The organism is Thioalkalivibrio sp. XN279, from assembly GCF_011089885.1.
Lineage (GTDB): Bacteria > Pseudomonadota > Gammaproteobacteria > Steroidobacterales > XN24 > XN24.
The window spans coordinates 114,098-226,041 of the sequence record NZ_JAANBD010000029.1; the positions used below are offsets into that span (position 1 = coordinate 114,098).

Annotated in this window: 111 protein-coding genes, 2 tRNA genes and 1 riboswitch (2 of these 114 running past the window's edge); of the genes, 40 read left to right on the forward strand and 73 right to left on the reverse strand. The window is 66.7% G+C overall.

The window, feature by feature from the left end; translation table 11 throughout:
• A protein-coding gene (locus G8346_RS13350; protein ID WP_206202770.1) for a helix-turn-helix transcriptional regulator crosses the window boundary here: on the forward strand, window positions 1-267 show its 3' portion. The gene continues 681 nt to the left of window position 1, outside the view; the window shows 267 of its 948 coding nt (coding positions 682-948); the start codon falls outside the window, past its left edge; it ends in the stop codon at window positions 265-267.
• A gap of 42 nt (window positions 268-309) precedes the next feature.
• Here G8346_RS13350 and G8346_RS13355 read toward each other — a convergent pair whose 3' ends face one another.
• Window positions 310-531, reverse strand: a complete 222-nt coding sequence (locus G8346_RS13355; protein ID WP_206202771.1) for a DUF6494 family protein — start codon at window positions 529-531, stop codon at window positions 310-312.
• A gap of 59 nt (window positions 532-590) precedes the next feature.
• A complete protein-coding gene (locus G8346_RS13360) occupies window positions 591-1,979 on the reverse strand; it encodes a sigma-54 dependent transcriptional regulator (protein WP_166052144.1) in 1,389 nt (462 codons plus the stop codon).
• A gap of 267 nt (window positions 1,980-2,246) precedes the next feature.
• Between G8346_RS13360 and G8346_RS13365 the strand changes: the two genes are divergently transcribed.
• From G8346_RS13365 to glp, 4 genes are all read left to right on the forward strand, one after another.
• On the forward strand, window positions 2,247-2,951 hold the full coding sequence (locus tag G8346_RS13365; RefSeq protein WP_166052146.1) for an ABC transporter permease: 705 nt from the start codon (window positions 2,247-2,249) through the stop codon (window positions 2,949-2,951).
• On the forward strand, window positions 2,944-3,720 hold the full coding sequence (locus tag G8346_RS13370) for an ATP-binding cassette domain-containing protein (RefSeq protein WP_166052149.1): 777 nt from the start codon (window positions 2,944-2,946) through the stop codon (window positions 3,718-3,720). Before G8346_RS13365 ends, G8346_RS13370 begins: the two co-directional genes overlap by 8 nt.
• A 65-nt stretch (window positions 3,721-3,785) precedes the next feature.
• Window positions 3,786-4,406 (forward strand): molybdenum cofactor guanylyltransferase MobA, encoded by a 621-nt coding sequence (mobA, locus tag G8346_RS13375; RefSeq protein WP_166052151.1) that lies wholly within the window; start codon window positions 3,786-3,788, stop codon window positions 4,404-4,406.
• Window positions 4,403-5,662 carry a gephyrin-like molybdotransferase Glp gene (gene glp / locus G8346_RS13380; protein ID WP_166052154.1) on the forward strand — a complete coding sequence of 420 codons (1,260 nt, stop codon included), beginning with the start codon at window positions 4,403-4,405 and terminating at the stop codon, window positions 5,660-5,662. The genes mobA and glp overlap by 4 nt, the downstream gene beginning before the upstream one ends.
• 50 nt (window positions 5,663-5,712) lie before the next feature.
• On the opposite strand, the gene G8346_RS13385 is transcribed toward glp, so the two are convergent.
• Entirely contained in the window at window positions 5,713-6,849 is a 1,137-nt protein-coding gene (locus G8346_RS13385) for an OprO/OprP family phosphate-selective porin (RefSeq protein WP_240901512.1), read from the reverse strand.
• Between the two features lie 57 nt (window positions 6,850-6,906).
• Complete coding sequence (locus G8346_RS13390) at window positions 6,907-7,665, reverse strand: substrate-binding domain-containing protein (RefSeq protein ID WP_370520655.1); 759 nt, start codon at window positions 7,663-7,665, stop codon at window positions 6,907-6,909.
• 134 nt (window positions 7,666-7,799) lie between these two features.
• Here G8346_RS13390 and moaB point away from each other — a divergent pair, with 134 nt between their 5' ends.
• Genes moaB through G8346_RS13410 form a run of 4 tightly spaced genes read left to right on the forward strand, consistent with a single transcriptional unit; the run spans window position 7,800 to window position 10,434 of the window.
• On the forward strand, window positions 7,800-8,318 hold the full coding sequence (moaB, locus tag G8346_RS13395) for a molybdenum cofactor biosynthesis protein B (RefSeq protein WP_206202772.1): 519 nt from the start codon (window positions 7,800-7,802) through the stop codon (window positions 8,316-8,318).
• The gene (locus tag G8346_RS13400; protein ID WP_166052157.1) at window positions 8,315-9,403 is read left to right on the forward strand and encodes a hypothetical protein; all 1,089 of its coding nucleotides are present in this window, start codon (window positions 8,315-8,317) and stop codon (window positions 9,401-9,403) included. The genes moaB and G8346_RS13400 overlap by 4 nt, the downstream gene beginning before the upstream one ends.
• The gene (yqeC, locus tag G8346_RS13405) at window positions 9,400-10,155 is read left to right on the forward strand and encodes a selenium cofactor biosynthesis protein YqeC (protein ID WP_166052159.1); all 756 of its coding nucleotides are present in this window, start codon (window positions 9,400-9,402) and stop codon (window positions 10,153-10,155) included. Before G8346_RS13400 ends, yqeC begins: the two co-directional genes overlap by 4 nt.
• Window positions 10,156-10,434 (forward strand): ubiquitin-like small modifier protein 1, encoded by a 279-nt coding sequence (locus G8346_RS13410; protein WP_166052161.1) that lies wholly within the window; start codon window positions 10,156-10,158, stop codon window positions 10,432-10,434.
• 34 nt (window positions 10,435-10,468) lie between these two features.
• Here G8346_RS13410 and G8346_RS13415 read toward each other — a convergent pair whose 3' ends face one another.
• The 9 genes from G8346_RS13415 to G8346_RS13455 are packed head-to-tail and all read right to left on the reverse strand — an operon-like array spanning window position 10,469 to window position 17,440.
• Window positions 10,469-10,924, reverse strand: coding sequence for a hypothetical protein (locus G8346_RS13415; RefSeq protein ID WP_166052163.1), 456 nt, complete (start codon window positions 10,922-10,924; stop codon window positions 10,469-10,471).
• Between the two features lie 15 nt (window positions 10,925-10,939).
• The gene (locus tag G8346_RS13420; protein ID WP_240901533.1) at window positions 10,940-11,350 is read right to left on the reverse strand and encodes a CBS domain-containing protein; all 411 of its coding nucleotides are present in this window, start codon (window positions 11,348-11,350) and stop codon (window positions 10,940-10,942) included.
• 10 nt (window positions 11,351-11,360) lie between these two features.
• Window positions 11,361-11,552, reverse strand: a complete 192-nt coding sequence (gene nqrM / locus G8346_RS13425) for a (Na+)-NQR maturation NqrM (protein WP_165348411.1) — start codon at window positions 11,550-11,552, stop codon at window positions 11,361-11,363.
• A 4-nt stretch (window positions 11,553-11,556) separates the two neighbouring features.
• On the reverse strand, window positions 11,557-12,777 hold the full coding sequence (nqrF, locus tag G8346_RS13430; protein ID WP_166052167.1) for an NADH:ubiquinone reductase (Na(+)-transporting) subunit F: 1,221 nt from the start codon (window positions 12,775-12,777) through the stop codon (window positions 11,557-11,559).
• Between the two features lie 9 nt (window positions 12,778-12,786).
• Window positions 12,787-13,395, reverse strand: coding sequence for an NADH:ubiquinone reductase (Na(+)-transporting) subunit E (gene nqrE / locus G8346_RS13435; protein WP_166052169.1), 609 nt, complete (start codon window positions 13,393-13,395; stop codon window positions 12,787-12,789).
• On the reverse strand, window positions 13,395-14,054 hold the full coding sequence (locus tag G8346_RS13440) for an NADH:ubiquinone reductase (Na(+)-transporting) subunit D (protein ID WP_166052171.1): 660 nt from the start codon (window positions 14,052-14,054) through the stop codon (window positions 13,395-13,397). Before G8346_RS13440 ends, nqrE begins: the two co-directional genes overlap by 1 nt.
• Entirely contained in the window at window positions 14,051-14,878 is an 828-nt protein-coding gene (locus tag G8346_RS13445) for a Na(+)-translocating NADH-quinone reductase subunit C (protein ID WP_166052173.1), read from the reverse strand. Before G8346_RS13445 ends, G8346_RS13440 begins: the two co-directional genes overlap by 4 nt.
• Window positions 14,871-16,085: an NADH:ubiquinone reductase (Na(+)-transporting) subunit B gene (locus tag G8346_RS13450; RefSeq protein ID WP_166052175.1), complete on the reverse strand. Its 1,215-nt coding sequence runs from the start codon at window positions 16,083-16,085 to the stop codon at window positions 14,871-14,873. Before G8346_RS13450 ends, G8346_RS13445 begins: the two co-directional genes overlap by 8 nt.
• A complete protein-coding gene (locus G8346_RS13455) occupies window positions 16,085-17,440 on the reverse strand; it encodes a Na(+)-translocating NADH-quinone reductase subunit A (RefSeq protein ID WP_166052177.1) in 1,356 nt (451 codons plus the stop codon). Before G8346_RS13455 ends, G8346_RS13450 begins: the two co-directional genes overlap by 1 nt.
• A 184-nt stretch (window positions 17,441-17,624) precedes the next feature.
• Here G8346_RS13455 and G8346_RS13460 point away from each other — a divergent pair, with 184 nt between their 5' ends.
• The 3 genes from G8346_RS13460 (at window position 17,625) to G8346_RS13470 (ending at window position 23,405) form a co-directional block, all read left to right on the forward strand.
• Window positions 17,625-19,019: a DUF4397 domain-containing protein gene (locus tag G8346_RS13460; RefSeq protein ID WP_166052180.1), complete on the forward strand. Its 1,395-nt coding sequence runs from the start codon at window positions 17,625-17,627 to the stop codon at window positions 19,017-19,019.
• Window positions 19,020-19,045: 26 nt separating this feature from the next.
• A complete protein-coding gene (locus tag G8346_RS13465; RefSeq protein ID WP_166052182.1) occupies window positions 19,046-21,094 on the forward strand; it encodes a S9 family peptidase in 2,049 nt (682 codons plus the stop codon).
• Window positions 21,095-21,182: 88 nt separating this feature from the next.
• Entirely contained in the window at window positions 21,183-23,405 is a 2,223-nt protein-coding gene (locus G8346_RS13470) for a patatin-like phospholipase family protein (RefSeq protein WP_166052184.1), read from the forward strand.
• A 24-nt stretch (window positions 23,406-23,429) separates the two neighbouring features.
• Here the strand turns inward: G8346_RS13470 and G8346_RS13475 are convergent, their stop codons facing one another.
• Window positions 23,430-25,415: a TRAFs-binding domain-containing protein gene (locus G8346_RS13475; protein ID WP_166052186.1), complete on the reverse strand. Its 1,986-nt coding sequence runs from the start codon at window positions 25,413-25,415 to the stop codon at window positions 23,430-23,432.
• A 205-nt stretch (window positions 25,416-25,620) separates the two neighbouring features.
• Here G8346_RS13475 and G8346_RS13480 point away from each other — a divergent pair, with 205 nt between their 5' ends.
• Both G8346_RS13480 and G8346_RS13485 read left to right on the forward strand, forming a co-directional pair.
• Window positions 25,621-26,007: a DUF3307 domain-containing protein gene (locus G8346_RS13480; protein WP_166052188.1), complete on the forward strand. Its 387-nt coding sequence runs from the start codon at window positions 25,621-25,623 to the stop codon at window positions 26,005-26,007.
• Between the two features lie 61 nt (window positions 26,008-26,068).
• On the forward strand, window positions 26,069-26,476 hold the full coding sequence (locus G8346_RS13485) for a ZapG family protein (protein ID WP_166052190.1): 408 nt from the start codon (window positions 26,069-26,071) through the stop codon (window positions 26,474-26,476).
• On the opposite strand, the gene G8346_RS13490 is transcribed toward G8346_RS13485, so the two are convergent.
• Window positions 26,453-27,562, reverse strand: a complete 1,110-nt coding sequence (locus G8346_RS13490; RefSeq protein WP_166052192.1) for a PQQ-dependent sugar dehydrogenase — start codon at window positions 27,560-27,562, stop codon at window positions 26,453-26,455. The two genes, G8346_RS13485 and G8346_RS13490, sit on opposite strands and share 24 nt — an antisense overlap.
• A gap of 83 nt (window positions 27,563-27,645) precedes the next feature.
• Here G8346_RS13490 and G8346_RS13495 point away from each other — a divergent pair, with 83 nt between their 5' ends.
• On the forward strand, window positions 27,646-28,101 hold the full coding sequence (locus G8346_RS13495) for a hypothetical protein (protein ID WP_166052194.1): 456 nt from the start codon (window positions 27,646-27,648) through the stop codon (window positions 28,099-28,101).
• Window positions 28,102-28,190: 89 nt separating this feature from the next.
• Window positions 28,191-28,685, forward strand: coding sequence for a DUF4920 domain-containing protein (locus G8346_RS13500; RefSeq protein ID WP_166052196.1), 495 nt, complete (start codon window positions 28,191-28,193; stop codon window positions 28,683-28,685).
• Window positions 28,686-29,023: 338 nt separating this feature from the next.
• Here G8346_RS13500 and fetB read toward each other — a convergent pair whose 3' ends face one another.
• From fetB to G8346_RS13515, 3 genes are read right to left on the reverse strand one after another with little or no spacing between them, the layout of a single operon-like run.
• On the reverse strand, window positions 29,024-29,836 hold the full coding sequence (gene fetB, locus G8346_RS13505) for an iron export ABC transporter permease subunit FetB (RefSeq protein ID WP_166052199.1): 813 nt from the start codon (window positions 29,834-29,836) through the stop codon (window positions 29,024-29,026).
• Entirely contained in the window at window positions 29,821-30,471 is a 651-nt protein-coding gene (locus G8346_RS13510) for an ATP-binding cassette domain-containing protein (protein ID WP_370520656.1), read from the reverse strand. Before G8346_RS13510 ends, fetB begins: the two co-directional genes overlap by 16 nt.
• A gap of 42 nt (window positions 30,472-30,513) precedes the next feature.
• The gene (locus G8346_RS13515) at window positions 30,514-31,869 is read right to left on the reverse strand and encodes a response regulator (protein ID WP_166052201.1); all 1,356 of its coding nucleotides are present in this window, start codon (window positions 31,867-31,869) and stop codon (window positions 30,514-30,516) included.
• 63 nt (window positions 31,870-31,932) lie between these two features.
• Between G8346_RS13515 and G8346_RS13520 the strand changes: the two genes are divergently transcribed.
• On the forward strand, window positions 31,933-32,286 hold the full coding sequence (locus G8346_RS13520) for a metallopeptidase family protein (protein WP_166052203.1): 354 nt from the start codon (window positions 31,933-31,935) through the stop codon (window positions 32,284-32,286).
• On the opposite strand, the gene G8346_RS13525 is transcribed toward G8346_RS13520, so the two are convergent.
• From G8346_RS13525 to G8346_RS13545, 5 genes are read right to left on the reverse strand one after another with little or no spacing between them, the layout of a single operon-like run.
• Window positions 32,287-33,975, reverse strand: coding sequence for a DUF2207 domain-containing protein (locus G8346_RS13525; protein ID WP_166052205.1), 1,689 nt, complete (start codon window positions 33,973-33,975; stop codon window positions 32,287-32,289).
• Window position 33,976: 1 nt separating this feature from the next.
• A complete protein-coding gene (locus G8346_RS13530) occupies window positions 33,977-34,528 on the reverse strand; it encodes a LemA family protein (RefSeq protein WP_166052207.1) in 552 nt (183 codons plus the stop codon).
• Between the two features lie 6 nt (window positions 34,529-34,534).
• Window positions 34,535-35,707, reverse strand: a complete 1,173-nt coding sequence (locus G8346_RS13535) for an ABC transporter permease (RefSeq protein ID WP_166052209.1) — start codon at window positions 35,705-35,707, stop codon at window positions 34,535-34,537.
• Window positions 35,704-36,450 (reverse strand): ATP-binding cassette domain-containing protein, encoded by a 747-nt coding sequence (locus G8346_RS13540; protein WP_166052211.1) that lies wholly within the window; start codon window positions 36,448-36,450, stop codon window positions 35,704-35,706. The genes G8346_RS13535 and G8346_RS13540 overlap by 4 nt, the downstream gene beginning before the upstream one ends.
• A gap of 15 nt (window positions 36,451-36,465) precedes the next feature.
• Complete coding sequence (locus tag G8346_RS13545; protein WP_166052213.1) at window positions 36,466-37,965, reverse strand: alpha/beta hydrolase; 1,500 nt, start codon at window positions 37,963-37,965, stop codon at window positions 36,466-36,468.
• 175 nt (window positions 37,966-38,140) lie between these two features.
• Between G8346_RS13545 and G8346_RS13550 the strand changes: the two genes are divergently transcribed.
• The gene (locus G8346_RS13550; protein ID WP_166052216.1) at window positions 38,141-39,316 is read left to right on the forward strand and encodes a cation diffusion facilitator family transporter; all 1,176 of its coding nucleotides are present in this window, start codon (window positions 38,141-38,143) and stop codon (window positions 39,314-39,316) included.
• Here the strand turns inward: G8346_RS13550 and G8346_RS13555 are convergent.
• From G8346_RS13555 to G8346_RS13605, 11 genes are all read right to left on the reverse strand, one after another.
• Entirely contained in the window at window positions 39,254-39,646 is a 393-nt protein-coding gene (locus G8346_RS13555) for a hypothetical protein (RefSeq protein ID WP_166052218.1), read from the reverse strand. The two genes, G8346_RS13550 and G8346_RS13555, sit on opposite strands and share 63 nt — an antisense overlap.
• 106 nt (window positions 39,647-39,752) lie before the next feature.
• On the reverse strand, window positions 39,753-40,328 hold the full coding sequence (locus G8346_RS13560) for a hypothetical protein (RefSeq protein ID WP_166052220.1): 576 nt from the start codon (window positions 40,326-40,328) through the stop codon (window positions 39,753-39,755).
• Between the two features lie 304 nt (window positions 40,329-40,632).
• Window positions 40,633-41,052, reverse strand: a complete 420-nt coding sequence (locus G8346_RS13565) for a hypothetical protein (protein WP_166052222.1) — start codon at window positions 41,050-41,052, stop codon at window positions 40,633-40,635.
• A 138-nt stretch (window positions 41,053-41,190) separates the two neighbouring features.
• On the reverse strand, window positions 41,191-42,090 hold the full coding sequence (locus tag G8346_RS13570) for a winged helix-turn-helix domain-containing protein (RefSeq protein ID WP_166052224.1): 900 nt from the start codon (window positions 42,088-42,090) through the stop codon (window positions 41,191-41,193).
• The gene (locus tag G8346_RS13575; protein WP_206202774.1) at window positions 42,087-43,460 is read right to left on the reverse strand and encodes an ATP-binding protein; all 1,374 of its coding nucleotides are present in this window, start codon (window positions 43,458-43,460) and stop codon (window positions 42,087-42,089) included. The genes G8346_RS13570 and G8346_RS13575 overlap by 4 nt, the downstream gene beginning before the upstream one ends.
• Window positions 43,457-44,122, reverse strand: a complete 666-nt coding sequence (locus tag G8346_RS13580; protein WP_166052226.1) for a response regulator transcription factor — start codon at window positions 44,120-44,122, stop codon at window positions 43,457-43,459. Before G8346_RS13580 ends, G8346_RS13575 begins: the two co-directional genes overlap by 4 nt.
• Entirely contained in the window at window positions 44,123-44,767 is a 645-nt protein-coding gene (locus G8346_RS13585) for a TRAP transporter TatT component family protein (protein ID WP_166052229.1), read from the reverse strand.
• A gap of 11 nt (window positions 44,768-44,778) precedes the next feature.
• On the reverse strand, window positions 44,779-45,582 hold the full coding sequence (locus G8346_RS13590) for an SDR family oxidoreductase (RefSeq protein WP_166052231.1): 804 nt from the start codon (window positions 45,580-45,582) through the stop codon (window positions 44,779-44,781).
• The gene (locus tag G8346_RS13595) at window positions 45,573-46,235 is read right to left on the reverse strand and encodes a TenA family transcriptional regulator (protein ID WP_166052233.1); all 663 of its coding nucleotides are present in this window, start codon (window positions 46,233-46,235) and stop codon (window positions 45,573-45,575) included. The genes G8346_RS13590 and G8346_RS13595 overlap by 10 nt, the downstream gene beginning before the upstream one ends.
• Window positions 46,222-47,712: an AMP-binding protein gene (locus tag G8346_RS13600; protein WP_206202775.1), complete on the reverse strand. Its 1,491-nt coding sequence runs from the start codon at window positions 47,710-47,712 to the stop codon at window positions 46,222-46,224. Before G8346_RS13600 ends, G8346_RS13595 begins: the two co-directional genes overlap by 14 nt.
• The gene (locus G8346_RS13605) at window positions 47,705-48,307 is read right to left on the reverse strand and encodes a thermostable hemolysin (RefSeq protein WP_166052237.1); all 603 of its coding nucleotides are present in this window, start codon (window positions 48,305-48,307) and stop codon (window positions 47,705-47,707) included. Before G8346_RS13605 ends, G8346_RS13600 begins: the two co-directional genes overlap by 8 nt.
• A 121-nt stretch (window positions 48,308-48,428) precedes the next feature.
• Here G8346_RS13605 and G8346_RS13610 point away from each other — a divergent pair, with 121 nt between their 5' ends.
• From G8346_RS13610 to G8346_RS13625, 4 genes are all read left to right on the forward strand, one after another.
• Window positions 48,429-48,797: a DUF423 domain-containing protein gene (locus G8346_RS13610; RefSeq protein ID WP_166052239.1), complete on the forward strand. Its 369-nt coding sequence runs from the start codon at window positions 48,429-48,431 to the stop codon at window positions 48,795-48,797.
• A gap of 142 nt (window positions 48,798-48,939) precedes the next feature.
• A complete protein-coding gene (locus tag G8346_RS13615; protein WP_166052241.1) occupies window positions 48,940-50,238 on the forward strand; it encodes a hypothetical protein in 1,299 nt (432 codons plus the stop codon).
• A 30-nt stretch (window positions 50,239-50,268) separates the two neighbouring features.
• Window positions 50,269-50,790, forward strand: coding sequence for a CIA30 family protein (locus G8346_RS13620; protein ID WP_166052243.1), 522 nt, complete (start codon window positions 50,269-50,271; stop codon window positions 50,788-50,790).
• A gap of 74 nt (window positions 50,791-50,864) precedes the next feature.
• A complete protein-coding gene (locus G8346_RS13625) occupies window positions 50,865-51,578 on the forward strand; it encodes a DUF1499 domain-containing protein (protein WP_166052245.1) in 714 nt (237 codons plus the stop codon).
• 8 nt (window positions 51,579-51,586) lie between these two features.
• Here the strand turns inward: G8346_RS13625 and arsB are convergent, their stop codons facing one another.
• Genes arsB through G8346_RS13640 form a run of 3 tightly spaced genes read right to left on the reverse strand, consistent with a single transcriptional unit; the run spans window position 51,587 to window position 53,520 of the window.
• The gene (gene arsB / locus G8346_RS13630; RefSeq protein ID WP_166052246.1) at window positions 51,587-52,711 is read right to left on the reverse strand and encodes an ACR3 family arsenite efflux transporter; all 1,125 of its coding nucleotides are present in this window, start codon (window positions 52,709-52,711) and stop codon (window positions 51,587-51,589) included.
• 27 nt (window positions 52,712-52,738) lie between these two features.
• Window positions 52,739-53,173: an arsenate reductase ArsC gene (locus G8346_RS13635; protein WP_166052248.1), complete on the reverse strand. Its 435-nt coding sequence runs from the start codon at window positions 53,171-53,173 to the stop codon at window positions 52,739-52,741.
• The gene (locus G8346_RS13640; RefSeq protein ID WP_166052251.1) at window positions 53,155-53,520 is read right to left on the reverse strand and encodes a helix-turn-helix transcriptional regulator; all 366 of its coding nucleotides are present in this window, start codon (window positions 53,518-53,520) and stop codon (window positions 53,155-53,157) included. The genes G8346_RS13635 and G8346_RS13640 overlap by 19 nt, the downstream gene beginning before the upstream one ends.
• 100 nt (window positions 53,521-53,620) lie before the next feature.
• Here G8346_RS13640 and arfB point away from each other — a divergent pair, with 100 nt between their 5' ends.
• Window positions 53,621-54,142: an alternative ribosome rescue aminoacyl-tRNA hydrolase ArfB gene (gene arfB / locus G8346_RS13645; RefSeq protein WP_370520658.1), complete on the forward strand. Its 522-nt coding sequence runs from the start codon at window positions 53,621-53,623 to the stop codon at window positions 54,140-54,142.
• Between the two features lie 25 nt (window positions 54,143-54,167).
• Here the strand turns inward: arfB and G8346_RS13650 are convergent, their stop codons facing one another.
• Both G8346_RS13650 and G8346_RS13655 read right to left on the reverse strand, forming a co-directional pair.
• Complete coding sequence (locus G8346_RS13650; protein WP_166052253.1) at window positions 54,168-54,686, reverse strand: type 1 glutamine amidotransferase domain-containing protein; 519 nt, start codon at window positions 54,684-54,686, stop codon at window positions 54,168-54,170.
• A 116-nt stretch (window positions 54,687-54,802) separates the two neighbouring features.
• On the reverse strand, window positions 54,803-55,408 hold the full coding sequence (locus G8346_RS13655) for a hemolysin III family protein (protein WP_240901514.1): 606 nt from the start codon (window positions 55,406-55,408) through the stop codon (window positions 54,803-54,805).
• A 368-nt stretch (window positions 55,409-55,776) separates the two neighbouring features.
• On the opposite strand from G8346_RS13655, the gene G8346_RS13660 reads away from it, so the two are divergent.
• Both G8346_RS13660 and G8346_RS13665 read left to right on the forward strand, forming a co-directional pair.
• Window positions 55,777-55,974: a CsbD family protein gene (locus G8346_RS13660; protein WP_166052257.1), complete on the forward strand. Its 198-nt coding sequence runs from the start codon at window positions 55,777-55,779 to the stop codon at window positions 55,972-55,974.
• A gap of 12 nt (window positions 55,975-55,986) precedes the next feature.
• Window positions 55,987-56,160 carry a YqaE/Pmp3 family membrane protein gene (locus tag G8346_RS13665; RefSeq protein ID WP_166052259.1) on the forward strand — a complete coding sequence of 58 codons (174 nt, stop codon included), beginning with the start codon at window positions 55,987-55,989 and terminating at the stop codon, window positions 56,158-56,160.
• 165 nt (window positions 56,161-56,325) lie between these two features.
• Here G8346_RS13665 and G8346_RS13670 read toward each other — a convergent pair.
• The 9 genes from G8346_RS13670 to G8346_RS13710 form a co-directional block, all read right to left on the reverse strand.
• Window positions 56,326-56,402: transfer RNA gene (locus tag G8346_RS13670), tRNA-Arg, on the reverse strand.
• 20 nt (window positions 56,403-56,422) lie between these two features.
• A tRNA-Ser gene (locus G8346_RS13675) sits at window positions 56,423-56,515 on the reverse strand.
• Between the two features lie 85 nt (window positions 56,516-56,600).
• Window positions 56,601-56,819 (reverse strand): carbon storage regulator CsrA, encoded by a 219-nt coding sequence (csrA, locus tag G8346_RS13680; RefSeq protein WP_166052261.1) that lies wholly within the window; start codon window positions 56,817-56,819, stop codon window positions 56,601-56,603.
• A 143-nt stretch (window positions 56,820-56,962) separates the two neighbouring features.
• Window positions 56,963-58,204 (reverse strand): aspartate kinase, encoded by a 1,242-nt coding sequence (locus G8346_RS13685; RefSeq protein WP_166052263.1) that lies wholly within the window; start codon window positions 58,202-58,204, stop codon window positions 56,963-56,965.
• A 32-nt stretch (window positions 58,205-58,236) separates the two neighbouring features.
• A complete protein-coding gene (alaS, locus tag G8346_RS13690; RefSeq protein WP_166052265.1) occupies window positions 58,237-60,840 on the reverse strand; it encodes an alanine--tRNA ligase in 2,604 nt (867 codons plus the stop codon).
• A 104-nt stretch (window positions 60,841-60,944) separates the two neighbouring features.
• A complete protein-coding gene (locus tag G8346_RS13695) occupies window positions 60,945-61,487 on the reverse strand; it encodes a regulatory protein RecX (protein ID WP_166052267.1) in 543 nt (180 codons plus the stop codon).
• Window positions 61,465-62,502 (reverse strand): recombinase RecA, encoded by a 1,038-nt coding sequence (gene recA, locus G8346_RS13700; protein WP_166052269.1) that lies wholly within the window; start codon window positions 62,500-62,502, stop codon window positions 61,465-61,467. The genes G8346_RS13695 and recA overlap by 23 nt, the downstream gene beginning before the upstream one ends.
• A gap of 529 nt (window positions 62,503-63,031) precedes the next feature.
• Window positions 63,032-63,544 carry an RNA 2',3'-cyclic phosphodiesterase gene (gene thpR / locus G8346_RS13705; RefSeq protein WP_166052271.1) on the reverse strand — a complete coding sequence of 171 codons (513 nt, stop codon included), beginning with the start codon at window positions 63,542-63,544 and terminating at the stop codon, window positions 63,032-63,034.
• Window positions 63,545-63,578: 34 nt separating this feature from the next.
• A complete protein-coding gene (locus tag G8346_RS13710; protein WP_166052273.1) occupies window positions 63,579-64,076 on the reverse strand; it encodes a CinA family protein in 498 nt (165 codons plus the stop codon).
• Window positions 64,077-64,182: 106 nt separating this feature from the next.
• Between G8346_RS13710 and mutS the strand changes: the two genes are divergently transcribed.
• Together mutS and G8346_RS13720 are read left to right on the forward strand one after the other, a co-directional pair.
• A complete protein-coding gene (gene mutS / locus G8346_RS13715; protein ID WP_166052275.1) occupies window positions 64,183-66,786 on the forward strand; it encodes a DNA mismatch repair protein MutS in 2,604 nt (867 codons plus the stop codon).
• A complete protein-coding gene (locus G8346_RS13720) occupies window positions 66,783-67,865 on the forward strand; it encodes a hemolysin family protein (protein WP_166052277.1) in 1,083 nt (360 codons plus the stop codon). The genes mutS and G8346_RS13720 overlap by 4 nt, the downstream gene beginning before the upstream one ends.
• On the opposite strand, the gene nudB is transcribed toward G8346_RS13720, so the two are convergent.
• The 7 genes from nudB to rluD form a co-directional block, all read right to left on the reverse strand.
• Window positions 67,862-68,308 (reverse strand): dihydroneopterin triphosphate diphosphatase, encoded by a 447-nt coding sequence (gene nudB / locus G8346_RS13725; RefSeq protein WP_166052279.1) that lies wholly within the window; start codon window positions 68,306-68,308, stop codon window positions 67,862-67,864. The genes G8346_RS13720 and nudB overlap by 4 nt on opposite strands.
• Window positions 68,309-68,342: 34 nt before the next feature.
• A complete protein-coding gene (aspS, locus tag G8346_RS13730; protein WP_166052281.1) occupies window positions 68,343-70,115 on the reverse strand; it encodes an aspartate--tRNA ligase in 1,773 nt (590 codons plus the stop codon).
• 66 nt (window positions 70,116-70,181) lie between these two features.
• Window positions 70,182-70,835: a DUF502 domain-containing protein gene (locus tag G8346_RS13735; protein WP_166052282.1), complete on the reverse strand. Its 654-nt coding sequence runs from the start codon at window positions 70,833-70,835 to the stop codon at window positions 70,182-70,184.
• Window positions 70,828-71,202 carry an FmdB family zinc ribbon protein gene (locus tag G8346_RS13740; RefSeq protein ID WP_166052284.1) on the reverse strand — a complete coding sequence of 125 codons (375 nt, stop codon included), beginning with the start codon at window positions 71,200-71,202 and terminating at the stop codon, window positions 70,828-70,830. The genes G8346_RS13735 and G8346_RS13740 overlap by 8 nt, the downstream gene beginning before the upstream one ends.
• Window positions 71,203-71,300: 98 nt before the next feature.
• On the reverse strand, window positions 71,301-73,865 hold the full coding sequence (clpB, locus tag G8346_RS13745) for an ATP-dependent chaperone ClpB (RefSeq protein WP_206202797.1): 2,565 nt from the start codon (window positions 73,863-73,865) through the stop codon (window positions 71,301-71,303).
• A 147-nt stretch (window positions 73,866-74,012) separates the two neighbouring features.
• Complete coding sequence (pgeF, locus tag G8346_RS13750) at window positions 74,013-74,771, reverse strand: peptidoglycan editing factor PgeF (RefSeq protein ID WP_166052286.1); 759 nt, start codon at window positions 74,769-74,771, stop codon at window positions 74,013-74,015.
• The gene (gene rluD, locus G8346_RS13755; protein ID WP_166052288.1) at window positions 74,768-75,718 is read right to left on the reverse strand and encodes a 23S rRNA pseudouridine(1911/1915/1917) synthase RluD; all 951 of its coding nucleotides are present in this window, start codon (window positions 75,716-75,718) and stop codon (window positions 74,768-74,770) included. Before rluD ends, pgeF begins: the two co-directional genes overlap by 4 nt.
• 103 nt (window positions 75,719-75,821) lie before the next feature.
• Between rluD and G8346_RS13760 the strand changes: the two genes are divergently transcribed.
• The gene (locus G8346_RS13760; protein ID WP_166052290.1) at window positions 75,822-76,568 is read left to right on the forward strand and encodes an outer membrane protein assembly factor BamD; all 747 of its coding nucleotides are present in this window, start codon (window positions 75,822-75,824) and stop codon (window positions 76,566-76,568) included.
• A gap of 3 nt (window positions 76,569-76,571) precedes the next feature.
• Here the strand turns inward: G8346_RS13760 and G8346_RS13765 are convergent, their stop codons facing one another.
• Genes G8346_RS13765 through sucC form a run of 3 tightly spaced genes read right to left on the reverse strand, consistent with a single transcriptional unit; the run spans window position 76,572 to window position 80,231 of the window.
• On the reverse strand, window positions 76,572-78,179 hold the full coding sequence (locus tag G8346_RS13765; RefSeq protein ID WP_166052292.1) for an NAD+ synthase: 1,608 nt from the start codon (window positions 78,177-78,179) through the stop codon (window positions 76,572-76,574).
• Between the two features lie 7 nt (window positions 78,180-78,186).
• Window positions 78,187-79,056: a succinate--CoA ligase subunit alpha gene (sucD, locus tag G8346_RS13770; protein ID WP_166052294.1), complete on the reverse strand. Its 870-nt coding sequence runs from the start codon at window positions 79,054-79,056 to the stop codon at window positions 78,187-78,189.
• A gap of 11 nt (window positions 79,057-79,067) precedes the next feature.
• Window positions 79,068-80,231: an ADP-forming succinate--CoA ligase subunit beta gene (gene sucC, locus G8346_RS13775; RefSeq protein ID WP_166052296.1), complete on the reverse strand. Its 1,164-nt coding sequence runs from the start codon at window positions 80,229-80,231 to the stop codon at window positions 79,068-79,070.
• Between the two features lie 106 nt (window positions 80,232-80,337).
• On the opposite strand from sucC, the gene G8346_RS13780 reads away from it, so the two are divergent.
• The 9 genes from G8346_RS13780 to yacG all read left to right on the forward strand — a co-directional run bounded on the left by G8346_RS13780 (window position 80,338) and on the right by yacG (window position 89,844).
• A complete protein-coding gene (locus G8346_RS13780; protein ID WP_166052298.1) occupies window positions 80,338-81,963 on the forward strand; it encodes a PAS domain-containing sensor histidine kinase in 1,626 nt (541 codons plus the stop codon).
• The gene (locus tag G8346_RS13785; protein WP_166052300.1) at window positions 81,964-83,355 is read left to right on the forward strand and encodes a sigma-54 dependent transcriptional regulator; all 1,392 of its coding nucleotides are present in this window, start codon (window positions 81,964-81,966) and stop codon (window positions 83,353-83,355) included.
• 269 nt (window positions 83,356-83,624) lie between these two features.
• A complete protein-coding gene (locus tag G8346_RS13790) occupies window positions 83,625-84,059 on the forward strand; it encodes a pilin (RefSeq protein WP_166052302.1) in 435 nt (144 codons plus the stop codon).
• A gap of 180 nt (window positions 84,060-84,239) precedes the next feature.
• Window positions 84,240-85,961, forward strand: a complete 1,722-nt coding sequence (gene pilB, locus G8346_RS13795; RefSeq protein ID WP_166052304.1) for a type IV-A pilus assembly ATPase PilB — start codon at window positions 84,240-84,242, stop codon at window positions 85,959-85,961.
• A gap of 47 nt (window positions 85,962-86,008) precedes the next feature.
• A complete protein-coding gene (locus G8346_RS13800) occupies window positions 86,009-87,220 on the forward strand; it encodes a type II secretion system F family protein (protein WP_166052307.1) in 1,212 nt (403 codons plus the stop codon).
• 28 nt (window positions 87,221-87,248) lie between these two features.
• Window positions 87,249-88,127 carry an A24 family peptidase gene (locus G8346_RS13805; protein ID WP_370520659.1) on the forward strand — a complete coding sequence of 293 codons (879 nt, stop codon included), beginning with the start codon at window positions 87,249-87,251 and terminating at the stop codon, window positions 88,125-88,127.
• Between the two features lies 1 nt (window position 88,128).
• The gene (gene coaE, locus G8346_RS13810) at window positions 88,129-88,788 is read left to right on the forward strand and encodes a dephospho-CoA kinase (RefSeq protein ID WP_370520660.1); all 660 of its coding nucleotides are present in this window, start codon (window positions 88,129-88,131) and stop codon (window positions 88,786-88,788) included.
• Between the two features lie 49 nt (window positions 88,789-88,837).
• Complete coding sequence (gene zapD / locus G8346_RS13815; RefSeq protein ID WP_166052309.1) at window positions 88,838-89,641, forward strand: cell division protein ZapD; 804 nt, start codon at window positions 88,838-88,840, stop codon at window positions 89,639-89,641.
• An 8-nt stretch (window positions 89,642-89,649) separates the two neighbouring features.
• Window positions 89,650-89,844 (forward strand): DNA gyrase inhibitor YacG, encoded by a 195-nt coding sequence (yacG, locus tag G8346_RS13820; protein WP_166052311.1) that lies wholly within the window; start codon window positions 89,650-89,652, stop codon window positions 89,842-89,844.
• Between the two features lie 6 nt (window positions 89,845-89,850).
• Here the strand turns inward: yacG and G8346_RS13825 are convergent, their stop codons facing one another.
• Window positions 89,851-90,912, reverse strand: a complete 1,062-nt coding sequence (locus G8346_RS13825; RefSeq protein ID WP_255454028.1) for a Nudix family hydrolase — start codon at window positions 90,910-90,912, stop codon at window positions 89,851-89,853.
• Here G8346_RS13825 and G8346_RS13830 point away from each other — a divergent pair.
• A complete protein-coding gene (locus tag G8346_RS13830; protein ID WP_166052315.1) occupies window positions 90,911-92,881 on the forward strand; it encodes a hypothetical protein in 1,971 nt (656 codons plus the stop codon). The genes G8346_RS13825 and G8346_RS13830 overlap by 2 nt on opposite strands.
• A complete protein-coding gene (locus tag G8346_RS13835; protein WP_166052317.1) occupies window positions 92,878-93,759 on the forward strand; it encodes a glycosyltransferase family 2 protein in 882 nt (293 codons plus the stop codon). The genes G8346_RS13830 and G8346_RS13835 overlap by 4 nt, the downstream gene beginning before the upstream one ends.
• A gap of 113 nt (window positions 93,760-93,872) precedes the next feature.
• Here the strand turns inward: G8346_RS13835 and G8346_RS13840 are convergent, their stop codons facing one another.
• The 14 genes from G8346_RS13840 to G8346_RS15185 form a co-directional block, all read right to left on the reverse strand.
• Window positions 93,873-94,742 (reverse strand): glycosyltransferase, encoded by an 870-nt coding sequence (locus tag G8346_RS13840; protein ID WP_166052319.1) that lies wholly within the window; start codon window positions 94,740-94,742, stop codon window positions 93,873-93,875.
• A 221-nt stretch (window positions 94,743-94,963) separates the two neighbouring features.
• Window positions 94,964-96,466 (reverse strand): lipopolysaccharide biosynthesis protein, encoded by a 1,503-nt coding sequence (locus G8346_RS13845; RefSeq protein WP_166052321.1) that lies wholly within the window; start codon window positions 96,464-96,466, stop codon window positions 94,964-94,966.
• A 36-nt stretch (window positions 96,467-96,502) separates the two neighbouring features.
• A complete protein-coding gene (locus G8346_RS13850; protein WP_166052323.1) occupies window positions 96,503-97,273 on the reverse strand; it encodes a cephalosporin hydroxylase family protein in 771 nt (256 codons plus the stop codon).
• Window positions 97,274-97,443: 170 nt separating this feature from the next.
• Window positions 97,444-98,265: an NAD(P)-dependent oxidoreductase gene (locus G8346_RS13855; RefSeq protein WP_166052325.1), complete on the reverse strand. Its 822-nt coding sequence runs from the start codon at window positions 98,263-98,265 to the stop codon at window positions 97,444-97,446.
• A gap of 16 nt (window positions 98,266-98,281) precedes the next feature.
• Complete coding sequence (locus tag G8346_RS13860; protein ID WP_166052327.1) at window positions 98,282-99,505, reverse strand: class I SAM-dependent methyltransferase; 1,224 nt, start codon at window positions 99,503-99,505, stop codon at window positions 98,282-98,284.
• Window positions 99,502-100,065, reverse strand: a complete 564-nt coding sequence (locus G8346_RS13865; RefSeq protein ID WP_166052329.1) for a dTDP-4-dehydrorhamnose 3,5-epimerase family protein — start codon at window positions 100,063-100,065, stop codon at window positions 99,502-99,504. Before G8346_RS13865 ends, G8346_RS13860 begins: the two co-directional genes overlap by 4 nt.
• Window positions 100,062-101,129 (reverse strand): CDP-glucose 4,6-dehydratase, encoded by a 1,068-nt coding sequence (gene rfbG / locus G8346_RS13870; protein WP_166052331.1) that lies wholly within the window; start codon window positions 101,127-101,129, stop codon window positions 100,062-100,064. The genes G8346_RS13865 and rfbG overlap by 4 nt, the downstream gene beginning before the upstream one ends.
• The gene (rfbF, locus tag G8346_RS13875) at window positions 101,126-101,899 is read right to left on the reverse strand and encodes a glucose-1-phosphate cytidylyltransferase (protein WP_166052332.1); all 774 of its coding nucleotides are present in this window, start codon (window positions 101,897-101,899) and stop codon (window positions 101,126-101,128) included. The genes rfbG and rfbF overlap by 4 nt, the downstream gene beginning before the upstream one ends.
• Before the next feature lie 477 nt (window positions 101,900-102,376).
• Window positions 102,377-103,441 (reverse strand): glycosyltransferase family 4 protein, encoded by a 1,065-nt coding sequence (locus tag G8346_RS13880; RefSeq protein ID WP_166052334.1) that lies wholly within the window; start codon window positions 103,439-103,441, stop codon window positions 102,377-102,379.
• Window positions 103,438-104,217: a class I SAM-dependent methyltransferase gene (locus G8346_RS15180; protein WP_166052336.1), complete on the reverse strand. Its 780-nt coding sequence runs from the start codon at window positions 104,215-104,217 to the stop codon at window positions 103,438-103,440. The genes G8346_RS13880 and G8346_RS15180 overlap by 4 nt, the downstream gene beginning before the upstream one ends.
• A 60-nt stretch (window positions 104,218-104,277) precedes the next feature.
• Entirely contained in the window at window positions 104,278-105,534 is a 1,257-nt protein-coding gene (locus tag G8346_RS13890) for a glycosyltransferase (RefSeq protein ID WP_370520661.1), read from the reverse strand.
• A gap of 195 nt (window positions 105,535-105,729) precedes the next feature.
• Window positions 105,730-107,736 (reverse strand): acyltransferase family protein, encoded by a 2,007-nt coding sequence (locus G8346_RS13895; protein WP_166052338.1) that lies wholly within the window; start codon window positions 107,734-107,736, stop codon window positions 105,730-105,732.
• 34 nt (window positions 107,737-107,770) lie between these two features.
• Window positions 107,771-110,521, reverse strand: coding sequence for a preprotein translocase subunit SecA (gene secA, locus G8346_RS13900; RefSeq protein WP_370520662.1), 2,751 nt, complete (start codon window positions 110,519-110,521; stop codon window positions 107,771-107,773).
• A 169-nt stretch (window positions 110,522-110,690) separates the two neighbouring features.
• The gene (locus G8346_RS15185) at window positions 110,691-111,596 is read right to left on the reverse strand and encodes a M23 family metallopeptidase (protein WP_166052342.1); all 906 of its coding nucleotides are present in this window, start codon (window positions 111,594-111,596) and stop codon (window positions 110,691-110,693) included.
• An 84-nt stretch (window positions 111,597-111,680) separates the two neighbouring features.
• Window positions 111,681-111,782: riboswitch (cyclic di-GMP riboswitch) on the reverse strand.
• An 83-nt stretch (window positions 111,783-111,865) separates the two neighbouring features.
• Between G8346_RS15185 and G8346_RS13910 the strand changes: the two genes are divergently transcribed.
• Window positions 111,866-111,944: the 5' end (the start) of a DciA family protein gene (locus tag G8346_RS13910; RefSeq protein WP_166052344.1), read on the forward strand. The gene runs 194 nt beyond the window's last position; 79 of the gene's 273 nt are visible here — the first part of the coding sequence; it begins with the start codon at window positions 111,866-111,868; its stop codon lies off the right edge, out of view.

Here is a 111,944-nt window from a genome sequence, read left to right on the forward strand (position 1 = left end):
TACTCCGAGCGCGACGCGGCCTCGGCCATCGCCATGGGCTATGCCGACGTCGGCATCGGCATCCGCGCCGCGGCGACGGAGTTCGGCCTGGATTTCATGCCCATCGGCTGGGAGGCGTTCGACTTCGCCATGCCCAGGCGCATGTTCTTCCGCACCCTGTTCCAGAAGATGCTCGACTACCTGCGCAGCAGCGAGTGCCACCGGCTGGCACAGAAGTTCGGCGGCTACGACTTCAGCGAGACCGGCAACCTGGTCTGGCCAGTCTAGCGTTCACGCGGGGCGCCCGTTGCGAGCGCCCCGCGCCCGGACTCAGGCGAGATCCAGCTGCTCGCTGATGACGTGCTCGACGCCCAGGCCAGGCAGCTCCAGGGTCACCTTCGCCGCCACCGAGTCGCCCGGCTTGAGCGTGCCCGCCTCGAGCGCCGCGCGCACCGCCTGCTCGATCTCGCGCTGCGAGGTGATGCCGACGACCTTGAGGAACTTGCGAATCTCGAGGTTGAACTTGTCTTCGTCCAGGGAGGCGTTGCTCATGGGGATTCTCCGCGATGTGAGTGAAGTGAAAGAGAAAGGGCCGTGCAGCGGGCTGCGCTTCAGGAGCGTTCGCCTTCCAGGCCGTCGAACTGCATGCGGCGCTCCAGCGTCTTGCGCGACACGCCGAGGCGCCGCGCCGCGGCGGACTTGTTGCCGCCCATGGCGCGCAGCACCCGCGCCATGTGGTGCTGCTTGACCTCCTCGAGCGTCCAGTCGAGCGGATACTCGGCCACCTCGGCCGGCCCCGCCTCAGCCTCCGCCTCCGCCGCCGCGGCGAGCTGGTCCAGGACCAGCCCGCCCAGCATCAGGCTGCGCTCGATGAAGTTCTTCAGCTCGCGCACGTTGCCGGGCCAGCGGTATTCGCGCAGGCGCGCCATGCCGGGCCCGTCCAGTGGCAGCGCGGCCACCCCCAGGCTGCCCGACAGGGTGTCCATGAAATGTCGCGCCAGCGACTCGATGTCATCGGGGCGGTCGCGCAGCGGCGGCAGGTTGACCTGCGCCACGTTGAGGCGGAAATAAAGGTCTTCGCGGAAGCGGCGCTCCTTCACCAGGAGCGGCAGCTCGTGCTGGGTCGAGGCCACCACGCGCACTTCGACCGGCACCTCCTGGTCCGCGCCCACCGGCCGCAGCGTGCCTTCTTCAAGCACGCGCAACAGCTTGACCTGCAGGCTGAACGGCATCTCGCTCACCTCGTCCAGGTACAGCGTGCCGCCCCGTGCCGCGACGAAGAGGCCCTCGCGCCCCTGGTGCGCGCTGGTGAAGGCGCCCTTGGTGTGACCGAACAGCTCGCTCTCCAGCAGTTCCGGCGCGATGGCGCCGCAGTTCACCGCCACGAACTGGCCGCGGCGCATGCTGAGCGCGTGCAGCCAGCGCGCCACCAGTTCCTTGCCGGTGCCCGTCTCGCCCTCGATCAGCACCGTGCCCGGCAGCGGCGCGATACGCTCGATCAGGGCGCGCACTTCACGCATCTGGGGGCTGTCGCCAATCAGGTCGCGGCCGCGGGCCACGCCGTTCCTGGCGCGCAGCCGCGGCGCGGCGGACTGCTCACGCTCCCCTGCAGCAAGATCGCGCAGCGTCGCCAGCAGGGCATCCGTCTGCAGCGGACGGCTCAGCACCGCCGCGTTGCGCCCGGCCAGCGCCGTCTCCAGGGCCTCGGCCTGGCCGGGCTCGGCAAGCAGCACGATGCGGACGGGGACTTCTTCGCGTTCCAGCTCACCGAGCCAGTCGAGCGCGGCCGCATCGGGCAGCTCGGAGTTGACGACGAGAAATCCGAAGTGACAGCGGGCCATGAGCTGGCTGGCTTTCAGGGCGCCTTCCGCCGAGTCCACCAGCGCGACGTGGCGGCGCAGGGACTGGCGCAGCTGGCTGCGGAAATCAGGTCCGCCGCCGACCACGAGCACGGAGGCGCCCCTGAGGTCCACGTTCCCGTTGTTCGTCGCGAGTTTCAAGGCGTGTTGTCCTGTCTCTTTCGGCTCAAGGGTGGAGCGCGAGCGTACCGCCTGCGCCATAAAGACTCAACAATGGGATAAAACCTGGACAAATTGTCGCGCTGCGCCAAATTTTCCAGGCTCGGCCAGCACCAGGCTCGGTAATCATAACGCATCGGGAGCGCCGCGGTGGCGCTGGCATTGGCCTTGCATGACAACAGACCCGGGCGCGCCCGGGAAGTTCGGCGGCGCTCATGCCAAGGCTCGGCAAGGATACCCCAGGACGCAATGAACGACTTCTCCGCCGCTTTCGCCATGGCGGCGCAGCTGGTGTTGAGTTTCGACCCCGAGCTGGTCGAGATCGTGCTGCTGTCGCTCTACGTCAGCCTGTCCTCGGTGGCGCTGGCGGCGCTGTTCGGGCTGCCGCTGGGCGCCACCATCGGCATGCTGCGCTTTCCCGGCCGCCGCGCCGTCATCGTCATGATGAACGCGCTGATGGGCCTGCCGCCGGTGGTGGTGGGGCTGGTGGTGTACATGCTGCTGTCGCGCGCGGGACCGCTGGGCGAGTTCGGGCTGCTGTTCACGCCCACGGCCATGATCATCGCGCAGTTTATCCTGGTGGCGCCGATCGTCAGCGCCCTGTCCCGCCAGGTGGTCGAGGACCTGCACGAGGAATACGGCGAGCACCTGCGCTCGCTCGACGCGGGGCCGCTCGACAGCGCCGCCACCCTGCTATGGGACGGCCGGTTCCGCCTGCTCACGGCGGTCCTGGCCGGCTTCGGCCGCGCCATCGCCGAGGTCGGCGCCGTGCTCATCGTCGGCGGCAACATCCTGCATCACACGCGCGTGATGACCACCACCATCGCGCTGGAGACCAGCAAGGGCAACCTGGCCCTGGCCCTGGCGCTCGGCATGATCCTCATCGTGCTCGCAGCCGCGGTGAATGCCGCAGCCAGCATCCTGGCCGGCGTGGCGGAGCGGCAGCATGGCTGAGGTCCGGACAACCCACGACCGGCGCGCGGCCAGCACGGACCAGGCGCCAGCCGCACATCCCCTCATGCCGCTGGAGGTGCACGAGGTGAGCTTTGCCGCCGGCGGCAAGCAGATCATCGACAACGTCAGTTTCACCATTCGCGGCGGGGCGCGCACCGTCATCCTCGGCCCCAACGGCTCGGGCAAGAGTGTGCTGCTGCGGTTGCTGCACGGGCTGCTGGCCCCGGCGTCGGGGCGCATCAGCTGGGGCGGGTTGAGCCCCGCGCGGGCACGGCGGCGGCAGGGCATGGTCTTCCAGCGACCGGTGATGCTGCGACGCTCGACCCTGGCCAACCTGACGCATGCCCTGGCAGTGCATGGCATGCCGCGCGCCCAGCGCAGGGAGCAGGCCCGCCGCGCGCTTGCCGTGGCCGGCCTGGAAGACCGGGCGCGGCAGCCCGCCCGGACCCTGTCTGGCGGCGAGCAACAGCGTCTTGCGATCGCGCGGGCCTGGGCGCTCGAGCCCGAGGTGCTGTTGCTGGACGAACCCACTGCGAATCTCGACCCGGAAGCGACTGCGGCGATCGAGGCGCTGGTGCGCGCCGTCGAGGCGCGCGGGACACGGATCATCATGACCACGCATGACATCGGCCAGGCGCGGCGACTTGCCACCGAGGTCATGTTCCTGCATCGCGGCCGCCTGCTGGAGCACGATGCGGCCCATGCCTTCTTCGCCGGCCCCGCCACGCCGGCCGCCGCCAGCTTCATCGGCGGCGGCCTGCCGCTCTGATACGGCACGCAGCCGGCAGCGAAAATCCTTATCATTGCGGGCCGGCCCGCTATCATGCAGACCCCATGGACGCGCAAGACAAACGACTGCCCATCACCGCGGTAATCCTCGCCGGCGGCCGCGCCACGCGCATGGGCGGCCAGGACAAGGGCCTGGTCCAGCTCGCCGGGCGGCCCATGATCGCCCACGTGCTGGCGGCGCTCGCCCCGCAAGTGGAATGGCTGGTGATCAACGCCAACCGCAATCTCGATCGCTACGCCGGCTTCGGCTGGCCCGTGGTGCGCGACGACGACACCGGCTTTCTCGGGCCGCTGGCGGGGCTGGCGGCGGGGATGCGCTCGGCCTCCACCACGCTGGTCATGACCGCCCCCTGCGACTGCCCGTTGCTGCCGCCCGACCTGGCGCTGCGCCTGCACGACGCCCTCGAGCGGGAGGACGCGGAAATCGCCGTGCCGCACGACGGCGAGCGCCTGCAGCCGGTGTTCATGCTGGTGCGGCGTACGCTCAGGGACAGCCTCGAGACTTACCTGGCCAGCGGCGGCCGCAAGATCGACCGCTGGTTCGAACACCATCGCCTCGCGGAAGTCGACTTCTCGGACCGGCCGGACACCTTCGTCAACGTCAACGACCCGGAGGAGCGGCGCGCCGTCGAGGCACGGCTGGCGCCCGCAGGAACCACACGATGAAACACCACAATCCCGGCTGCGGCGGCGGCCACGACGATCCCGCCCAGACGCTGCAACAGGCGCTGGCCAACATCAGCGCAGAGATCCACCCGGTCGAGGGCTTCGAGTGCGTCGCCACGCGCGACGCCCTGGACCGGGTGCTGTATGCGCCCGTGCACTCCCGTGTCGACGTGCCCGCGCACAGCAACTCGGCCATGGACGGTTACGCCCTCGCCGGCGCCGGACTGCCTGCCGAGGGCGAACGCGCCTTTCGCGTCATCGGCACCGCGTTCGCCGGGCATCCCTTCGCCGGCACGGTCGGCGACGGAGAGTGCGTGCGCATCATGACCGGTGCGCCCGTGCCCGACGGCACCGACACGGTGGTGATGCAGGAACGCGTGCGCCGCGAAGACGACCACGCGCACATCGGCGCCGGCCACCGGCCCGGGGACAACGTGCGCATGGCGGGCGAGGACCTCAAGGCCGGCGCCGTGGCGCTGGAGCCGGGCGTGCTGCTGCGCCCGGCCCACCTCGGCCTGGTCGCCTCGCTGGGCATCGGTGAAGTGAAAGTGCGCCGACGCCCGCGGGTCGCATTCTTTTCCACCGGGGACGAGCTCGCCTCCATCGGCGAGCCGCTCGGGCCGGGCCAGATCTACGACAGCAACCGCTACACCCTGTTCGGCATGTTGACGCGGCTCGGGGTCGAGGTCATCGACCTCGGCGTGGTGCGCGACACGCGCGAGGACCTGGAGCAGGCCTTTCACCTGGCGGCGGCGCAGGCCGACGCCATCATCACCTCCGGGGGCGTCTCCGTGGGCGAGGCGGATTTCGTCACCGAGACACTTGACAGGATCGGCGACGTCGGTTTCTGGACCGTGGCCATCAAGCCGGGCCGACCGGTGGCGTTCGGCCGCGTCGGGGGCGCGCTGTTCTTCGGCCTGCCCGGCAACCCGGTGTCGGTGATGGTGACCTTCTACCAGCTCGTGCAGCCGGCGCTGCGCATCCTTGCCGGCATCGCCACGCCCGAGGCCCCGGCGCTGGTCACCGCGGTGCTCGAGTCGAGGCTGAAGAAAAAGCCCGGCCGGCGCGAGTTCCAGCGCGGGGTGCTGCGGATGGCCGCGGACGGCAGCTATCGCGTCGAGACGGCCGGCAGGCAGGGGTCGGGCATCCTGCGCTCCATGGCGCACGCCAACTGCTTCATCGTGCTGCCGGAGGATTGCGGCGACCTGGACGCCGGCGCGCAAGTGACGGTGCAACCCTTCGCCGGCTTGTGCTGAGCCGCGCCCCGAAGGAGCGCGGCCCAGCCGGATTGCGCGCCTTTGACAAGTCAGAAGTGAAACGCGGCCCGCGCGATGAGGATGTTGGGCGACTCGTCGCCCACGACCTGCCCATCCACTGCGGCAGCGCTGTCCTGCACGTCCACCATGATGTAGTTCAGCATGAAGCGCACGTTGGGGTTGGCGTAGTAATTCACGCCGACTGAAACGTTGTCCTGCTCGCCGCCCTGGAAACCGGAGTCGTTCAGGTCGACGCTGCTGTAGCGCAGCGCCAGTTCCCAGGCGCCCCGTTCCGGGTCGCCCGGCGTGATGCCGCGGAAGCGGCCGCCACGATACCCGCGCGTCTCGCCCGTGAGCATCCACGAGCCGTGCACGTACCAGCCTGAGAAATCGGGTTCAGCGCCCGCGCTGCGGCCCACGCCGACGCCGAGGTACTCTCCCTGGACCATCACCGGGCCGGACTGGAATGCCGCCTCGAAGCCATACTTGGTGGTGCTCTCGACGTCGCTGATGCTGCCGGTGTCGATCAGCCGGTTGCCGTCGGCGCGGGCCTCGGGCCGATCGGAGAAACGCGCGCTGGCGTAGTCGCGCACGTCCTCGTAAGCCACGGACAAGCCGAGGTGTAACAGGCCCGCGTCGAGTTGCGGCGCGTACATGAAGCGGGCGCCGATGCCGATGGGATCGTCGCCCGGCTCGTTGTCGCCGATGGCGCGGCCGTAGACCATGCCCTGGAAGCCCAGGGCACCGCTGAAATAGTCGTAGCCGAGGCCCAGCCGATAACCGTCCACCAGCGCATTGGAGGGCGACGGCCGCTCGATGAAGGGCATGGTATTGGTGCTGGACAGCTCCTCCATGCCCTGGGGCACTTTGAAGTGGCCGATGTTCAGCGTGCCGCCACGCCAATTCCGCCGCAGGACCACGTCCTGCGCGCTGGTCTCGTTCTCGGCGAAGTCGTATTCGATGACCGCCGACCAGTCGTCCGTAAGCACGCCCTGCATCCCGATGCGGGTGCGGCGCACGTTGAACCCGTCATCCAGGTCGAGTTCGTCGTTGTCGTGGATGCCGTAATCCAGGTGCAGGCGGCCGCGGAGCTCGAACTCGGGCGCCGCAGCAGCGGCGGCCGGGTAATAAGCCAGCGCGGCGCCGAGCATCGTGCACAGCGCAACGCGCAAGGTTGTTTGTTTCATCTTGGGAATTCCTCTTGTCCGTCTATGGGCCGAGCGCGCAGGACAGAGCGCGCCGCGTCAGTCGGAGTGAGCGCTCGGAAAAAATAGTTGCTCACCGCGCACTTTGAAATCCGCAATTGCCGACTGGCCCGCCGCGGACACCAGCCACTCGTGCCAGGCCTGCGCCAGGTCGTGCTTCAGGTGGGGCAGCCGCTCGGGGCTGAGCAGCAGGCTGCCGTACTGGTTGAACAGCACCGGGTCGCCCGCGAACACGATCTCGAGGTCCTGGCGGTTGGCAAAGGCGATCCAGCTGCCGCGATCGGCCAGCACGTAGGCGTCCATTGCCGCGGCGGAGTTCAGGGTCGCGCCCATGCCGCTGCCGAGCTCGCGATACCAGCTGGCTTTCGGCAAGCCGCCGGCCGACTCCCAAATGCGCTGTTCTGCGCGGTGGGTACCGCTGTCGTCGCCGCGGGAGGCAAAGATCGCTTCCTTCTCGCGGATCATCCGGAAGGCCTCCGCCGCCGTCCTGGCGGCCTTGACGCCGGCCGGGTCTTTAGCCGGACCGATGACCACGAAGTCGTTGTACATCACGTCGCGGCGCTCGGTGGCGAAGCCTTCCGCCACCATCTGCTCCTCGCCAGCCGTGTCGTGGACCAGCAGGCAATCGGCGTCGCCGTTGCGGGCGATGGCAAATGCCTGGCCGGTGCCCACCGCCACCACGCGGACGTCGATGCCGGTAGCGCTGCGGAATAGCGGGACGAGATGAGAAAACAGGCCGGTGTTTTGCGTCGACGTCGTGGAGGCCAGCACGATGAAGCGGCCGTCTTGCGCGGACACGACACCACTTGCGCCAGGCAAAAGGCAGGCAAGCACGAGCAACCAGTGGCGTAGGCGAAAGCGGTCCAAGCGGCCCTCCCCGAGTTCGCGTCGATTACAATGGCCCGTCCCGCCAGGCCAACCGGAACGCAATTATGACCGATCGCAGCTTCGTCGCGCTCAACATCGCCGTCCTTACCGTTTCCGACAGCCGCGGCGAAGCGGAGGACAAATCCGGCAAGCTGCTGGTCGAGCGGCTGACCAGGGCCGGCCACCGCTGCCACGAGAAGCGCATCGTGCGCGACGACACCTACCAGATCCGCGCCGTGGTCTCGGGCTGGATCGCGGACCCGGAGGTCCACGCCGTCATCACCACCGGCGGCACCGGGGTGACCGGGCGTGACGGCACGCCGGAAGCCGTGCAGCCGCTGCTGGACAAGACCCTGGACGGCTTCGGCGAGATCTTCCGCATGATCTCCTGGCAGCAGATCAAGACCTCGACCATCCAGTCGCGCGCCGTCGCCGGCGTGGCCAACGGCACCTACGTGTTCTGCGTGCCGGGCTCCTCGGGCGCCTGCGCCACCGCCTGGGACGAGCTCATCGAAGCGCAGCTGGACAAGCGCACGCGGCCCTGCAACCTCGTGGACCTGATGCCGCGGCTGCTGGAGACATGAGCGGAACCCGGCGCATGTTGCTGGTCGGCACCCAGAAAGGCCTGTTCATCGCCCGGCCCGATGGGGACGGTGATGGCGACGGATGGACCCTGGACGGGCCCCATGTCGCGGGCTACGAGATCATCCACTGCTGCGCCCCGCCGGCCGAACCCGGCGTGATCTACGCCGCCGCCAGCCACAAGATCTGGGGCGCGCACATCTACCGCAGCGAGGACGGCGGGCGCAGCTGGGCGTCGCTCCCGGCGGCCCCGCAGCATCCCGCCGGACTGCACCAGACCGCGCTGAAGTCGATCTGGTACCTGGCCGCGGCGCCGGGCGGCCGACTGTACGCAGGCATCGATCCGGCCGGCCTGTTCTACAGCGACGACCGCGCCGCCAGCTGGCACCCCGTCGCGGCGCTCAACGAGCACCCGACCCGGGACACCTGGGAGCCCGCGCGCGGCGGCTTCTCGCTGCACTCCATTCGCATCGACCCGGCGAACGCCGACCGCCTCTACGTCGCCATATCGGCCGGCGGCGTATATCGCACTGAGGACGGCGGCACCAGCTGGGCGCCGGCCAACGCCGGCGTGCGCGCCGAGAACCTGCCGACGCCCTTCCCCGCCAGCGGCCACAACGTGCACCGCCTGGTCATGCACCCGCTGCGCCCCGAGCGGCTGTACCGGCAGTGCTACCACGGCACCTGGCGCAGCGACGACGCCGGCCGCAGCTGGACCGAGATCACCGCGGGGCTGCCGGGCAATTTCGGCTACGCCATCGCGGTCGATCCGCGCGACCCCGACACGCTCTACCAGGTGCCGGAGTCCGACTCGCACATGCGCACCGTGGTCGACGGCCGGCTGCGCGTGTACTGCAGCCGCGACGCCGGCGCGAGCTGGGCGTCCATGAGTGACGGCCTGCCGCAAAGCCATGCGTGGGTGACGGTGCTGCGCGAGGCCATGGATGCCGACGCCGACGGCGGCGTGTATCTCGGCACCTCTGGCGGGCACCTGTTCGCCAGCCGCGACGGCGCGCGCAGCTGGCAGCTGGTGGCCGGCTTCCTGCCGCGCATTCTCTCGGTGCAGGCGGTGGACGGCACGGCATGAGCGGCGACCTGCTGGAGCTTCTCGGCGCCCGCGAGGGCATCGTCTGCGCCACCGGCGCCGGCGGCAAGAAAAGCGTGCTGTTCGCCATCGCGGCACGGCACCCCGGGCGCGTCGCCTTCACCACCACGGTGCGCACCCTGCCGCCGCCCGAGGCCCTGGGGGGGCAGGTCATCCTGGCGGGTGAGGAGCAGCTGGAAGAGCAGCTGCGCGGGCTCGGGCCGCAACCCTTCCTCGCCTACGCCTGCCCCGGGGACAAGCCTGGCCGCCTTGCCGGCGTCCCGGGCGCCCGCATCACCGCGCTGCACCATGCGCTCGGCTTCGATCTCACCCTGGTGAAGGCGGACGGCGCGCGCATGCGCTGGGTCAAGGCCCCGGCGGCGGATGAGCCCGTGCTGCCGCCCGGCACGACCACGCTGCTGCCGGTGATGTCGGCGCGGGCGCTCGGCGAACCGCTCGGGGAGCGCATCGCGCACCGCGTCGAACGGCTCGCGGAACTCGTCGGCATCGCGCCCGGCGAACCTTTCACCCCGGCCTGCGCCGGCCGCCTGCTTGCGAGCGCGGACGGCCTGCTGCGGGGCGCGGGAAATGCACGGGTGGTGCCGGTGATCAACATGGTGGACGACGCCGAGAAGCTGGCGCTCGCGACTGCGGCGGCCGAGACGGCGCTGGAGTTGACTGGCCGCTTCGACCGGGTAGTGTTGATGAGACTGAACCGGCCCGATCCCGTGGTCGCCGTCATCGGAGCCCGCTGAGTGAGCACCGTCACCGTACAGATTCCGCCGCCGCTGCGGCCCTTCGCCGACCAGGTCGCCGCGCTCGAGGTCGAGGCGGCGACCGTGGGCGAGGCGCTGGCACGCATCGGCGCCGGGCGCGAGGCATTGCTGTCGCGGGTACTGACGCCGGAAGGGGAACTCCGGCCCTACGTGAACGTGTTCGTCGGCGCGCGCAATGCCCGCCACCTGGACGGGCTCAGCACGGCGCTCCAAGAGGGCGACGTGGTCGCCATCATTCCGGCCGTCGCCGGGGGCTGAAACTCGTCGGCAGCGTGCGCGGCTGGGGCGGCCGCTAGAAATCCATCAGCATGTTCGCGTTGCGCGCCAGCTTGTGCTTCTCGCGCTCGGCGCGCGCCCGCAGGCTGGCGAACAACTCTTTCTGCTCCGGCGTGCCGCTCTTGGCCTCCAGCCGCAGGTACAAGCCCTCGAGCCAGGCCAGCACTTCCAGCCCGAGGCCGAGCAGCTCGTCGGGATCCGCTTTCTCGTGCAGCGCTTCCTTGATGCGCGCATGGATCCCGCTGTCGTTGATGGTGAAGGGATCCCACTCCTTCAGCGCCGGGTCTTCCGCGCGGTGGCTGAAGCTGCGCACGCTTTCGGCCAGCTCTTTTTCCCGCTCGCTCATGTACTCCAGCATCATGCGCGAGCGGCCCTTGGCGGTGCGCCCGGCCAGCTCCGCGTAGGAATCGGCCAGCCCCTCGTGGAACTCTTCGATATAGGACATGACTTCGCCGGTCTGGTTGAATCTCATGCGGGTGCTCCCGGCTCAGGGCCGTTCCTGTTCCATTTCCTGCAGCGCCTGCAGGACGTCGCGCAGGCTGATGTTGCCGACCACGCGGCTGTTCTTCAGCACCGGCAGGCCGCGGTGGTAGAACTGGCCGCCGCGGTGCAAGAGCTTGGCGATATCCATGATGCTGTCATCGATGTCCACGGTCTCGAACTCGGTGCACATGAAGTCGCGCACGCGCCCGCCGCGGGAGCCGTGGTAGCCGGCCTGCATCTCCGCCGCGAGGCAGTCGGTCTCGGACAGCACGCCGACGAGGTTGCCGAGCCGGTCGATCACCGGCCCGCCGGAGATCCCTTTCTCGACCATGATGCCGGCAGCCTCCAGCACCTCCATCTCGGGGGAGAACTGGATCAGGTTGCGGGACATGTAATCGCGTGCCGTGAAGCCCATCGCCCTCACCTCATTGTCCTTGTGCCGCGCGCCGGCGCGCGCAGGGACGACGGCAGGCGCCGCCGCAGTCGGAGTCCACGCCGGGCACCCGGTTCAGGCCGCCGCAGCTGCCCTCGATGCGCCCGCGCCCGGCCATCACGCCGATGGCCATGCCGGCGATGGCAGTGAGAAACAGCAGGAAAGCGATCACGAATACGGCCATGCGCTCAGCCTCCGAAGTCGTCGAGGAGGATATTCTCTTTCTCGACCCCGAGATCCGCCAGCATCTTCAGCACTGCCTGGGTCATCATCGGCGGGCCGCAGATGTAGTACTCGATATCCTCCGGGGCCGGGTGGTCCTTGAGGTAGTTGTCGTACAGCACCTCGTGGATGAAGCCGGTATGCCCCTGCCACTCGTCTTCCGGCAGCGGGTCGGACAGCGCAATATGCCAGGTGAAGTTTTCGTGCTTGCGCTCGAGCTCCTCGAACTCCTCGTGGTAGAACATCTCGCGCTTGCTGCGCGCGCCGTACCAGAACGTCATCTTGCGGCTGCTGTCGAGGCGCTTGAGCTGGTCGAAGATGTGCGCCCGCATGGGCGCCATGCCGGCGCCGCCGCCGATGAAGCACATCTCGGCGTTGGTCTTCTTGGCGAAGAACTCGCCGTAGGGCCCGGAGATCGTGACCACGTCGCCCGGCTTGAGGCCGAAAATGTACGACGACATGATGCCCGGCGGCACGTCGGGCATGCGCGGCGGCGGCGTCGCGACCCGGACGTTGAGCATCACCATGCCCTTCTCTTCCGGGTAGTTGGCCATGGAATAGGCGCGCATCACCGGCTCCTCGACCACGGAGCGCAGCTTGAACAGGTCGAAGCGATCCCAGTCTTCGCGGAACTTGTCCGGGATCTCGAAATCCGCGTAGGACAGCTCGTGCGGCGGCGCCTCGATCTGGATGTAGCCGCCGGCGCGGAAATTGAGCTCCTCGCCCTCCGGCAGCTCCAGCACCAGTTCCTTGATGAAGGTGGCCACGCTGCGGTTGGAGCGCACGCGACACTGCCAGCGCTTGATGCCGAAGACCTCGCGCGGCACCTCGATGCGCATGTCCTGTTTCACCATCACCTGGCAGGAGAGGCGCTCGCCCGCGGCGGCCTCGCGCTTGTTGATGTGCGAGGTCTCGGTCGGCAGGATCACGCCGCCACCCTCCTGCACCTTGACCTTGCACTGGCCGCAGGTGCCGCCCCCGCCGCAGGCCGAGGCCACGAACAGCTTCGCGTCCGCCAGCGCGCCCAGCAGCTTGGTGCCGACCGGCGCGTGGATGGTCTTCTCGTCGTTGATGACGATGTTCACCTGGCCGGTGGCCACGAGGCGCGAGCGCGCCGCCAGGATGATGAACACCAGCGACATCACGATGAAAGTGAACAGGACCACGCCGAGACCGATGACCAGCATGGCGTCCTCCTACAGCTGGATCCCGGAGAAGGCCATGAACGCCATGGCCATCAGCCCGGTGGTGATGAAAGTGATGCCGAGGCCCTGCAGGCCTGCGGGCACGTCGCTGTACTTGAGCTTCTCGCGGATGCCCGCCAGGGCGATGATGGCGAGTGCCCAGCCCACGCCGCTGCCGAGGCCGTAGGTCACGCTCTGGGCGAGGTTGTAGTTGCGCTCCACCATGAACAGGCTGCCGCCGAGAATGGCGCAGTTCACGGTGATCAGCGGCAGGAAAATCCCCAGCGCCGAATACAGGGCCGGGAAGAAACGGTCCAGCGTCATCTCGAGGATCTGCACCATGGCAGCGATGACGCCGATGTAGGTGATCAGGCCGAGGAAGGACAGGTCCACGTCCGGCAGGCCGGCCCAGTCCAGCGCGCCGGGACGCAACATGAACTGGTAGATGACGGCGTTCGCCGGCACCGTGATCGCCTGCACCACCACCACGGCAAGGCCGAGGCCGATGGCGGTCTCCACCTTCTTCGACACCGCGAGGAAGGTGCACATGCCGAGGAAGAAGGCGAGCGCGAGGTTCTCGATGAAGACCGCGCGCAGGAACAGGCCGAGCAAGCCTTCCATCACACGACCTCCGTCCGGTGCACGACGTGGATCTGGTACTCGGGCTTCTCGACCTGCGCCGGCTTCCAGGCGCGGATGGCCCAGATCATCAGGCCGATGATGAAGAAGGCCGAGGGCGCCAGCAGCATCAGGCCGTTGGGCACGTACCAGCCGCCCTCGCTGACCAGCGGCAGGATCTCGATGCCGAACAGCTTGCCGGAGCCGAACAGCTCGCGCATGAAGGCCACCACCAGCAGCACCAGCGCATAGCCCACGCCGTGGCCGATGCCGTCGAGCACGCTCGGCATCACCGGGTTACTGGAGGCGTAGGCCTCGGCGCGGCCGAGCACGATGCAGTTGGTGATGATCAGGCCGACGAACACCGACAGCTGGCGGCTGATGTCGTAGGCGAAGGCCTTGAGGAACTGGTCCACCAGGATCACCAGCGAGGCGATGATGGTCATCTGGATGATGATGCGGATGTTGCCGGGCATGTGATTGCGGATGGAACTGATCGCCGCGCTGGACGCCGCGAGCACGAAAGTCAGCGCCAGGCCCATGATCAGCGCCGGGATCATCTGCGTCGTCACCGCCAGCGCCGAGCAGACCCCCAGCACCTGCAGGGTGATCGGGTTCCGGTCGATGACCGGTTCGATGAGGATTTTGCCGGTGCCGCTCATATGCCCTCCTCCCGCAGCCGCGTGAGGAAGGGCCCGAAGCCCTGCTCACCCAGCCAGTACTGCACCATGTTGCTGACGCCGTCAGCCGTCAGCGTCGCGCCCGAAAGCCCGTCCACGGACCACTCCGCCCACTCGGAACCCGGATCGACGGTGCCGTGCACCACCTGCAGGCGCACCTCGCCCTCCGGGCCGAACACCCTGCGGCCCTCCCACCGGGCGAGCCAGCGGGGATTCTCGATCTCGCCGCCGAGTCCGGGCGTCTCGGCGTGCTGGTAAAACGTCAGGCCGCGCACCGTCCGGCCGTCGCCCGACAGCGCGAGGAAGCCGTACATGGTCGACCACAGTCCGTAGCCGTGGACCGGCAGGATCACCATGTCGAGCGCGCCGGCATCGTCCCGTACCAGGTACACGGGAGCGTAACGCGCACGACGCGAGATGCCGGCGATGTCCTCCCACGGCGGGATTGCCACGCCCAGCTCCGGGTCACGGGCCGCCACCTGCTGGTCGAAGGCCTGCGGGTCCAGCGCATCGCTGAACTCACCCGTCTCCAGCTCCACCAGCCGCGTCTCGACGCCCTCGAACAGCGCCTCCACCGAGCGGCCCGGCTCCATCAGGCCTGCCACCTCGAGGATGCGTGCCTTGCGCGCCAGCTCCACGTTGCGCTCCTGCATCGGCTTGAGCAGCACCGCCGCCGACGACACCAGCACCGAGCACACCAGCGACAGCACGATGGTGACCAGCAGCATCTTGGCGACGCTGTCGTTCGGCAGCGCCAGCAAGCGGCCGAACAGGCCGGTGGGCGCCTTTGCGTTCGACTCAGACATACTTGCGCATCCTCCGTCGCACGTTGGCCTGCACCACGAAGTAGTCGATCAGCGGCGCGAACACGTTGGCCAGCAGGATGGCCAGCATGATGCCCTCGGGGAACGCCGGGTTGATGACCCGGATCAGCGCCGTCAGGACCCCGATCAGCGCGCCGTAGACCAGCTTGCCGGTGGCGGTCATCGAGGCGCTCACGGGATCCGTGGCCATGAACACCAGGCCGAAGGCGAAACCGCCGGCGACCAGGTGCCAGGTGACCGGCAGGTGCATGTAGGGGTTGCTGTCCGGCCCGGCCAGGCCGTTGAACAGCCACACGGTGCCGAGCAGGCCGAGCAGCACGCCCAGCATGATGCGCCACGACGCCACCCGCGTATAAAGCAGGAACGCCGCGCCGATCAGGCAGGCGAAGGTCGACTCGGCGCCGATGGTGCCGGGCAGGAAGCCCATGAACACGTCGTGCAGGGTGTAGCCGGCAGCCTCGATCGCCTCCACGCCCCCCTGCGGCGCCAGGGCCAGCGGCGTCGCGCCGCTGAAGCCGTCCACCGCCACCCAGACGTCGTTGCCGGAGTTCTGCGCTGGGTAGGCGAAATAGAGGAAGGCCCGGCCCGTCAGGGCGGGGTTGAGGAAGTTCTTGCCGGTGCCGCCGAACACTTCCTTGCCGATGACCACGGCGAAGCTGATCCCGAGCGCCACCTGCCACAGCGGGATGGTCGGCGGCAGGATCAGGGTGTAGAGCATCGAGGTGACGAGGAAGCCCTCGTTGACCTCGTGGTTGCGCGCGATGGCGAACACCACCTCCCAGAAACCGCCGGCGGCGAGGGTGACGATGTAGACCGGCAGGAAATACAGGAAGCCGTGCCAGAAGCACGCGAGGACGCTGGTCGGGTCGTAGCCGATGCCCAGCGCCGCCAGCACGCTGCCGCGCCAGCCTTCGGCCGCGGTCACGCCCATCTCGGCCATGGCGAGGTTGGCCTGCAGGCCGATGTTGTACATGCCGAACAGGGCGCAGGGCAGCACGGCGATGACCACGTAGGTCATGACACGCTTCAGGTCGATGGCGTCGCGCACGTGCGGTGCGCTGCGCGTCACGTCTTTCGGCGTGTACATGAAGGTGTCGATCATCTCGTACAGCGCGCCGAGCTTGGCGAAGCGCCCGCCGGGACTGAACATGGGCTCGATGCGGTCGAGGAACTTGCGCAACCCGGCCATCAGCCTTCCCTCTCGATCTGTTCCAGGCGCTCGCGCAGCACCGGGCCGTAGTCGTACTTGCCCGGGCACACGAAGGTGCACAGGGCCAGGTCCTCCTCGTCCAGCTCCAGCGCGCCGAGGCGCTGCGCCTCGTCGGTGTCGCCGACCACCAGCGCCCGCAGCAACTGCGTCGGCAGGATGTCCAGCGGCATCACGCGCTCATAGGAACCGATCGGCACCATGGCGCGCGGGCTGCCGTTCTGCGAGGTGGTCAGCGAGAAGCGCCGGCTGGCGGGGCTGAGCGCCGAAAAGAAGGCCCGTGTCACGGAGAACTTCTCGCCGCCCGGGCGCAGCCAGCCGATGAACTCGCGCTGGCGCCCTTCGGCCAGCACCGTCACCTGCTGGTGGTATCGACCGAGGAACGCGCCCCAGCCGGCGGCGCGATAACCCGACCAGACCGGGCCGGAGAGCACCCGGCACTCGATCGTGTCCTCCAGCTCCCCGGTGATCAGCGGCTCGATATGGGCGCCGAGGCGGGTGCGCAACAGGCGGGGCTGCTTCACCGGCGGCCCGCCCAGCGCCACCACGCGCGTCGGGTCGAGGCGCCCGGTGGTGAAGAGCCGCCCGATGGCGATGACGTCCTGGTAGCCCAGGTGCCAGACCACGCGCTCGGCGTTGACGGGGTAGAGGAAATGAATGTGGGTGCCGACCAGGCCGGCGGGGTGCGGCCCGGAGAACTCGGCCACCTCGAGATTGGCGAGGTCCTGCGGGGCCGGGACTGCGGCGCCCGCCGCCTTGCACAGGAACAGCTTGCCCGTGGTCAGGCGCGACAACACCGCGAGGCCGTTGGCGAAATCCTGCGGTGCGTCGGCGATCACCACCGCCGGGTCCGCGGCGAGGGGATTCGTGTCCATGGCGTTCACGAACACCGCGTGCGGCGTGGTCTCGGGGTCGGGAATCTTGCTCCACGGACGGGTGCGCAGCGCGCACCAGAGGCCGGAGCGCGTGAGGTTGTGGACCACCTGCTCCCGCTCGAGCCCCGGCAGGGCATTCGCGGACCAGGAGTCGAACACCTCCTCCTCGGTGCCCTCGAGGCGAATCACGACCGCCTGCAGCACGCGCCGGGCGCCCCGGCGTACCGTGGTGACGACCCCGGCCCCCGGCGCCGTGATGTTCACGGCCGGGTGGCGCTTGTCCGTGAACAGCGGCTGGCCGAGCTTTACGCGGTCGCCTTCCTGCACCTGCATGGTCGGCTTGAGGTCGATGTAGTCGCGTCCGAGCACCGCCACCGAGCCCGTCGGCCGGGCCGGCTCTATGCGCTGCTGCGGCTCGCCTTTGAGGGGGAGATCAACGCCGCGGCGAATCCTTATATGCATTCCCTGGTCTGCCTGGAGTGCGCGCGGAGCCGCAGTCAGCGGGGCATCCGCCGTGAGGAGTTATTGTCCGCCGCCAAGTATACGCGAAGGCGGCCGTCGCGGACCGACGTGCGGGCCGCAGCGGTTACAATACCGGCCTGGCGCACCCCCGGGGCTGCGCGACCAACGGATTGCCGGAGTAAGTATGCGCAAAATCCTCGCCGGGCTCGTCGCCGCCACACTGCTCGCCACCCTGCCCGCCTGCGGCGGGGGGGACGGGCCGGACTACACCTGGCTGCGGGCCTTCCACGCCGTGCCGGACGCGCCCAACATGCGCGTCACCTTCGACGACTTCGTCTTTCGCGAAAACATTTCCTTCGGCACCACGACGTTGGAGCGCATCCAGTCGCTGCTCAAGGAGAACGGCGATTCGGCGCGCTTCACGGCGGAGTTTTTCGCCGCCAACGGCGCCGTAGGCGGTGAGCTGGCCTCGCTCGACGTGCCGATTGCCCAGGACTCGACCTCGACCGTCGTCCTCGGCGGACGTTTTGACGACGTGCAGCCGGTGGTCGTGGTGACCCCGCGCCGCCCGCGGCCCCTCAGCAGCCTGTATTTCCAGTTCGTGCATGCGTCGACCGCGGTCGACGCAGTCGATGTCTACGTGACCCGGCCGGAGGTCGAACTGAGCGCGACCGCGCCGCTGGCTTCGGTAGACCCGCTGGGCTACTCGCCCTCCATCGAGGTGCCGTTCGGCGCCACCCGGATCCGGCTCACCGTCGCCGGCACGCTGGACGTGATCTACGATTCGGGCGAGCGCCAGTTCGACCAGAGCACGCTGGACAGCGGGCCGGGTGTCGAGTGGCTGTTCGCGGTGACCGAAAGCGTAGTCGCCGGACCCTCCCCGGTATTCCTGCTCGGGGATTCCGGGCGCGGCTCGGTGTCGCTGCTGGATGTCGGCACGCCGGCCACGGCGCGGGCGATCCATGCCATCCCCGCACTCGGCGCGGTCGACCTGGAAGCACTGACGGAGCCGCCCGAGACGCTGCTGCAGGGGCTGGAGTTCGCGCAGCGCTCGGCACAGCTCGCGGTGCCGGCCGGCCAGTACACCCTGGCCTTCCGCGCGCCGGAGGCACCGGAAGAGCCGCTGGCCTCGCTCGAGGTAGCGACGGCCCGCGGACAGGAGTTTCTCGCCGTCCTGATCGCCGGGCAAACGGCAGAGACGATCCTGTTTACGTCGACGCTCGCCCGCAGCGTCGCCTCCGAGGCCCGGGTCCGTTTCGTGCACCTGGCGCCGGAGGGCGACCTGGTCTCCGTTTACCTCGCCAGCAGCGCGGACGAGGCCCTGTCTTCGGCAAACCGGTTCCTGTTCAACCGGCCGCCGGGCTCGTTCATCGGCCACCTGGCGATCAACCCCGGGACCTATTTCCTGAGCATGACCACGCGTCCCGTTTCCGACCCGACCGATGCCACCGACCCGGTCCTGCTCGGCCCGGTGGAACTCGAACTGGTCGGCGGCGACGTCCTCACGCTGGCGCTGTTCGCACCGGAGGTCGAAGGCGAGCCGGAAACGCTGCAGGTCCTCGACGACACACTTCCCTAGGACGAAGACTCAGGGTGCTGACACCGATGTTTCCCGCCAAGACGCGCCTTCTCCTGCTGGCGAGCCTGTGCGCCGGCTTCCTGCTGCAGCCCGCCCCGGCAGCCGCCGCCGGCCTCGAGCTGCGCCAGCTGCACGAACTGCGCCAGGTGGGCGAAGTGGCTATGAGCCCTGATGGCGCCCTGACGGCCTACACGGTCGGCGTGCCGCGCCAGCTCTTCGTCGAGGAAGACGGTCCCGCCTGGAGCGAGCTGCACATCATCGACGCGCGGGGACCGGGCCGCGGTTACGTGGTCGGCCAGGTGAACGTGTCCGCGCTGGCCTGGACCCCGGACGGCGCCACCGTCACCTTCCTGGCCAAGCGCGGCGAAGACGAGACGCGCCGCCTGTACGGCATCGACACCGCCGGCGGCGAAGCGCGGCAGCTGCTGGCGCATGCCACGGACATCAAGGGTTACAGCCTCTCCCCGGACGGCACGCGGGTCGCTTTCATCGCCCGCGCAGAGGAGACCGAAGCGCTCGAGGAGGCGCGCAAGCACGGCTTCAGCCAGCGCGTGTACGAGGAGGACGTGCGGCCTTACCTGCTCTACATCGCGCCACTGGACGGCGCCGGCGAGACCCGCGTGCTCGAACTCGAGGGCTCGGCGCAGGAAGTGCGCTGGAGCCCCGCGGGGGACCGCCTGGCCGTGAAGCTGAGCCCGCGTGAGCTGATCGACGATGTGCTGATGCGCACGCGGGTGTTCTTCGTCGCCGCGGACACCGGTGCAGTACTCGGCGCGGTCGATACGCCCGGCAAGGTGGGGCGCATGGCCTGGGCGCCGGACGGCCGCCATCTCGGCCTGGTCATGGCGGCCGATCTCAACGATCCGCGCGAGGGACGGCTGGCCGTGGTCGGCCGCGACGGCGGGACGCCGCGCGACCTCCTGCCCGGGCTCGAGGGACACGTCTGGCATCTCGGCTGGCGTGGCGCGGACCGGCTGCTCTACATCAGCTATGAAGGCGTCGAGGCGCGCCTGGGCGAAATCGGCATCGACGGCCGCGGCGACCGCACCCTGGCCGCAGACGGCCCGATCTGGGACGCCCTGAGCGTCTCGGCCGACGGCAGGACCGTGGCCCTCGGCGCACATGCCCCGGCGCACCCCCGCGAGGTCTTCCACATGGCCGGACGCCGTGCGCCGCAGCGCCTCACGGTGTCCAATCCCTGGCTGGAAGACGTGCCGCTGGCGCGCCAGGAAGTGGTGCGCTACCGGGCCCGTGACGGGCTCGAGCTGGAAGGCCTGCTCATTCACCCGCTGGAGCGCGCGGAAGGCGCGCGCGTGCCCCTCATCCTGGCGGTGCACGGCGGGCCGGAAGCGCATTACAGCAACGGCTGGCTGAGCTCTTATGCCCAGCCCGGACAGGCGGCCGCCGCCCGCGGCTATGCCGTGTTCTATCCCAACTACCGCGCCAGCACCGGCCGCGGCGTGGCCTTCTCCAAGCTCAACCACGGCCGCCCGGCCGCGGCGGAGTTCGACGACCTGGTCGACGGCGTGGACCACCTGGTCGCCATCGGCCTGGTCGACGCCGACCGTGTCGGCATCACGGGCGGCTCCTACGGCGGCTATGCCTCGGCCTGGGGTGCCACGCGCTACAGCGAGCGCTTTGCCGCTGCGGTGATGTTCGTCGGCATCAGCGACAAGATCAGCATGCTCGGCACCAGCGACATCCCCACCGAGCTTTACCACGTGCACTACCAGACCTGGCCGTGGGAAAACTGGGCGCTGTACCGGGAAGCGAGCCCGATTTTCCATGCCGCCAACAGCCGCACGCCGACGCTGATCCTGCACGGCGAGGCGGACCCGCGCGTGGACCGCAGCCAGAGCATGATCCTGTATCGCTACCTCAAGCTGCTGGGCCAGGCGCCGGTGCGCCTGGTGCTGTATCCCGGCGAGGGGCACGGAAACCAGCGCGCGGCCAGCCGCTGGGATTACACGCTGCGCCTGGTGCGCTGGATGGACCACTACCTCCAGGGCGACGGCGGCGCGCCGCCGGCCTACCCGGTCGATGCACGCGCAGCCTGGGAAGCCGGGGGAGACTGAACTCCTGGACGCACGACGCCCTCGCAAGCATCATCCGGGACCGACCCGGGGTGCCCCTGCACCGCCGCTGGTCCTGGTTGGCGCGCTGTTGCTGCTGGCTGCTCCCCTGCATGCTGCGGAGCCGGGCCAGGCTGCCGCACCAGGCCAGGCCGCTGAGCGCCCGCGCATCGGGCTCGTGCTCGGCGGCGGTGGCGCGCGCGGCGGCGCACACGTCGGCATCTTGAAGGTGCTGGACGAGCTGCGGGTCCCGGTGGACTGTGTTGCCGGCACCAGCATGGGCGCACTGGTCGGTGCCACGTTCGCCAGCGGCATGCCGGCGGACGAGCTGGAGCGACGGCTGGGCGCGATCGACTGGGCGGCCACCATCGGGACCTCTGTCTGGCGCAACCTGGAGCCGATGCAGCGCAAGCTTTCCGGCGTCACTTACAGCAACAGCATCGAGTTCAGCGCCTGGGGCGGCGAGCTGCACGGCGACGCCGGCTTCATCCCGGCCCAACAAGTCGAGGCGGAGCTGCGGCTGCTCATCAGTGGGGCCCGCAATATCACCGACTTTGACCACCTGCCGCTGCCGTTCCGTGCCGTGGCAACGGACCTGAGGTCGAGCAGCATGGTCGTGCTCGGGGCGGGCGACCTCGGCGAGGCCATGCGCGCCAGCATGGCGGTCCCCGGCCTGTTCTCACCCGTGGTGCGGGGAGACCAGGTGCTCACCGACGGCGGCATGGTGCGCAACCTGCCGGTGGACGTGGCGCGCGAGCTGTGCGCGGACGTGGTCATCGCCGTGGCTCTGGCCATCCCGCCACCCGGCGCGGACGAACTCAGCTCGTTGTTCACCGCCGCCGGGCGCTCCATCGACGTCGTGATCGAAGCCAACGAAAAAGCCCAGCTGGCCACGCTGGAAAGCGACGACATCGCCATCGTCGTCCCGGTGGGCGACATTCGCGCCGGAGATTTCGCCCGGGTGATGGAAACCATCCCGCTGGGAGAAGCCGCGGCGCGCGCGGTCGCCGCGGACCTGCAGCGTTACGCAGTCCCCGAAGACGATTACCAGCGCTGGCGCGCAGCGGTGACGCGCCGCGCGAGCCCGCCAGTACACATTGCGACCATCGAGTTCCGCCCCTTGCGCCATGCCTCCGCGGAGTACCTGGCCACCCGCCTGGAAACCCGGATCGGGGACGAGGTGACGCGGGCCGAGCTCGAAGCCGACATGAGCCGCGTGTTCGCCAGCGGTGATTTCGAGCGCGTGGACTATCGCCTCGTGCCGTATCACGACGATGGATACCGCCTGGTGATCGATGCCCAGGAGAAGCGCGGCGAGACAGACTTTATCCGCTTCGACCTCGGGCTCGCCGGCTCAGCGGGCGGAGACGTCCTGTTTGCATTGCGCGCGGATCATCGTCGCGAGTGGGTCAATGCGCGCGGCGGCCAGTGGAGCAATGCGCTGCAACTCGGCCAGATCTCTGCCCTGGGCACCGCCTTTTACCAGCCGCTGGACGTGGCGCAGAAGTACTACGTGGAACCGTCGCTCGGCGTGCGCCGCTCCCTGGAGGATTTTTTTCTCGACGGCGACCGCATCGCCAGCTACCGGCTGCTGGAAACAGGTGCAGGCGTGGACGTCGGCGTCAATGTCGGCAACCATTTACGCCTGTTCTCGGGCGTGCGCATGGGCATCGCCGACTTCAATCTCGACACGGGCGCCGTGTCACTGCTGGATGAAGAGCGCTCACGTGACAACAGCCTGGTTGTCGGCGGCCTGTACGACACGCGCGACTCCGCTTACCTGCCGACCCGCGGCAGCTACGGCCAGTTCGAGTACCGCAACTCCAACCGCTGGCTGGGCGGCGAGGAGTCATACACCCAGCTCGAGGCCGTTGTCGGCCGTGCCCTGCCATGGCGCAAGCAGGTACTGCTGCTCGTGGCCGGGGCCGGCCACACGCTGAGCGGAGACCTGCCACGCTATCGCGACTTCCGCATCGGCGGCGCCCGCAGCTTCCCCGCCGTGCAGCGTGGCGAACTGCGCAGCGAGGGTTACTGGTCCGGCTCGGCCACCTGGATGCTGCGCCTGGCCGACATCCAGGCGCTGTTCGGCCAGGTCTTTTACGGCGGATTCGGCCTGCAAGCCCTGCGCCTCCTCGATCCCACCGACGGTGGCCCGGACGAGACGATCCTGGGCGCGTCCTTCACGCTCGGTGCGCGCACGCCGGTGGGCCCGTTGATGCTCACGCTCGGCGTGGCGGACAACGACAGTGTCGAGCTGCACCTGGCGCTGGGGCGGCCCATCGCCGAAGGCTCGCTGCTGGACCGGCTGCAGTAGGCCGCGGGCCCTGCCCGCCGCAGTTCAGCCGCCGCCGCGGGCGGCGTCCCGGCGCAGCACGTAAGCGGGGAAGGTGCCGTAGCGCTTCGCCCACTCCAGCTGCTTGACGTATTCGCAACGAAAACCTTCGGCGCCCTCGACCGCCGCCAGCGCGGCGAACGCCTCGCTGGCATAGACCTGGCCGGGCGGCGTCTTCGGCTCCAGCCGCGCCGCACGGCTGACGTGCGTGCCGCAGCATTTCGGCAGGCCCGTGATCGGGTCGGTGGTCAGGTGCACCGGCCCGGCGTGCAACGCCAGGCGCATCGCCAGCGGGCGGGAGAAGCCGAGGGCCTGCCAGTAGGTTTCCTGCACGGCGTCGAGCAGTCGCAATGCAAACAGGCCCGCCACCTGCACGCTGTCGAAGGCGAGGAACAGGCCGTCGCCCCAGGTCTCGCGCACGGGGATCGAGCCGGCATCCGCGGCGACGAGCCTGGCGACCATACCGAGACACGACTCGACGAACAGCGGCACCTCGGCGTCGTCGAGCCGGCTGAACCCCACTGCATCCGCAAACAGCAGCGACATCACCCGGTCGGTCTTCGGCCGGTCCGGCGCCTCGGCCGGGGGTGCCGCCAGCGCCGGGATGCGACGCGCCTCCAGCACGCCTTGCACGCCCGTGCCGGCAGCATCAAGCTGCACACAGTCCACCGCCAGCCCATGGCGCTGCCACTGGCGCACCGCGCCGGCCGTGCCACCCGGGCCGTCGCCGCCGCGCCCGTCCCAGGCGACCAGCGCCATCACCTCCGTCTCCAGCTCGCGCGCGCGCAACAGGCCCAGGCCGTGCACCAGCTGGTTGGCGTAATCGTAGGCGACGCCACCGTGCAGCGGGCGGCTGCTGGAAGCGTAGACCACCCGCGCGTGGCCCAGCTGTCGCTCGAAGCGCGGGCGCCAGCCTTCGACGCCGGGCAGATCGAGGCTGTCCTCGACGAAGCGCTCGGCATGGTACGGCAGCACGACGTGGGCCTCCCCGCCGAGCGACTCCAGCGCCTCGAGAAACAGCAGGTCTGTGCCGCACGCCGCCGACGACACCCCGACCAGGCCGTTGTGGGCTTCAAGCCAGCCGCGGATCGCGGCATACACTGCGCGCTCCAGCCGCGGCGGGAAATGCCGCTCCGGCCGGTCGGGCCGGTCGGGCCGATCGAGCATGTGACCGGAGAACAGGACCACTCGCGGCAAGGGCAGCCACTGCTCTACCAGCTGCGGGTCGCCCCCCAGGTGTGCGAGCAGCAGGCGCGCATGGCGGCGCGTCGAGCTCAGGTCACCGAATCGGTGCCGGCCGCAAGTCGCCGCCTCCCGGTACCAGCGCTCGGCCGCCACCAGGTCGTGGCGGGCCAGGGCGGCTTCCCCCAGGGTAGCCAGCACCCAGTAGCGCTCCGGGTGCGCGTCCTCCAGTCGCTCCAGTGCGTCCAGGCACTCGCGCGTGACCTCCAGCGCCACCGCCGCGGCACGCGCTGCATCCCCCTGCACTGTCGCGAGCGTCGCCACGTTGATGCCGGCCCAGTGGCCGTGGCCGTGCTCATAGGCCTGGCCGTACAGGCGCAGCGCGGCCTCGAGGTGCTTGCGGCGCGGTCCGCCGTGCGCCGCAAGGCCGAGGTCCTTGTGGGTGCGCGCGAGGATGCCGAGCGTCTCGTCCTCGAGGTGGCCCTGCTCTCGCAGCCCTTCCAGCACGCGGTTGGCCGCCTCCGTGCTGCCGCTGCGCGCCAGGGCCAGGCCCTGCACCTGGCGCAGGACGACATCCGCCGGCGCCGCCTCGAGTCCTTCTGCGGCGACCTCGAGGGCGAGAAGCGGGGCGCCCAAGTCGACGAAGGCCCGCGCGAGCAGGGCGTAAGCGTCCCACATGCCGGTCCAGCCCAGCGCCGGGTCCGCGCGCTCCCGCCACAACACCAGCAGGCCTGCAAGGTCATGCTGCAGCGCCTGGATCCTGTTGCGTAGGGCTTTTTGCGCTTCGATGATCGTTTCCTCTCGCAGCATTTCGCGCGGCGCCGCGGGTGCCGTCCTCGTGCCCGAGCCATGCTGCACCACGTTGGCCCGGCCATTCTAGCCCGATGACCACGACGCGACGTCGCGGCGATAAGCGCCTGCGACGCGCGCTCCGGTGCTGCAGTATCATCGCCCGCATGAGGCGGCCTCTCGAGCGCAGGCGCCTGGCTTGACAGGAAACTGGAGCACGACTGACATGATCACCGCCGACCAGCTTGTCGCCCATGCCGTCGGCGACTACGTTCTCCAGAGCGAGTGGATGGTGCGCGAGAAGGGGCGCAGCCACTTCGCCGCCCTGGTCCATGTCGTGGTCTACACGCTGCCCTTTCTGTTCCTGACCCAGAACCCGCTCACGCTGGCGGTCATCGCCGGCTCGCACTACGTGCTCGATCGCTGGCGGCTGGCGCGCTACGTGGTCTGGCTGAAGAACCGGCCCTGGCCCGGCAGCCGACCCTGGGCGGAGTGTCGCGAAACCGGATATCCGCCCGATACCCCGAAATGGATGGCGACCTGGCTGATGATCATCGTGGACAACACGCTGCACGTGCTGATCAACGGCGCCGCGATCACTTACATCGGCTGAGGGCCGGACTGGGCTCGCGTTATACTTGCGCTTGCAACTGGTCGAACCTGGAGGGAATCAAGTGGGCACCATCGGATGGCTCGCACTGGTCGCCGTCGGCATCGCCCTCGGCGTAGGCATCGGGCGCGCATGGCCCGTCCGCACGGCAAAGATGGCGGAGCTGGAGCGGGAAAAGGACCAGGCGCGCAACGAGCTGGGCCAGTACCGCGAGGAAGTCAGCGCGCACTTCGAGCGCACCGCCGAGCTGTTCGACAAGGTCACCGCGGATTACCGCAGCCTCTACGAGCACCTGGCATTGAGCGCGCGCCAGCTCGGTGCCATCGGGGGCGAGTCCACGCCGCGGCCTCTAGAACAGCCGGAGCAGCGCCGGCTGCGCGCCTCGGCGACGCCGGAGACGGCCGAGACCTCCGAAACGCCGGACGCGACGGCAGAGGCGTCGGCGCCGTCAGCGGAGCGCAGAGACTCTTAGCACCTGCCCGCGCGGGGAATCGGTCAAGAGGAACAGCGCGCCGTCAGGCGCCACCTTGACGTCGCGCAACCGCGCGCCGACCTCGCCGAACAGCGCTTCCTGCGACACGACGCGATCGCCCTCCAGCACCAGGCGACGGACTTCTTGCGCGACCAGCGCCGAGACGAACAGGCTGCCGTCCCATTGCGGAAACTGCGCGCCCCGATACAGCGTCATGCCCGCCGGCGCGATCGACGGCGTCCAGTGCAGCACCGGGTCCTCCATGCCTGGGCGCGTGGTCCAGGGCGAAATGCGCGCCCCCGAGTAATCCACGCCGAAGGTCGCCACCGGCCAGCCGTAGTTGCGGCCCGCCTGCACCAGGTTGAGCTCGTCGCCGCCACGCGGGCCGTGCTCATGCGCCCACAGCCGGCCGGTCGCGGCGTCGAACACCAGCCCCTGCACGTTGCGATGTCCGAAGCTGTAGATCTCGGGCCGGGCCCCTTCCTGGCCGACGAAGGGGTTGTCCTCGGGCACGCTGCCGTCGGGACGGATGCGCACGATCGTGCCGGTGTGACTGTCGAGGCGCTGCGCCTCTTCGCGATAATCGAAAGCGTCGCCGAGACCGATCGCCAGCGTGCCGTCGCCGAGGAAGGCCATGCGCGCGCCGTAGTGCACCGGCCGGTCGCGGGGCGGCTGGATGTCGAAGATCACCTCGACATCGATGAGTTCCCGCCCCTGCAGGCGGCCGCGCACCACCCGCGTGCCGCTGGCGCGCGCGTCGCCATGCGCCAGGGACAGGTAGATCCAGCCGTTCTCCTCGTAGCGCGGATCGAGCAGCACCTCGAACAGGCCGGCCTGGCTGCGCACGAAAGCCGCGGGCACGCCCCCCACCGGGTCCTCCAGCAGGCGGCCGTCCTCGATGAGGCGCAGGCGGCCGGCGCGCTCGGTCACCAGCATGCGGCCGTCGGGCAGGAAGGCGATCGACCAGGGGTGCTCCAGGCCCTCCGCGACCGTCTCGATGCGGTACTCGACGGCCGCGGCGGGCAGGCCGCAAGCGGCCAGCAGCAGGCAGAGCGCGAGGCAGCGAAGTGAGCGTGATGCAATCATTTGGGTGATTTCCGCCTTGGGGACTGCAACAATACCAGAGCCGTCCGGCCTCCCCGGCCATCCGCATGGAGTCGCGATCCCCGATGAAGTTCCTGCGCCTGCTGCTGGCATGGCTGGTCGCCGCGGTCGTCACGGCGGCGCTCGGCAGCATCATCCAGACCCAGTTCAACCTCGCCGCCATCGCCGCGCTCGGCGCCTCCGTCCCGTTGGGTGCGCGCCTGCAAACGACCCTGCACGACCTGGCGGGTTTCGCGCCCATGTTCGGACTGGTGGGCGCCGCCGGCTTCGTACCGGGGTTCGTGGTGGCCGCGCTGTTGTCCTGGCGCCGCCCGGAGTGGCGCGCGTTGCTGTATCCGCTGGCCGGCGCCGCCGCGCTGGTGGCGGCCGTGCTGCTGATGAACGGCCTGCTGCCGGTTACGCCCATCGGCGCCACGCGTTCAGCCTGGGGCATCGCCGCGCTGGGCCTGGCGGGGCTGGCCGGGGGCGCGGCCTTCGCCGCCCTGGCGCCGCGCAGCACGCGCGCGAGGACCATGGCTTGAGGCCGCCCGGCCTTGATATGCTGCGGAACCAAACGCCAGCCCGCGGGTCCGAAAATGCTTCGGACCGCAACATGCCAAGAGGTATCGTCATGAAGTTTTCCGCCGCCGCCCTGCTCGCTGTTCTCGCCCTGTCCGCGGCCGCGCCCGCGACGGCCGAGAATGTCATCCGCCTGTCCGAACCCGTCGAGGTCGGTGCGGGCTACGAGGTGTTTGGCGCCCCGGTAGGTGAAGCCGGCGAACCGGTCCGCCTGGGCGAGATCATTGCCGCCAGCGACCAGTACGCGGGCCAGGAAGTGCATGCCACCGCCAAGGTCGCCAAGGTCTGCCAGAAGAAAGGTTGTTTCTTCGTCGCCCACGACGGCGAAGCCACCGCCCGGATCACCTTCGTCGACTACAGCTTTTTCGTCCCCACCGACTCCGGCGGCAAGGACGTGACCATCGTCGGCACCTTCAACCGCAAGACGCTCTCCGAAGCCCAGGCGCAGCATTTCGCCCAGGATGCCGGCGAGGACCCGAGCAAGGTGCAGGGGCCGCGCGAGGAGTACTCCATCGTCGCGACCTCGGTCGTCATCCCGACGTCCTGACGACGGCTTGGGTGGCCGCGCGGCCGGGCGGCCGGGCCAGGGCATGGCCCGTCTCGCTTGGAATTCTTATGCCGCTCGACGGGCCATGCCCTGCCCCGACCACCCTGCTTCGGCCTCGACCGTCTTGCGCGCTCAAACGCCCGGTTGCCGGGCTGGCCGATCGGTTCGCGACGGTGTCGGCTCACAGCGGTGTCGGCTGGCGCGGGACCGGTCGGTCCGCGACGGGATGAGCAGGCCCGGAACTCGAGGCAAGGTCCGTTACGGGTCCCTCGAGCGGCATAAAGATTTCCAAGCGAGGGGGACCCGTAACGGGCCTTGCCGAAGCCCCGCGGGCAGGATCAGCCGCCCGGCGATGCGCCGATGCGGTCCAGCCGCAGGCGCTGGCGCTCGTCGAACAGCCGGCGGCTCGCCGCCATCACCGCGGCCACGGTGCCGAAGCCGGTGCCGACCGCGATCATGAAGAACACCAGCACCTGGTACTTCACGGCCAGCGCCGGGGGGCTGCCGGCGAGGATCTGGCCGGTCATCATGCCCGGCAGGCTCACCACGCCGGCCGCGGCCATGCCGTTGATGATGGGGATCATGCCGCTGCGCATGGCGTCGCGCCGCAGGTCGGCGATGGCTTCGCTCCAGTTCATGCCGAGCATCAGCCGCCCCTCGATCACCTGGCGCTGGCGCCAGGCGCTGTCGGTGAGGCGGTCCATGCCGAGCGCCACGCCGGTCATGGTGTTGCCCAGCAGCATGCCGAGCAGCGGGATGGCGTACTGCGGCGCGTACCAGGGCTGGGGCCCGATGATGGCGAGCAGGGCGAAGACGGTCACGGCGAAGGCCGAGATGAACATCGAGACCGTGCCGATGGCGAAGGCCCAGCCGCCGGTCATGCGCCGCTTCTGGCGCGACATGACTTCGCGCCCGGCCAGCAGCAGCATCACCACCGCCATCAGCGCCACCCAGTGAAATGCCGCCACGGAGAACAGGGCCTCGAGCACCAGCCCGATGAGCGCGAGCTGGATGACCATGCGTGTCGCCGCGACCAGCAGTTCGCGGCTGAGACCGAGGCGCCCGTACCAGGTGACGGCCGCCAGGGCGAGGACCAGTGCCGCGCCGATGGCCAGCTGCCACCAGGCGAGGTCGATCAGCTCCTGTTGCATGGTTGCTCCACGAGGTGTTCGCCACGGATCGCGAAGTGGCGATCGGCGACGCCGGCGATCTGCTCCCGGTCGTGCGCGACCCAGATCACCGGGACGGCTTCGCGCCTGCAGTAGTCCCGCAGCCATGCCTCGACCCGGCGCGTCAGGTCCGGATCCAGGTTCGCGGTAGGCTCGTCCAGCAACAGCGCACGCGGCTCGTGCGACAGCGCGCGCAACACCGCCAGGCGCTGCTTCTCGCCCGAGGACAGCCGGCTCACCTGCCAGCCGAGCACAGCCGCGTCGAAGCCGAAAGCCTCGAGGCTGCCGGGCACCGCATCCAGGAAATGCGCGGCGACGGTATCGCCCCACCAGCTGCTCTCGGCCGGCACCAGCATCACCCACCTGCGCCAGCAGTGCGCCGCCATCGACTCGCGCCGCTCACCGCCCAGCGACACTTCGCCCTGGTGCGGCTCGAGGTCCGCGATGGCGCGCAGCAGTCGCGTCTTGCCCGACCCCGACTCCCCGGAAATGCACACCACTTCGCCCGGCGCCACGCGCAGGGACACGTTGCGCAACGGACCGGCGCACACGTCGTGCAACACCAGCGCGGCGTCGCCGCCATGCGCAGTCTCCGCCATGCCTGCCTGTGCGTTCACGCCACTTTGTCGCCCCAGCGCCGGCGAGGATGCCGCCGTCGCTCAGCGCCGCGGCAGCAGGCTGAGCTCGACGCGGTTGTTGAGCGCGGCGATCCGGTTCCACTCCCCCGCCGTGCTCACGTCCGGCGGGAAGGTATAGCGGCGCTCGGAGTCCCGGCTGCCGTGTATGAGCACGGTGAGGTCGATGCCGGTGCGACTCAGCATGGGCGCGTTGGCGAGGAACTGCGTGAAGGCCTCGGACTGGCCGTTGCCCTGTCCCGAGTTCTCGGCCAGCGGGTTGCCGATCAGGTCGCATTCACCTACCGGGATCGCCGGGTCGGCGAGGCGATAACCGCCGGCCTCGTCCACGGTCATGCAGAACTCGCCCAGGTGGGCCTCGAGCCGGACCGCGCCGTCGAAGCCGACGCCGGCGAGCCGCGCCAGCAACTCCGCGAGCTGTTCCACGCGGGCGTCGTCGAAAGGTAACTCGGCGAAGCCGAAGCGGTTGTCCTCGTTGGCCGCCCACTCCATCCCGGCGATGAGGGCCTGGTAACGGCCCTCCAGCTCGCCCTGGCCGGGACCCACGCCGCGTTCCTGCTCGAACTGCAGCGTGTCCAGCGTCTCGGCCTGCTGCGCGACAGTCGAGCGCAGCTGCGCATTGTCCGCCAGCGCCGCGTCGCGCTGTTCGGCCGCCGCGCTGAACAACAGGAACAACAGCGCCATCGGCACTACGGCGAGGACCAGCAGCGTGGCCACCACGCCCCAGCCCGTCTGCCGCTCCGGCGGCGTCGCCTGGCGCGCGAGCTCGGCCTCGGCCTTCTGGCGGCCCCAGATCTCCTCGGCGACACGGCGCGCGAAGTCGCGGTTGCTGGCCAGGATGTCGGTGCGTAACTCGAGATGCTGGTCCTGCAGCGTGCGGCTGATGAGCGCCTGGATGGAGGCGCCCATGGCCTGGCGTTCCAGCGCGCGCTCGGTTTCTTCCTCGCGCTCGGCCGCGGCCTTTTCTTCCGTCTCGGCGCTACGCCGGCGCAGCGCGGCGCGGCGATCCTTGACCAGTCCCAGCTTGAGCAGCATCTCGAACAGGAGGCCCGGCTGGACGTCCTTGGGCAGCACGCCTACGGCGCCGAGCGCCCGGGCCTGGCCGACATACACCTCCCCTTCCTTGGCGGTGTACATCATCACCGGGATCAGGGCGGTACGCGGGTCCGCCTTGATCGCCGAGACCGCCTCGAAGCCGTCCATGCCCGGCATGCTGTGATCCATGAAGATCACGTCGACCACCTGGCTGCGCAGGAAGTCGATGGCCTGCTCGCCGGACTCGGCGAATTCCACTTCCAGGTCGTAACGCTCGAGCATGCGCTTGAGCGCTACCCGTGCAGCCTTGGAGTCGTCGACGACGAGTGCTCGCTTCTGCGCCATGCCGAGACTTTCCTTCAACTTGCCCCGTTAGTCCAGTCCCTCGGCTGCTGGTACGCTTGCCGCATGCGGCGTGACGAGTTCGAGCGCGTGGTGGACGAGGTGCTGGAGAGCCTGCCGGAGTGGGCGCTCGAGCGCATCCACAACCTGCGCGTGGTGGTCGAGGAGTGGCCCACGGCCGAGCAGGACCCGGAGGACGAGGGGCTGCTGGGGCTGTACGACGGCATCGCGTTGCCCGAGCGCGACCTGGACTACGTCGACGTGATGCCGGACACGGTGTGGATCTTCCGCCAGCCGCACCTGGCCCTGGCGCTGGAAGGCGAGGCGCTGCGCGAGGAGATCCGGCGCACGGTGCTGCACGAACTGGCGCACTATTTCGGGCTCGACGACGACTACCTGGACGAGATCGGCTGGGGCTGACTACCAGCCGCCGCCGCCGCCCCCGCCGCCACCGCCGCCTGAGAACCCGCCGCCACCGCCGCCGGAAGACGAGCCCGGCGGCGTGGAGGCGGAAGAGATGGCCGAGGTGAGCGAGGCGCCCACGCCCGAGGTGAAGCTGCCGATGGCATGCGGGTTGAAGTGCCCGTGGTACCAGGCGGGGCGATAGCTTGTGCTGCCCGATGCTTCCAGGCGCGCGAATACACCGGCGAACTTCTCCGCCCAGGCCTGTTCCACCCCCAGCGCCAGCGCGAACGGCAGGTAGCGCTCGAACAGCTCAGGCGTTTTCTCGGGCGGATTGCGCAGGTTGAGCTCGTCCTTTTCCGCCACCTCGAGATAGCTCTTGAAACCCTCCAGCTTGTCCATCAAGCGGCGTCCGCGCTCGGTGGGTGCGCGCAGCAGCCAGTAGAACAGGATGTGGGCCGCCGCCATGAGGCCGAACAGCACCACCACCAGGGGCCGCCAGGCGTCGAGCAGGCTGACGGCGAGCGCCAGCGCCAGAGTCGCCACGATGGAGGGCAGCAGGAAAATCCCGTTGGTGAGGAAATAGATTTTCTCGTAGTCCCGTTGCAGCGCCTTCTGGTGCGCATGCTTGGCCCGTGCAAGGACCTTGTGGTTCTCGTTCTCCAGCACGACCGCAGACTCCCTGGCGAACAGGGCCGCGAGCAACGCCTTCTCGCCCGCCGCGAGCGGCTGCGCAGAGCCGGTACGGCGCAGGGTGTAAGCGCCGTCGTCTTCCTCGATCTCCAGCTGGCCCTTCACGGCAAGGTTGACGACCGCGGCGACGAACGCCCGGTTGTCGTAGCCCATGCGCATGATGAACCGCGCCGAAGCAGGCGAGTAGCTGCCCGGCGGCTCGTAGTGCGGGAAGATCACGCCGCGCGGCGGATCGACGCCGAAACGCCGCCAGGCCCATGCCATGTACCCCAGCACGAACAACAGCCCCAGCCCCGCCACCAGCAGCCCCCGGTTGTCGGCCAGGGTGTGCTCGAGCCGCTCCAGCCGGCCGGGCTCGTGCACGTGGCCCTTGGGCCAGGCGACCACGACGGTCAGGCCCTCGCGCGGCCCCAGCGGGCGGGTGGCGGCGAACTGTGCCGTGTTGCCGTCGACGTCCGCGGCATAAGCCTGCTCCGTGCTGCCCTGCCGCCCGGTGTAGGCGTCCAGGGTGATGCCGCCTGGCGGCACCGACGCCGGCAGGCGCACCACGGCCACGGCCGAGTCGATGGGCAGGTCCCAGCCGTTGCCCGTCACGTTCCAGTACAGCTCGTCATGCTCCGCGAAGTAACCGAGCTGGCGGTCGGTGCGATAACGCAGCAGGTACTCGTGCCGGCCGGGCTCGAGCATGCGGTCGGCGCTGCCGGCGTAGACCCGCACGCCGTTGCTGCGTCGCTCGGTATGCCAGGGTTCCGGGTTGCCGTTGCGACGCACCTCGAGCACCTCGAAACCGACGCGGTAGCGGTTGCCGTAGCGGTCGCGGTAATCGGTCGGGAAGTCGCGGAAAATGCCGCGCCGGATCATGTTGCCCGCGGCCTGCACCACGATGGTCTCGCTCACCGTCATGCCGGCGTCGGCGTGCACCTCGATCTCGCTGCGGTACTCGAGGATGCGTTCCTCCGCCTGCGCCGCGACGGCGGCAAGCAGCATGGCGGCGCAGAGCAGGCGCCGCATCATCTCAGCCGAGCTCCACGCGCGGGGCAGCGCGCACTTCCGCCTCGTCCACGGCGAAGAACTCCGCCGGCCGGAATGCGAACATGCGCGCGGGCACCATGTCGGGGAAGGACTCGATGCGGGTGTTGTAGATGCGCACGGCGCCGTTGTAATAGCGCCGCGCGTACTGCAGGTGATCCTCGGTCTCCACCAGGTCGCGCTGCAGCTGCAGGAAATTGCCGTCTGCCTTGAGCGTCGGGTAGGCCTCGGCCAGGGCGATGAGCCGGTGCAGGCCGGCCTCCATCTCGTCCTCCAGCCGCGCCTTGTCGCGCAGGCTGCCGGCCGCCTCGGCGCGCGCGCGCAGCTCGGTGACCGCGCTCAGCGTGGCACGCTCGTACTCCGCATAGGCCTTCACCGCCTCGACCAGGCGCGGCACGAGGTCGTGGCGTCGCGTCAGCTGCACGTCGATGTCGCTCCAGGCCGAGCGCACGCGGTTGCGATCGCGCACCAGCCGGTTGTAGATCAGCACGCCCCAGAGCAGGAGCGCCGCGATCACTATGAGGATGAAGGTCAACATCCGTGCTCAGGCGCTGATGGCCAGTTTCTCGCGATGGTACAGCCGCGCCGCGATGATCCAGAGCAGCAAGCCCAGCCCCAGGCCCGCGCCGGCGTACACCAGCCATTCCAGCGCCGACAGCGCCTCGGCGCGCAGCACCATCAGGATCGCCTGGTTCTGCGCCAGGAAGGGCACGGCGAACATCCACAGCTGGTTCTTCACCGGGCTGATGAGCAGCACCACCGTGGGAATGATGGGCAGCAGCATGAGCACGCTCATGTAGCTCTGCGCCTCCTTCACCGACTTCACGCTGGCGGCGATCAGGGTCAGCAGCGTGGTGCCGATCAGCACCATCGGCGCCAGGATGGCCAGCAGCTTGGCCATGGCGAGAAACGACACGTCCACGCCCTTGAACGGCCCGGAGCCGGCGAACTGGAAACTCAGCTTGAAGCTCAACAGGATCAGCAGCAGGCTGAGCATGCCGAAAGCGCAGGCGGCGGCGATCTTGCCGCTCATGATGGCCTCGCGGCTCGCGGGCGTGGCGAGCAGCGGTTCCAGCGACTGGCGCTCGCGCTCGCCGGCGGTGACGTCGATGACCAGGTACGCGCCGCCGAGGAAGGCGCTCAGGATCAGCAGGTACGGCAGGAAGGCCAGCGCCATGCCGCGGCGCGCCTCGGGCGTGGACAGGTCGCGCCGCCCCGAGACCACCGCTTCGCCCAACGCCGGGTCGACGCCGCGCACCATCAGGCGCATGGTCGCGACCTGGCGGCTGTAGCCGCGCAGCGTGGACTCCACGCGCCCGACCGGGATGCGCGAGTCCTGGCGCGAGCTGTCGTACATGATCTCCACCAGCGCCGGCCGGCTCTCGCGCCACTGCTCCGGGAACGCGGCGGGAATACTCAGGATCACCTCGTACTCCTGCGCCCGGATTGCCGCTTCCGGGTCCTGCGGCGGCTCGATCACCTCGATGTTGCGCGTCTCCAGGTGGGCGATGAGGTTCGGCGCGTGCTCGGCGCCGATCACCGGCAGCTCCAGCGTGCTCTCCAGCTGGGTGCGGGCGCGTTGCTCCGCCAGCGTGCCGATGCCGAGGATCATGGCCGGGAACAGCAGCGGGGCCATGAACAGGCCCAGCATCACGGTGCGCCGGTCGCGGAACAGGTCCAGCAGTTCCTTGCGCATCACCGCCCACACGGTGCTCATGCCGCCAGCCCCTCTTCCGTGCCGATGAGCTTGACGAAGGCGTCCTCGAGGTTCTCCTCGCCGCTGATGCGCCGCAGTTCCTCGGCGCTGCCCTGTGCCGTGACCTTGCCCTTGGCGATGATCACGATGTGGTCACACAACAGGCCGACCTCCTGCATGATGTGGCTGGAGAGGATCACGCAGCGGCCCTGCGCCTTCAGCGTCTTGAGGAACTCGCGCAGGCTGCGGGTGGTCATCACGTCCAGGCCGTTGGTCGGCTCATCGAGGATGACGTTCTTCGGGTCGTGCACCAGGGCGCGTGCGATAGCGGTCTTGGTGCGCTGGCCCTGCGAGAAGCCCTCGGCCTGGCGGTCGATGAAGTCTTCCATGCCCAGGGCCTGCACCAGCCGCTCGGTGCGCTGCGAAATCACGCCCGCCTCCAGTCCGTGCAGGCGCCCGAAGTAGGCGATGTTCTCGCGCGCGGTGAGGCGCTTGTAGACGCCGCGCGCGTCCGGCAGCACACCGAGCGCGCGCCGCACCCGCGCCGCGTCCTTGAGCACGTCGAAGCCGTCCACCATGACCCGGCCGCGCTCCGGGCGCATGAGCGTGTAGAGCATGCGCAGGGTGGTGGTCTTGCCGGCGCCGTTGGGGCCCAGCAAGCCCGTGATCTGGCCGTCGCGCGCCTCGAAGCTGACGCCGTCCACGGCGCGCACCGGCCCGGTCTTGGCTTTGAAGGTCTTGTGCAGGTTTTCAACCTTGATCATGTCGCCACGCCTCGCTCATGGTTCCCAGCCGTGCATGCCCGAAAACGGCGGCGGCGCCGCGAGGCGCTCGAGACACGTTGCGTCCAGCCCGGCCGGATCGCCCGACTCGAGGAACTGCGCCGCCAGCTTGGGCATGCAGCCGGTGGTCATGAGGCTGTGGCCCTGGCCCGGCAGCACCAGGTGGCGCGCATTGCCGAGCGCCGCCGCCACCTCGTCGCCGTAGCGCGGCGGCGTCACCGGGTCGTACTCGCCGGACACCAGCAGGACCGGGATGTCCCCGGCCAGGGGATCACGGAAGTCCTCCGGCCGCTCGCCGCGCGGCCACAGCTCGCACTGCGCCACCATGAACTCGATGATCTGGGTCCCCAGCACCGAGCCCTCGTCCTCCGGCCGGACCTCGAGATCGTCCGCGTCCTCGGGACACACCACCGAGTTGTGCATGCCCATGGCGAGCTGGCCGCCGAGGTTACGGAACATCATCCGTGCCATGGCCAGCATGCCCGCGTAATCGCCCTCGTCCGCACGCTGGACCACCAGGGGCAGGACGGAAGCGGTCAGCGGGGAATAGGCGTACATGCGCAGGATGGCCGCAAGATGGCCGAAGCTGGGGACTTCCTCGCGCCACTCGCCGCTGGTCGGGTCGCGGTACCGCACCGGCTCCAGCCCGCCGGCGCGCAAGCGCGCGGCGAGTTCATCAAGCCGCGCGCCAGGATCGCCCAGCGCCTCCACGCAGGCAGGTGTCTCGCGACAGCGCTGGAAGTGCACCGCCAGCGCGTCTTCGAGGTTGCGCGCATGTTCCGAGCCCAGCGGCAGCCCGGGCGGCACCACGCTGTCCAGGATGATGCTGCGCACCCGGTCGGGATGATCCTTGGCATATTGCTGCGCCACGCGCGTGCCGTAGGAGACGCCGACGAGGTTGACCTGCGCGGCGCCGATGGCCCGGCGCACGAACTCCAGGTCGAACACCGCCTCGCGGGTGCCGTAGAAACGCAGGTCCGCCTTCTCCTGCAGCGTGTCGATGCAGCCCTGGGTGAATTCGCGCAGCTGCTCCAGCTCGAATCCCTCCAGCTCCAGCACCATCTCCTCTTCGTCCAGCGGGCAGGCAAGCAGGTTCGAGCCGCCCGTGCCGCGCTGGTCCAGCAGCATGATGTGCCGGCTGCGGTTGATGTCGCCGAAGGCGGACGCCACGGCGGGGAAAGCCTCACGCGCCGACTGCCCCGGGCCGCCGGCGATCATGAACACGGGGTCTGGCTCGGCTTCGCCCTCCACCGGGATCCAGGCCAGCGCCAGGTCGATCTTGCGGCCGCCCGGGTCAGCGGGGTTCTCGGGCACGGTCACGCTAGCGCACTGCGCCTCGGTGGGACGCGGCAGGCCCGCGCTGGTCAGCACGCAGGGCTCGAACTCCACCTCCCCCAGCGTGCGCGCCTGCGCCGGTGCCGCCGCCAGCAGAACACCCGCCGCGACTAACGCGCCGGACGACCACCGCCGCCTGCGGAACTGCCTGTGCGTTGTCACCCCAACACCTCTCGACTTGCCGTGGCCCTGGCCAGCGCCCGATTCTACACAAAGGATGCCGCTTCCCTGTTACACAGCCGGGAGTGAGACGTCGCGCCGCCGCTCGAAATCACGGCGCCCAGCGCCTAGACTTCCGTCACTACCTCACCGGCTGCAGCCCGGAGATTCACATCCCATGCCGGCAGGCCGCCCGAGCGAACAGCGTTACTTCGTCATGCGCCGCGTGACGCTGGTCGGCGCCGTAACGAACCTGTTGCTGGCGCTGACGCAGCTGGTCGGTGGCGTGATCACGCACTCGCAGGGGCTCGTTGCCGACGGCGCGCATACCCTGTCCGACCTGTCCAGCGACATCCTGGTGCTGTTCGCCGCGCGCAAGGCGAACGCTGCAGCCGACGCCCTGCACCCCTACGGCCACGGGCGTATCGAGACGCTGGCCACGGTGGGCGTCGGGCTGATCCTGGCAGCGGTCGCGCTCGGGATCGTGCTGGACGCGGTGCGCCGCATGATGTCGCCCGACGCCTTGCTCAGTCCCACGCCGCTGGCGCTGGCCCTCGCCGCCGCGGCCATCGTCTCCAAGGAGCTGCTCTACCACTACACCATGCGCGCCGCGCGCCGCATCCGTTCCACCCTGCTGGAGGCCAACGCCTGGCATCACCGTTCCGACGTGGTGTCGTCCATCGTGGTGATCATCGGCGTCGGCGCCACCCTCGCCGGCCTGCGTTTCATGGACGCCGTGGCCGCAGTGCTGGTGGCGCTGCTCATCGGCCGCATGGGCCTGAAGATGATCTGGGACAGCGCCTTCGAACTCATCGACACCGGCGTCGGCCCGGAAGAACAGCGGGTCATGCTCGAGGCGGCGCGCAACACCGAAGGCGTGCGTGATGCGCATGACCTGCGCACGCGCCGCATGGGCGGCATGCTGCTGGCGGACATCCACGTCCTGGTGCCTCCGCGCATCAGCGTGTCGGAGGGACACCGCATCAGCGAGGCGGTGTGCCGCGCCCTGCGCGCAGTGCAGGACGACCTCGGCGACATCCTGGTGCACATCGATCCCGAGGACGACCAGGAGCGCGCGCCGAGCAGCCACCTGCCGGGGCGCGCAGAAGTGATCGAGTGCTTGCGGCCCTGCTGGGAAGGTGCAGGCCTGGAAAATGCGCCGGAGGTCGTGCTGCACTACCTCGCCGGGCGCATCGAGGTAGAACTCACCCTGCCCGAGGCCGTCGCCCGGGACCCTGAACGGGCGCGCGTGGTGGCCGAGCGGCTCACCGCATGCTGCAGGGGGATCGACTCAGTCGGCCGTGTCAACGTCCTGTTTCGCGGGCCTCGGTTCGGCGGTTCCGCGCTCGGCTAGACGGTAGCGCACCTCGCCGGAGTCCGGATTCCATCCGGCCGTGATGCGCCGCACCCACTGGCCGAACAGCGATCCGCCGAACACGCCCGCTGTCGCGGCAGCCGCGGTCCACCACAGGAACGCGTCGCGCGTCGCGCCCGCCGCCACCAGCGTCTGCGGCTCGAAGATGCGCGCCAGGCCGTAAATCACGACGAAAAAACCGGCGTAGAAAAACAGCACATGCCGCACGATTTCCATGCCCCTGCGTTCTCCCCAGGCCGGGCTGGCACGCAAGGCGGTCATGACGAACATGAAGGCGAAGAACATCCAGCGCTGCAATTCGGACTCCATCACGATCCTCCCTGTCTCTACCCGCTGCCGCGGGCCCGGCGCACCACCGTTCGCATGGCACGCCGGGCCCGGGCCTGTCGAGGCAACCGGTCGAGCTTTGCTGCGCTCAGTAGATCTCGAGATCGCCGAGCGACTTGGTACCGGATACGCCGACAAGATAGCCGAAATTGTCGTAATCCCAGTAACCGCGGCGGTGGGACAGGTCGATGAAAGCGCCGGCATTCAGCATGTCCTTGACGGACAGGCTGTTGTCCGATGCCACCGCGAGCGAGAGGTTGCAGACCGTGTACATGTAGCAGTCACGCGGCGTGCCGGGGAGGTGGCTCAGCGCATTCCAGCCGTTCGGGCAAGCCAGGGGGTTGCCGTTACATACCGTGTCCACGAAGCGGTTGTAATCAAAATTTTCTTTCTCTTCCTCGAGCGACCGGTAGTAGTCCTTGCAGCGCTTGTTGACCGCGTCCGGCCCGAATTTCGTCGCCAGGTGCACGCTCAGCGCCTTGCCGAAGTCACCGAATTCCTTGCCGACAAGGTAGCCGGTGATGAACGAGAGCCCTTCGGCCACGACCCGACAACCCGTCGCCACGTCCTCCGGAACGGGGTCCTCCTCGGTGTCCGCGCTCGCGATCGGTGCGCACGCCAGCATGCCCAGCAGGACCCATGCTTTCCAAATGCCATGTTTCATGTTCGACCTCCATGTCGTCTTGCTTGTGGTTCCGGGCCGCATCCATGCCGCAACCCGGTGACGGATACCCTGCAACACGCACCCGGCTTCGGGCCACCCCGAATATCCGGGTGTTTCGCCCGGATACGCGCGTTGAAGTCGCCCGGAAGCCAGGCGGCATGCTCGCTTCGCATGATTTCGCCGGGCTTTTGTTTCGGCTACTGCCGCGGGCGCTCGACTGCCATCGGATCGCGCCAGCGCGGCACGCACCGTCTACCTGGTCTCGGGAGAGCCGGACACGCCGGGACCGTGAGGGGACCCCGGGTCATTCCACCTTGTGCAGGATGACGCTGTAGGGCTGCTCCGGGTTGTCCCGGTTGAACCGGCCGCGGATGTGGTACGTCTTGCCCGCCTCGAGCTCGAGCTCGATGACGTTGTGCTCCGGGTCCTCGCTCGGCGGCCCGAACCGGCGCTGCGGCGGCCGCGTGTGATCCGCCAGGATCGTCACCCGGATGCGGTAAGTCCCCGGCTCCAGCCAGAGAAACTCGCGCGGCACGATGTTGTTGCCGTTGATCTCGATGAAGCGCACTTCGAAGATGTCCTGGTTACGCAGCGGCGGCGAGCCGGTGATCTGCGCGGCGTGCGGCCCCGGGTTCGTGGTTGGCACCCCACTGGCCCAAGCCGACAGCGGCGCCACGAGCGCCAGCAAGGCGGACAAGGCAATAGCAGTCAGGCGTCTGTTCATGGTCGGTCTCCTCTCGATGGGGCGCTGGCATACAGCGCACGACGCTACCGTGACGCAGCGCCCGGGTCGTCGCCATGGCAGCGACCTGAGATTTCCCTGGAATTTTCCTGAAATCTTGCTGAAACAGCGAGTTAGAGTTCAGCGCAGCAGGCCGGGCCAGGCCGCTCCAAGGCTCGCAACGAGCCGCTCCACCACCGCTTGCACGGGCAACCCCCCCCCCGGGGGCGCCGTCTCCGTATCCGACCACAGGACCTGTCCCGCGGGCATGTCGAGCAGGCGCGCCGTCACCCGCCAGCCGGCGGCATCCCGGGTCACGCTGCCCTCGATGAGCAACCCGACGCCGAGGTCCCGCGCCACGGCGCCGGCCACGTCCTCGCGCCCGGCATAGGGCAGCAGCGTGGCCCGGCCGATGAGCACGACGTCCGCGAGCTCGGCACGCCACAGCTCCGCGAGCAGGGCGTCGGCGAGCAGCAGTTCGAGGCGCGACGTGGCTCCGCCCTCCTCGTAGGACTGGAACGGCAGCACCGCCAGCGTCCGGGAGACATCCATTGCGGCCGCCTCGCTTTCCATGCGCTCCGGCCCCGGCGCACGCAGCCACCATGCCACGCCCAGCACGAGGACCCCGGCCAGCACCACCAGCGCCCATGGCAGCCACCGTGTCCGCTCGGCATCACCCGCCCGCAGGCGCGCGGCCGCGTCGGAGCCGGACGACACCTGGACCCGCAGGCGGTAGCCGCGCCGCGGGATGGTCTCCAGCAGGACGGCCCTGCCGCCGAGGTCGTGCAGCGCCTGGCGCAGTTCGCGCATCAGCGCAGCCAGGCCGGCCTCGAAGTCCACCACCGTGCCGGCATCCCACACCGCCCGGTAGAGGGTCTCGCGCTCAACCACGTTGCCGGCCGACGCCAGCAGGGCCAGCAACAGGCGCGCCGCCTGCGGCCGCAGCGTCACTGCCCGGCTCGACGGCAGGTGCTCCAGCCGTCCGTCGGCGGGGTCGAACCGGAACTCGTCGAAGCGCAATGGTGTGGTTGCAGTGTTCATGACGGCAGGCCAACTATACCGGCCTTGAAGCCGCCCTCCGGGCGGTTGGCAAGCCGCAGCTGGGCGCCGTGCAGTTCCGCGACACGTTGCACGATGGCAAGACCCAGGCCGCTGCCCTCCTCGAGATGACTGCGACCGCGAAAGAACCTTTGCCCCAGGCCGGCCAGCTCGGTCTGCGGCACGCCTGGACCGCTGTCGTAGACCCAGAGGTCGAACCGGCCCTCGGTCGGCTCGACGACGACCCGGACCGCGCCGTGCTCGCCGGCGTAGCGCAGTGCGTTGTCCACCAGGTTGCGCACGGCGATGCCGAGCAGCTCGGCATCGCCACGCACCGTGCAGCCTGCGGCGGGCAGGTCGAGCTGCACCGTGCCGTCCGCGGCCGCATGGCTCGTCGCCGCCAGGGCGACCACCTCGCGGATCATCGGCGCCAGGTCGACCGGCTGCGCATGTTCGAGCTGCTGTTGCGGGTCGAGACGCGCCAGGCGCAGCAGCTGCTCTACCAGGCGGTCGGCGCGGTCCACACCGCCAAGAATCTGTTGCAGCGCCTTCTGGCGCATCGGTGCCTGGCTGCTCAGCATCGCGACCTGCGCCTGCACCTTGAGCGCCGCCAGGGGCGTGCGCAGCTCGTGCGCCGCATCGGCCGTGAAGCGGCGTTCGCTCTCGAGCGCCTGCGCCACGCGGTCGAACAGGGTGTTCAGTTCGGCCACCAGCGGCCGCACCTCTGCGGGTACGGTGACGTCGACCAGCGGGCCCAGGTTGTCGGGAGTGCGCGCGGAAACTGCCTGCGCGAGCGTGTCCAGCGGGCGCAGCCCACGCCGGATGGACACGTAGATGAACAGCAACAGCGCCGGCAGCACCAGGGCAAGGGGCAGGATCACCTGGCCGGCCACCTCGAGCGCGGCACGGTCGCGCAGGCCGATGGCCTGGGACACCTGCACGCGGTAACGACCGTCTTCCGAGCTGAGGTTCAGCAGCCGCCACGACTCCTCGCCGCGCAGGATGTCGCTGTAGCCGGCGGCGCCGCGGATCGGCAGTCGGGGCGCATCGGGCGACCGCGCCAGCAGCGTGCCGTCCGCCAGTCCGACCTGGAAGTCCAGCGCGGGTTCGTAGACGTTGCCCGGCGAGCCGCGCACGCTGGCCAGTCGCTGCGCGAGGTTCTCGATGTGCTTCTCGTTGTCGTGGACGATGGCCAGCAAGAGGTGGGCGGTCTGGGCGAGGTGACCGTCCATCAACTCCTCGGCCTCGTGCTGCGCCCGCGTGTAGCTCAGCCAGCCGGTCAGCAGCCAGAGCAGGAGCACGCTGATGTAGACCGCAATCATCAGTCGCCGGCGCAGCGACGGCGAGCGCTCAGCGCGGGTTGCGGGCGTCATTGCCCAGGCTCGCCGAGGCGATAGCCGCGGCCGCGGTGGGTCACGATGATGCCCGGCCCGAGCTTTTTCCTGAGGTGATGGATGTAAACCTCGATGGTGTTGCTGCCGGCGCCCTCGCCCCAGGCATACAGGCTGTCCTCGAGCTGGCTGCGACTGCGAATGTGCTGCGGGTGCGTGAGGAAGTCCAGCAGCACGGCGTATTCCCGGCCGGACAAATGGACTTCCTCGCCGGCGCGGTGCACGCGCCGGCTGACGGGATCGAGCTCGATAGCGCCGTGGCGGATCACCGGGGAAGTCATGCCGGACGACCGCCTGAGCAATGCCCGCAACCGGGCCAGCAGCTCCTCGAGATCGAAGGGCTTGGTCATGTAGTCGTCCGCGCCGCTGTCCAGCCCGCGGATCTTGTCCTCGCGGCGACCGCGCGCCGTCAGCACCAGCACCGGCAGCGGGTTGTCGCTGCGCCGCAGCTGCTGCAGCACGGCGATCCCGTCCTTGCCCGGCAGTCCGAGGTCGAGCACGCAGGCGTCGTAGTCATGGTCCGCCAGCGCCGCCAGGGCGAGGTCGCCGCGACGCACCCAGTCCACGGCGAACGACGCCAGCATCAGGCCGGCCCGGATGCCGTCCCCGAGAAGCTCATCATCCTCGACCAGCAGGATCTTCAATTAATTGCTTGCGGCTCCGACCTGGCTCAGCAGGACCTGGGCTTCGCGCCGGCGACCCTCGTCGGCCAGGGCCCGGCCGTCCCGGGGCGGCGCTTCGAGCGCCGCTTCCAGATACCGTCGCGCCTCCGTCAGATTTTTATGGTCGAGCAGATACTCGCCGTAAAAAAAGTTCGGATCAATCCCGTCGGGGTTGATGGCCAGCGCCTTCTGGAACATCTCCTCCGCCTTCTCGCGACTGCCGAACCCGACCGGCCAGCGCGGGACCTTGGCGTAGAGCGTCCCCAGGCTGGTGTAGGCCGACCCCTGCAGGGCGGCCTCGTCCAGCTTCAGGCTCTCCTCCAGCAGGCGACGGGCTTCCTTGGCCTTGGACAGCGCGCCCAGGCCGCCGCTGGCGCCGGCCTCGCTGGAAAGAATGATGCCCTCCCAGATCAGCACGGCCGCGTTGTTCGGGTGGGCCGCGCTGAGCTGGTGCGCGCTCTCCGCGAGGGCGTGATACTGCGCCGCCTGCTCCTGCTCGGGCAACGTGTACTTGATCTCGGCCCAGCGCTGTTGCAGCGGCCGCACCAGGTCTTCATCCGGCGACGCCACGACCTGGGTGCACGCCAATAAGCCGAGCAGGAAGGCTGAAAGCAGGGTTTTCCGCATGGGATCTCTCCTCAGTGTTCAGTGATGGAAGGCGCCGCCGCGGCGTGGCGCTTGATGGCAGGCAGCTTGCGGCGCAGCCCGCGATCGACGAGGCCCGGCGCCACGCCGTGCAACCAGGCGAAGAATCGCTCCGGCCAGCCGAGCACGGCGCGGCGCGCGTCGTGCTCCAGCAGCCGGACGACCTCGGCGGCGACCCGGTCCGCGCTGTCGCTGGCATTGCCGAGCTGCGCGTTCAGCGCCACCACGGCGGGGGCGTTCAGAGGCGTCTCGATGGCGCGCGGGGACACGTGCAGCACGTGAACGCCGGTGTCCGCGAGCTCCCGGCGCAAGGCTTCGGAGAAGCTGTGCAGGCCCGCCTTGGCCGCGGAATAGGCGGCAAACCCTGCGAAGGGAATGCTGCCGAAGGCGGACCCGATGTTTACCACCGCGCCCTCCGGCTGGGCCAGCAGGCCTGGCAGCATCGCGCGTGTCAGCTGGATCGGTGCGACCAGGTTGATGGCGAGGATCTGCTCCACGCCGGCCGCGCCCTGGTCTTGCAACAGGCCGAAGCCGCCGATGCCGGCGTTGTTGACCAGGATGTTGGCGCCGAAATCGCGCGCCGCCCCGGCTACCGCGGTGATGCCGTCCGGGGTGCTGATGTCGGCCTGCATGCAGCGATGCCCGGGTCCGGCCTGCACGGTGACCGCCTCGAGGCGCTCGAGATTCCGGCCGGTGAGCAGCAGTGTCGCGCCCTTGGCCGCCAGTCTTTCGCCGAGCGCCTGGCCGAGACCGCCGCTCGCGCCGGTGAGCACGATACGCGCGCCCTTCAGTTGCATGCCGTGCTCCCGCCGGAGAGAGCCCGAAAGATGTTGCCGTAGAGATGGAAGAAAATGCGCGCGGCCCGCACCACGTCGGCCTGGTCTTCGGGCTCCATCTGCTCCAGCAACGCCGCCAGGTGCTGGGTGTGCTCCTGGTCGAGCGTGCCGTGGGAGCGCAGGTAGGAGAAGGCCTTGTTGGGCAGGCCGAGCGCCTGCTGGATCTGCTCCGCGGCCGCCAGCGCGAAGTCGGCACTGGTGCCCTCCAGCACGAACACCATGCCGAAGAAGGCGGCCGGGTTGCCGCGCTGGATGAGATCGTAAGCGTAGGCCACCATCAGCTCCGCCGGCAGCTCGGGCCGGCTGTGACGGACCGCGTCCGCATCGCCGCCCGCGGCCGCGATGTCGTTGAGTATCCACTCGTCGTGGCCGATCTCTTCCTCGATGTACTCGGCCACGGCGGGACGCAGCCACGCGAGGCGCTCCGGCAGGCGGCCGCCGAGGGTCATCAACAGCGGCGTGGTGTGCCGCACGTGGTGGTAGGCCTGGCCGAGGAAGGCCAGGTAATCCTGGTGCGACACCCGGCCCTGCAGGCAATCGGCGATGACCGGTGCGGACAAGAGGTAGGCGCGCGCCTCCTCGGTCGAGGACTTCAGCGCCTCATAAAACGACATGGTGCGATACCTCGTGATCGTGATGGGCTGCCGCCAGGGCAGCCGAATGTTTTTCCAGAATGTGCGCCCGCCGCGGCCGGCCGTTGCCGGTGGCGAGGCCGTTGGCAGGGTGGAACGGCTCGCTCAGGACCAGGCGCCCGATGCGCGCGTACTCGGGCAGCGCCCGGTTCACGCGTTGCACGGCAAGGCGCACCTCGGCGGCGGCGGCACCTGGCCGAGGCACGACGATGGCCGCGAGCCGGGCCTCGCCGTCGCCGCAGACGACAGCCTGCAGGATGGCCGGCGCCGCAAGCAGCGCAGACTCGACCCATTCCGGCGAGATGTTGCGGCCGTAGGAAGTGATCAGCAGGTTCTTGCAACGGCCGTCGAGATGCAGGTGGCCGTGCGCATCGAATCTTGCCAGGTCCCCGGTCGGGAACCAGTCGCCGCCGGGGCCGTCCGCCCCCGCTGCAACGCCCACGTAACCCAGGAAAGCGCACGCCCGGACATGCAGCTCGCCCGCCTCGACCCGGCAGTCCAGGTGGGGCAGTGGCCGGCCGACGCCCTCGCCGTCGTCGCCCGGGATGTTGAGCGCGACCACGGAACCTGCCTCGGTCAGGCCGTAGCCCTGGCAAGCCGGGATCCCGGCGGCCCGCGCGGCGGCAAGCAACTCCGGCGCCACGCGCGCGCCGCCGACGGCGACGAAAGCCGGCTGGTGGCGCGCCGTGCCGGCGGCAGCACCAACAAACATCACCCAGGCCTTGAGCAACTCCGGCACCAGCACCACGCTGTCCGCCCGCTCCCGCTCGATCGCGGCAGCCAGGCGGGCGGGATCGAAACCCGACATGCCCTGCCAGCCCATGTCAGATTGCGGCAGCAGGTGCACCTGCATGCCCCGCAGGATCGGCGCATAGACGCCGGCAACGTTCTCCAGCAGCAGGGCAAGAGGCAACACTGCCAGGTGGCGCTGCAGCGGCAGCGCCCCCAGCCGCTCGCACAGCGCCGCGGCCGTGTCGTGCAGGCCGGCCAGGCCGAGGCAGACGCCCTTGGGCGTCCCCGTGCTGCCGGAGGTGAACGATATCTTTGCCGTCCCCTGGGGCAGGACCACGGGATCCGTCACCCGGCGCATCCAGTGCAGCCCCTGCCAGCGCCCGACGACGCTGAAGCCGAGATCGATGGCGCCGATGCGCTCGGGATGAGCAGTGATGACGGTGTCCGCGCCCGACTGCTCAAGCACATGGCGCAGCTGCCCGGTGTTGAAAAACTCGGGCAAGGGCAGGTGAACGGCGCCGGCCACCTGGCAGGCGAGATCGGCGACCACCCAGGCTGGGCCGTTGTCGGCCAGCACCCCGACCACGCGACCGGGCGCCAGGCGCCCGGCGAGCCCGTGGGCCTCGGCGAGGACCTCGGTCGCGGTCCACGACCGCTCGCGCCCGACCAGTACCACCGAATCCGGCGCCCTGGTCTCGAGGGCTTGCAGCACGGCGGACTCAGCCAAGGCCGTTCGATCTATGCAACGCAAGCCGAATCGGTCCTGCCACCACCACCGGCCGGGTGTCGTAGTAAGTGCCCCAGTCACAGGCGGCATCCCCCAGCCGCGCCGGGTCGGCGGGCGCCAGCGCGAGCAGCGGCAACGACAGCCGGTTGAAAATGGAAATGAGTTCGGCGGTCGCGGTGAACACGACCCACTCGAAGCCGAGCCGTGCCAGGTTCCGACTCAACCCGGCGATGACGTCCACGGTGCCGCCGCGCCGGGCCGACGACAGGTGCCCGACCTCCGCGATGCCATGCCGCGCCACGGCCTGGCCCGTCGCGTGCGCGAGCAGCGCCTCGATGGGATCGTCCAGGTAAGTCTCGAGGAAGAGCAGCTCGTCGCCGGCACAGCGCCAGCCCGCCGCAGCGTAGATCTCGCCGTGGCGCTCCAGCGCCACGAGGTTAGGCGCGAAGCTGCAGATCGTCGCGCCGTAGCGGGCACCGAAAGTCGCGGCGATGAACCGCTCCATGTTTGCTCGCCCCGGCGTACCGACTACGGCGTGGCGCATCGCCAGCGTCGCGACGGCGCGACGCGCCAACAGATTTGCTGTAGCAGCCATGTTTGCTCCGCATGAAACCAGTCGGCGCAAGGCTAGCCGCGCATCCTTAAACAGAGCTTAAGGAGCCGGCCCCGGGGTCGTCGGCCTGCCGAAAGTGTGACGGCTGCGGCATAATCCGGGCATGAAACTCTTCGCGATCCTCGGCGCCCTGTTCGGCGGCCTCAGCGTGGCCGCCGGCGCGTTCGGCGCCCATGCCCTCCGGGCGCAGCTCGATGCGCGCATGCTGGAAGTCTTCGAGACCGGCGCGCGCTACCAGATGTATCACGCCCTCGCGCTGCTGGCCGTGGCCTGGCTCGGCACGCAGGTGCACACGAATGCGGTCCACGTCGCAGGGTGGGCTTTCGTGGCCGGCATCCTGCTGTTCTCCGGCTCCCTCTACGCCATGGCCTTCACCGGCGTCCGTGCCCTCGGCGCCATCACGCCCCTCGGCGGCGTGGCTTTCATCGTCGGCTGGGCGGCGCTGGCCTGGGCGGCCATGAAGCTCGCCTGACCAGGCGACTCGGGCGCCCCGCGGACCGTGGGAAATCCCCTACCCCGGAACTGACTCAGGTCAAACACGACCTCCGGGGCGTTGCAGTTTACTGGGATGGTCTATTCAGGCGACCGTATCCGCGGCCGCAGAGGAGAACACCATGACTACCAGTCTGCGCCTTGCTGCAACGGCCCTCGCGCTCGGCGGCATTGCCGGCGCCATGACCCTGTGGACCCCGCCCACCCAGGCCATGCCCGCTTTTGCCCGGCAATACGAGGTCAGCTGCAACGCCTGTCACTCGGCCTTTCCGCGCCTGAACGATTTCGGCGAGTGGTTCGCCGGCAATAACATGCGCATGCCGCAGTGGCGCGAAACGATGATGGACACCGGCGACGACATGCTGGCGTTACCGAAATCGCTCCCGCTGGCGGTTCGCGCCCAGGCCTTCGTACAGGGCCGCGACGGCGAGGAAGTCGATTACGCCACGGGTCCCACGGACAATGATTCGTCCTTCGACATCCAGGCGCCGTACCTGATCAAGCTGCTTTCCAGCGCCCCCCTGTCGGAGAACATCAGCTACTACTTCTACGCCATCTTTGCCGAGAAGGGCGGCAACGGCGAGGTCATCGTCGAAGATGCGTGGTTCAGCTACGCCGACATCGCGGGCAGCGGCGTGGGCGGCATGCTCGGGCAGTTCCAGGTCTCCGACCTGATGTTCCCGCGCGAGGTGCGGCTGACTTTCCAGGACTTCTACGCCTATCGTGCGGCGGGCATCACCTATGATCGCGGCATCATTCTCGACCGCGGCTTCGGCCCGCTCGACGTGGCGCTGGGCCTGACCAACGGCAACGGCATCAACAACAACGTCACCATCAACAGCCCGGGGTATCGCCGGCCGGACCACATGTTCGACAACGACTCCGGCAAGAACGTGTTCGGGCGCATCGGCGGCGCCATGGGCCCCGTCAATGTCGGGCTGTTCGGACTCGTGGGCGAACAGCGCAGCGCAGCCGGATTCGCCGGCGCGGAACGCGGCAGCCGCGACACCGACAAGACCATTTACGGCCTGGACCTGTCGGGATCGCTCAGCGCGAGGACGCACTGGTTCGCCCAGTTGCTGTGGAACCAGTGGGACGCGTTCCTCGACGCGGACTCGAGCGTGGACTACGACTGGTTCGGCGGCTTTGCCGGCGTCGATTTCATCATGAACGACCGCTGGGCGCTGTCGATGCTGTACAACTACGCGGACGCCAGCGACTTCGACGGCACCGGCACCATCTACGAGGGTATCGATATCAACTCGCTGACGTTCGGCGCCGCGTATTACTTCATGCGCAACGTCAAGGGCGTGTTGGAAATCAACGTCGACTTCCTCAGCGAAGACAATTTCGGTCCGCCCTTCGTCGGCCACCAGACCAAGGAAAACTACATCCTGTTCGGCTTCGACGCGGCCTACTAGTGTGGGTGCAACGGTGGCAGAATCGATCACATGAGTGATTCGCTGCTGCTGGACGATTTCAGCCGTGCCGATGGCGTCGCCGCCATCGGCACGCGCTGGGAAGGCTTTACCGACCGCGTCATGGGCGGCGTCTCGGACATGCGCCTCGAGTTTGCGGAACTGCCGGAAGGGCGCGTGCTGCGCATGCGCGGCACGGTGCGCCTGGAGAATCGCGGCGGCTTCATCCAGGCATGGCTGCCGCTGGATGCCGGCGGCGGCGCCTTCGACGGCAGCGACTGGGAAGGGGTCGCCATCACCGCGCGCGGCCAGCCCGGACCGTACTACATTCACTTGCGCACGCGGCAGAACTGGATGCCGTGGTCCTACTTTCGCGCCCCCCTCGCCGTGCGCACCCAGTGGCAGGACCAGTTCATCCCCTTCAGCGCCTTCGAGAGCAAGGGCGCGGCGGGCCGGATCGATGTCCGTGGCCTTAAGTCGCTCGCGGTCGTTGCCTACGGGGAAGCCTTCGAAGCGGATCTCGAGGTGCGGCAGGTCGCTTTGCTGAACAGGTGACGATTGCCGCGGCGCGCTGTGCGCCCGAGATTACCGTTATGATTGGCGCACTTCCCAGGCTGCCGGTGTAACCCATGAACATCTCCCGCCTCCCTCTTCTTGTCGCCTTGCTCGCGTTGCTGATGTTGCTTTTTGCCGGCCCCGGCACACGACTGGGCCTGTGGGAATACGGCACCGGCTTCCTGCTCATGCGCGGGGCGTTTTTCGCCGGCGCGGCGGCGGCGGCGCTCGCACTCCTGTTCCTGGTCATTCCCCGCACCCGGCGCAACGCCGCATCGACGCTGGTGCTGGCGCTGGTGGTCGGCTCGGTCGCGGCCTGGGTACCGTGGAACGGGCTGCAGACCGTGCGCTCCCTGCCCTTCATTCACGACATCACCACGGACACGGTGAACCCGCCCGTGTTCGTCGCGGTACTGCCGCTGCGCGCCGATGCGGCCAATCCGCCGGAATACCCCGGCGAGGAAGTGGCGCAGCAGCAGCGTGAAGCCTACCCGGAAGTGCAGCCGCTGCTGACGGAGCTTTCCACCGCCGAAGCCTTCGACCGCGCCGAGCAGGTCGCGCGCGAGCTGGGCTGGGAGATCGTCGTGACGGTGCCGCAGGACGGGCGCATCGAGGCCACCGACACGACCTTCTGGTTCGGCTTCAAGGACGACGTGGTGATCCGCGTGCGGCCGACCGCCGACGGCAGCCGAGTGGACATCCGCTCCAAGTCACGCGTCGGGCGCAGCGACGTGGGCGCGAACGCGGCCCGGATCGAAGCGTTCCTGGAAGCTTTCGAGGGCCGCTGAGCCGGCGTTCAGGGCACCCGCGCAGGCGCGGCCGCCTGGGCCGCGACTTCCGCCGGGAAGAATCGGCGGCGGAAATACAGGCTCACGTGCACCAGGCCGATGAGCACCGGCACCTCGACCAGCGGGCCGACCACGGTGGCGAACGCGATCGGCGAAGTGATGCCGAAGATGCCGATGGCGACCGCGATGGCCAGCTCGAAGTTGTTGCCCGAGGCGGTGAAGGCCAGCGTCGCCGAGCGCGCGTAGTCGGCGCCGACCTTCCACGCCATGAAGAAGCTCACCAGGAACATGATGGCGAAGTAGGCGCTCAGCGGGATGGCGATCCACAGCACGTCGAGCGGCTGGTTGATGATGCGCTCGCCCTGCATGGAAAACATCACCACGATGGTGAACAGCAGCGCGCCGAGCGTGATGGGCGAGATGCGCGGGATGAACACGGTGTCGTACCACGCGTGTCCTTTCATCGGCACGAGGATCACGCGGCTGAGGATGCCCGCGGCGAAAGGGATCCCCAGGTAGATCATCACGCTCTTAAAGATCTCGCCAATGCTCACCTCGACCACCATGCCTTCCAGCCCGAACAGCGGCGGCAGCACCGTGATGAACACCCAGGCGTAAAAGCCGAAGGTGACGATCTGGAAAATGCTGTTCAGCGCCACCAGCCCGGCGGCGTATTCCGTGCTGCCCTTGGCCAGCAGGTTCCACACCAGCACCATGGCGATGCAGCGGGCGATCCCCACGAGGATCAGACCGACCATGTACAGGCCCCAGCGGTCGTCGGGGCCGAACACGGCCGGGGCGATGAAGCCGAAGAACACCACGGCGAGCACGAACATCAGGATCGGGCCGACAATCCAGTTCTGCACCAGCGACAGGCCGATGATCTTCCAGTCGGAGAACACCTTCGGCAGCAGCTCGTATTTCACCTTCGCCAGCGGCGGATACATCATCAGTATCAGGCCTACGGCGATCAGCAGGTTGGTGTGCTCACCCACCGTGAGGGCCTCGTTGAAGCGCGCGATCCCGGCCGGGAACAGGTAGCCGAAGGCGACGCCGAGACCCATGGCGACGAAGATCCACACCGTCAGGTAGCGGTCGAGGAAGGAGAGTTTCTTGCTGAGGGCCTGTTCCATGGGTGGCTGGTCTCTATCGGGCCGCGTTCAGGCCACGGCCTGCGGCAGGGTTTCCACGAAGGCGCGGATCTCGTCGCGCACGCGGCGGTAATGCGCCAGCGCCTTCTCCGGGTCGGTCTCACCACGCGCCAGCTTGGGCGGGTCGTCGAAGCCGACATGGACGACGCGCGCCTGGCCCGGGAACACCGGACAGGTCTCGTGTGCGTGCCCGCACACCGTCACCACCACGTCGAACGGCACGCCATCGAGCTCTCCCAGCGTCTTGCTGTGGTGGCCGGAGATGTCGACACCGGCCTCGGCCATGACCTTCACGGCATTGGGGTTCAGCCCGTGCTTCTCGATGCCGGCGGAGTAAGCGTCGATCTGCGCGCCCTTGAGATGCCGCGCCCAGCCCTCGGCCATCTGGCTGCGGCAGGAATTCCCGGTGCACAGGAAAAGCAGTTTCAGTTTCGGGTGTAGCATGCAGTCCATTCCTCGGGCCCGGTGGCGCGAACCGACGCCAGCCGGGCGGTGTCCGCGAGTACCTGTTCGTCGTCCGCCAGGGCGCGGATCACCCAGCGGATCGCCTCGCGCACCACCGGGGAAGCGGTGCGCCCGGCGAGGCGGTAGTAGTGCCAGCGCCCGTCCTTGCGTCGGCCCACCAGGCCCGCGACGCGCAGCAGCTCGACATGCTTGGAGACGGTGGACGGCGCCAGGCCCAGCAGCTCGATGAGCTGGCACAGGCAAAGCTCGCCCGACTGCAGGCTCATGAGGATGCGCAGACGGCTCTCGTTATCGAGCGCCCGGGCGATGGCGGTGAGCTGGTGCATTCGGCTGGGGCTGCAATTCGTCAATTCGTGATGTGACGAAGTATGAGCCCGGCCCGGGGATTGTTCAAGCATCGCGACGGGGCAATCGCTGCGGCCCTTGGTGAGCCGCAAGCTTCGTCACCGGCAGGGCCTTGGTCTATCCTTGCGCGCAGGAGGATTGATCGCAGTGCCTACCACATCGAAACCCGGCGCCGGCGGCCTTGATCCGGCGCGATCGCGCTACCTGCCGCCGGAGAACGAACTCGCCGAAAAGTTCATCCTGACGGGCGGTCCCGGCGGCCAGCACGTCAATCGCACCGAGTCCGGCGTGCAACTGAGCTTCGACGCGGCTTCGTCGCCGTTTCTCACCGAACCGGTGCGGGCGCGGCTGCTGAAACTCGCCGGCAGTCGCGCCGACTCCGCCGGCGTGATCATGATCGAGGCGCGACGCTTTCGCAGCCAGCATCGCAATCGCGAGGACGCGCGCGCGCGGCTCGCGGCGCTCATCGAGCGCGCGCACCATGAACCGCGCAAGCGGATTCCCACCCAGCCGACCCGGGCGTCGCGTGAGAAGCGACTTGAGGACAAGCGCCGGCGTGGGGAGGCGAAGCAGCGGCGCGGCGGACCGAACCTGGTTGACTGAAACTGCTCGACGGCCAGTGAGAAACTCAGGCCTCCAGGGCCTTGATCAACGCCTTGCAGAACTCCGGCAGGTCGCCGGGAACCCGGCTGCTGATGAGGTTGCCGTCGACTACGACTGTTTCGTCGACCCAGTCCCCACCCGCATTGACCATGTCGTCGCGGATCGAGGAAACCGAAGTCACCTTGCGGCCACGAATGATGTCGGCCGATACCGCCATCCAGCCTGCGTGACAGATCCATGCCACAGGCTTGTTCGCCTCGGCGAGCGTGCGCACGAGGCGCACCATGCTCTCGTGCCCGCGCATCTTGTCCGGCGCCATGCCGCCGGGAATGACCACGGCGTCAAGATCCGCTGGATCGACGTCCGCAGCATCGGCGTCACATTCGGCCGTATAGCCTTTCTTGCTGTGGTAGGCGTCCTTGCCTGCGCCTAAGACGCTGACCCTGGCGCCCGCCTCCATGAGACGCAGCCTCGGGTAGTGCAATTCCAGTTCCTGGTAATCGTCCTCAGCGAGGATGGCGACATGCTTGTCCTTGATGCTCACTTGGAGCCTCCTTTCGATAGTTGGCCCCACCAAGGATAGTCACTGCAGGCGCGGCCTGCTGCGAACCGCCACCCGACTGCAGGCGCACTCGACAACGCGCCCCACGCGTTCATCAGTCAGGCGGCGTGCAGGAGCACCGCAAAGTAGTGGCAAGTGGTGCCCACCATGACGAAGCCGTGCCAGACCAGGTGTCCGAAGCGCAGGCGCGAGTCCAGCGCGAAGAAAATCACGCCCACGGTGTAGGCCAGCCCGCCTGCCACGAGCAACAGCAGCGCCGGCGTCCCCAGCCCGGCCATCAAGGGCTGCGCCGCCAGGACGATGAGCCACCCCATCAGCAAGTAAAGACTGGTGGAAAGGACCGGGTGGGAGGCCTTGTTGGAGGCCTTGAGCGCCACGCCGATCGCCGCAAAGGACCAGACGGCGACCAGGAGCGTCCAGCCCCAGGGCCCACGCAGGACCCCGAGCATGAATGGGGTGTAGGTACCCGCAATCAGCAGGTAGATCGCCGAGTGCTCCACAACCCGGAAAACGCGCTTGGCCTTGCCATTCTGCAAGCCGTGGTAAACGGCGGAGGAAAAATACAGGACGACCACACTCACCGAGAAGACGATGGCGCCGAGAGTATCCAGCAGGTCCCCATGGCGTGCCGTGGTCCCGAGCAGGAACGGGATGCCCACCAGCGCAGCCACGAGCCCGACACCATGACTGAGAGTGTTGGCCAATTCCTCCGCGCGCGTCTGCTCGCGGCTCGGAAAGTGGAACCATCGCGACCCTGCGCCAGTGCCTGGCTGCGGCCGTCCTGCCACCTGAGCATCCAATTCTTTCCCCTTCGCGGCGTTTTCCTGCCATGCGCCACAGTGTGAGCGCGCATGTCCGCCTGCTTATGAATATGCCAACCAGGCCATGCCCGGTCTGTGCGACATCGAACCGAGGACAGAAGCCCGCCGGGGCCGGCGGCGATGGCAATGAGCGGTACCGTACAGATCTCGCTGCAACCGGCGTCTAACCTTGTAGCCAAGGTGAGTGGAAACCTGGCGTTACCTTCCTACACTGATTCCCATTGATCACCAACGCTCGACGGGAGATCGCCATGAACAAGGACCAGGTCAAAGGCCGCGTCAAGAAAGCGACCGGCAAGATCAAGGAAGTCGCCGGCAAGACGGTCGGCAACAAGGATCTGGAGGCTCGCGGCAAGGGCGAGCAGGCCGAAGGCAAGATCCAGACAGGCTACGGGGACGTCAAAGACGACCTCAGTGACCTCAAGAAAGACTTAAAGAAAGGCATCTGAACGGGAGCCGTCATGGCAGTCACCGCAAGCGATCCGATCAAGATAATTTTCGCCGTCCTGTTGCCGCCCGTCGGCGTGTTCCTGGAGGTCGGCTTCACGGGCCACTTCTGGCTGAACCTCCTGCTCACCCTGCTGGGATACATCCCGGGCATCATTCACGCCCTGTACGTCATCCTCAAGCATTGACGAGGTTCCTGGCGCCCGAGGAAATGGGGCGACATCGCTGCGCGATGCGCGGCCGGGCGGCCGGCCTGGAGATCGAACTCGCTATTGCTTGTCGGGAGTTCGACTCTCTCCCGAAGCATCGGCCAAACGAAAAAGGGTCCCGATGGGACCCTTTTTTCATTTGACTGGCGCGCCCGGAGAGATTCGAACTCCCGACCTTCTGGTTCGTAGCCAGACACTCTATCCAACTGAGCTACGGGCGCGTCTTTTGAAAACTAAATCGTGGCGGAGAGGGAGGGATTCGAACCCTCGAAGGGGGTTTAAGCCCCTTACTCCCTTAGCAGGGGAGCGCTTTCGACCACTCAGCCACCTCTCCAGCGATCCGGCCGGAGCCATGCTCCCGCCGAAAGGCGAAGCATGATACCGGTGGGTGTGGGGCAGGTAAAGGGCCGCCCGGCCGATCAGGGCTCGTCGGCTCCGCCGCCGGGCTCAGTGCCGGGCTCGCCGCCCGGTTCCTGCTCCTTGCGGATGCGGTCGTAGATCTCGAGGCGGTGCACGGACACGTCACGGGGCGCGTTGACACCCAGGCGTACCTGGTTGCCCTTGACCCCGAGCACGGTCACCTGGACATCGTCTCCGATGACCACCGTCTCGCCAACGCGTCTGGTCAAAATCAACATTTATAATATTTCTCGGCGCGCTGAGGTGGAAAACAGTCGCTAATAGTAGTCAATTCGCTGGAAGTCGCCAGCAGGCTCAAACTTAGCCCCTGAAAAACCGGCACTTTTTCCCAAATAAGGCTCAGCTGGCAGAGACTGTTGGCCTATTTGACCGTTTCTGTGGCTGGCGGTTCCTGTTCCAGCCCGAAGGCCTCGTGCAAACTGCGCACGGCGAGCTCGAGGTACTTCTCCTCGATGAGCACCGAGATCTTGATCTCGGAGGTCGAGACCATGCGGACGTTTACGCCCTCGCGCGCCAGCGTCTCGAACATGGTCGTGGCGACGCCGGCATGGCTGCGCATCCCGACCCCGACGACGGAGATCTTGGCCACGCTGGCGCTGCCGAGCACGTCGCCGGCGCCGATCTCGACCGCGGCGGTGCGCGCCAGCTCCATGGCCTGCTCGTACTCCTCGCGCGGCACGCTGAAACTGAAGTCGACGATCCCGGCACGCGGCGCGTTCATGACGATCATGTCCACCACGATGTGGGATTCGGACACGTTCTTCAGCACCGCGTAGCCGTTGCCGGGGCGGTCGGGCACGCCGGTGATGGTGACCTGGGCCTCGTTGCGCGAGAACGCGATGCCGGATACGACGGGTGCTTCCACGTCTGGCTCCTCGTAACTGATCAGGGTGCCTTCGCCCTCGCCGCTGTTGTGCAGCACGCGCACGGGCACGTTGTACTTGCCGGCGAACTGGACCGAGCGGATCTGCAGCACGCGCGATCCGAGGCTGGCCAGCTCGAGCATTTCCTCGAAAGTGACGCGCGACAGGCGACGCGCCTGCGGCACCATGCGCGGGTCGGTGGTGTAGACGCCGTCCACGTCGGTGAGGATCAGGCATTCGTCGGCGTTGAGCGCGGCGGCGAGCGCCACGCCGGTGGTGTCCGAGCCGCCGCGGCCCAGGGTGGTGACCTCGCCGAGGCTGTCGATGCCCTGGAAGCCGGCCACCACTGGAATGATGCCGGCCTTCAGCTCGGCCTCGAGGCGCTCGGTCTCGACTTTCTCGATGCGCGCCTTGGCGTGCACCGAGTCGGTGAGGATGCGCACCTGGTGGCCGAGCCAGGAGCGCGCGGGGAAACCGAGTTCCCTGAGCGCCATGGCCATCAGCGCCACGGACACCTGCTCGCCCGAGGACAGCAGCATGTCCAGTTCGCGCGGGTTGGGCCGACCCGAGATGGCCATCGCCCTGGCCAGCAGCTCGTCCGTGGTGTCGCCCATGGCCGACAGCACCACGGCCACCTCGTGGCCTTCGCGCCGCTTGCGCGCGATGACGCCTGCCGCAGCGCGGATGTGGTCCACGGTGGCGACGGAGCTGCCGCCGAACTTCATGATGTAGCGCGCCACGGCGATACCGTTCCTGTCCGGTCCCCGGACTGTTACTGCAGGCGCTCGCGGGCGAAGCCGCGGGCCTGCGCCAGCGCCTCGTCCAGCCGCGTTGCCTCGGCGCCGCCGGCCTGCGCCAGGTCGGGCCGGCCGCCGCCCTTGCCGCCCACCAGCGTCGCGGCGGCGTTGACCAGGTCCACGGCGCTGATGCGCTCCGCCAGGTCCTTGGTCACGCCCGCCACCAGGCGCACCTTGTCGCCGTCCGCGGCGCCGAGCAGCACCACACCCGTGCCCAGCTTCTGCTTGAAGCGGTCCACGGCGTCGCGCAGCACCTTGGGATCGCTGCCGTCGAGGCGCGCGATGTAGATGCGCGCGTTGCCGACGGTCTCGGCCTGCGCCAGCGGGTCCTCGCCGCCGCCGCCGGTGGCGAGCTTCGTCTGCAGCTGCTTCAGCTCCTTTTCCAGCTGGCGCGAGCGCTCGAGCAGGTGGCGCACCTTCTCCCCGGCTTCGTCCCAGCCGCCCTTGAGCAGGGTCGCGACCTGCTGCAGGGTCTCCTCGTGGCGCCCGATCCAGTCCAGCGCGCCGCGCCCGGTCACCGCCTCGATGCGCCGCACGCCCGAGGCGATGCCGCTCTCGGCCACTACCTTGAACAGGCCGATGTCGCCGGCGCGCCGCACATGGGTGCCGCCGCACAGCTCCATGGAGAAATCGCCGAGCCTGAGCACGCGCACGCGGTCGTCGTACTTCTCGCCGAACAGTGCCAGCGCGCCGCCGGCCACCGCGTCCTCGTAGGGCAGCACCTTGATCTCGGCCTTGGCGTTGGCGCGGATCTCGGCGTTCACCAGGGCCTCGATCTCGGCCAGCTGCGCGCGGCTCACCGGCTCGTAGTGCGAGAAATCGAAGCGCAGCCGGTCGGGCGCGACCAGCGAGCCCTTCTGCTGCACATGCTCGCCGAGCACCTTGCGCAAGGCAGCGTGCAACAGGTGCGTGGCGGAATGGTTCAGCACGGTCGCCTGGCGCGTGGCGCGATCGACCTCGGCGCGCACGGATTCGCCGCCCTCGACGCGGCCGCGCCGCATCACGCCGTGATGCGCATGGGCCTTGCCCCACTTGCGCGTGTCCCGGACCTCGAACTCGCCGGCCGCGGCGCGGATCATGCCGACATCGCCCACCTGGCCGCCGGACTCGGCATAGAACGGCGTCTCGTCGAGCACGATCACACCCTCGTCGCCTTCGCCCAGCGCGTCCACCTGGCCCACGCCTTCCTTGAACAGCCCGAGCACCACGCCCGAGGCGGCCAGCGCGTCGTAGCCGACGAACGTCGATTCCAGCCCGGTGTCGGTCTTCGGCCCGTAGTCGGCGTCGAAGCGGCTCGAGGCGCGGGCGCGCTCACGTTGCGCGTCCATGGCCTGCTCGAAGCCGGCCTGGTCGACGCTGAGCCCGCGCTCGCGCGCGATGTCGGCGGTCAGATCGACCGGGAAGCCGTAGGTATCGTAGAGGCGGAACGCGGTTTCGCCCGGGATGACCTTGCCGTCGAGCCCGGCGATGGCCGAGTCCAGCAGGCGCATGCCCTGGTCCAGCGTCTCGGCAAAGCGCTCCTCCTCCTGGTGCAGCACTTTTTCCACGTGCTTGCGGGATTTCACCAGCTCGGGATAGGCGTCGCCCATCTGCTCTTCCAGCGTCTCCACCAGGCGCCAGAAGAACGGTTCCTCGATGCCCAGCTGGTAGCCGTGGCGGATGGCGCGGCGGATGATGCGCCGGAGCACGTAGCCGCGGCCCTCGTTCGACGGCAGCACGCCATCGACGATGAGGAAGGCGCAGGCCCGGATGTGGTCGGCGATGACGCGCAGCGAGGCGTTGTCCGTGTCCGCGACGCCCGCCAGCTCGGCGGCGCGCTTCAGGAGCGCCTGGAACAGGTCGATGTCGTAGTTCGAGTGCACGCCCTGCAGCACTGCGGCAAGCCGCTCCAGCCCCATGCCGGTGTCCACCGAGGGTCGCGGCAGCGGCGCCATGGCGCCATCCGCGGAGCGGTTGAACTGCATGAACACCAGGTTCCAGATCTCGACGTAGCGGTCGCCGTCCTCGTCGGGCGAGCCGGGCGGGCCGCCGGCCACTTCGGGGCCGTGGTCGTAGAAGATCTCGGAGCAGGGACCGCAGGGACCGGTATCGCCCATGGCCCAGAAGTTCGAGTCAGCGCCCAGGCGGCTGAAGCGCTCCGGACTGACGCCGATCTGCTTCAGCCAGATGTCCGCCGCCTCGTCGTCGTCCTCGAACACCGTGACCCAGAGCTTCTCCGCGGGGATGCCGAGCACGCCGGTGACATAGTCCCAGGCATAGCGGATGGCGTCTTCCTTGAAGTAGTCGCCGAAGCTGAAGTTGCCCAGCATCTCGAAGAAGGTGTGGTGACGCGCGGTGTAGCCGACGTTCTCGAGGTCGTTGTGCTTGCCGCCGGCGCGCACGCAGCGCTGCGAGGAGCAGGCACGCTTGTAAGGCCGTTTGTCGTGACCGAGGAACACGTCCTTGAACTGCACCATGCCGGCGTTGGTGAACAGCAGGGTCGGGTCGTTGCCCGGCACGAGCGGGCTCGACGGCACGATCTCGTGGCCGCGCTGGGCGAAGAAATCGAGGAAACTCTGGCGAATTTCGGCACTTTTCATGGCATTCAGGCCGCCGGCGCGGCGGCAGGGTCAAAGGTTAGCGGGCCATTGTGCGTCACAGCAGGGCTGGGGCCAAGTGGGTGCGGTCGATGTCCGGCGGCCGCTCAGTCGCCGAGCGCTTCCCGGATCTGGTCGCCGCTGAAGCCCCGGTACTCGAGGAAGCGCGCCTGGCGGGCACGTTCCTTCCACTCGGCAGGCGCGTCCGCGCCGAAGCGGCGCACGCGCGTCTCGCGCGCCAGGGCATACCAGTCCACCCCGGCCGCCTCCAGCGCGGTATCGATGTCCTCGTCCGGAATACCCTGCTGCGAGAGATCGCGGCGGATCCGCACCGGCCCCTGTCCGCGCGAGATGCGGCTGTTCACCAGGGATTCGGCATAGCGCTCGTCGGACTGCAGGCGTCGCGCCTGCAGGCCTTGCAGCACCTGGTCCACCAGCTCCGGGGGCACACCGCGCGCGTGCAGCTTGCGCGCCAGCTCCTTGCGGCTGTGCTCGCGCCGCGCCAGGAGCCGTACGGCCGCCACCTCGACGGTGGCGGCCGTCCACTCGTCGGCCCCGGCCTCGGCCCCACGCTCGGCCTCGGCCTCGTCCCCCTCGAAGTCCTCGTCGAGGAGGCCGAGGGGGTCCTCAGCCTGCCGTTTCTTCCGCATCGGCCTCCTGCGCGGCGCCCGCCTTCTTCGGCAGCAGGATGTCGCGCAGCTGCCGCTCGATGTCGGCGGCGATCTCCGGGTTGTCGACCAGGAACTGGCGCACGTTGTCCTTGCCCTGCCCGATCCGGTCGCCCTTGTAGCTGTACCAGGAGCCGGATTTCTCGACGATGTTGTGCGCCACGCCGAGGTCGATGATCTCGCCCTCGCGGCTGATGCCCGTGCCGTAGAGAATCTCGAACTCAGCCTGGCGGAAGGGCGGCGCCACCTTGTTCTTCACCACCTTCACGCGCGTCTGGTTGCCGATCACCTCGTCGCCCTTCTTCAGCGCGCCGATGCGACGGATATCGAGCCGCACCGAGGAGTAGAACTTCAGCGCGTTGCCGCCGGTGGTGGTCTCCGGGCTGCCGAACATCACGCCGATCTTCATGCGGATCTGGTTGATGAAGATCACCATGGCGTTGGTGCGCTTGATGGTGCCGGTGAGCTTGCGCAGCGCCTGCGACATGAGGCGCGCCTGCAGGCCGACGTGGGAATCACCCATCTCGCCCTCGATCTCGGCCTTCGGCGTCAGCGCCGCCACCGAGTCGACCACGATCACGTCCACGGCGCCCGAGCGCACCAGCATGTCGGTGATCTCAAGCGCCTGCTCGCCGGTGTCCGGCTGGGAAACCAGCAGGTCATCCAGGTTCACACCCAGCTTCTCGGCGTAAGTCGGGTCGAGCGCATGCTCGGCGTCGACGAAGGCCGCCGTGCCGCCCGCCTTCTGCGCCTCGGCGATGACCTGCAGCGTCAGGGTGGTCTTGCCCGACGACTCCGGGCCGTAGATCTCGACCACGCGCCCGCGCGGCAGGCCGCCGATGCCAAGTGCGACGTCGAGACCGAGCGAACCCGTGGACACGACGGGCACATCGCGCACGATGGCCGAGTCGCCCATGCGCATCACGGAGCCCTTGCCAAACTGTTTCTCGATCTGGCCGAGTGCGGCGGCCAGGGCCTTCTTGCGGTTGTCGTCCATCGGTATTCGTTCGCTCTCGGGAGGTGGCGTGGAGTGGGGACCGATTATTTCACATCCAGCCCCGGGCGGCAGCGCCGATATCCGGGCGCAGCGGCGAGTTTCGCGCCGGGACCCGGCGTTCTGAAAACCTGACCGCGGGGCCGGACCGTGCAAGGCGCCCTTCGCTCGGGAAGTCTTATCTCGCTCAGTGCGCCTTGCACGGTCCGGCCCCGCTGCCGGGTTGCAGGGGTTGGGTTCCGGTTGCGCACCGGAGCTCCGCAACGGGTGCCGACCCGTCCGCGCGCCGCCCGGCGGGATGGCGGCGGTTCCGGTGGCTCGGTGACGCTCAGCCCGGCCGGCGCCGATCAGACGGGGTCAGCGGGGTGTGAGAGTGCAGGCGTTGGCACGGAGATCGGGTGCGCCGCCGCCTGCCGGCGCCTGCACCCCAGCAGCGCGGCCGGGACGTCACAGGCCCATCGAGCGAGATAAAGCTTTCCGAGCGAGAGGGGCCTGTGACGGCGCGGCTGCGCGGCCAGGAGATGCGCGGCGGTCAGCCCGGAGACCAGACGACGCGGTAAACGGGGCCCGCCGGCAAGGTCTCCGAGCAGGCGAGCACGAAACTGCTGACCGGCCACTCGACCGGCGCGATCTCGCCCTCGAAATCGCAGGCCCGGCAGCCGCGCAGCACCGTCAGGTGCGGCCGGAACGGCCGCGGGTCGGGCTTGAAGCCCAGCGGCTCCAGCGCCGCGCGCAGGTTGTCGGCGAGCCGCGTGGCGGCGGCGGGCGGGCTGCTGCAGCCCAGCCACGCCACCTGGGGACCGCGCCAGTGGCCGTGGCGGTCGATGCGCAGGGTGAAGGGCTCGACGGCGACCTGCCCGGCGGCTTCATGGAACTCGTCCAGGCGCTGCTCCGGCACCCTGCCGAGAAAGGCGAGGGTGAGGTGGTAGTTGCGCTTGGGCACGCGCCGGCCGCGGCAGGCCTCGAGCAGGGGACGCGCGGAGGCGGACAGGGCATCGCGAACCTCCGGGGCGGGCCACAGCGCGTAGAACAACCGCAGCTTCACCCCATCCTCAATTCAGTCAACTCAGTCAACTCAGTCAACTCATCATGACCCCGGCCAGCGCGCGGCCGACGGCCTGGCGGCGGATGCCCTCGCGGTCGCCCTGGTAGTGCTCCAGGCGGGTCTTGACCTTGATCTCCTCGCCGTCGCGCCGCGCCCAGGCGAACCACACCGTGCCGACCGGCTTTTCCGGCGTGCCGCCCGCCGGCCCGGCGATGCCGCTCACGGCGACGGCCCGGTTCGCGCCCGTGCGTTCGATGGCGCCGCGGGCCATGGCTTCGACCACGGCCTGGCTGACGGCGCCGTCCTTCTCGATCACCGCGGCGGGCACGCCGAGCAGTGTAGTTTTTGCTTCATCGGCGTAGCTGGCGATACCGCCGATGAACCACTCGGAGCTGCCGGGCACGTCCGTCATGGCCTTGGCGATCCACCCCGCGGTGCAGGACTCGGCGGTGGCGAGGCGCTCGTCGCGCGCCGCGAGCCAGACGCCGACTTCGCGGGCAAGCTTTATGAGGCGTTCGTCGTCGGGGATCATGCCGGCCCTCCTCCTCCCCCTAGCACCAAGACTGCCGCCAAGACTGCCACCATCGCGACGCCGGAAAAAGAGGTGCTAGCATGCGCGGGCTGGCAACGGAAACTCCATGAGCACCCCCGATCACTCACAACACACGCCCATGATGCGCCAGTTCCTGCGCATCAAGGCCGAGTACCCGGACATCCTCCTGTTCTACCGCATGGGGGATTTCTACGAGCTCTTCTACGACGACGCGCGGCGCGCGGCGAAGCTCATCGACATCACCCTCACCACGCGCGGGCAGAGCGCGGGCCAGCCGATTCCGATGGCCGGGGTGCCGGTGCACAGCGTGGAGGGTTACCTGGCGAAGCTGCTGCGCCAGGGCGAGTCGGTGGCGATCTGCGAGCAGATCGGCGATCCGGCCACGAGCAAGGGCCCGGTGGAGCGCCAGGTGGTGCGCGTGGTCACGCCCGGCACCGTGACCGACGAGGGCCTGCTGGACGAGCGCAACGAGGTGCTGCTGGCCTGCGTGCACGTCGGCGCGGCCGGCATCGGGCTGGCGTGGCTGGACCTCGCGGGCGGGCGTTTCCGCGTGGCGCGCCTGGACGGCGCCGAGGCGCTGGCGGCGGAGCTGGAGCGGCTGCAGCCGGCGGAGCTCTTGGTGGACGAGGACGCGCGCCTGCCGGCGGTGGTGCGCGAGCGCGCCGGGGTGAAGACGCGGCCGCCCTGGCATTTCGACCTCGACACCGCGACACGATTGCTGTGCAAGCAATTCGGCGTCAGCGACCTGGCCGGGTTCGGTTGCGCCGAGCTGCCTGAGGCGGTGCAGGCGGCGGGCTGCCTGCTGCAGTACGTGCTCGACACCCAGCGCAGCGCCCTGCCCCACCTGCGCGGCCTCGGCACGGAAACACGCGACGAGGCGCTCGTCATGGACGCGGCCACGCGCCGCAACCTGGAGCTGGACCGCAGCCTGACGGGGCGCCACGAGCACACCCTGCTCGGCGTCATGGACGAGACCGCGACGCCCATGGGCGGGCGGCTGCTGCGGCGCTGGCTCAACCGCCCGCTGCGCGACCGCGCCGTGCTGGAAGGCCGGCACGAAGCGGTGGAACGACTGTTGCTGGAGGGCGACGTCGAGGGCCTGCGCGAAGCGTTGCGCGGCATCCCCGACCTCGAGCGCATCCTCGCTCGCGTAGCGCTGCGCTCGGCCCGCCCGCGCGACCTGGCCGGCTTGCGCGACGGGCTGGGGCGACTGCCGGCATTGCGCGCCCTGCTCGCCGGCGTTGCGGCGCCGCGGCTGGGGGCGCTGGCCGACGAATGCGGCGAACACGACGACACCTTCGGCCTGCTGGTGCGCGCCGTCGTCGAGCAGCCGCCGATGCTGGTGCGCGACGGCGGCGTCATCGCGCCGGGCTGGGACGCGGAGCTGGACGAGCTGCGCGCGCTGTCCACCCAGGCGGACGGTTTCCTCGAGGCGCTGGAGGCGCGCGAGCGCGAGCGCACCGGGCTGCCCTCGCTCAAGGTCGGCTACAACCGCGTGCACGGCTATTACATCGAGATCAGCCGCACCCAGGCGAAGAACGCACCGGCGGACTACAGCCGCCGCCAGACGCTGAAGGGCGCCGAGCGCTTCATCACGCCGGAGCTGAAGGAATTCGAGGACAAGGTGCTGTCCGCGCGCGAACGCGCGCTGGCGCGCGAGAAGGCCCTGTACGACGACCTGGTGGAAGCGCTGGTGGCACAGCTCGGCCCGCTGCAGCTCATGGCTGCGGCCGTGGCGGAGATCGACGTGCTGGCGAACCTGGCGGAGCGGGCCGCAGCGCTGAACCTGAGCCGCCCGCGCCTGGTGGCCCAGCCGCGCCTCGCCATCAGCGGCGGGCGCCACCTGGTCGTGGAAAGGGTCTCCGACCAGCCTTTCATCCCGAACGACCTGGCGCTGGATGCCGGCCGGCGCATGCTGGTGATCACCGGCCCGAACATGGGCGGCAAGTCGACCTACATGCGCCAGGCGGCGCTGATCGTGATCCTCGCCCATGCCGGCAGCTTCGTGCCGGCGGAATCTGCCGAGCTCGGGCCCGTGGACCGCATCTTCACCCGCATCGGGGCCTCGGACGACCTCGCCGGCGGCCGCTCGACCTTCATGGTGGAGATGACCGAGGCGGCGAACATCCTCAACAACGCCACCGCGCACAGCCTGGTGCTGATGGACGAGATCGGGCGCGGCACCAGCACCTTCGACGGCCTGTCGCTGGCCTGGGCCTGCGCGCATTTCATCGGCGAGCAGCTCGGCGCCTTCACGCTGTTCGCCACGCATTACTTCGAGCTCACCGCGCTGGCGAAAGAACTGCCCGCCTGCGCCAACGTGCACCTGGACGCCACCGAGCACGAGGGCAAGCTGGTGTTCCTGCACAGCGTGCGCGACGGCCCGGCGAACCAGAGCTACGGGCTGCAGGTGGCGGCGCTGGCCGGCGTGCCGCCGCAGGTCATCCGGCGCGCGCGCGGCTACCTGCGCGAGCTGGAGCAGGGTCGTATCGCCGTACCGGGGCCGCAACCGGAGCTGCCGCTGTTCGAGGCGCCGGCACGCACGGCGTCCGATCCGGCGCTGGAGCGCTTGCACAGCATCGACCCGGACAGCCTCACGCCACGCGCCGCGCTGGAACTGATTTACGAACTCAAGGCGCTGGTGGCTGAACACACCGGCGCCAAGCCCACGGGGAAACCTCGCTCATGACGCTACTCATCGTCTTCTTCCTGTTTGCCATCCTGGTCTCCTTCGCGTGCTCGATCTGGGAGTCGGTGCTGTTGTCCGTGACCCCGAGCTACGTCAATCGCGCCAACCAGGAAGGCTCGCGCACCGGCAAGCTGTTGAACGAGTTCAAGCAGGACATCGACCGGCCGCTGGCGGCCATCCTGACGCTGAACACCTTCGCGCACACCATCGGCGCCATCGGCGTGGGGGCCCAGGCGAGCCGGTTGTGGGGTGCGGGCGGTTTCGAGCTCGGCGGCGTGATGATCGACTACGAGGCGGTCGTCGCGGCCGTCACCACGCTCGGCATCCTGGTGCTCTCGGAGATCATCCCCAAGACCCTCGGCGCCAATTACTGGCAGCAGCTCGCGCCGTTCGCGGTGCGCGCGATCAAGGTCCTCATCATTGTGCTCTACCCGCTGGTGTGGATGAGCCAGGTCATCACGCAGTTCATGAAGAAAGACAAGGAACACCCGGTGTTCAGCCGCGCCGAGTTCCTTGCCATGACCGAGATGGGCCGGACGGAGGGACAGCTGGACGAGCAGGAGGCCGAGGTCATCCGCAACCTGCTCAACCTCAACCAGCTCAGGGTGCACGACGTGATGACGCCGCGCCCGGTGGTGGTCGCGGGCGACCGCGAACAGACCGTGGCGGAGTTCCTGGAAGAAAACCCGGAGCTCGTTTTTTCGCGCATCCCCGTGTTCGACGACGAGATCGACACCGTCACCGGGGTGGTCTTCAAGGACGACCTGCTGGCGGCGATGGCCGCCGGCGAGGGGGATCGCGTGCTCGCCGAAATGGAACGCCAGGCGTTGTTCATACCGGAGACGCTGACCCTGACCAAGGTGTTGCCACAGCTGCTCGACAACCGCCAGCAGCTCGCCGTCGCGGTCGACGAGTACGGCGTCACGGCCGGGGTGATCACCGTCGAGGACGTACTCGAGACGTTGCTCGGGCTGGAGATCATGGACGAGAAGGACTCCGTCGCCGACCTGCAGCGTCTGGCGCGCGAGCGCTGGAAAGAGCGCCACGAGCGCCTCGGCATCCCCACGGCGAAAAGCTAACCGGCGCGGATTTTTTCGCTCGCGATCCGTTGCAGCGCCGCCCGGTTGCTCCAGGAGCTGGCGCGCGACAGGGCCTCGTCCAGGGGCAGCCAGGCGAATGCGCGGTGTTCCGCGGCATCGAGTCGGATCGGGGCCGGTTCAGGAAGCTCGAGCGCGAAGGCGTGCTCCAGGTTCTCGCTGACGCCCGGGGCGAACTTGTGGCGCCACGCCGGCGCAATGGTGAAGCGGTGGTTCATCTCCAGGTCCGCCAGCCCGTCAGCGTCGAGGCCGGTCTCCTCGGCCAGCTCGCGCACCGCGGCCTCGCCCGGGCTCTCGCCCGGCTCCAGGCTGCCGGTCACGGACTGCCACCAGCCCGCCGGTTCATGCCGTTCCAGCAACAGGAAATCGCCGGCCCTCGTGTAGACCACGACCAGCACCGACTCCGGCTGCTTGAAGCGCGTCATGTCCTCGCCCACGGCCGGTGGGACGGCGCGCCCGCTACTCGGCGGCGGGCTTGCGCACCCGGATCGACAGCTCGCGCAGCTGGGCGTCCGGCACCTCGCTCGGCGCGTCGGTGAGCGGGCAGCTGGCGGTCTGCGTCTTGGGGAAGGCGATGACCTCGCGGATACTGGAGGCGCCGGCCATGAGCATCACCATGCGGTCGATGCCGAAGGCGATGCCACCGTGCGGCGGACAGCCGAACTTGAGCGCATCCAGCAGGAAGCCGAACTTGGCACGCGCCTCCTCTTCCTCGATGCCGAGCAGCTGGAACACCGCCTGCTGCATGGCGCGGTCGTGGATACGCACCGAGCCGCCGCCGATCTCGGAGCCGTTCAGCACCATGTCGTAGGCGCGCGACAGGGCGTTGCCCGGGTCGGCCGCCAGCGCGGCATAGTCGTCCACCGCGGGCGCGGTGAAGGGGTGGTGCAGGGCGAACCAGCGCTTCTCGCCCTCGTCCCACTCGAACATCGGGAAGTCGACCACCCACAGCGGCCGCCAGCCGGCGGCGAGCAGGCCGAGGTCCATGCCGAGCTTGTCGCGCAGGGCGCCGAGCGCATCGTTCACGACCTTCGCCTTGTCGGCGCCGAAGAACACCAGGTCGCCGGTCTCGGCGCCGGTGCGGGACATGATCCCGGCCACGGCCTCGTCGGGCAGGAACTTGAGGATGGGCGACTGCAGGCCTTCGCGGCCGGCTGCGGCGTCGTTGACCTTGATGTAGGCCAGGCCGCGGGCACCGTAGCGGCCGACGAACGCGGTGTACTCGTCGATCTCCTTGCGCGTCAGGCTGCCGCCGCCGGGCACGCGCAGCGCCGCGACGCGGCCCTTCGGGTCGGCCGCCGGGCCGGCAAAGACCTTGAATTCCACGCTGGCGACGAGGTCGGCGACCTCCACCAGCTCGAGCGGGTTGCGCAGGTCCGGGCGATCCGTGCCGAAACGCTCCACGGCCTCGGCCCAGCGCATGCGCGGGAAGGGATCGGGCAGCTCGACGTCCAGCACCTCGCGGAACAGCTCGCGCACCATCTGTTCCATCAGCCCGGTGATGCCGTCCTCGTCCATGAACGAGGTCTCGACGTCGAGCTGGGTGAACTCTGGCTGGCGGTCGGCGCGCAGGTCCTCGTCGCGGAAGCAGCGCGCGATCTGGTAGTAGCGGTCCAGCCCGGACATCATCAAGAGCTGCTTGAACAGCTGCGGCGACTGCGGCAGGGCGTAGAACTTGCCGGGGAAGTTGCGCGCCGGCACCAGGTAATCGCGCGCGCCCTCCGGCGTGGCCTTGGTCAGCACCGGGGTCTCGACATCGACGAAACCGTTGCCGTCGAGGAAACGGCGCAGCGCGCTGGTGACGCGGTGGCGCAGGCGCAGGTTGCGCAGCATTTCCGGGCGACGCAGGTCGAGGTAGCGGTAGCGCAGCCGGAGGTCCTCGCCCGCCGCCTCGTCGTGGTGGAAGGGCGGGGTCTCGCTGCGGTTCAGCACTTCGAGCTGGCGCGCCACCAGCTCCACCTGGCCGGTGGCCAGGCCCGGGTTGGCGGTGCCCTCGGGACGGCTGCGCACCTCGCCCGTCACCCGCAGCACGAACTCCGAGCGCAGGCTTTCCGCCAGCGCGAACATGGCCGCGTCGTCGGGGTTGAACACCACCTGCAGCAGGCCCTCGCGGTCGCGCAGGTCGACGAAAATCACGCCGCCGTGGTCGCGCCGGCGGTGCACCCAGCCGACCACCGTGGCCGACTGGCCGATCAGGGCTTCGTTGACCTCGCCGCAGTAGTGGGTACGCATCGAAATTCTTCCTTGGAGGGCTGCGATGCCGGCGCGCATGGCGTGACCGGCGAAGGGCCGGGGATGTTACTGGGGCGCCTCAGGCCGCGCAAGGCTGGCCCGGGCCGCTTCCGGGCTGGTCCAGCGCGGCACGGCCACGCCCAGGGAGATGATGAAGCGCAAGCCTTCGTCGACCTTCATGTCCAGCGGCACGAGCTCGTCGCGCGGCACGAACAGCAGGAAGCCGGAGGTGGGGTTGGGCGTGGTCGGCAGGAACACGCAAATGACCTTTTCCGTGGTGCGGTGCTGCACCTCGCCTTCGAGCTCGGAGGTCTGGAAGCACATGCTCCACACCCCCTTGCGCGGATGCTCGACCAGGAACACGCGCTTGAAGGCGGTGCTGTGGTCCGCGAACAGGGTTTCGGCGACCTGCTTGGCGCTGGAATAGATGCCCCGCACCAGCGGGATGCGCGCCACGATGCGGTCGCCGATCTCCACCAGGCGGCGCCCGGCGAAGTTGGCCGCGAACAGGCCCGTGGCGACCAGGATGCCGAGCGCCAGCAGCAGGCCGAGACCCGGGATCGTGAAGCCCAGCAGGTTCTCGGGGCGTACCGGCTCGGGCAACAGCAGCAGGATCTGATCGACGAAGCGGATCAGGAAGCGCACGACCAGGAAGGTCACCACCAGCGGGATCCACAGGATCAGCCCGGTGACCAGGTATTTGCGCAGCGTCTTAAGCAACGCTGTCGGCCTTGCCGCTCGCGGGCTTGCTGTCGGCGGGCTTGGCGGCAGGCTTGTCGCCGCCTTTCTCGGCGGACTTGCCCGGGGCCTTGTCGGCGGCCTTGTCGGCGGACTTGTCGCCTGCCTTGACGCCAGGATCTGCTGCCTTGCTGTCGGACTCCGCGAGGTTGCGCTTCTTGTCGCCCTTGCCCTTGAAGTCGGTCTCGTACCAGCCGCTGCCCTTGAGCCGGAAGCGCGGCGCCGAAAGCTGCCGCTTCAGCTGAGGTTCGCCGCAGGTGGGGCAATGCACCAGGGGCTCGTCGGAGATCTTCTGCAGCGCGTCCAGGCTGTGGCCGCAAGCGCCGCACAGGTACTCGTAGATCGGCATGTAAGGCACTTCCTCTGCGATGGTGACCTAGTATCGCTGATGGGGGTCTGACCCCCCAAATGCGCATTAACGATGCGCACTAACGGGGTCAGACCCCCTTAATGGAATTCGAGGCCGTCGGGGCTGGCGTCGACCCGCACCGTGGCGCCCGGGGCGAACTCGCCGCGCAGGATACGCTGCGCCAGCGGGTTCTCCACCTGCTGCTGGATGGCGCGCTTGAGCGGCCGGGCGCCGTAGACCGGGTCGAAGCCCGCCTCGGCGAGCCGGTCCAGCGCCGCGTCGCTGAGCTCGAGCTGCATGTCGCGCTCTGCCAGCCGCGCGCGCAGGTGGGCCAGCTGGATCTCGACGATGACGCGGATCTGCTCGCGGCCCAGGGCATGGAACACCACCACGTCGTCGACGCGGTTGATGAACTCCGGCCGGAAATGCTGCGAGACCACCTCCATCACCGCCGCCTTCATGGCGTCGTAATCCGCGCCCGGGCCGATCTCCTGGATGCGGTGCGAGCCCAGGTTCGAAGTCATGACGATGACCGTGTTCTTGAAGTCCACCGTGCGGCCGTGTCCGTCCGTCAGGCGCCCGTCGTCGAGCACCTGCAGCAGCACGTTGAAGGTGTCGGGATGCGCCTTCTCCACCTCGTCGAGCAGGATCACGGAATAGGGCCGGCGCCGCACCGCCTCGGTGAGGTAGCCGCCCTCCTCGTAGCCGACATAGCCTGGCGGCGCGCCAATGAGCCGGGCCACGGAATGCTTCTCCATGAACTCCGACATGTCGATGCGCACCATCGCGTCTTCGGTGTCGAACATGAACTCGGCCAGCGCCTTGCACAGCTCAGTCTTGCCGACGCCGGTCGGGCCGAGGAACAGGAACGACCCGATCGGCCGGTTGGGGTCGGACAGCCCGGCGCGCGAGCGGCGGATGGCGTTCGACACGGCGAGCAGCGCCTCGCCCTGGCCGACCACGCGCTTCTCCAGCGCCTCCTCCATGCGCAGCAGCTTGTCCTTCTCGCTCTCGAGCATGCGCGACACCGGGATGCCGGTCCACTTGGACACGACCTCGGCCACCTCCTCGTCGGTGACGCGGTTGCGCAGCAGCCGGGTCTCCTTCTTCTCATGCTCGGACGCCTCGGCAAGGCGCTTCTCCAGCTCCGGGATGCGACCGTACTGCAGCTCCGACATGCGGGTGAGATCGCCGGCGCGCCGTGCCGTCTCCAGCTCCACGCGCGCCCGCTCGAGCTCCTCCTTGAGGTGCGAGGCGCCCTGCACTTCGGCCTTCTCGGCCTTCCAAATCTCCTCCAGGTCGGAGTACTGCCGCTCCAACGCCTCGAGTTCGGTCTCCAGCACCTGCAGCCGCTTCTTCGAGGCCTCGTCGGCCTCCTTCTTCAGCGCCTCGCGCTCGATCTTCAGCTGGATCACGCGCCGCTCGAGGCGATCGAGCTCCTCCGGCTTGGAGTCGATTTCCATGCGGATGCGCGAGGCGGCCTCGTCCACCAGGTCGATGGCCTTGTCCGGCAGCTGGCGATCCGAGATGTAGCGATGCGACAGCGTGGCCGCGGCGACGATGGCCGGGTCGATGATCTCCACGCCGTGGTGCACCTCGTAGCGCTCCTTCAGGCCGCGCAGGATGGCGATGGTCTCCTCCACGCTCGGCTCGTCCACCAATACCTTCTGGAAGCGCCGCTCCAGCGCGGCGTCCTTCTCGATGTACTTGCGGTACTCGTCGAGCGTGGTGGCGCCGACGCAGTGCAGCTCGCCGCGCGCCAACGCCGGCTTGAGCATGTTGCCGGCGTCCATGGAGCCCTCGGCCTTGCCCGCGCCGACCACGGTGTGCAGCTCGTCGATGAACAGGATGACGCGGCCCTCCTGGCGCGCCAAGTCGTTCAGCACCGCCTTGAGCCGCTCCTCGAACTCGCCGCGGAACTTGGCGCCGGCGATGAGCGAGCCCATGTCCAGCGACAGGATGCGCTTGTCCTTCAGCCCCTCCGGCACCTCGCCGTCGACGATGCGCTGGGCCAGGCCCTCGGCGATGGCGGTCTTGCCGACGCCGGGCTCGCCGATGAGCACGGGGTTGTTCTTGGTGCGCCGCTGCAGCACCTGGATGGTGCGGCGGATCTCGTCGTCGCGACCGATGACCGGGTCGAGCTTGCCCTGCTCGGCGCGCTCGGTGAGGTCGATGGTGTATTTCTCCAGCGCCTGGCGGGTCTCCTCCGCGGACGGGTCGTCCACCTGCTTGCCGCCGCGCACTTCCTCGATGGCCTTGTCCAGCGCGGCCTTGACGGCGCCGGACTCGCGCATGGCCTCGCCCAGCGCGCCCTTGTCCTCGAGGGCCGCGAGGGCGAACAGCTCGCTGGAGATGTACTGGTCGTTGCGCTGCTGCGCCAGCTTATCGGTGACGTTCAGCATGCGGTCGAGGTCGCGCGAGATGTGGACCTCGCCGGGGGTGCCCTCGACGCGCGGCAGGCGGTCGAGCGATTCGCCCAGGCGCGAGCGCAGGCGGTTCACGTTCACGCCCGCCTTGTCGAGCAGGTGGCGCAGGCCGCCGCCCTGCTGGTCGAGCAGCGCCACCATGACGTGGACGGGCTCGATGTACTGGTGGTCGCGCCCGACGGCCAGGGACTGGGCGTCGGCGAGCGCCATCTGGAACTTGCTGGTCAGTCGATCCATGCGCATGGGGTTCACCCGGAGAAACTCGGTTTCCCTCGATATGGGGGGCCTGCAGGCGCTTTTCAAGCACTGCCCGATGGGGCCCGTAACGGGGTCTGACCCCCGAAAGTGCTCATAAAATCAGTATGTTTCGGGGGTCAGACCCCGTTACAGGCCCCCGATCCAGACGAGCGTGGCCATGCGGCCCGTGGGGTGCTCTGCGCCGTCGCGGCGGTGGGAGAAGAAGCGCTCCGGTTCGGAATACGTGCACCAGCGCCCGCCGTGGACACCGGCCACGCCCGCCGCCTCGAGGCGGTGCCGCGCCAGCCCGGCCAGGTCGAACTGCCAGCGCCCGGGCCGCCCGGCGGCGAAGAACGCCTCCGCCCCCGCCCCGCACGCCGCCAGACAGGCGTCCCGAACGTCCGCCCCGACCTCGTAGGCCGCGGCACCGATACCCGGCCCGATCCAGGCCATCACCTCCCCCGGCGGGGCATCCATCTCGGCCAGCGTCGCCTCCAGCACCCCGGCGGCCAGCCCGCGCCAGCCCGCATGCGCCACGCCGACCCGCGCACCATCCGCCCGCGCGAACAGCACCGGCAGGCAATCCGCCGTCAGCACCGCCAGCACCCGCCCGGGCGTCCCGGTCACCGCCGCATCCGCCACCCGTTCGGCCGGCACCCCGGGCGCGTCCAGCCGCAGCACGCCCCGCCCGTGCACCTGCTCCAGCCACGCCGGCTCGGACGGCAAGCCGAGGGCCGCCGCCAGCAGCCGGCGGTTCGCCGCCACGCATGCCGGATCGTCGCCCACGTGGGTGCCGAGATTCAACGAAGCCCGGGGATGTGCACTTTCGCCGCCAACACGCAGGGTCGATGCCGCGCGTACGCCCGGCGGCGCCGGCCATTCCGGCACGATCCACGCCGGCCTCATGCCTTGGCGTCCGCCCGCAGCACCGCCAGCACCGCCGCCAGGTCCTCCGGCACCGGCGCCTCGAAATGCACCGTCTCGCCATGGCCGGGATGCACCAGCTCCAGCCGCGCCGCGTGCAGGGCCTGGCGCCGAAAGCCGCGCAGCGCCTCGGACAACGCGGCACTCGCGCCCGGCGGCATCACCAGCCGCCCGCCGTAGACCGGGTCGCCCACCAGCGGGTAACGAACATGCGCCATGTGCACCCGGATCTGGTGCGTGCGGCCGGTCTCCAGCCGGCAGCGCACATGCGTATGGCCGCGAAAGCGCTCCACCACGCGGTAATGCGTCACCGCCTCGCGGCCGCCCTCGCGCACCGCCATGCGCACGCGATCGACCGGATGCCGCCCGATGGGCGCGTCCACCGTGCCGCCGCCGGTCATCACGCCGACACACACCGCCTCGTATTCCCGCTTCACGCTGCGCTCCTCGAGCTGGCGCACCAGCGAGGCATGCGCGGTCGGCGTGCCCGCCACCACCATCACGCCGCTGGTGTCCTTGTCGAGACGGTGCACGATGCCGGCGCGCGGCAGCACCCGCAGGTCCGGGCGATGGTGCAGCAGCGCATTGACCAGGGTCCCGGCCGGGTTACCCGCGCCCGGATGCACCACCAGGCCCGCAGGCTTGTTGAGCACCAGGATGTCCTCGTCCTCGTACACCAGCTCCAGCGCAATGGCCTCGGGCGCATCGCGACTCTCGTCCTCCAGCGTGGCTGCGAGGCGCACCTGCTCGCCGCCGTCCACCTTGTCGCGGGGGCGCAGCGTGCGGCCGTCCACCGTGACCTGCCCGGCGCGGATCCAGCCCTGCAGGCGGCTGCGCGAATAGTCCGGGAACAGCACCGCCAGCGCCTGGTCGAGGCGTTGCCCGGCCATCTCCAGGGGAATCTCGGCCTCGAGTTCGACAGTCTGCATGGGGGTTCCGCCAGCGCGCGCCAGCGGCCAGTTTACTCGTCCCGGCGCCCACCCGCCGCAGCCGTATATAATGGCGAGCTTCGGCCCGCGTTCCGGATTCAGCATGACCTCACGCCTCCGCGCCCTGCTCTCGCTCATCGCCCTGGCGGCCCTCGCCGCCGGCTGCGCCTCGGGGCGTGACGACGACCTGCCCGATCCGGACAGCAACGCCCAGCGCATCTTCGCCCAGGCCGAGAAAGCCATGACGAGCGGCAACTACCCGGCCGCCATCGCGGCATTCGAGAGCCTCACGGCGGTCTACCCCTTCAGCGACGAGGCGCGCCAGGCGCAGCTGAACCTGATGTTCGTCTACCTGCGCAACGAGCAGCCCGAGTCCGTGATCGCCGCCGCCGACCGCTTCATGCTCGAGAACCCGACCCATCCCCGCGTCGACTACGCGCTCTACATGAAGGGCCTGGCGCGTTTCCCGCGCGATGCCGGCCCGCTGGAGCGCCTGTTCCGCATCGACATGGACAAGCGCCCGCCCGCGGGCATGCAGGAATCGTTCGCCACCTTCCAGCAGCTCCTGCAGCAGCACCCGCAAAGCATTTACGCGGAAGACGCTCGCCAGCGCATGGTTTACCTGCGCAACCGCCTCGCCGCACACGAGGTGCGGGTGGCGCAGTTCTATCTCGACCGCAACGCCCACGTCGCCGCGATCAACCGCGCGCGCACCATTCTCGAGATCTTCCAGGAAACGCCGTCCGTGATCCCGGCGCTGCAGATCATGGCGCAGGGCTACGACAACCTCGGGCTGGAAAAACTGGCGGCGGACACGCGGCGGATCCTCGAGGCGAACCGGGCCCCCTGACCGCTACCGCGCCGCGAACCCCGAAGTGATCGGGTAGCGCCAGTCGCGGCCGAAGGCGCGCCGGCTGATGCGGATGCCGGGCGGCGCCTGGCGGCGCTTGTACTCGTTGCGCTTCACCATGCCGAGGATGCGCCCGACCACCGCGCGCTCGTAGCCGCGCGCCACGATCTGGTCCACCGACGCGTCCTCCTCGATGAAGGCCTCGAGGATGGGATCGAGCACCTCGTAAGGCGGCAGCGAGTCCGTGTCCTTCTGGTCCGGTCGCAGCTCGGCCGAGGGCGGGCGCTCGAGCACCCGCGGCGGGATGACCTCGTGGCGGGCGTTGCGATGCCGCGCCAGGCGATAGACCAGCGTCTTGCTGCAGTCCTTCAGCGGCGCGAAGCCGCCCGCCATGTCGCCGTACAGCGTGGCGTAGCCGACCGCCATCTCGCTCTTGTTGCCCGTGGTCAGCAGCATGCAGCCGAACTTGTTCGACATCGCCATGAGGATCATGCCGCGGCAGCGCGCCTGGATGTTCTCCTCGGTGACGTCCTCCGGCATGCCGGCGAAGACCTCCGCCAGCGCCGCGCGCGCGCCCTCGAAGATGGGCTCGATGGAGACGACGTCGTACTGCACGCCGAGCGCCCGTGCCTGGGCCGCGGCGTCCTCCTGGCTCATGTCGGTGGTGTAGCGCGAGGGCATCATCACCGCCCGCACCCGCTCGGGACCCAGCGCGTCCACCGCGATCGCCAGCGTCAGCGCCGAGTCCACGCCGCCGGACAGGCCGAGCACCACACCCGGAAAGCGATGCTTGTTGACGTAGTCGGCCACGCCCAGCTCGAGCGCACGGTAGACGCCGTCGACGAACTCCGGCGCCGGCGTGACGTGCGAGGGCTTGATGTGCCCGCCCGCCTCGACTTCCACCAGCTCCAGCGCCTCGACGTAGAACGGCGCACGATAGACCAGCTCGCCGTCGGCGCTGAACGCCATCGAGCCGCCGTCGAACACCAGCTCGTCCTGGCCGCCGACCAGGTTGGCGTAGATCACCGGCAGGCCCGTCTCCGCGATGCGATCGCGCATCACCGCCTCGCGGCGCGACAGCTTGCCGGTGTCGTAGGGCGAGCCGTTGATGGAGATCAGCACCTCGGCCCCGGCCTGTGCCGTGGCCTGCGCCACGCCCGGGCTCCACAGGTCCTCGCAGATGGTGATGCCGAGCTTCACCCCGCCCATCTCCACCACGCAGCATTCCGTGCCGGGCTGGAAATAGCGCTTCTCGTCGAACACGCCGTAGTTCGGCAGCTGCTGCTTGCGGTAGATCACCGGCGCGTCGCCGGGCCGCAGCAGGATAGCGCTGTTGTGGATGGTCTCGCCGTCGTACTCCGGATAACCGACCAGCACCGACATGCCGTTGAGGCTCTGCTTCAGCCGCTGCAGCGCCTCGGCCACGTCGCGCGCGAAGCCGCGATGAAACAGCAGGTCCTCCGGCGGGTAGCCGCACAGCGCCAGTTCCGGGAACACCACCAGGTCGGCGCGCAGCGCGTCGTGCGCGCGCCGGCACATCTCCAGCATGTGCGTGACGTTCGCCTCGACGTCGCCGACGACGGGGTTGAACTGGGCGATGGCGATGCGCAATGGGCGCCTAGCTCAGGCGATCCAATATCGCGCTGCCCAGCTCCGCCGGCGAGCGCACCGTGGTGACGCCCGCCTCCTCCAGCGCACGGAACTTCTCGTCCGCGGTGCCCTTGCCGCCCGACACGATGGCGCCGGCGTGGCCCATGCGCTTGCCGGGAGGCGCGGTGACGCCGGCGATGTAGGCCACCACGGGCTTGGTCATGCGCCGGGCGATGAACTCGGCCGCAGCCTCCTCGTCGCTGCCGCCGATCTCGCCGACCATGAGCACGCCCTCGGTGTGCTCGTCACGCTCGAACAGCTCGAGGCAGTCGATGAAGTTCATGCCGCGCACCGGGTCGCCGCCGATGCCGACGCAGGTGGACTGGCCCAGGCCATTCTTGGTGGTCTGGTACACGGCCTCGTAGGTCAGGGTGCCGGAGCGGGAGACGATGCCGACCTTGCCAGGCTTGTGGATGAAGCCGGGCATGATGCCGATCTTCGCTTCGCCGGGGGTGATGATGCCGGGGCAGTTGGGGCCGATGAGGCGGCAGCTGTAGTCCGTGAGCGCGGCCTTGACCTTCACCATGTCGAGCACCGGGATGCCCTCGGTGATGCAGACGACCAGCTTGATGCCGGCGTCGGCGGCCTCGAGGATGGCGTCGGCGGCGTAGGGCGCCGGCACGTAGATCATGCTGACGTCGGCGCCGGTCTCGTTGACGGCATCGTGCACGGTGTTGAACACCGGCAGGCCGAGGTGCTTTTCACCGCCGCGGCCGGGCGTGACGCCGCCGACCATCTGCGTGCCGTAGTCGATGCACTGCTCGGAGTGGAAGGTGCCCTGGCGGCCGGTGAAGCCCTGGCAGATGACCTTGCTGTCGCGGTTTACGAGGATGCTCATGTCGGTGTCCCTTACTTGGCGGCCGCGGCCACGGCCTTCTTGGCCGCGTCGGTCAGGTCTTCGGCGGCGATGATGTCCACGTCGCTGTGCTCGAGCAGCTCGCGGCCGCGCTCCACGTTGGTGCCCTCGAGGCGCACCACCACCGGCACTTCCACGCCCACCTCCTTCACCGCCTGGATGATGCCCTCGGCGATGAGGTCGCAACGCACGATGCCGCCGAAGATGTTGACCAGGATGGCCTTCACGTTGGCGTTGGACAGGATCAGCTTGAAGGCCTCGGCCACGCGCTCGGCGGTGGCGCCGCCGCCGACGTCGAGGAAGTTGGCCGGGGCGCCGCCGTGCAGCTTGATGAGGTCCATAGTGGCCATGGCCAGGCCGGCGCCGTTCACCATGCAGGCGATCTGGCCGTCCAGCGAGACGTAGTTGAGGCCGTGCGCGGAGGCGCGGTTCTCCATCTCGTCTTCCTGCGACGGGTCGCGCCATTCCATGAGGCGCGACTGGCGGAACAGCGCGTTCTCCTCGATGCCGATCTTGGCGTCGAGCGCGTGCAGCTGGCCGTCGCCGTTGACGATGAGCGGGTTGACCTCCAGCAGCGCGCAGTCACGCTCGACGAACAGCCGGTAGAGGTTCTGCAGGAGTTTCGTGAACTGGCCCACCTGCTCGCCCTTCAGCTCGAGGGCGAAGGCCACCTGGCGCGCCTGGTAGGGCTGCAGGCCGGCGGCCGGATGCACCGCCACGGTGACGATCTTCTCGGGCGTCTTGGCGGCCACCTCCTCGATGTCCATGCCGCCGGCGGCCGAGGCCATGACCACGATGCGCTCGCGGCTGCGGTCCACCAGCAGGCTGAGGTAGAGCTCGCGCTCGATGGAGGAGCCGGCCTCGACGTAGACGATGTTGATGGGCAGGCCTTCCGGGCCGGTCTGGTGGGTCACGAGCTGCTCGCCCAGCATCTTCGCCGCCGCCTCGCGCACCTTGTCCGGCGTGTCGACCACCTTCACGCCACCGGCCTTGCCGCGCCCGCCGGCGTGGACCTGGGCCTTCACCACCCAGGTGCTGCCGCCGATCTCCTCGGCCGCCTTGGCCGCGTCGTCGGCGCTGCGGGCGGGGATGCCGCGCGAGACCGGGATGCCGTGCTCGGCGAAAAGTTGCTTGGACTGGTACTCGTGGAGGTTCATGCCGCAAGGACTCCCGCTGCGAAAGGGTTTCGGCACGGGCCGAAAGCTGGTTATTCTCCCCCATCGGTCCGCATTGCGCCAAGCCCGGGACATTACAAGAAGCCTCATGCCCCTCCGCACCGAACTCATGGCCCCGGAATTCGCCTGGCGCACGCTCAGGCTGCTGAACGCCTTCCGGCTGCTGTACGCCGCACTGCTGTTCGCCATGTTCATCTACCCCACCACGCCGCGGCTGGTGGGCGAGGCGCATCCCGACCTGTTCCTGGCCACGGTGCTGGCGGCCTTCGTCTGGGCGGCGGTAAATGACTTTGCGGTGAACCAGCACTGGCCCTCGGTGCAGGCCCAGGGCATCAGCCAGGGGTTCTTCGACATCGGCGCCATCGTGCTCCTGACCTGGGCCAGCGGCGGGCTGGGCAGCGGCGTGGCCAATCTTTTGATCATCACCGTCACGGCGCTGGCCATGATCACCTCCCGCCTGCGCGGCCTGGCCTTCGCAGCCCTCGCCGTGCTGGCGATCCTCGGCATGCAGGCCTACGGCCTCGCCACCGGCGTGACCGGCGCCGGCGAGAGCACCGCCTCAGGCCTGTTCGGCGGCCTGCTGATGTTCCTCGCCCTCGCCGCCGGGCCCTTCGCGCGCCGCTTCGCCGAGAGCGAGGCCCTCGCCCGCCAGCGCGGCGTGGATCTGGAGAACCTCAACCAGCTCAACGAGTACATCGTGCAGAACCTGCGCGAGAGCATCGTGGTGCTGGACTCTGACGACCGTATCCGGCTCATGAACGAGGCCGCCGGCAAGTATCTCGGCATCGGCCGCGGCTGGCGCGGGCGCCCGGTGCGCGAGGCCTCCGAGCGGCTCTACCAGGCGGTGCGGCAATGGCGCGAGCACGGAAGCAGCGACCCGCCCCCGCCCTTTCCCTCCGCCGACGGCGCCACCCAGGTCGCGCCCTATTTCGCCCCCATCGGCCGGCCGCGCAGCGGCGCCCTGCTGATCTTCCTCGAGGACACCAGTATCCAGTCCGAGCGCGCCCAGCAGGCCAAGCTGGCGGCGCTGGGGCGGCTCTCGGCCAGCATCGCGCACGAGATCCGCAACCCGGTCGGGGCGCTGAGCCACGCCGCGCAGCTGCTCGGCGAGGCCGAGAACCTGCAGGACAGCCAGCAGCGCCTCACCACAATCATCGAGAACAACGCCACCCGGGTGAGCAACATCGTCGAGAACGTGCTGCAGCTGTCGCGGCGCGAGCAGCTCAACCCGCAGCGCGTGGACCTGGTGGCCTGGGCCAAGCAGTTCGTGGAGGAATACGGCGGCGCCGCCGGGCTGCCGGCCGAGGCCGTGGACCTCGAGATCAGCAACGCGCCCATCGAGGTACGCATGGACCCGGGGCATCTCTACCAGGTGGCGACCAACCTGTGCGACAACGCCCTGGCCTATGGCGTCATGGCGGGGGCCGCGCCGCGTATCGAGCTCGCCATCGGCCGGCGCAGCGGCACCGACCGGCCCTATCTGGAGGTGCGCGACCGCGGCCCCGGCATCCCGCCCGAGCTGGCCGAGCAGGTGTTCGAGCCCTTCTTCCGCGCCGGCACCGACGCCACCCAGCGCAGCGGCAGCGGGCTCGGGCTGTTCATCTCCCGCGAGCTGTGCGAGGTCAACCGCGCCACCTTGTTATATGAGCCGCGCAGCGATGGGGGAGCGATATTTCGTATCATCTTCGCCGACCCCAAGCGCTGGAGGACCTGAGTGAGCGAGCCGACCGTCCTTGTCGTCGACGACGAGCCGGACATCCGCGAGCTGCTCTCCATGACCCTGGAGGGCATGGACACCCGCCCGGACACCGCCGCCGACCTCACCGAGGCCAAGAGCAAGCTCATCCACGGCGACTACGACTTCTGCCTCACTGACATGCGCCTGCCCGACGGCGACGGCCTCGAGCTGGTGCAGTGGATGCAGCGCAACACGCCCGACGTCCCGGTGGCGGTCATCACCGCCCACGGCAACGTCGAGACCGCCGTGCGCGCGCTCAAGCTCGGCGCCTACGATTTCGTTTCCAAGCCGGTGAAGGTGCGCGACCTCAGGAAGCTGGTCGCCACGGCCCTGAAGCTGCGCGGCGCCAACGGCGAAGGGGCCGGCGCCCGGGCCGGGACACTGCTGGGCAGCTCGCCGGCCATGGACAAGGTGCGCAGCATGATCGCCAAGGTTGCGCGCAGCCAGGCGCCGGTGCACATCGTCGGCGAGTCCGGCACCGGCAAGGAACTGGTGGCGCGACTCATCCACGACTCCGGCCCGCGCGCCAGCCAGCCCTTCGTGCCGGTGAACTGCGGCGCCATCCCCGCCGAGCTGGTCGAGTCCGAGCTGTTCGGGCACATGAAAGGCAGCTTCACCGGCGCCACGGCGGACCAGGAAGGCCTGATCCGCTCCGCCGAGGGCGGCACCGTGCTGCTGGACGAGATCGCCGACCTGCCGCTGCCCACCCAGGTCAAGCTGCTGCGGGTCATCCAGGAGCGCACCGTGCGCCCGGTGGGCGACACCCGCGAGATCCCCGTGGACGTGCGGTTCCTGTCCGCCACCCACCAGGACCTCGGCAAGCTGGTGGCCGACGGCCGCTTCCGCGAAGACCTTTATTACCGCATCAACGTCATCGAGCTCAGGGTGCCGCCGCTCCGGGAGCGCGGCGACGACGTCATCGAGCTGGCCGAGCACCTGCTGGCCCGACTGGCCGAGCGCAGCGGCGTCGAGACCCCGGAACTCAGCCGGGACGCGCGGCGCCTGCTGCAGCAACACCGCTTCCCGGGGAACGTGCGCGAGCTCGAGAACACCCTTGAACGCGCGCTGGCGCTTTGCGAGGGCGGGCGCATCGAGGCCGGGGACATCCACCTGCGCGGCCCGGCGACGGGCGCCGACGAGGGGCCGCTGCCCGAAGTCAGCGGCATTTTCCGCGGGCTGCACCCGGCGACCGAGCCCTACATCAACCCCGAAGACAGCCGCCTCGACATGCGCATCGAGGACATCGAGCGCGCCGCCATCCTCCAGGCGCTCGAGCAGACCCGCTACAACAAGACCCAGGCCGCCAAGCTGCTGGGCATCAGCTTCCGGGCGCTCAGGTACCGCATCAAGAAGCTCGGGATCGAGTAGGCGGGGCCCTGGACCCGTCGGGCGAGCCCGGCTGGGGTGTCCAAGGGTGACGTGGAGCGTCACATTGTGACGTTGAAGGTCGGGTTCGGGCGCGGTGGCTGGCCGGGCCTGGATCGGCTCACGTCAAGCCGTTTACTTGAATATCAATAAGTTACGCGCAATCCCCGAGAGTTGGCACGCCGCTTGCTTCTATTCCTGCGACGGCGAGCGATCGCCACGCACTGCAACGACAGATTTCGTTTGGTTGTTCTCTCAAGGGAGATTAGAAAATGCGTAAGGTACAGAAGGGTTTCACTCTTATCGAACTGATGATCGTGGTTGCGATCATCGGCATCCTGGCGGCGATTGCTATTCCCGCCTATCAGGACTACACAATTCGCGCGAAGGTCACTGAAGGCCTCAACACGGTGGCTGTTGCTCGTACAGCTGTGGCGGAGTACTGGAATACGACCGGCATCTTCCCGACCAGCCAGTCAGCGGCGGGGCTGGGCACCAACACCGACTACGCAACCAATATCATTAAGCAGGTTGACGTGGACGGAAGCGTGATTGACGTCCAGTTCAAGGCAATCGGCGGCGACGTTGATGACGGTGACTTGATCCGCTTCACGGCTACCCCCACCAGCCCCGGCAGCACGCTTGAGTGGGATTGCGCGACCGGCAGCACGCTGCCCGCGAAGTACCGCCCGGCCAACTGTCGCTAAAACCTAAAGCGACTAGCTAACTGAAAGCCGGGGCGCCAGTGTGCGCCCCGGCTTTTTTGCTCCTTGGCCCACAGGAAGGCCTGAGATAGACTCGGGCGATTATGTGAACTGATTGGCAGCATTCCGGTCGCCAACTCAACGAAACTTTTGAGTTCTGATATACAACAAGCCTGATAGCCAATGGCAGCCACCGCACAACCCAGACTGACCGGACTACCACGACGCCTCGTCCAGGAAGGGGTGATCAACGAGTCCATCGCGCTCGAAGCGGAAGCCGAAGCTCAGAGATCGGCTAAGTCGTCGGTGGTGTCCTATCTGGTCGAAAAGAATCTCGCCGACCCACGCGAAATTGCGACTGCTGCGTGCCATGAGTTCGGTGTGCCTGTGCTTGATCTCGATGCTATCGAGGTCGACCTCGAAACGGCCCGACTGGTCGACGAAAAACTAATGCATCGTCATCGCGTGCTACCCCTTTTCCGTCGGGGAAGGCGCGTGTTTCTCGGTGTCTCTGATCCGACCCGGCTCCAGGCGATCGACGAGATCAAGTTCGCGACGGGCATGAGTATCGAAGCCATCGTTGTGGAGGACAACAAGCTCGACGCGATGCTGGCGCGAATGTCCGAGGCACTCGACACGACACTCGAGGGCTTGGGTGGGGAAGACATCGACCTGGAGAATCTCGAACTCGGCGGCGAGCAGGAAGATTCTGGCCAGGACGTCACGCGAGACGAGATTGACGATGCGCCGATTGTGCGTTTCGTTAACAAGGTTCTGCTCGACGCCATCCACAAGGGGGCGTCGGATATTCACTTCGAACCCTACGAGAAATTCTACCGGGTGCGCACTCGTCTGGATGGCGTGCTGAAAGAAGTCGCCAAGCCGCCCGTAACGCTTGCCAACAAGGTCACCGCGCGCATCAAAGTGATGTCCCGAATGGACATCGCCGAGCGTCGCATTCCCCAGGACGGTCGGATCAAGCTCAAGCTTTCGGCGAATCGCGCCATTGATTTTCGTGTCAACACGCTGCCGACTCTCTACGGTGAGAAGGTCGTGCTGCGTATTCTGGACCCGAGCCAGGCCAAACTCGGCATTGATGCGCTGGGATATGAAGACTTCCAGAAGCAGCTGTATCTCGACGCCTTGTCCAAGCCTTACGGGATGATCCTCGTAACAGGTCCGACCGGAAGCGGTAAGACGGTTTCACTCTATACCGGCCTTAACATTCTCAACACGATCGACCGAAATATTTCCACTGCGGAGGACCCGGCGGAAATCAACTTGCCCGGCGTGAACCAGGTCAACGTCAACCCCAAGGTCGGCTTGACCTTCGCCTCGGCTCTGCGTGCATTCCTGCGCCAGGACCCGGACATCATCATGGTGGGTGAGATTCGCGATCTCGAGACAGCTGAGATCGCCATCAAGGCGGCGCAGACGGGCCATCTTGTGTTATCCACGCTGCATACCAACGATGCCCCCAAGACGTTGACACGCATGGTCGATATGGGTGTGGCACCCTATGCGATTGCTTCCTCTGTAAGCTTGATCATCGCCCAGCGCTTGGCGCGTAAGCTCTGCGACAATTGCAAGGAACCTAAGGAAATACCCAAGGAAGCCTTGCTCCGCGAAGGGTTCACAGAGGCCGAAGTAGAGGAAGGCCTCACAATCTATGCGCCAGTCGGGTGCAGCAAGTGCAACGACGGTTACAAGGGCCGCACCGGCATCTTCCAGGTCATGCCCGTGTCGGAGACCATCGGCCGGATCATCATGGAAGGCGGAAATGCGATGCAGATCGCCACGCACGCCGAGAAAGAAGGCATGTGGGATCTAAGGCGAGCCGGGCTGGTAAAGGTCAAGAATGGCATCACGAGCCTCGAGGAAGTCAACCGAGTCACAATCGATTGATCACCGTGCCCGAAACACCCTCAACGAATAGCGACGAGTGACTAGCTATGGCTGACGCTGCGAAACAATATCCCTTTTCCTGGCAGGGCAAGGACGCCAAAGGCACCCTGGTCAAGGGCACGCTCGTCGCTGTAAACGATGCAGCAGTGCGGGCGAGCTTGCGGCGACAGGGACTCGTACCTATCCAGATCCGACGCCAGAGCACGCTTTTCCAGAAGCGCTCAAAAATCACCAGTGAAGACATTGCCATCTTCAGCCGCCAGCTGGCAACGATGATGCAAGCCGGCATCCCTCTGGTCCAAGCGTTCGACATCGTAGCGAACGGACACGAGAACCCCGGGATGCAAAAGCTACTTTCCGCCATTAAGGTGGATATCGAGAGTGGCACAACCCTGGCCGATGCGCTCGCGAAGCACCCGATCTATTTTGACGATCTCTTCGTGAACCTCGTCTCGGCGGGCGAACAGTCCGGTGCTCTGGAAACGTTGCTAGACAAGATCGCCATCTACAAGGAAAAAACTGAGGCCATCAAGAAGAAGATAAAGAAAGCACTAACCTACCCCACTGCCGTCCTGGTCGTGGCTTTTATCGTGACTGCGGTCCTGTTGGTATTCGTTATCCCGCAGTTCGAGAGTCTGTTCCAAGGTTTCGGTGCCGACCTGCCGGCGTTCACGCGCATGGTGATCGACGTATCGCTCTTCGTGCGGAGCAATGGCGTCTTTATTGTCATCGCACTCGTCGCCGCGGCGTCGGCATTCGGCTATTTCAAAAAACGCTCCCGCAAGTTCAACCATTTTCTCGATAAATTGATTCTTCGGGTTCCGGTCATCGGCGAGATCATCCGGAAGGCTGCGATCGCTCGATTCACTCGAACTTTGTCGACTATGTTCGCCGCCGGCGTGCCCCTGGTTGAAGCCCTTGAGTCGGTGGCCGGCGCGACCGGCAATATCGTCTATCAAGTTGCCACGCTGGAAATACGCACGGAAGTCGCCACTGGCACCCGCTTGCAGCGGGCCATGGAAGCTACGGAACTCTTTCCGAACATGGTCATCCAGATGGTGGCAGTTGGTGAAGAGTCGGGCTCGCTGGATGAGATGTGCGGCAAGGTTGCAGACTTCTATGAGCGCGACGTTGACGATGCCGTGGACAATCTGTCCAGCCTGCTCGAGCCGATGATCATGGCCATCCTCGGCATCCTGGTCGGCGGCCTCGTGATCGCCATGTACCTGCCGATTTTCAAGCTCGGCGCAGTGGTCTGATTCGAGTCGGAAACAGGACGGTTTTTGCGTGAGCACGCTCGCGGCTTTGCCGCCCGCCATGCTAGCGGCATTCGCGTTGCTATTCGGCCTGCTGGTCGGCAGCTTCCTCAACGTCGTGATCCATCGGATTCCACTGATGATGCGGCGGGAGTGGCGTGAACAGTGCGTCGAGGAAATGGCGCAACCGGCGTCTGACATCCCCGAGGGTCGGTTCAACATCGTGGTGCCGCGCTCCCGGTGCCCCAAGTGCGGTCATGGGATCACAGCCGGCGAGAATATCCCGGTCGTGAGCTGGCTGATGCTGCGCGGCAAGTGTTCGGGCTGTGGCACAAGGATCTCGGCCCGTTACCCCGCGGTCGAACTGCTGAGCGGACTCATGTTTGCTGCGACCGCCGTGCTGCTGCCCTGGCCGGCCCAGGCCCTGGCAGGGATCGCCCTGACCGGCGCGTTGATCGCGTTGAGTTTCATCGACATCGACGAGCAGCTGCTGCCGGACAACATCACGCTACCGCTGCTATGGGCCGGGCTGGCATTCAACCTGCTGGCCGGGGAACACGCCTTCGTCTCGCTGCAGGACGCCGTGGTCGGCGCGATCGCCGGTTACCTCTCGCTGTGGACGGTGTACTGGCTGTTCAAGCTCCTGACCGGCAAGGAGGGCATGGGCTACGGCGATTTCAAGCTGCTGGCGGCGTTGGGCGCATGGCTGGGATGGCAGATGCTGCCGCTGATCATCCTGCTGTCTGCGGTCGTCGGGGCCGTCATCGGCATCGCCATGATCGTGCTGCTGGGACGTGACAAGCAGGTTCCGATTCCCTTCGGGCCTTACCTCGCGGCGGCGGGCTGGATTGCACTGCTGTGGGGACCGCAGCTCGCGGCGGCCTGGCTCAACTACGCCGGGCTTCATTGACGTGATCCAGGCGCCGCCGTTCCGCGACGGGCGCCTCCACGTCGGCCTGACCGGCGGCATCGCCAGCGGCAAGTCCACCGTGGCCAGGCTGTTCGCGGAACGCGGCGTGCCGGTCATCGACCTCGACCAGGTCGCGCGGGAAGTCGTGGAGCCGGGCCAGCCTGCGCTCGAGGCCATCGTGGACGCCTTCGGCAGCGAAGTCCTCGACGACGAGGGCAAGCTCGACCGCGGCGTCCTGCGTGCAAGGGTATTCAAGGACGAGGCGGCGCGCCGGCGGCTCGAGGCCCTGCTGCACCCGCTGATCCTCGAGGCGACCGTCAGGCACGTCGAAGCGGCGGGCGGCCCATACCAGGTGATCGTCGCGCCCCTGCTGGTCGAGTTCGGCCTTGCGGGCTGGGCTGACCGGGTGCTGGTGGTGGACTGCCCGACCGCGATTCAGCTGCAGCGGCTCATGACCCGGGACGGCAACGACGAGGCCCTGGCCCGCTCCATCCTGGCAGCCCAGGCGACGCGTGACGAGCGGCTGGCTGCCGCCCATGACGTCATCTCCAATGCCAACGGCCCCGAGTTGCTGAAGGACCCCGTGGCGCAGCTCGACGCCCTGTACCGGGACATGGCGGCCACGGGTGAGCGGGACCGTCCCGGCCTGCGGCTGCCCTGAGAACGTCCGGGGGTTTGCGGTTACCCCCGGCATCGTAGAGAATCGCGCGATGAGCCAAGGTGCGGCGAACGCCCCGCTCCGCCAGGAAGCGCGGGACATGATCGTCTACGAGCAGCCGCTCACCGAGCGGATGCGTACCTTCCTGCGCATCGAGTTCCTGGCCCGCCAGGCGCAGCATCACGCCCGGCAGCCCTCGGCCTGGTCCAGCCGGGCGGCCATGCACAGCCTGATCGAGATCCTGGCGATCGTCAGCCGGGGCGACGTGCGCGGCGAGGTGCTGAAGGACCTGGAGCGCCACGCCACCATCCTCACCGGGTTCGGCAACCGCCCCGGCGTGGACCGGACGCGGCTCGACGCCTTGCTGGCGCGCATCTCCCAGCTGAGGGAGCAGCTCGGCAGCTGCGGCGCCAACTACACCCAGCCGCTGAAGAACTCGGAGTTCCTGGCCTCCATCCGCCACCGCAGCGCCATCCCCGGCGGCACCTGCGAGTTCGACCTGCCGGACTTCAAGCACTGGCTGAGCCTGCCCGAGGAGCAGCGCTACAACGACTTCCAGGCCTGGTTCCGCCACCTGAAGCCGTTGTGCGACGCGATCGGCCAGCTGTTGTGGCTCACACGCGAGTCGTCCCCAGGCAAGCAGGAACTGGCGCCCGGCGGCATGTTCCAGTACCAGATCGACCGCTCCATCGGCTGCCAGCTGGTGCGCATCTCGCTGCCGGCGGGCGCCGACTACTACCCCGAGATCAGCGGCGGACAGCACCGCTTCACGGTGCGGTTCCTGACCTGGTCCGGCCCAGAGCAGCGCCCGGTGCAAGTCCTAGACGACGTCCGCTTCGACCTCACCTGCTGCTGATCCTCGCGATGCGCGAAGTCGAATGCCCCCATTGCGGCAAGCCCGTGCCGTGGACCCCGGAATCCCGCTGGCGGCCATTCTGCAGCGAGCGCTGCCGGCTGATCGATCTCGGGCAATGGTTCGGGGAGGAGCACGCCATTCCGGGTGAGCCTGGCGATGGTCACGACTTGCCGGACGACGATCTGGACGACGAGGCGCGCTGAGTCCGATCAGTTTTTGGGCCAGAGGCTCCGGATCGCAGCGATCCCCTGAGCGCCACGCGCCCATGCAGTCTCGAGATCCTCGGGGCCGAGGCCGCCTATCGCATAGACGGGCAGCGGCAGGTCGCGGACGAGTTCTTCGAAGCGCTGCCAGCCCATGCCGGGTTGGCCGGGGTGTGAGGGGGTTTCCAAGACATTGCCCAGGAACGCGTACGTGGCACCGAACTCAATAGCCCTCTCAAGCTCCTCGGCGTTGTGACAGGACGCACCGAGAAAAAGTTCGGGCTGCAGTAACCGCACGGAACTGTGCGTGAGGTATCGCACTGGTGCGTGGATACCCGCGACGACTTCACGAAGCCGCAAAAAAAGTGCAGGGGGTAGTGCATCGAGCGCGGACATCCATTCGACGGGGTCTCCGTGCAAAAGGAGCCTGGCGCCCGTCGCTTCCAACCTGCAGCAGGCCCCTGCGAGGAGTGCGAGCAGTGATCTAGTATCCGCGCCGGGACGTCGCAGGCAGATAAGGCCGCCAAGCAAATCCGCGCGCTCAAGCATATCAAGCAACTTCGCATCACTGATCGCCACAGCCGGCGTTACAGCAATCGTGTCCGGAAGCCTGAGGGCGGTGGTGATCTGGGTGTCAGCTGGCAGCAATCCGATCTCTTGAAGGTCGGCCACACCGCACCATCTCAGCGCTTGGCCCTCCCGCGGCTCGATCTGTCCGCGCCAGCGACTTACGCGCCACACATCGAGGTCGACCTCGAACTCAGCATATTGGTGCCTGTATCGGATCAGAGGGCGCGCCGAATCGACTTCAATGTTCAGCTCCTCGCGAAGCTCCCGCGCCAGGCTATCGAAGCGCAGTTCGTTAACTTCGAGTTTACCGCCCGGGAACTCCCAGAAGCCGGCCATCGCCTTGCCCCGGGGCCTCTGGGAAACGAGTACGCGCCCTCCAGCATCCATGAGGACCCCAGCAGTAACGTGGATTCTTTTCAATGTCGCTGATTTCTCTAACTTTGGCCGTGTGCGAAGTGTATATTGTCGCCCGGAAACTGATTTACGCCGAGATAACATGCCTGCAAGTTCGGGCGGTTCACGCCGTTGTCATCTGCTCGCCGTAGCCATACTCCTTGCGGGACTGATCGTAGGCTGGCTTGCCTATGCGCCCGGACTCACGGGCGGCCTGATGTTCGACGATGAGGGCAGCCTGGGCGGCCTCGCGAACGTCAGCGACTGGGATAGCGCGATTCAGTTCATCTCCTCAGGTGTCGCAGGCCCCATCGGCCGACCGTTGGCGCTGGCCTCTTTTGTGCCGCAGGCCTACGCGTGGCCGGATTCGCCAGAAATCTTCCTGCAGACCAACATCCTCATCCACCTGCTCAATGGCGTCCTGGTGACCTGGCTGCTCTATCTGATCGGCCGTGCACGCGGATCCGACGAACGGTGGGCCTCGTTGGCAGCAAGCGGTGCTGGTGTCATCTGGCTGTTGCTGCCCTTACTGGCATCGAGCTCACTGTTCATCGTCCAGCGCATGACGACACTGGCATCGATGTTCATGCTCGCGGGCGGCATTGGATACTTCTATGCGCGTCGGAACCTGGAGCACGCCCCGTACCTGGCACTTGCTGGGATGACCCTGGCGTTGGGTATCGGCATGGCGCTCGGGATGCTCAGCAAAGAGATTGGCGCATTGCTGGTCTTGTACGTTCTTGCCACCGAAGCCACGCTGCTTTCTCGTCCAAGCAATGTTCCCCGAGGCATATGGCGCAGCTGGTTTGCGCTGGTGCTCGTCGCGCCGCTGATACTGTTGCTGGGCTACCTCGCGATGCGCCTGCCGTATTCCGAGGGCCTAGTGCTGCGTCGAGATTTCACGGGCTTTGAGAGACTCATAACCCAGGCGCAGATCCTATGGGAGTATCTGTACCTGGCGTTCATCCCGACAGCCAGCCAGCTAGGGCCGTTCCACGACGACTATCCCGTTCAGAGATCGCTGTTAAATCTCCCGACATTGCTAGCCGTGGCGGGCTGGCTCGGGATCATCGGGGCGGCCTTTGTCTTCAGGAAAAAGGTGCCACTTTTCAGCTTTGCAGTGGCCTGGTACCTCGCGGGACATCTACTCGAGTCAACCACCGTGAGCCTTGAGCTGTATTACGAGCACCGCAACTACCTGCCGCTCGTGGGCCCGGTCTTCGCTCTTGTCGCGTCTATGCAAGGCCTTAATAGACAGTGGCGGCGGCTCGCCGGCTTTGGTTTAGCAACCTACACAGCGCTTTTAGCCGGCGTACTTGTCACTATCTCATCCCTTTGGGGAAACCCAGAGATGTCCGCGGAGGTTTGGCAGCTCTATCGCCCTAACTCTCTTAGGGCCAACCAGCACCTCGCCGCCCAGCTTGAGAACCAGTCTTTCGCCCCTGCGTCACGGCGGCTCTTGAACCGCTATCTAGAGGACAATCCGGAAGCTCACGGCGTCGCTTTACAGGTCTTGGGTATTTCGTGCCAGCTCGAGCCGGACTCAGATCATAAAGAGAGCATCAATCACCTGAAGCAAGCCCTACCAACAACCCGATTCAATGCCACTGTCTGGTCAGCATTTAAGCAGATCACGTTCCTAGTGACTGAAGAGAAGTGCAGTAACATCAGTGATGAAGACGTTTACGCTCTCGGAGAGGCGATGCTTGCCAACCCGGCATTCGAGGTTGGCGCCATCCAGCACGTGATACATGTGGAACTCGGGCGGATCGCGTACAGACAGCGAGACTTTGCCCGAACAATGATGCATCTTGAGTCCGCCATAAAGGCATTTCAGAATCCCAGAACGCTTCGGATGGCAATTAGAATTCTCGTTGAGGCGGGCCGCACGGACTTAGCATGGGAGTTTCTTCGGGAGGCTAGACAGCAGAAACCCCCGCAGAATCCATTCCGTGCGATACAGTGGCGCATGGATCTGGATCAGATAGAAGAGGCACTGTCCGCACTCGAATCAGAGCACGTCTTACAGCCGGACGGTACGCCGTCGACGCTACTCACGTTAGAGGAGCAATGATGCATCTGAAAGCTGTATCTGTTGTAATACCAGCTAAGAATGAAGGTGAAACCATTGGCGGGGTCGTACAACGACTTAAGCGAGCCCTTCCTGATGTCCAGATACTTGTTGTCGATGACGGCTCCACGGACGAGACAAGACAAAAGGCAGAACAGGTCGGAGCCGAGGTCGTCAGGAATCCGTATAGCCTAGGTAACGGTGGCGCTATCAAGACCGGGGCGCGTGCTGCTTCCGGCGAAATACTCGTATTCATGGATGCTGATGGTCAGCACGACGCCGAGCAAATTCCCCGGCTGTTAGAAGAGATCGATGCAGGCTACGACATGGCCGTGGGCGCACGAACCCACGCCTCGCAAGCAAGCCACGGTCGGAAATGGGCCAATCGCTTCTACAACCGGCTCGCAAGCTACATGACGGGACAGCCCATCCCCGACCTCACTTCTGGACTGCGTGCTGTCCGCGCGAGCAAATTCCGGGAGTTTCTCTATCTCTTGCCCAACGGTTTCTCTTATCCGACAACCATCACGATGGCGTTCTTCAGGGCGGGCTATCCGGTTGCGTATGTGCCGTTTACGGCGGGGCGAAGAGAAGGCCGGAGCCATATCAATCCGCTCAAGGATGGTCTTAGGTTTCTCCTGATCATCTTCAAGATCGGGACACTTTACTCGCCGCTTAAGCTTTTTGTCCCTATCGCCTTGTTACACGGCGCCCTGGGCCTCAGCTACTACGCCTACACATACACGACGGCATCCCGGCTGTCGGTTGCCACAGTTTTCATGCTGACGGCTGCCGTCACAATCTTCCTGATCGGATTGGTCTCCGAGCAAATTACCGCACTTATGTACAAAGATTCTGGAGACAAACGGACAGGACCATGAAAGATCGCTCAGCGCTTTCTATTCTTGGATCGCCATTACAAGTAGCCCCACACTAAATTCCCATATTTCGTTGAACGCAGCACAAGCTCTGCGAAAGCTCAATCTGTTTAGGTTCAAATCCTCTGCTGCCCCGTGACAATTTCACGAACCCCGCGGAGCCAGAAGCTAATTTGCGCGTATATGTGTTTTACCGGGATCAATAGGCCGATCACCATTCGGATCACTGGCTCATCGGTGTAGCGAAGGTAGTACCTGTAATAGCGGAGCGGATGAACCCGGTACACGATCTTGCGCCAACCCTTCCAAGGACTGGAGTAACTGGCGCCACAGTTCTGGTCGTGCAAGCGATACCTTAGATGCGTCAGAGGGATTGTTCGCAACGCGCCGACTTGCAATAGCGCATATACGAATATGGCATCGGGGTAGTAATCGAGCAACAAGATATCTTGTTTAACTTTTAGCAGCTTCTCGCGATTAAACAGGCTGTAAGTGTAATGGCTACGGTAGTTGTTCTCATTTCCGAGGAAGCATCTTATGAAATCCCTATGCCGAAATGCAGGGAGCCGCTTCTCTACTATGGTTGCGTCACCTCGGACCAAAAACAGAGCCCCGCGAACTCCCGCGTCATCCACGGTAATGTGCTTTGTCAACAACTCTAGCCAAGTACTGTCCCAGACATCATCGTGAGAAGCCCACATAAACATCTCGCCGCGCGATTGATGCAGGACGAATAAGAAATTCCTGCCGATACCAATGTTGGTTTCCTGACGAAAATAGCGAATCCGCGGATCGCTCCGCTCGTAACCCCGCACGATCTCTGCGGTAGCGTCGGTCGAGGCGTTATCGGAGATGATCAGTTCGAAGTCGCCGAATGTCTGGCCTAATAGCGAGTCTAGCGCCTCGTGCAAGTACCTTTCACCATTGAATACGGGTAGGCCAATAGACACCTTCGGAGGCTTGTTAGTTGGGAGACTGTCAATCATGTAGCCTGCTTCGAGTGGCGTTGCGTTTTCTCGCAAAGTTACAGTTTACGAACATTGTCCTAGCCAAATACTTAGGCAAATCTCGCTTGTTGCCCCGGCAGGTGCCGCTTGCGGTTGATCGTGATGACAATTGCTAACATGAGCTCTCCCAGTAAAACAACAGTTCATAAGCAGGGTTTCCATCGGTTTTGACGTTGGTCTACTCATCGAGAGTGCCGTTTTTAAGGCGAACGCGGTTGAAGCTTCGACCGCTGAACGATTTGCTCTCGAACATAGGCCGCAGAAAATGCGGCCGCTGCGAATGCAGCTCCGCCAGAAAACGAAAGTGTCACAACAACCATCAAAGCGCTCTCCGGGCTTGGAAGCAAACCCTTGATCAACATCGCTGCGGCAAGGGCCCCGGCAATAGGCATGACAATATCGTTCACGTACCAACGCCGCTTCTCTCGCACAAGAATTTGTCGATACATGAAGTGGACGCCAACCAGGACATAGCCGGCGTTAAGCGTAACCCAAGCCCAAGCCGCACCTTCAGGTCCATATCTTGCCGTAGCCCATAGAATGGCCGGAACCACCAATAGCACCGCGACGAGGTTTATCCGGACCGCCAGGCTTGTCCAGCCATGCGCGAGCTGCGTCTGGTAGGGGATCCACATCAGCCCATTCAACAGGTTTCCAAGAGCAAGTAGACTCAGCAGAGGAGCCACACGAACTGCGAGTTTCGGATCTTGCGTCCAGAGTCGCAGTATAGGCTCAGCGAACAGGATCAGGATGATCGCTGCACTACCCGCGGTGACCGAGACTAACTGGGCCGCTTGATGATAGGCCTTGACCAACCCGACTTGGTCATCACGGGCATGGAGCTCGCAGAGCCTCGGGTACCAGGCTTGCGCGATGGGCCCGACGAGCATGTAGAGCCCAGCCGCCACCAATGCGGCGACGGTGTAGTAGCCGTACTCGCTGAGAGAAAGCAGCCTGGATAGAAGAATCTTATCGATCTGAGTGAGAAGGAGCGCGAGAAAGGTGACGCCCAGCATACCCCCGGCGAAATGCCGGATACCGCGCAGCGCGTCGAGCGAAAATCGGCCATCGCGCCCCCCGCGTGGCAGCGTTGTGTAGGTCGCCCAAGCGAGCGCGGCAAGGGTTGCGATGGAAATCACGCCTTGCCAGATGAAGAAGGCCTGTATGGTCGGCGAAACCCACGCGAGGACGCCGACTGCCCCGAAGCCGCGCACCGTGGCCATCGCACTGTTGACGACGTTGAAAAGCACCTGCCGCTGCAGTCCCATGATGCTACTGCGGTAAACGTTTTCCACGAGCCGCAACGCTGTGACCAAGCCCATGATTGCAATGGCCTGTGCAACGACCGGGACTGGCAGGGATTCAACGCGGAGCCACGCGCTTGCGATCCGCTCCGCCGCAAGGAACGTGGCAGCGGAAATCGCAATAGCTACGCCAATTGCGATGATCTCCACACTACGCAAGACGTCGCGAATTGACTCGCCGGTATGCGCCCCGCCGGTAAACCGGGCCATTTCTCGGTTGAGCGTCGGGGTCAAGCCCAAGTCCAGCAGGCTCAACCACGCCACCAGAATGGCAAACAGCCCGATCAGGCCAAATGCCTCAATCCCCAAGAACTTAATATACAGGGGAATGAAGGCTACCCCCATCAGGGCTGCCCACCCTTGCCCCACGTAGTTAGCGATCAGATTGCGCTTGAGCATGGTTAGCGTCGTCAGTACGCCGCGTACCGCACCGGCTCAACGCACCCGTTTCAAGTATCCGTCTGGTGCCACGGTAATCAGCAGCTTGTTCTGGATATCTTTGTCGACCTGAAACTCAGGATGGCTCTTGAGGAACTCCCAGACAGCCGTCTTGGGATTATCCCCGGGACCCCAAGGACGATCGGGAAACATGTATGCCGGTAGGTTCTCGATAATAGTGTCGAAAACCACAAGGTAGCTACCAGGGGTTACTAGCGACGCATAAGCATCAAGCTCGCCGAGAACGTGTTCGTAGGTATGATTGCTGTCGAGACAAACCAGCACACACTCGAAGCCTTCGGCCATGGAATGAATCCGCTTGACGATAACTGAGTCTATGGATGAACCCTCGATCATATTGATGCGATTCGATAACGGATGCGCCTCAATTGCTGCACGGTTATGGGCGCGAATGTCAATGTCGACACCGAGCACGTGGCGACGAGGTTGCCTGGGATCCATCGCAACCCCGTTTTCCAAAGCGTCGCAATAATCAAGCAATGCCAGCATCGAGGCGCTGAAGATCAGCGAGCCACCGTGCGCGATACCGGTTTCGATGATTAGGTCCGGCTTGATTTGCCAGATCAGTTCCTGGAGCGCCACGATGTCCTGAGGATATTGGATGACGGGGCGCCCGCACCAGAAAAAGTTGTAGGAGTATTTTGGCCGGGTCGATGCGAGCATGAAATTGTGGGCGGCCTCCACCAATTCTGGGTTACTCGCGTTAGCGGAGAGTCGATCGATCACCTCTTGTTCGAACTTTGTCACAGTCGTCACCGCCACACTATTAGATTTACTTGGCACATTGTCAGTTTCTCAGATGGATTTCGGATCTATTGTTCCATCAGCTCGCCATCAGCGGAACACACGGTTATCAGAAGAGCGCACGATCAACATCGGTTTCCGGCATGTGGGAGAATTCTGACCGCCCCCTTTTTTCAAGGCTCGCGAACACCTACCACGCGCGGCGGATCGAAAAGGTTGTCTTGCCGCGCGCCAAACTGCAAAAGATCCCGCCGCCCAAATTCGTCCGCGATCTCCTCGGCCAACTGCCGCACCGTAACCGGCACTCCGGAACAGATGTTGATTGGCCCCTGACGGTGACCAAGAGCTGCTTCCGCGATCAGCTCGCCGGCCTCCCGGACATCGAGAAAATCGCGAATCTGTGTTCCGCTAGTCAACTCCGCCGGCTCACCGGCGCTTAGTTGCCGGCGGAGGTACGGAACAAGACGACGCGGATCCTCGCCCTCCCCATAAAGGTAGAACAAACGACACCAGGCAAAGTGCACACCCAATGATGGCAGCAACTGGCTCAGCACGAGAAACGCAGACGCCTTGCAGGCTGCGTAAAGGCTTTGTGGCTTGAGCGGGGTGTCGGTGGTCACCGTGCCAACATCTAGATCGTACTCAAAACAGGTGCCAACACCTACGAATCTGCGAACGCCGGCCTGGATACTAGCGTGGGCCAAATCGATGGTGCCCTTAAGACACGTCACGTTTTGGTCCGAATCAAGATACTTGCCTGGTTCCGTATACCATGCCAAGTGAATCACCGTATCCACTCCATCCAAGACCGATTTCCACCAAGATGGCTTTGCCTGGAAAAGGTCAGGTGTTTCTATAACGTGGACACCGTGTTCCAAAGGGATTGAGGTTGATGACCCGTTACGCAGGACCAATCTCAAGGGATGTCGTTTCTTGGCAAGGCTGCGGACGACCTGACGACCAACGAACCCGTCGCCACCGGTAACCAGGATCATGTCTCGAGCGCCTCAGTCATATGGCACGCAGTGTTGGTACGGCAGTCACAAACCGCGTGCCTCGCTCATCCAGTGCGACAAATTGGCTTCGGAGTTCGTCAGCTATGTTCCACGGCAGGATCAACAAGTCATCTGGTGGCTGATCGAGTAATGCCTGCGGAGATTTTATTGGGATATGACTGCCAGGCAGATAACGCCCCTGCTTGGATACGGCAGCATCGCAGACGAAGGGCAACAGGTCGGGCTTAATACCAGCGTAGTTCAACAGGGTGCTGCCTTTGGCAGCTGCGCCATAGCCCGCAACCTTTCGGCCAGTGCGCTTCTGTTCGATGAGGTAAGCCACAAGATCGTCCTTTACCTTGTCCGCACGGGGCTGGAACCTTTGGTAGACATTGAGGTCGCGGAGGCCGGCCCGCGATTCCGCGTCGAGGATCGCACCCAACCTATCTGTTGTCTTCCGTTGATCTTCGGCATGAACCCCATAGACACGAAGGCTACCGCCGTGGGTGAGCAATTGCTCGACATCCCATATGCGCAAACTGTGCACCGAGAAAATCCGCTGTACCGTATGGAGCGAGAGGTATGAGAAATGCTCGTGGTAGACAGTGTCGAACTGCGTGTGTTGGATCAGCCGCAGCAGGTGCGGAAATTCCAGGGTGATTGTCCCGCCGGGCTTTAGTGCCTGTCGGAGACCGACAGTGAAGTCGTTGATGTCCGGAACATGCGCGTAGACGTTGTTGCCGATGATAAGGTCGGCCTGTTGGCCTGCGTCTGCCAGGCGCTGGCCCAACGCGGCGCCGAAGAACTCACGTAGCACTGGGATGCCCTGTGCTTCCGCTTCCGCGGCTGTGCCGGCAGCCGGCTCAATCCCGAGACAGGGTATGCCGGCGACGACGAAGTTTTTGAGCAGGTAACCATCATTCGCCGCAACCTCGATGACGAAGCTGGCAACATCAAGCCCTAGGCGCCTACGGATCATCTCCGTGTAGCGGGCCGCATGTGCCAACCATGTCGTTGATGTCGAGGAAAAGTACGCGTAGTCGGAGCGGAACAGCTCCTCGGGTTGAGCGTAGTCTTCTGTCTGGACAAGCCAGCAGTGATCGCAGACATAGAGCTTGAGCGGGTAATACAGCTCGGGGCTGTGGAGGTCTGCCTCGGTCAGGTAGGCGTTGGACGGCGGTGCAAAACCCAGGTCCAAGAAGACGTGTTGGAGTCGGGTGCAACAATGGCGGCAGTTCACAATACGTCCACCCCCATAAAAAACTCATCCAGGAAGGGATGTGTCTGATCCCGATCGGACCGGTCTCCGACCGGCAGAGGCCAGGCTATACCGAGACGCGGGTCGAGGGCATTGAGCGCGCCTTCGGCGTCCGAGTGATAGGCGGCGGTGTGCAGATAGAAGACCTCGCAATCGTCGGCGAGCGTCTGGAAACCGTGCGCAAAGCCTTCGGGGATGACCAGAGTTCGTCGATTCGTGGCGCTCAGACGTTCTGCGTGCCAGCACAGGAAACTCGGCGATCGCCACCGGAGATCGACCGCGACATCGAACACCTCGCCCTTAACGCAGGTGACCAGCTTCATTTCGGCATGAGGCGGGTACTGGAAATGCATGCCCCGCACCGTCCCCGCCTTCACTGTGAGCGTGTGGTTGATTTGCTCAATACCTCTTCCTTTGAGCAGATCAGCCAGTTCTGCGCGGCAAAAGAGCCTGTCCAAACGGCCACGTTGGTCGCCGATTGGGTGGCGTGTCAGTAGGGAGAGCCCTGCCAACGGGGTATTGGCGAGAGTGAACCGTCTCATGGCGTGCCAACGAATGCAGCTATATCGGCCTCGGATAGTGTGAGGGCGCTCGCACCAGACGCTTGCTCTCGATACCACTGGAGCGTTCTAGTGACCGCCTGAGACAGGGACCAGCGGGGCTGCACGTCTAGTATGGTTCGGGCCTTTGTGATCTCCAGCGCAAGCCAGCCGGCTTCGTGAGGGCCATCGGCGCCGTCGCGGTAGTCTATGGCCCCGGCACCGTAGGCGGCGCGAGCCAGCTCGATCACCTCACGGACCGACACAGCCTCGTGAGGCAGCGGGCCAAAGTTGTAGGGCCCCGCAAGGGCCGGCTGATCCCACAGTCGTTCCGCCAACCGCAGGTAGGCACCAAGAGGTTCCAGCACGTGCTGCCAAGGCCGGGTTGCGGCGGGGTTCCGAACGAAGAGGGATCGCCCAGCGCTCCACGCTCTCACCGCATCTGGAATCAGGCGATCCTCCGACCAGTCGCCGCCGCCAATGACGTTTCCGGCGCGCGCGGAGGCTACAGCAATACCCCGCTCGGCGAGAAAGGCATCACGGTAACTCGCGATGACTAACTCAGAGGCGGCTTTGCTGGCACTGTAGGGATCGTGCCCGCCCAACGCGTCGGTTTCTCGATAAGGAAATGGATGTTCTAGGTTTTGGTAAACCTTGTCTGTGGTAATGGCAACAACAACGCGAAGATGCGGAAGTGGACGCAAGGCCTCGAGGAGATTGGCAGTGCCTTGAATGTTGGTAGAAAAAGTCCCAAGCGGATCCCGGTAACTGGCCCGCACTAGGGGCTGCGCAGCCAAATGAAACACGATTTCAGGATCGGCGGCCCCGATCCAGTACGCAAGCGCGTCCGCATCACGGATATCGATCTCGTGGCTTTCGAGGAGTAACGAGATATCAGCCAGCGTGAAAAGGTTTGGTTCAGAGGTTGGCGGCAGGGCAATACCCGTAACGCTCGCACCCAAGCGGTTGAGCCAAAGCGCGAGCCAGGAACCCTTGAAACCGGTGTGCCCGGTGAGGAGAACACGCTTGCCGCGCCAGAAGCGGGGCCGCGGGTTGACGTACCTCAAGACCAAATCTTCCAGGGTGCTGCGCCAGAGCTCCAAAGCTCTTCGAGCTGGTTTTTATCCCGCAGCGTGTCCATCGGTTGCCAGAAACCTTGATGCTGAAAGGCCATCATCTGCCCCATGCGAGCCAGCTCGGCCAGAGGCTTCCCTTCCCAACTGCTGGTATCGCCATCGATGAGGTCGAGGCAGCGCGGTGAAAGCACAAAAAAACCACCATTGATAAGGCCGCCATCCCCTCGAGGTTTCTCTGTAAAGCCAGTGACCATATCGCCAGACCGATCGATGGCGCCGTAACGACCGGGAGGGCGAACCCCAGTTATGGTGGCCCAGTACCCATGGTCATGGTGATAGCGTATCAGCGCTGTGATATCGACATTGCTGAGACCGTCGCCGTAGGTGAAGCAGAAGGCATCCTCATCCCGGATGTAGTCAGAAACGCGCCGGAGGCGCCCACCGGTCATCGTATGCTCGCCGGTATCCACCAAGGTGACCTTCCAAGGCTCAGCCTTGTGCTGGTGAACCTCCATGCTGTTATTAGACATGTCGAAGGTGACATCCGACATGTGCAGGAAATAGTTTGCGAAGTATTCCTTGATCAGGTAGCCCTTGTAGCCGCAACAGATCACGAACTCATTTACGCCATGGGCAGAGTACAGCTTTAGGATGTGCCACAGTATTGGGCGACCGCCGATCTCAATCATCGGCTTGGGCTTCATGTGGGTCTCCTCGGAAATCCGGGTCCCTAGTCCACCCGCGAGGATAACAGCCTTCATGTTTGCTCTCGTTGGTACCGCGGCGCTGTGCTGGGCTTCAAACGCTTTGCCGCCTGATCCTCAATCGATCCGATGCCAAGCCCCAAGTGTTTTTTTTGATTACTTATATTAATAACGAAGTATAAGCAATATGCAGCACCGTTTCGATGGGCCGCGCGGCGTCGTCACCGATAGCGGCGCGGGCTTTCGAAGTTCAGCGTTCACTATCACTCACTGACCGCGATTGAGTAGTATCGCGACGGCCGCATTTACGGTTGCAAGAGGCTCGTAGGCAGAGCCTCCGCGCTCGTGGCTGCAGCCCCACCAGTTGGCATGACGGCCACACCATAGTTGGCCCTGCCACAGAGTCGCGGGCGGGCCATCCTCGTCCGTCGAATAAAATGCTCGGCGTCGCCCCATGGCACCTTAAGGGATGAAGCCCCTGGACTCCTGGGGTGATCCCTTCATACGGTCCATGTCAGGTTGTCACGAAAGGATTTAAAGAGCCCAAATGGAATCCATCACGCTCCGCCCGATATTTGACCAATCATATTTATCCGGAAAAGGAGCAATCCTTGGCTTGTCGAAACACGCTGACAAGGCGCGCGCGAGATCGGAAGCGATAGGCTCACACAGACTGTCTGGCGTGTCACCGAAAATAAGCTCATGCCCAGCGACACGCGTTGCCACAACAGGCCGTTCGCAAGCGAGGTATTCGGCAATCTTGCAAGCGCCTGACAGGTCAATTTGTGCATCCCGCTCATAGGGGACGACGACGACATCACATGCGGCGATCAATAGACTCAGGCCTGATTGCGGCAAAATCCCTCGATAGTCCAAAAACTCGCTTGAAGGATTGATCCCAATGATCGGCCCCGCCATCAGGACACGCAAACCGCCGAACTCAGCTCTGAGCAGCTCCGCTGCCTGCAGCAATAGGGGCCCGCGCTTAGGCGTGATTGCGCCAAAATAGCCGAATATTGGTGAATCAATCGGCAGTCCGAGAGACTCTCTGGCAGATCGCTTGTCCATGGGGAAAAAGACGGCCCGGTCCACTCCGTTCTCGACCAGAGCGACATGCTGATTTTGAACCAAGAGCTTGTCGAGAAGTGGAACGCTGGCGCAAAACACAAGGTCCGCCTTCCGAACGGCAGCTCTGAACATAGGCTTCATCCCAGGCAGTCGGTTGCCCGAAAACGCCGGGTAGTAATCGTAGACGTCGAAAACGAATTTAGCGCCCACTGATAAGGAAAGGAGGCGCGCAAAAAAGCCAATGTGACTGTCACCACTAGCAATAATGACGTCTGGCCGTGAATTTCTTACCGTTTGTCTCAGGCGGAACATCGTGCCCACGAGTCGACTTGCCTTGGCCGGTTCGGCTCGGAAGGCAACCCCTTCGATCATCGTCTCAGTGGCACATGCATTCCGGTAATCCAGCGCTATGACCGACACCTCAGCGCCAAGGCGTGCAAGTTGCACCGGGATATGAAACAGTCGGCCGAACCTATCCCCGATCAGGTCCTTGCTCGTGTAGAACCGCTTACACAGGAACAGGATTTTCATTCGTCGTGCCAGATGGACCCAAGGGAATTAGACAAACCAATCGACTGGGCATGTTGGGGACTGGCGCCTCTCTGTACCACCTTTGGCGTTAGCAAATAAATGAGCGTGGGGAAAACGCGCCGTAAGATACGGTAGCTCTCGTCCGGGAGATGCTTCAGGATTGTCCGATAGCTCAACGCGCCGGGTCGCTCCAACTCGAAGGTGCTTCGCACAGCGCGGCCCAGCTGCTGCTGGCACCGGAATCCGGCTTCCGCGATCATCGGCTCCAACACCCTCACCGTCAGTGGACGACAATCGTAATCTTGACCCCGTCCGCTATATCGGACGTATGCACTACGCCAGCGCTCGGGCAGCCAGCTCAGAAATGCCAACCTGTAATGTGGCTCTACGAGTTGCCAACGATTGGGCACCGCGAGATATCCAATTCCGTCGCGCTTGATTACGCGATGAAGCTCCGCCAAATGTTGCCTTTGTGCATCGTGATCACCCACATGCTCGATAACGTGGTTGCTGATGACGACGTCGTATACCGCGTCCGGAAAGGGAAGTTCGACGCCATTCACTTGCTGGAACCGAAATCCCTCCTTCGACTGGCGGCTATCGCTGACGTCAACCGCATCGACCTCACAGCGAAGGGTCGGATGGCAACCGAAATAACTCGCTATTCCACCTGAGCCCGTGCCGACTTCAAGTATCTTCAGAGGACCATCGCGTTCTCGCAGAGATAGCAAATTCTCGATCTTTCGAGCTTTCGCATCCCGACTCTGCAGGTCCATGGAAGCATGTCCGCGCCGCTCGTGGGCACCGGGGATAGGATGTTGGCTCACTTTTATCGCTCACAGTTCTGCTCGACGTGATGGTGAAGGCGCTGTGCGGTCTCGCTGCGCCACGGCTCGCATTGCTTCAACAAACCTGGCTGCAGTCACCGACCAGTCAAAGCGGCGCTGAGCGTGCGCCACTCCGCGCTTTGCGATGTCCGGGAAGCCATCCGACTCGGCCAATAATTGAGTCAGGGCATCGGCAAGCGTTTTCGCGCCGCGAGCAGGCGTGGAAATACCCGTTTGTTCGTGGAGGATGACATCACGTACCGCAGGGAGCTCCGATGCGATCACTGTGCACCCACACCCCATCGCCTCAACCATCACCAGACCGAACCCCTCCTGGTCGCCGCTCTCAGCTTCAACAAAGGGAAAAACCGCGATATCCGCTGCCCGATAGTAGTCCGGCAATTCAGCATGCGGGACAGCGCCGACGAACCGAACACAATCCTCCAAGCCCAAGGCCCGCGCTTGCGCTTCGAGCTCAGCCCGCAGCGGACCATGCCCCACGATATCGAGCGTGACGTCGAGATGCGTCTTGCGAACCAGCGCCATCGCCTCGAGCAGGTACTTGACGCCTTTCTTTTCCACCAGCCGCCCAACGAATATCAACCTATTGAACGGTGGCTGCCTCGGTTCCTCCGGCGGCGTGAACAGACTCCGCAGGTCCGTCCCCATCGGAATCACCTCAGGCTCGACATTCGGAGCAATCTCCCGGACCCGATCGGCCATTGCGTTGCTGACCACCGTGACAGCATCACACCGCCGTAATACCCAACGCTTTATGGCGGTCCACGCCTTGCCCCGCAAGCCAAACAAATCGCCACCATGACTCGTGCAGACCACCCGCACGCGACGACCAGCGAGCCCGCGCACCAAAACGGCGACCAGTCCCTGGGGCACGATCCAGTGCGCGTGCACGATATCCACCGGCGGCCCACGACGCAGGCGACGCACGGTGTGCCAGGCCAGGCTCAGCATGAAGAACGGCACCTGGAACAGGCGCCAGCGGTTCTCCTTCAGACGCCAGCTGATGCCGCCCTCGTAGGCCACCGACTGCCACCATGGTATCCAGTAACGGAAGCGGGTGACGGGGATGCCATCGAGCACTTCCCGGCGCGCGGCGCCAGTCGCATGCGGCGCCAGGATTTCGACATCAATCTCGTCGCTGAGATGCCGCGCTAGGTCGAGCACGAAGCGCGGCTCGCTGTCGCCTTCCCAGCGGGGCAGCGTGGAGGTGAGCATCAGGACGCGAAGCGGCTTCTTGTCGTTCACTGGAGACTCGTTACAAAAACGCAAGCCATACTGGCTTTAATTGAGACAAAGCATAAGTCGACCATGGGCCCACTCCAGCGAATATCTCGAGTTAGGGGTAGCGAACGCCTCATGGATTCCGAGGCTTGAGCGGCCGCAGCCAACAACGACATCATTGTCCTCGGGTCGAGTCACTTCTGGGCGCAATAAACCTAGCTATCGAGACGTAGATACATTGGATTCGCCAAGATGATCTACTAGCCGCTGACGCAGGACGGGAACCCACATCTTGACAAAGGAATCGTTCAGATGCTGATTATCACGGAACACTAATATCCCAGTTTCACTCATGGCAGCACACACGTCATCCGGACAAACGAGGTCATTGAAGTTGGCGAAGTGGACGTTTGCATACGGCTCAGCAGCCTGCTCCAGGAGACGCTCATTAGGCCTAACAAGCGCTGTGCGCCCCTGCGCCTTGCACCGGTCCAAGAGCAATTCATGCCGCGAGGGGTCCCCTCTCATCAAACAGCCGGGACCATGAAAGCCCAAGCTAGGCGTGCCCGGAATCAATATTACTGAATCGGCTGCTTCTGAGACACGATCAAGTATTCGGCGCGTACCCTCATGCCACTGTTCCGCGCTAAATTCGTATCCTGCGAAACTCCCAAAAATCAGCACATCAGGGCGTTCCCGGTCAAGCCAATTGAGGACACCCTCCCGCCATTCCGCACAGACCTCGTAGATCGCACCGATCCTCGTGTAAAAAAAATCCTCGTCGACCATCGGGCAGGACGATTTGGTGAGCACCACCGTCCGCCATTCCGGCGCCCGGAATATCTCCGGGACCGCTGAAAACCACTGTACACCTATGCTGTCTCCAAGCAGGACAACGGTCCGCGGCGCGTCTGCCGGACCAAAGACACATGGCTCGACGCGTGCATGGGCTATCCATGCGTCACACGACTTTCGGTAGATCTCAGGGACTGTGATTTTTGAGAAACCTGGCGGCCGTTCCGCGATAACACGCGTATGCATGAGACGATCGACATGGACCGACACGGCCACGAGCGTCAACATCACCAAAGCCCCAGACAAGAGAACCCTCTCAAGCGGGCGGTCCATCACGCCGCCCTTCCAGAATGGGAGTTCGACGTACCGGTAGCTGAAAATCGCGAACAATAGAGCACAAAGGACCAGACTTACGGTCTGGACACTCTCCTCCTCGACCCCAAGAGACAACCCGAGTATCAGGACCGGCCAGTGCCAGAGATAGAGGGAATAGGAACGGTCACCCAGCCAGACCAAGCCGCGATGCGTTAGTAGACCTCTCGTACCTCGCGCGTGAAGCGAGCCCGCAACTATTGTCAGCGCGGCACCAATAGACGGCATCAGGGCCCATAGACCCGGATACGCAACAGTTTTATCCAGGTAAATCGCGCTGAAAAGAATCAATGCGAGTCCGGTGCCAAGTATGGCGCGCACCAGGGGAGATGCTCTGGGGTGTGGATTCGCGGGAAGCGCCGCCAGGACTCTGGTCCGGCATATGAAGAGCAGCAATCCACCGAGCGCAAACTGCCACATCCGTGCTAGCATCATGAAAAACGCTGCTCTCGGGCTTGCGAACGACCAGTACAGGCTCAGCAGAAAGCTCGATGTTGCTATGGCAACCAGGCCCCAAAAAATACCCTGGTCGGTATCTCCTCGAAGTCTCCGCCCCAAATTGAAAAAGCAGATCAGCAGTACGGGCCAGACCAGGTAGAACTGCTCCTCCACTCCGAGAGACCACGTGTGCAAGAAAAGGTCCCGGGCGGCTAGATCGTCGAAATAGTCAATTTGGGCGAAGACGAAATAGATATTGCTGGTCCACGTCGCCGCGTACGCCCCAGAGCGCAACTGCGCTTCTGCCTCAAATGAAGACAGCAGCCACACTGCCAAGCCGAAGGTTCCCGCGAGCATTACCGCGAGGGCCGGCAACAGCCGCCTCAGACGCCTGGCATAAAACTCTAGCAGGTGGATGCGACCTGTAGCGTTCAGCTGCCGCAGCAAGAGGGCGGTGATCAGATACCCCGAAAGTACGAAGAATATATCTACACCGACGAATCCGCCGGAGAACGCGCTGAATCCCGCGTGATCGAGGACAACGAGCAGGACTGCGATGGCACGCAGACCTTGTAGGTCAGGGCGAAAGCCGAGTTCGTGAGACCGCGCTTTGCCCGTCAACGATCCCGTGCCTCCCTGCCAGGGACTGTGCTTGCTAGCTCAACTTCCCATGACAATGCTTGTACTTCTTCCCCGAGCCGCAAGGACAGGGCTCGTTCCTTCCGACCTTCTTCTCATCCCTGACAAACGGCTCCGGCGCCGGCCCGGCCCCGCCCCGGCCTGCACCGCCCGCAGCAAACGGATCCGCCACCGGTCCCGCCGGCGCGTCCCCGCCCATCGCTGACTGCGCGGCGGCGTGCTCGAGCTGCATCTTGGCGGCGGCGGCCTCGCGGCGCTGGCGCTCGAGGGCGTCGACTTCGTCCTGGGTGCGGATCTTGACGCGGGAGACGATGCTGATGACGTCGTGCTTCACGCGGTCCAGCATCTGGCCGAACATGTCGAAGGCTTCGCGCTTGTATTCCTGCTCGGGATTCTTCTGCGCGTAGCCGCGCAGGTGGATGCCCTGCCGGAGGTAATCCATCGCCGCGAGGTGCTCCTTCCAGGCGATGTCGAGCTGCTGCAGCATCACGGCCTTCTCGAAGTGCCGCATGACGGGCGCGCCGATCTGCTCGACCTTCTCTTCATACGCATTGTCGGCGGCTTCGAGCACGTGGGCGCGGATGGCCTCGGGGTCGGCGTTCTGGTCGTGCGTGACCCAGTCCTGCAACTCCAGCTTCAACGCGAAGTCGGTCTCCAGCGCCTGCTCCAGGCCCTCGAGGTCCCATTGTTCCTCGACGCTGTCCGAAGCGACGAACTTCTCCACCAGCTCGTTGACCACTTCTTCGCGGATGCCGGCGATGGAATCCCCGATCTCCTCGGCTTCCATCAACTCGGTGCGCTGGGCGTAGATCACGCGGCGCTGGTCGTTGGCGACGTCGTCGTACTTCAACAGCTGCTTGCGGATGTCGAAGTTGTGCGCCTCGACCTTGCGCTGGGCGCGCTCGATCTGGCGCGACAGCAGCTTGCTCTCGATGACCTCGCCTTCCTTCATGCCGACGCGCGACAGCAGCGCCTTGGTCTTCTCCGGCTCGCCGAAGATGCGCATGAGGTTGTCTTCCATCGACAGGTAGAAGCGGCTGGAGCCAGGGTCGCCCTGGCGCCCGGAGCGGCCGCGCAGCTGGTTGTCGATGCGCCGCGACTCGTGGCGCTCGGTGCCGATGATGTGCAGCCCGCCGGCATCGACCACCTGCTGGTGGCGCTGCTGCCAGTCGGCGCGCACCTTCTCCTGCGTCGCCTCGTCGTCGCCCGCCTCGGCCAGCTCCTTGGCGAGGTTGCCGCCGAGCACGATGTCGGTGCCGCGGCCGGCCATGTTGGTGGCGATGGTGATGGCGCCGGGCCGGCCGGCCTGGGCCACGATCTCGGCCTCGCGCTCGTGCTGCTTGGCGTTCAGCACCTCGTGCTTGAGACCCTCCTTCTTGAGGATCCCGGACAGCAGCTCGGAGGTCTCGATCGAGGTGGTGCCGACGAGCACCGGCTGGCCGCGCTGCTGGCAGTCGCGCATGTCCTCGAGAATGGCCTCGAACTTGTCCTTCTTGGTCAGGTACACCAGGTCGGGATGGTCGGCGCGGACCATCGGCTGGTTGGTGGGGATGACCACCACCTCGAGGCCGTAGATCTGCATGAACTCGAAGGCTTCGGTGTCGGCCGTGCCGGTCATGCCCGACAGCGTCTTGTACATGCGGAAGTAGTTCTGGAAGGTGATGGAGGCCAGGGTCTGGTTCTCCTGGCGCACCTTCACGCCTTCCTTGGCCTCGATGGCCTGGTGCAGGCCGTCGGACCAGCGCCGCCCCGGCATGGTGCGGCCGGTGAACTCGTCGACGATCACCACCTCGCCGTCCTTGACGATGTACTCCACGTCGCGCTGGTAGACGAAGTGCGCCCGCAGCGCCGCCGAGAGATGCTGCATGAGCATGATGTTGCGCGCGTCGTACAGGCTCTCGCCTTCCTTGATCAGCCCCGCCCTGGCCATCAAGTCCTCGACGTGGGCGTGGCCGGACTCGGTGAGGTAGACCTGGCGCGACTTCTCGTCGATGGTGAAGTCGCCCGGGCTGTCCTTGTCGGCGGCCGGCTTCAGCGACGGCACCAGCTTGTTCACCGCGAGATAGGTCTCGGTGCTGTCCTCGGCCGGGCCGGAGATGATCAGCGGCGTGCGCGCCTCGTCGATGAGGATGGAGTCCACCTCGTCGACCACGGCGAAGTTGAGCCCGCGCTGCGCGCGCTGGTCCAGGCTGAAGGCCAGGTTGTCGCGCAGGTAGTCGAAGCCGAATTCGTTGTTGGTGCCGTAGGTGATGTCGGCGGCGTAGGCGGCGCGCTTCTTCTCCGGCTCCTGGTTGGCGTGGATCACGCCGACCTCGAGTCCGAGCATGCGGTACACCGGCCCCATCCACTCGGCGTCGCGCCGCGCCAGGTACTCGTTCACGGTGACGATGTGGACGCCCTTGCCGGACAACGCGTTGAGGTAGGCCGGGAGGGTGGCGACCAGGGTCTTGCCCTCGCCGGTGCGCATCTCGGAGATCTTGCCCTCGTGCAGCGCCATGCCGCCGATGAGCTGCACGTCGAAGTGGCGCATGCCGAGGGTGCGCTTCGCCGCCTCGCGCGCCAGGGCGAAGGCCTCGGGCAGCACCTCGTCCAGCGTCTTGCCGCCGGCCACCTCGGCCTTCAGCTCGGCCGTGCGCGCCTTCATCCCTGCCTCGTCGAGCTGCGCCACGCGCTCCTCGAGGGCGTTGACCTGCCTGACCTTCTTGCCGTACGTCTTGAGCAGGCGCTGGTTGCGGCTGCCGAAAATCCCTGCGAACAGATTGCGCACTACTGGATACCTCGGGGCGCGCTCGCACACGGCGGGCGCACGTGGAAAAGGCGAGCGGAAGCGGCCCGGGGCCGCCGCTGCTCAAAAAGAGGGTATTTTACGGGCTGGAGCCGGTGGGCGAAACTGCGGGCTCCGGCCGGGCGAGAAACCGGCGCCGGTCCCCGCCGGCTCACCTCAGGTACTGGCGCGGGTTCACCGGGCGGCCGTTGTCGAACACCTCGAGGTGCACGTGCGGCGCCGTGGAGCGGCCCGTGGAACCCACCAGCGCGATCACCTCGCCCTTTTGCACCGCGTCGCCGACGGCCACCAGGTTCTCGGTGTTGTGGCCGTAGCGGGTGACGAGACCGTTGCCGTGGTCGATCTCCACCATGTAACCGTAGTTGGCCAGCTTGCCGGAGAAGGTCACCACGCCGGCCGCCACCGCCAGCACGTCGCTGCCCTTGGGGCTGACGAAGTCCAGGCCGCGGTGGAAGGAGCGCTTGCCGGTGAAAGGATCGGTGCGGTAGCCGAAGCCCGAGGACATCCAGCCGCCGCGGATGGGCCGGCCCTCGATGCTCGCCGCCTCGGTGAGGCGACGGTTGAACATCAGCGCCTCGAGGATGTCGAGCTGGCGCGAGCGGTCCTGGATCTGGTGGTCGAGGTCGTCCAGCAGCGCCGTGATCTCGCCCGACTGCAGAGACGCCGCGTGCTCGATGGCCTCGGGACCACCCAACGCCGGCTCGTCGCCGAAGTTGAACTCGCCTTCCTCGAGGCCTGCCATGCTCACCAGGCGCTGGCCGAGGGCATCGAGACGGATGATGTGGGCGGAGAGCTGGCCCAGCCGCGCCGCCAGGGCGTCGTGGTTGCGGCCGGAGGTGTCGCGGATGGCGTCGAGCTCCGCCTGCTGCGCCGCCAGCTGGGTGCGCAACTCGGTGAAGACGGCCTGTTCGGGATCGGGCTGGAGCATGCGGCCCGCAAGGAGCCCGGCGGTGAAGACGAGGGCGACGGCCGCGAAGGAGGCTGCCAGCACCTCGCGGAAACTCAGCGGCACCTGTCGGGTGCGGCCGTTCCGCGTCGTGTATATGAAGAGATTCACCGGTCCCACCGCCTGCGATCGAATGCATACCGCGCGGCAAAACCTGCGTTCACGATTGCTTGCATGAATTCATTCGTCATGTGGTTTGGCAGCTCCGCTGTCGTCAGCCAGGCCCCGCGCGGGGTCGGGCACCTCGGACCGGTGGCTTTGCGAGGACGCCTCTCGACGCCTTAGCCCTTTTACAAACAGGTGAAGGATGCAGGAAAATCCCCTCACACTCAACCCCGGAAAACCACATCAGCCAGCGCGAACCCAGGCAACTCAAGGACTTGCTGTCAGGCAGCGACCTGTCACGGCTGGTCGAACGCGCCCGCGAGGCCGGCGAACTGGACGCCCGGGTGCGGACAT

Bases quoted from the DNA above. Each gene is read 5' to 3' on its own strand.
- G8346_RS13355 (WP_206202771.1), bottom strand. From the start codon at position 531: ATGAGCAACGCCTCCCTGGACGAAGACAAGTTCAACCTCGAGATTCGC.
- G8346_RS13365 (WP_166052146.1), top strand. From the start codon at position 2,247: ATGAACGACTTCTCCGCCGCTTTCGCCATGGCGGCGCAGCTGGTGTTG.
- G8346_RS13370 (WP_166052149.1), top strand. From the start codon at position 2,944: ATGGCTGAGGTCCGGACAACCCACGACCGGCGCGCGGCCAGCACGGAC.
- mobA (WP_166052151.1), top strand. From the start codon at position 3,786: ATGGACGCGCAAGACAAACGACTGCCCATCACCGCGGTAATCCTCGCC.
- glp (WP_166052154.1), top strand. From the start codon at position 4,403: ATGAAACACCACAATCCCGGCTGCGGCGGCGGCCACGACGATCCCGCC.
- G8346_RS13385 (WP_240901512.1), bottom strand. From the start codon at position 6,849: ATGAAACAAACAACCTTGCGCGTTGCGCTGTGCACGATGCTCGGCGCC.
- moaB (WP_206202772.1), top strand. From the start codon at position 7,800: ATGACCGATCGCAGCTTCGTCGCGCTCAACATCGCCGTCCTTACCGTT.
- G8346_RS13400 (WP_166052157.1), top strand. From the start codon at position 8,315: ATGAGCGGAACCCGGCGCATGTTGCTGGTCGGCACCCAGAAAGGCCTG.
- yqeC (WP_166052159.1), top strand. From the start codon at position 9,400: ATGAGCGGCGACCTGCTGGAGCTTCTCGGCGCCCGCGAGGGCATCGTC.
- G8346_RS13415 (WP_166052163.1), bottom strand. From the start codon at position 10,924: ATGAGATTCAACCAGACCGGCGAAGTCATGTCCTATATCGAAGAGTTC.
- G8346_RS13420 (WP_240901533.1), bottom strand. From the start codon at position 11,350: ATGGGCTTCACGGCACGCGATTACATGTCCCGCAACCTGATCCAGTTC.
- nqrM (WP_165348411.1), bottom strand. From the start codon at position 11,552: ATGGCCGTATTCGTGATCGCTTTCCTGCTGTTTCTCACTGCCATCGCC.
- nqrF (WP_166052167.1), bottom strand. From the start codon at position 12,777: ATGCTGGTCATCGGTCTCGGCGTGGTCCTGTTCACTTTCATCGTGATG.
- nqrE (WP_166052169.1), bottom strand. From the start codon at position 13,395: ATGGAAGGCTTGCTCGGCCTGTTCCTGCGCGCGGTCTTCATCGAGAAC.
- G8346_RS13440 (WP_166052171.1), bottom strand. From the start codon at position 14,054: ATGAGCGGCACCGGCAAAATCCTCATCGAACCGGTCATCGACCGGAAC.
- G8346_RS13445 (WP_166052173.1), bottom strand. From the start codon at position 14,878: ATGTCTGAGTCGAACGCAAAGGCGCCCACCGGCCTGTTCGGCCGCTTG.
- G8346_RS13450 (WP_166052175.1), bottom strand. From the start codon at position 16,085: ATGGCCGGGTTGCGCAAGTTCCTCGACCGCATCGAGCCCATGTTCAGT.
- G8346_RS13455 (WP_166052177.1), bottom strand. From the start codon at position 17,440: ATGCATATAAGGATTCGCCGCGGCGTTGATCTCCCCCTCAAAGGCGAG.
- G8346_RS13460 (WP_166052180.1), top strand. From the start codon at position 17,625: ATGCGCAAAATCCTCGCCGGGCTCGTCGCCGCCACACTGCTCGCCACC.
- G8346_RS13465 (WP_166052182.1), top strand. From the start codon at position 19,046: ATGTTTCCCGCCAAGACGCGCCTTCTCCTGCTGGCGAGCCTGTGCGCC.
- G8346_RS13475 (WP_166052186.1), bottom strand. From the start codon at position 25,415: ATGCTGCGAGAGGAAACGATCATCGAAGCGCAAAAAGCCCTACGCAAC.
- G8346_RS13480 (WP_166052188.1), top strand. From the start codon at position 25,621: ATGATCACCGCCGACCAGCTTGTCGCCCATGCCGTCGGCGACTACGTT.
- G8346_RS13490 (WP_166052192.1), bottom strand. From the start codon at position 27,562: ATGATTGCATCACGCTCACTTCGCTGCCTCGCGCTCTGCCTGCTGCTG.
- G8346_RS13495 (WP_166052194.1), top strand. From the start codon at position 27,646: ATGAAGTTCCTGCGCCTGCTGCTGGCATGGCTGGTCGCCGCGGTCGTC.
- G8346_RS13500 (WP_166052196.1), top strand. From the start codon at position 28,191: ATGAAGTTTTCCGCCGCCGCCCTGCTCGCTGTTCTCGCCCTGTCCGCG.
- fetB (WP_166052199.1), bottom strand. From the start codon at position 29,836: ATGCAACAGGAGCTGATCGACCTCGCCTGGTGGCAGCTGGCCATCGGC.
- G8346_RS13515 (WP_166052201.1), bottom strand. From the start codon at position 31,869: ATGGCGCAGAAGCGAGCACTCGTCGTCGACGACTCCAAGGCTGCACGG.
- G8346_RS13520 (WP_166052203.1), top strand. From the start codon at position 31,933: ATGCGGCGTGACGAGTTCGAGCGCGTGGTGGACGAGGTGCTGGAGAGC.
- G8346_RS13525 (WP_166052205.1), bottom strand. From the start codon at position 33,975: ATGATGCGGCGCCTGCTCTGCGCCGCCATGCTGCTTGCCGCCGTCGCG.
- G8346_RS13530 (WP_166052207.1), bottom strand. From the start codon at position 34,528: ATGTTGACCTTCATCCTCATAGTGATCGCGGCGCTCCTGCTCTGGGGC.
- G8346_RS13535 (WP_166052209.1), bottom strand. From the start codon at position 35,707: ATGAGCACCGTGTGGGCGGTGATGCGCAAGGAACTGCTGGACCTGTTC.
- G8346_RS13540 (WP_166052211.1), bottom strand. From the start codon at position 36,450: ATGATCAAGGTTGAAAACCTGCACAAGACCTTCAAAGCCAAGACCGGG.
- G8346_RS13550 (WP_166052216.1), top strand. From the start codon at position 38,141: ATGCCGGCAGGCCGCCCGAGCGAACAGCGTTACTTCGTCATGCGCCGC.
- G8346_RS13555 (WP_166052218.1), bottom strand. From the start codon at position 39,646: ATGGAGTCCGAATTGCAGCGCTGGATGTTCTTCGCCTTCATGTTCGTC.
- G8346_RS13560 (WP_166052220.1), bottom strand. From the start codon at position 40,328: ATGAAACATGGCATTTGGAAAGCATGGGTCCTGCTGGGCATGCTGGCG.
- G8346_RS13565 (WP_166052222.1), bottom strand. From the start codon at position 41,052: ATGAACAGACGCCTGACTGCTATTGCCTTGTCCGCCTTGCTGGCGCTC.
- G8346_RS13570 (WP_166052224.1), bottom strand. From the start codon at position 42,090: ATGAACACTGCAACCACACCATTGCGCTTCGACGAGTTCCGGTTCGAC.
- G8346_RS13575 (WP_206202774.1), bottom strand. From the start codon at position 43,460: ATGACGCCCGCAACCCGCGCTGAGCGCTCGCCGTCGCTGCGCCGGCGA.
- G8346_RS13585 (WP_166052229.1), bottom strand. From the start codon at position 44,767: ATGCGGAAAACCCTGCTTTCAGCCTTCCTGCTCGGCTTATTGGCGTGC.
- G8346_RS13590 (WP_166052231.1), bottom strand. From the start codon at position 45,582: ATGCAACTGAAGGGCGCGCGTATCGTGCTCACCGGCGCGAGCGGCGGT.
- G8346_RS13595 (WP_166052233.1), bottom strand. From the start codon at position 46,235: ATGTCGTTTTATGAGGCGCTGAAGTCCTCGACCGAGGAGGCGCGCGCC.
- G8346_RS13605 (WP_166052237.1), bottom strand. From the start codon at position 48,307: ATGGCTGCTACAGCAAATCTGTTGGCGCGTCGCGCCGTCGCGACGCTG.
- G8346_RS13610 (WP_166052239.1), top strand. From the start codon at position 48,429: ATGAAACTCTTCGCGATCCTCGGCGCCCTGTTCGGCGGCCTCAGCGTG.
- G8346_RS13615 (WP_166052241.1), top strand. From the start codon at position 48,940: ATGACTACCAGTCTGCGCCTTGCTGCAACGGCCCTCGCGCTCGGCGGC.
- G8346_RS13620 (WP_166052243.1), top strand. From the start codon at position 50,269: ATGAGTGATTCGCTGCTGCTGGACGATTTCAGCCGTGCCGATGGCGTC.
- G8346_RS13625 (WP_166052245.1), top strand. From the start codon at position 50,865: ATGAACATCTCCCGCCTCCCTCTTCTTGTCGCCTTGCTCGCGTTGCTG.
- arsB (WP_166052246.1), bottom strand. From the start codon at position 52,711: ATGGAACAGGCCCTCAGCAAGAAACTCTCCTTCCTCGACCGCTACCTG.
- G8346_RS13635 (WP_166052248.1), bottom strand. From the start codon at position 53,173: ATGCTACACCCGAAACTGAAACTGCTTTTCCTGTGCACCGGGAATTCC.
- G8346_RS13640 (WP_166052251.1), bottom strand. From the start codon at position 53,520: ATGCACCAGCTCACCGCCATCGCCCGGGCGCTCGATAACGAGAGCCGT.
- G8346_RS13660 (WP_166052257.1), top strand. From the start codon at position 55,777: ATGAACAAGGACCAGGTCAAAGGCCGCGTCAAGAAAGCGACCGGCAAG.
- G8346_RS13665 (WP_166052259.1), top strand. From the start codon at position 55,987: ATGGCAGTCACCGCAAGCGATCCGATCAAGATAATTTTCGCCGTCCTG.
- csrA (WP_166052261.1), bottom strand. From the start codon at position 56,819: ATGTTGATTTTGACCAGACGCGTTGGCGAGACGGTGGTCATCGGAGAC.
- alaS (WP_166052265.1), bottom strand. From the start codon at position 60,840: ATGAAAAGTGCCGAAATTCGCCAGAGTTTCCTCGATTTCTTCGCCCAG.
- G8346_RS13695 (WP_166052267.1), bottom strand. From the start codon at position 61,487: ATGCGGAAGAAACGGCAGGCTGAGGACCCCCTCGGCCTCCTCGACGAG.
- recA (WP_166052269.1), bottom strand. From the start codon at position 62,502: ATGGACGACAACCGCAAGAAGGCCCTGGCCGCCGCACTCGGCCAGATC.
- G8346_RS13710 (WP_166052273.1), bottom strand. From the start codon at position 64,076: ATGATCCCCGACGACGAACGCCTCATAAAGCTTGCCCGCGAAGTCGGC.
- mutS (WP_166052275.1), top strand. From the start codon at position 64,183: ATGAGCACCCCCGATCACTCACAACACACGCCCATGATGCGCCAGTTC.
- G8346_RS13720 (WP_166052277.1), top strand. From the start codon at position 66,783: ATGACGCTACTCATCGTCTTCTTCCTGTTTGCCATCCTGGTCTCCTTC.
- nudB (WP_166052279.1), bottom strand. From the start codon at position 68,308: ATGACGCGCTTCAAGCAGCCGGAGTCGGTGCTGGTCGTGGTCTACACG.
- aspS (WP_166052281.1), bottom strand. From the start codon at position 70,115: ATGCGTACCCACTACTGCGGCGAGGTCAACGAAGCCCTGATCGGCCAG.
- G8346_RS13740 (WP_166052284.1), bottom strand. From the start codon at position 71,202: ATGCCGATCTACGAGTACCTGTGCGGCGCTTGCGGCCACAGCCTGGAC.
- clpB (WP_206202797.1), bottom strand. From the start codon at position 73,865: ATGGATCGACTGACCAGCAAGTTCCAGATGGCGCTCGCCGACGCCCAG.
- pgeF (WP_166052286.1), bottom strand. From the start codon at position 74,771: ATGAGGCCGGCGTGGATCGTGCCGGAATGGCCGGCGCCGCCGGGCGTA.
- rluD (WP_166052288.1), bottom strand. From the start codon at position 75,718: ATGCAGACTGTCGAACTCGAGGCCGAGATTCCCCTGGAGATGGCCGGG.
- G8346_RS13760 (WP_166052290.1), top strand. From the start codon at position 75,822: ATGACCTCACGCCTCCGCGCCCTGCTCTCGCTCATCGCCCTGGCGGCC.
- sucD (WP_166052294.1), bottom strand. From the start codon at position 79,056: ATGAGCATCCTCGTAAACCGCGACAGCAAGGTCATCTGCCAGGGCTTC.
- sucC (WP_166052296.1), bottom strand. From the start codon at position 80,231: ATGAACCTCCACGAGTACCAGTCCAAGCAACTTTTCGCCGAGCACGGC.
- G8346_RS13780 (WP_166052298.1), top strand. From the start codon at position 80,338: ATGCCCCTCCGCACCGAACTCATGGCCCCGGAATTCGCCTGGCGCACG.
- G8346_RS13790 (WP_166052302.1), top strand. From the start codon at position 83,625: ATGCGTAAGGTACAGAAGGGTTTCACTCTTATCGAACTGATGATCGTG.
- pilB (WP_166052304.1), top strand. From the start codon at position 84,240: ATGGCAGCCACCGCACAACCCAGACTGACCGGACTACCACGACGCCTC.
- G8346_RS13800 (WP_166052307.1), top strand. From the start codon at position 86,009: ATGGCTGACGCTGCGAAACAATATCCCTTTTCCTGGCAGGGCAAGGAC.
- zapD (WP_166052309.1), top strand. From the start codon at position 88,838: ATGAGCCAAGGTGCGGCGAACGCCCCGCTCCGCCAGGAAGCGCGGGAC.
- yacG (WP_166052311.1), top strand. From the start codon at position 89,650: ATGCGCGAAGTCGAATGCCCCCATTGCGGCAAGCCCGTGCCGTGGACC.
- G8346_RS13830 (WP_166052315.1), top strand. From the start codon at position 90,911: ATGCCTGCAAGTTCGGGCGGTTCACGCCGTTGTCATCTGCTCGCCGTA.
- G8346_RS13825 (WP_255454028.1), bottom strand. From the start codon at position 90,912: ATGTTATCTCGGCGTAAATCAGTTTCCGGGCGACAATATACACTTCGC.
- G8346_RS13835 (WP_166052317.1), top strand. From the start codon at position 92,878: ATGATGCATCTGAAAGCTGTATCTGTTGTAATACCAGCTAAGAATGAA.
- G8346_RS13840 (WP_166052319.1), bottom strand. From the start codon at position 94,742: ATGATTGACAGTCTCCCAACTAACAAGCCTCCGAAGGTGTCTATTGGC.
- G8346_RS13845 (WP_166052321.1), bottom strand. From the start codon at position 96,466: ATGCTCAAGCGCAATCTGATCGCTAACTACGTGGGGCAAGGGTGGGCA.
- G8346_RS13855 (WP_166052325.1), bottom strand. From the start codon at position 98,265: ATGATCCTGGTTACCGGTGGCGACGGGTTCGTTGGTCGTCAGGTCGTC.
- G8346_RS13865 (WP_166052329.1), bottom strand. From the start codon at position 100,065: ATGAGACGGTTCACTCTCGCCAATACCCCGTTGGCAGGGCTCTCCCTA.
- rfbF (WP_166052332.1), bottom strand. From the start codon at position 101,899: ATGAAGGCTGTTATCCTCGCGGGTGGACTAGGGACCCGGATTTCCGAG.
- G8346_RS13880 (WP_166052334.1), bottom strand. From the start codon at position 103,441: ATGAAAATCCTGTTCCTGTGTAAGCGGTTCTACACGAGCAAGGACCTG.
- G8346_RS15180 (WP_166052336.1), bottom strand. From the start codon at position 104,217: ATGGACCTGCAGAGTCGGGATGCGAAAGCTCGAAAGATCGAGAATTTG.